Here is a 111,803-nt window from a genome sequence, read left to right as displayed (position 1 = left end):
CCTGGCATGATCATCCAGTTTTCGACAGGAGGGCGGTCGGGGGCGGGCAAAACGCGCGGCGGCATGTTGCCCTTGCGGCCGGATATGGCCTCGTTGTCGGTAGGATCGAACAACTTCCCCACGCGCGTTTACGAAAATCCACCCGATCTCGTCGATTGGCTGGCGGCTGAGATGATGACTTATGGCGTCAAACCAGAGATAGAAGCCTTCGACCTAAGCCACATCCTGAAGGCGGCCGAGATGCACAAGAAAGGGCAAATCAAGGACACGCCTTATGTGCAATTTGTCATGGGTGTGAAAAACGCAATGCCTGCGGATCGGGACGTATTCGACTTCTACGTGAAGACAGTTGACCGACTGTTTCCGGGTGCACCGTGGTGCGCTGCAGGCATTGGCGCCCAGCAGGAGGTTCTGAACCACTGGGCAATTTCGTCTGGCGGCCATGCACGAACCGGCCTCGAAGACAACGTACGCCTGGATCGCAATACGCTGGCACCATCAAATGCAGCGCTTGTAACGCGCACTGCAGAGATCTGTGACCAATACAACCGCCCGGTTGCCACAGCCGGCCAGGCACGAAATATTTTGGGCCTCTAGACCGGGTTTTGCGCACTTTGGAAATCCTACAATCCCGGTCTGACAGTCAGGCCAAAGGCTCGGTTATTCTATTGGGCAAGGTTTGCTCAAGTTCTGGCGTGATCGGGATATGCTCGGCGTCGTCACCCGGCGGCAGTTTGAATGGACCATTGGCCCAATCCGCCGCTTTCCAAGACTCTTTGGCCTCTTCAATCCTGTCTCGCGACGATGAAACGAAGTTCCACCAGATATAACGCTCGTCGCTCAGGGTTGCACCGCCCAGCGCCATGAGACGCGCACCCTTTTCACCAGCCCGAACGCTGATTTTGTCACCGGGTCGAAAGACCATCATTTGCCCGGCTTCGAAGACGTCGCCAGCAACCTCAACAGACCCTTCAGTGACATAGATTCCACGATCCTCCTGATCGTCAGGCAATGGAAAATGCGCGCCCGGAGAAAGAATGACGTCGATGTAAAACGTCTCGGACTGCATCGTCACGGGGCTGGTTTTGCCATAGGCAGATCCGAGTATGAGCTTTGCTTGGATGCCTGTATCTTGAAGCTCTGGAAGAGCCGCGTTCTTGTGATGTTCAAAGTCCGGTGCCATCTCCTCGCGGTCTTTTGGCAACGCGATCCAGGTTTGAATACCAAACAACCGGTTGCGCTTCGCCCGCGTTTCCGCGCTGGTGCGTTCGGAATGCGTGACGCCCTTGCCTGCAACCATCCAGTTCACTTCTCCCGGATAGATCATCTGATGGGTGCCGAGGCTGTCGCGGTGTTCAAATTCGCCATCATATAAATAGGTTACGGTTCCAAGACCAATATGCGGATGTGGGCGAACATCTATGCCGCCTTCCGTGATGAACTCTGCTGGACCCATCTGATCGAAAAAGATGAATGGCCCGACCATCTGGCGTTCAGGCGCAGGCAACGCGCGCCTGACTTCAAAGCCACCGAGATCACGGGCGCGCGGAATGATCAGAGTTTCAACACTGTCTGCCGAGGCATTTGGGCACTCAGGGTTATGCGTGGGGTTCCAGCTCATGCAGTGGGTCCTTTGTTTGTAGTCGGGTCTTGGCAAATGCGCCGCCGGTCACAGGAAATGACCGGCAGCATCCTTAGGCCCCTACGTTTCCAGCGTGGCGGTGACGCGATCCGGTGTAAACGGCATGTGGCGCAAGCGCTTGCCTTGTGCGGCGTAGAACGCGTTGGCAATGGCCGCAGGCACCATCGGAGTGCCAACCTCGCCGACACCAACAGGCGGCGCATCGACCTCCGCGACGTAGATCTCTATCTCAGGCATCTGCGACGCGCGTGTGATCTCGTAGTCCCAGAAGTTGCTCTGCACCACCTCGCCGTTTTCGATGTCGATCTTTTCAGAAAGAGCCATCGAGATACCGAACACGATACCACCTTCGATCTGATTGAGCGCGTTGTCCGGCGTGACGATCAGGCCCGCATCGATGGCCGCCCAGAAGTTGGTGATCTGTATCTCTCCGCTGTCCGCGTCGACTTCAACTTCCGCCACACCTGCCGCCATTGATGAACTGTAGCCAGCGAAGGAAAGACCTAAGTTTCGATCACCCCGATTGTACCAATCTGACATTTCGGCCACTTTCTCGAGCAGGTGCCGCCCGCGCGGGTTTTCTGAAACTAGATCCAGCCGGAACTCCAACGGATCCCGCCCGGCTTGTTCTGCCAGTTCGTCCATAAAACACTCTGCCGCAAAGGCCGTGTAGGACGCGCCAATACCGCGATAGGGGGCAAGGCGCGCGTGCCTTTCCATGATCAGGTGATCGGCGCGGAAATCCTTAATCCCATAGAATTTGCTTTCTGCACCGCGCATCGAGATCACATCGTTCGGGTTAACCGCGTCCCAACGCACGGGATTGAAAAACCCGATCACCGTTGGTGTAGCGACCTTGTGATACCACCCGTCGAGTTTTCCGTCCGCAGTCAGACCTGCCTCAAGCTTTTGCGCTGCTGCGGGACGGAAGGTTCCCTGCTTTAAGTCGTCTTCACGCGGCCAGATCACTTTGACAGGGCGTCCAATAGCTTTCGAGCACAGCACTGCATCGCGCACATAGTTCTGCATCAGGGCTGTGCGTCGACCAAATCCTCCGCCCATTGTCATCATGTTCAGTCGAACGGTTTCGACAGGGATGCCCAACACCTCCGACACGGTGCGCGCGGTCCACGACTGCGTTTGCGTGCCTGCCCAAACCTCGGCACCTTGCCCGTCCGCATCGACAGCCGCGACAGCTGCCATCGGCTCAATCTGAGCGTGGTAGGCATAATCCGACAAATAAAGCTGCGAATACTGACGGTCAGCGTTGCCAATGGCTGCGGGGGCGTCGCCTTTCTCGGCCCAGGTTGCACCCGACGCTTCAGGATCACTGACAGCTGCGGCGTATTCGGCCAGCGTCTCTTCGCTGTTTGAGGTTCGGAAGGGTGAAGTGGTGGACCATTCGACCTCAAGCAAGCCCCGTGCCCCCAAGGCAGACCACAGGCTTTCCGCGACTACGGCGACACCGTCTGGCACGGTAACGATGCCTATGACGCCCGGTACTTCGCGTGCGGCAGCGTCGTTGATGGAAAGTGGCACCTCGTCCTCGACCGGTGCGCGCAGAACAGCTGCATAGGCCATATTGGGCACATCCACATCGATCGCATATTCGGCCTGACCTGTGCTTTTGGCCGGAACGTCGCGACGTTGTAGATCTTGCCCGATAATCCGAAACGCGGATGGGTCTTTCAGAGGCACGGTTTCAGCGTCTGGTACCGTCACATCCCTTGAACCGAGCGCCGCCAGTTCACCATACCCTGCCTGCTGGCCATCCGGGCCCAAAACAACACTTGGTTCGGTCCTAAGGCTGGCTTTATCCACAACCCATTCGCGCGCTGCGATTTGCAATAGAACGTCGCGGGCCTGCGCGCCTGCCTTACGCATAGGGTCAAAGTAGAACTGCGTTCCGGTGCTGCCAGCCGTGTACAAAACACCGCCAAAAAGCTGATTTCCAAAGCGCCGATCATCAGCGTTCAACTGTTCGATCTCAACGTCGTCCCATGCTGCATCCAGTTCCTCAGCAAGGATTTGTGGCAGCGTGGAATAGCTGCTTTGCCCCATTTCGGTCGAGGGGAAGACGATCCGGATGCTTCCGTCGGCCCGGATCGTCAACCAATGATTGACATCCAGAGTTCCAATTGCGGCCTCCGCCCGGACGGATGAGATCCCTCCCGCGCCGATGAAAAATGTCAATCCAGCAGCGCCTTGTAGAAACCCTCGGCGGTTCATGGTCATGGTCATCTCAAACTTCCTTGGCTGCGCGTTCGATGGCTTTGAAAATGCGGTTGTACGTTCCGCAGCGACAAAGGTTCGCGCTCATCTCATCAACGATTTCCTGTCGCGTCGGGGATGGATTGTCCGCCAGAAGTGCTGCCGCGCGCATGATCTGACCCGACTGGCAATAGCCGCATTGTGCGACCTGCTCTTCGATCCAGGCCCTCTGAACAGGATGCGAGCCGTCTTCGGACAATCCTTCGATCGTCGTGACCTGCGCATCCTCCACGTCGCTAACCGACATCTGACACGCGAAGCTCGCGACACCATCCACATGCACCGTGCAGGCCCCACACATGGCAGCACCGCATCCGTATTTTGTGCCCTTCAGTTTGAGTGTGTCCCGAAGGACCAGCAGCAACATTTCGTCAGGGGGGTTATCAACCTCTACGGGTCGGCCGTTCAATTCGAATTTGATCATTTGGAACAGTCCTTTTGATGCCTGATGTTGATGGGGTCGCGTGGAGTGGGTTTCGTCATGGCCTGACCATGGAGTGGTTTTGCTCGGCGCCGGTGACTGGGTCGACCATGGGCGTGACACGAACTTTCATTCCCGGTCTCAAAGTTTGGTCGGGGTTTGACAGATCAGCCCAGACACGTATCTTTTCGCTGTTTTCGTCGAACCAGACCGCAGATCCGGTGAGCATAATTGCATCCGCCAAAACTTGACCGGTCTCCGTTTCAATACGGAACCAGCCGGAATTTGATAGCTCCCCTGAGCGCGTGTTGCTCGTGTTCAACCTTGAAACCCATTGGGAGTAGGGAACTTCGAATACAACGCGCAGGCGGTTCAGATTTACGAGTTGAAACATGGGCGGGTCGCCCGAACTGAACTCAACCAGCGAACCCGGTCCGACACGCGGGTCTTCAACATGCCCAGAGATCGGTGCACGTATGAGGGTGTCTTCGTAGTTGGTTTTTGCGATCTCCAACTCGGTTTCCGCCAAGGCCCTTTCGGCCTCAGCCAAAGCCAGAGTGGTTTCAGCGTCCAACAAAGCAACTTCTGTCGCCGCTCCCCGCGTTGAGAGTTGGGCCGCGCGTTCCAGCCTATCTCGGGCTTGAAGCAACAGAGCCTCGGCTTTGGCCAACTCTGCACGCGCGGCATCGACCGCCAGTTTCTCCAGATCGTTTCGAAGCTGCAGCAATGGCGTGCCCGCTTCGACATAGTCGCCTTGCTCAACCAGCACTTCTTCGACAATGCCCTCCGCCCGGCTATAGACGTCCGACCGCTCGACTGCTTCGATACGGCCTTCAAACTCCGAACCACCAGCAGATACCTGATCAGGCGCATGGACCCCGAACAGAACCGCAAAGACTGTGGCGGAAAGAACGGGCCTATGGGTGACCAATGTCGATAGCATCTCAAACACTCTTTTCATGGTGCGATCAGATGGCGGACGACGGGTCCGCTTTCTCTGGTGTCGAAAGCAGCGACGGTCTTTTGAACATCCTGATCCTGCCGCGACACCCGAGCGTGCTGAGCTAGATGTTCTTCCCAGGACGAAACCATGAAGGCCTCGACCCATAGCTCGGGGTCTTCGGCACTTTGGAAGACACGCCAATCATAGGCGCCATCGCGCCAGCGCTCGCCCGACCATTCCTGGATCGCGGACAGGAACGCAGCTTCATCCTCGGGTCGAATGCGATACTCGACTTCGACCATGACAGGACCGCGGGATGCCAAGCCGTCCTCCTCAAGGGCAACCTGTGGTGCAGGCCAATGCATAGAGGGCGCTAGGTCCAGATCGACGCCCTGACCAAGCTGGAACTTGCGTGTTAGAAGCATGCCGACGATCAGGCCTCCTGCTGCGAGTAGCAAGGTAATCGACACAGATGATGCCGTGGCCACCTGGCCCCAGATTGCTGATCCAAACGCCATGGACCCGAAGAAAACCATCAGATTCACAGACAATCCTCGGGCCCTGACCCAATTGGGCAGCGCCGTCTGCGCCGAAACATTGAACGTGGTGAGAACGGCAATCCAGCTAAAGCCACCCAACAATGCGGCGACATAAGCCAACGGAGGTGTTGTCGCCGTTGCAAGAATAGCCATGGCAACGGCAGTGCCGATGGTGCCGCCTGCAGCTGTCGTGCTTGCATCAAGCCTCGCGCGGAACTGCGGGAGGGTTAAAGCGCCCACAACAGCCCCAGCACCGATCAAAGTCAGCAAAAATCCATACAGCGTCGCCCCGCCACCTTCGATTGTCCTTACGACAAGTGGCAGCAGTGCCCAATAGGCAGAGGCAAAGATGAAGAAGGCAAAGGATCGGATCAACGTTGCCTTGAGCGGGCCGTTATGAGCGACGTGCCGCATGCCGGTCATCATCGCGTTGAAAACAGGCTGAGATGTCTTTGAAACGCTGCCTTCATGCTTCCAAAGCAACAGAGCGCCGATGATCACAAGGTAGCTGACCGCGTTGACAGCAAACGGGGCCGCCAGACTGACCGATGCAATCAGAACGCCCGCCAAAGCAGGGCCAATGGCACGGCTGATGTTGATGCCCATTGAATTCAACGCAATGGCTGGCTGCAACGCATCACGCGGCACCAGAGTTGGCACGATCGCTTGCCAGGCAGGAGCCATGAAAGCTGTGCCAGTTCCGATGGCCAACGTGAACAGGATCAGCAGCGTAGGTGTTACCAGTTCAAGCTGAACCAACACGGTTAGCACCGACACCAGTACCAGAAGCACCACGTTCACTGTGATTAGCAATTTGCGTTTATCAAGCCGATCCGCCAGCGTTCCGGCGTACAAGGCAAAGACAAAAACCGGCAGGGTTGTTGCCGCCTGCACCAACGAGACCACAGCAGGGGATGAGTTGAGCGTTGTCATCAACCAACCCGCGCCCACATCATGCATCCACGTGCCGACGTTGGAGATTAGGGTCGCGACCCAAAGAAGGGCAAACGCCCGATGTTTGAACGGGGCCCAAGCCGAGTTTGATGCCGCAGGTGCAGGTTTTGCGATGCTACCACTGGATGACATCTGCCAACTCCTCGCGGTTTTTTTCGGCGTAGGACCGCACAAACGGGCAAAGAGGCACTATGCGGAGACCCTTGTCGCGCGCGTCTGCCACAAGCTGTGCAGCCAAGGCCCTCGCCAGGCCACGGCCACGCAGCTCATCCGGGACAAACGTATGATCGGCGATGACAAGGCTGGGCGTGACCTTAGATAGTGTCAGTTCCGCCTCACTCACGATCCCGGACACCGAAGCGCCGTACCGAGCTTTTGTGTCGCTTTCGCTGTAAGTGATTTTTAGCTTTTGGTCGTCCAACATGGGATATCTCCTGAGGTCTTTCCGCTATTCAGCGGCAAGGCTGCCTTGGTTTTGCGCCGTAGCGCCGGGGGCACCGAAAATAGGAACGGGTGACCAATCGGGAAGCTCCGGCAATGGGGCTGGTTCATGCGCCGCAAAACGGGCCTTGGCGTGCACGATCTTGCCGCCTGTCAGCGTCAGGTCGGCCTCGATCTCGGTGATCTCGTCCTCGGCGATCGAGAAATAATCCCGGTCGAGCACGGCGATATCTGCCCATTGACCTGCTTTGATCTGACCCTTCTTGCCGTTTTCCCGGCTGAACCAAGCCCCTGCAGCTGTCCAATGACGCAACGCGTCGTGCCGATCCAAGCGGTTCGCCGCACTCCAGATGACGTCTCCGCCGCGACCCTTGCCAGAAACGGCCCAGTGAATGGCCAACCACGGATTGTATGAGGATACTCGCGTGGCGTCCGTGCCAGCGGCAAGAGGCACACCAGATGCCATCATCTTCTTGACCGGCATAACCTCGCGCAGGGCGTCTTCACCGTATCGGTCGCGATAGGCTGTCGTCTGAAAAGCGATGCGGTTTTGGTAGCTGATACCGCCGCCAAGCCGGGCGACCCATTCCATGGTGGATTCCGAAATCGTCTCACCGTGATCGAAAATCCAGTTCAGCTCTTCCAGCCCTTTGTCACGACCGACCTCTTCGATAAGGCTCAGCAACCGGTGGGCGCTTTCCTCGTAAGTACAATGGAAGCGGATCGGCCAGCGGTTTTCGAACAAGAATTCAAGAACGGGCCGCAAATCACCTTCCATCCGCTTGGGCAGATCGGGGCGTGGGTAGCTGAAGTCTTCGAAATCATAGGCCGACGCGACCAGCATCTCGCCCGCTCCCACGCATTTCAGGTAGTCGTTGCCTTCATCTGGTTTGACGATGTCATTCCACCGTTTGAAATCGTCCAGTTCGAACATCGGACGTTGTGCAAAAAGCTGATAGCCGATGCGCACCGTTTGCTCGCCGCGCTTATTTAACTCGGTGATCACACCGTAATCATCGGGATAGTTCAGGAACCCACCCGCGCAATCCAAAGCTGAGGTCAATCCAAGCCCATTCAGCGCCTTGAAATAGTGCTTGGTCGAGGTGACCTGCTGCTCGAAATCCAGCTTGGGTGCCATGTCCAACAGCGCATAAAGCGGCTGAGCGTTGGGCCGCGCCATTGCCAACCCGGTCGGGTTGCCCTGATTGTCCCGCTCAAGACGGCCCGAGACAAAGGGTTCGTAAAAATGCTTGTCGATGCCGATTGCACGCAGGGCGGCTTTGTTCAGCCACGCGCGATCATACAGGTGCAACACGTAGACAGGCACGTCCGGCGCAACCGCATTGATCTCATCAATTGTTGGCAGACGCTTTTCGGCGAATTGGTCAACGGACCAGCCGCCTACGACACGGATCCATTGACCCGCAGGTGTACGCTCCGCCTGCGCCTTTAGCATACGCAGACCGTCGGCAAGAGACGGAACGTGGTCCCAGCGCAGCTCCATCGCGAAGTTATTGCCTTGCCGAATGATATGCGTGTGGCTGTCGATCAGCCCGGGGATCACACGTTGGCCGCCCAGATCGATTGTCTCGGTTTTAGGACCCGCAAGCCCGAGTGTCTCCTTGTCTGTACCAACAGCCGTGATCTGATCCCCCGATATGGCCAGAGCTGTAGCTTCGGGCATGTCGGGATCCATTGTCGTGATCTTGCCGTTGAAGAGTATCTTGTCTGGGGCGGCCATGATTTGCATCCTTTGGCAAAGCGGGACTGGTCGGTGCCCGCCGGTCGGGCACAGATGAGAATGGTTTGGGAAATCGCCCGCTCGGTTTCACGGGGAGGGATGAAAGGACCGAGCGAGCGTTGCGCGGCAGATTATTCTGCGGCGACCTTGCCGGCGGGCACCGCGTCCAACGTTGGACCAGTGTGACGGGTGCGCGATGGGGCCTTGTGGACCATCGTATAGGCGTAATCCACGCCCATGCCGTAGGCACCGGAGTGTTCGCGCACCAGGTCCATGACAGCGTCGTACGTGTCGCGCCGTGCCCAGTCTCGTTGCCATTCCAGAAGAACTTGCTGCCAGGTCACAGGGATCACTCCGGCTTGAACCATTCGGTCCATCGCGTATTTGTGGGCATCTACCGACGTACCCCCCGACGCGTCCGCAACCATGTAGATTTCGTAATCCGTATCGGCCATGCAGCTCAGCGCGAAGGTGATATTGCAGACCTCGGTCCAAAGGCCGGAGACCACGATTTTCTTGCGGCCTTCAACTGCCCCGCGTGCCAGCGCATCGCGGACTTTCTGGTCGTCCCAAGAGTTCATGGACGTGCGTTCCAGCAAAGGCGCCTGAGGGTCAACGTCCAGAAGTTCAGGATAGGTTTGCCCCGAAAAGCTGTCTGTTTCGACCGTCGTGATGATTGTGGGCACGCCGAAAATCTTGGCGGCTTTAGCCAGGGCAACGGTGTTGTTCTTCAGCGTCTGACGATCGATCGATTGCACACCAAACGCCATCTGCGGCTGATGATCGATGAAGATGATCTGGCTGTTCTCTGGGGTCAGGACATCAAGTTTGGACATTGTTCGTTCCTTGGTTGAGGTTGGATGGGGTCAAAGGGGTTCGGTTTTGCTGGGTTCTGTGACTTGGTCCGCCTTCTTCACGGCGAAAGATTTCAGATGCAGGGCCTGCGACACGGCGTCGGAATGGCCCCTGATCCATTGCACGGCGGCTTCTCCGGCAAGCATGCCCAAGAGGCCTAACAGCGCGATGATTGGTGGGGCTGGGCTGCGGACTGCGATCAGGCCGTAGATGACCCCGATGCCAAGGCCCGCTGCGAGCGATATAAGGTAAGGTTGCCAAGTCATGTTGGGCCTCGTTGGAATTTGGATGCGATTGCTTTGACGACTGAGTTTTCTGGGCGTGTGGGCCCCATGTTGGTTCGGTGCTGAAACCGACGGCACGAGGCTGTTTGACGGCTGTCCAGCCCTCCGTCCAGCGCACGTCCTTGCCAGGCCTTTTGGTAAATCGTGATCATTTCGCTCAGTTCCAGGTTCTGTTGTGTAACGATGTGGGGTGTAGTTTGAACTCGACAAAGCAGAAGTTCTGCGGGTATGCATTAGCTGGGCTAAATTATAAATTTGAGCTGCCATGCCACTGACCCGATTGCCTTCCTTGCTGAGTTTGCGCGCCTTTGAGGCGGCGGCCCGGCGTGGATCGATCAAGGAAGCGGCCTATGAGCTTTCGGTCACCCCGGGCGCGGTCAGCCAGCAGATAAAGGCGCTGGAAGCCGACCTTGGAGTGCCTTTGTTTGTGCGAAAGACCCGCGCAATCCATCTGACACCCGAAGGACAGCGCTTGCAGCCAACGATCAGCGAAGCGTTCTTGCAGATCCGCCAAGTGGTTGATGAGGTCCGACCCAAGAAGACACCCAAACTGCGCATCAGTTCCAGCAATGCGCTGATCAGTAAGTGGCTTTTGCCGAGGCTTCACAAGTTTACCAAGGACCACCCTGACGTTCAGGTTCACATCGAGTCCGAAAACCCCTCGGACCACAAAACCCACGCCACGGCCGATATCGAGATCCGATATGCAAGCGAGCCGCCTTCGGACCGGTATGCGCAGTTGCTCCACCGTGAACTGATGCTGGTTGTCGCCAGCCCGGCTGTGCTGAACACATTTGGCATAAGGTCTCCTGCCGATATTAACGCCGCGCAGGTTTTGTACGACACAACGCCGATGCTGGCCGGATCGGTTCCCAGCTGGGTTCTTTGGAGCCAACACGCTGGTCTCCCGAATGCGGTAGACCCTTCCAAAGCCATGCGGTTCGAAAGACCACCGGGCGGTCAGATTGTGGACGCCGCGATCGCAGGCGCGGGTGTAGCGCTGTGTGGATCGTTGCTGGTTTACTCGGCACTTTCTGACGGTCGGCTGATCTGCCCATTCGGTCCTGTAGTAGAGACAGGGTTCAACTATTTCATTTGTTGCCACCCGGGGCGCGAGCGTGAAGAGCATATCCATGAGTTCATGTCCTGGGCGCGCAAAGAAGCCGCTGTGTTGTCTACGTTGAATGCGCTGCTTGATCATTCAGCCGAGGCTGACGTCCCCGTTGAAGTGGGTCGCTAGGGCCGTCAGCTCGGAGTTGCGCAATTCGTGCCCGCCTTCGTGAATATCTGATGTGACCACGGCGCCATTCTCGGACAGCCATTTGATCAGGCGTTCTGACATCGTCAGCGGCGTGATCGGATCGCGCCGACCCGCCGTTACCAGAACCTTCCGTCCCTTTAGCTGCGGATTTACTTCGGGTTCCCAAGTCACCATCGGATGCAAGAGCCCGACCGCTTCGAAAAGGTCCGGACGTTTAAGAAAGACGGACGCCAGAATATTTGCCCCGTTCGAATAGCCGAAACCATAGACGGGGTGGCCGGGATATTCTGAGCGATGGGCTTCAATGAACGCGATCATCTTTTCAGTCGCGCGCGCAAGGTCCTCCATGTCATAAATCCCCTCTGCGGCGCGACGGAAAAACCGCGCCGCGCCCATCTCAGAGACATCACCGCGCGGCGAAACCACTCCGCCTCCGGCAACAAGCTCGCCAGCCAGTTCGAAAAGCTGATGCTCGTCCCCTCCGGTGCCGTGAAAGGCAAAAACCAGCGGACGGGCAGATTGCGGCGCCCGCACCAGCGCCTGATAGAGATCTTTGGACATCTCAACCTCCGTCATCATGGTTCAAGTGAGGGCAGAAGACTTTCTATCTTGCTGCGATGTGGCTCGTAACGGGTGGGCAGCTTGAGCGCTTCACCCAGATGGGCCGTATCTTCGTCACGGTCAAAACCGGGCTCGTTCGTGGCGATTTCGAACAGCACACCACCCGGCGTGCGGAAATAGATCGCCCAGAAGTAGTCGCGGTCGATAACCGGCGTGACCTGATAGCCGGTATCCAGCAAAGCCTGCCGAACACGCAGCTGCGCGGCGCGGTCTTCGACGGCAAAAGCGATGTGATGAACGGACCCAGCGCCTTGACCAGCGGTCGGAGCACCTGACGGCAGCTGTTGCAAATCAATCGTGTCTGCAGCGTTGCCCCCTTCGATCACATAGCGGGTCACGTCATCTTCGGTTTCAGCTTTCTGGTACCCCATGAAACTGAGCAATTCGCCCGTCGCGTCGACGTCCTTCAACGCAAAGCGTGCGCCTCGGAAACCCAAGATTCCGGCGTCATTGGGAACGCCGCCCTGGGTCCAGGCTGTCCGACCTCGCACGTCAGTTTCGACCAAGGCAAAGCTGTCGCCATCGGGACCGTCGAAGGACAAACGCTTTTCTCCGAAGACGGTGTTTTCGGTCAGCCCGGTCACACCGCCAGATGCAAGATGCTGTTTCCAGAACGCGATACCACCTGTAGGGATGGCAAACTCCGTTACGCCAACCTCTCCGGCACCACGACGCCCCCGAGGCATCTGACCGAATGGAAAGTAGGTCATGACCGAGCCAGGTGTTCCAACTTCATCTCCGTAATAGAGGTGATAAACCTCAGGTGCGTCGAAATTGACCGTCTTTTTCACCCGGCGCAGACCCAGAGTGTTGGTGAAGAAAGCATTGTTGATGCTGGCGTCTGCAGCCATCGATGTGACGTGGTGCAGCCCTTTGATGTCTTTGATCATGTTCCGCTCCTGGGCGAGTGTTCAACTTGCATCAAAGATGGCGTATCTATTATTGAAGTGAATAGACAACCATGTAGGTTTATTATTGACGAGAACGGAATTATTAAGCTGACATGATCGAGCTTAAGCCCATCCGCGTCCTGCGCGCTGTATCAGACCAGAAAAGCTTTTCCTTGGCCGCGCGTGAACTGGGTATCGCTCCGGCATCAGCAACACGCATCATAGCGCAGCTTGAGAAAGACCTCGGCACACAGCTTCTGGTACGCACCACACGGCAAGTTTCACTAACCAGCGCCGGAGCAACTGTCCTTGCGCAGTACCGACCGTTGTTGGAGGGGTTTGAGGAGGTTACACGAAACCTTCAACGGGCCAACCAACCCGACAAGGGCCACCTTAGGCTGACCGCGCCCGTTTCACTCGGCGTTGCCTTGCTGCCGCAAGTGATCTCGGGGTTTCGGCTGGCCTATCCGAATATTTCAGTTGAGATCAACTTCACCGATACCCTGCTCGATGTGATCGAGGAAAACTGCGACCTCGCTGTACGTGTGTCTGGGCCGCCGACCGATAAATCAACAATTTGGCGCAAATTATGCGAAGTTCCGCGGCATATGATTGCAGCGCCGTCACTGTTTGAACGCATTCCTAGACCTGATCATCCGCGCGATCTTAACCCAGACTTTCTGATGTCTTACAGCGCGCAAGGCCGCTCTGAAACCTGGGAATTCTCTCATGCAGGTAGCAAAGTTTCAATTCAAGCAGGCGGAAAGGTAATCTCCAACAATGGAGACTTCCTCTACGCTCTTGCGGTCGCTGGAGACGGCATATGTGTTCTACCCGATTTCATAACTTACAAGGGATTGGCCAGCGGGCAAGTCGAGCAGGTGATGCCAAACTGGTCTATCACATCGTTGTGGCTTACGCTGTACTACCCGCCATACGAACAACTCCCACCGATCGTCGGAACGTTTGCCGAGTACTTTGAAGCGTTTGTGCAGAGCCATCCGAACCTGGAAACAACAGCTTAGCACGTGGACTTGCCGAGTGCTGTCAACTTTGTACCAAATAAGATCACGGTTTTCGCGGCAAACTCAGACTGGTTCGAATTCGTCTGACCGCAGCGCCATCAAAGCCCACAGCGTTTTTGACTGGCAAAAAGTCCAGCGCGCCTGCAAAGCAAGCACGTCCCATCTTTGCCAGAACCCTGGTTGCCCCTTCGATGCAGATCAGATCACCGTATCTGGTAATAGAATGACAGCTTGCGACTGGCGCCTCCAGGCGGGCGTGGGAAAGGTGCGGCGGTTCGGACCTGTTCCTTTGCGGCACGTTCTATGTCGGGCGAGCCAGAGCTTTCGACGACTTCGACCCAAGCCAAAGAACCATCGGGATCGATCTGAAAAAACACGCGCGCATATCCGCGCGCAGCAACGTAGACGATTGGCGCTCGGTTCAAATGAACCAGAACCTCACCGGCATAATTTGTTGTGTCCGAGTTTCCGGGGCCACGTCCCCCAGACCGATTGCTGCCTCTGCTCTGTCGGAAGACATCCACACCTTCTCGTTTGAAGGCCGTGAGAGGCGATTCAATTGTCTGTTCGGGAAAGCGCAGATTGTCGAAGTTTCTGAAAACCTCCAATGATCTTGGCTGTTCTGTTTGCGCATTGCGATTTGGTGGTCGCGGTCGAAGCGACGATGTAGGGGCCTGATCCGTTTGCTCTGATTCCGCTTCGGGAAGAGGCACATCAGCGTCATCCTCTAAAGGGTTCAACGCTGTATCCGGTGTCACGGGCTCGATGGTTTCAGCTTCTTCGGTGTCGACCGGAGAGAGCTCGGGTGGCAATGCGGCAATCTGTACGTCATTTACCGGTTCTTCGACAGAAGAGGGCTCGACCGGGGAAATGGTTTGATCGGGCGTTGCTTCCGGGTTTTCGGTCGCGGTATCGGACCCTGCGGCTTCAGCGCTTTCACCATTGTCATCAGGGGCTTGTTCCACAGGTTCGGTGACGGCTTCGTCAGGCGCTCTGGGCTGAATGATCGTCGAGTCTCCGGTATCGGGCGCATAGGTTTGCTTTGGGTCGGGCGACGCGACACGGGCATCGCTTGTGGGACTCTCGGCCTCGCGCGGCTCAACTGGCGGTTCTTCTGGCGGGGGCGGCGCTTCGGTCAGCTCCGGCTGAACGGGTTCAAGTCGGGTATCGACAAACTCTTCGAATGTATTGCCTAGCTCGACAGTGTCAGCTCGGTTTTCTCCGGTGGCTTGGTTTGAAAAGTTTGGCACAGTTAGGCTTAGGCCCCCAAGATGCACCAGCACAGAAACCGAGATCGCAAGGAGTGCGACGAATAAAGACCGCCGGATCATTCGAGGGCCTGTTCTGTCATCAGAAAAACCGAAGGCGCACCTAACCGGCGCAGATTGCTGGTAATCTCCATCAACACGGGGGCAGGTGCATTTCTATCCGGCACGATCCGCACAGGTCCGCCGTCGTGGTCTTGCATGAATGCCTCGGCGCTTATCGGTCTGCCACGAAAGCGCAACGTGCCATCCGGATACAGGACAAGCGCATCTGGGGGCTCGCGACCTTCAAGATCTGCGGTGTTTACCAGGTCCAGTTCTGAGTCCAACGGCGGCGCTATCGTGCCCGCGATCAGAAAAAAGATCAGAATGAGGAAGACGACATTGATCAGCGGAATAGTTGAATCTCGGTGTCGGCCGGGTCGGATTTTGCGGATCATCGACTTACTCCAGCACGCTAACCGTCAGACCTTCGCGACCACGCAGCCGAACAAGAAAATCCACAAGACGTTGTGCGGACGTGTCGTTATCAAGGCTGACCAGAACCTGACCGGTCAGGGTTTGCTCGGCCAAGTCGTCAAGCGACATGGGTTGGCCATTCAACACCGCCCGCGTGGCGCCAAGTTGAACAAAAAAGCGCTCGGTTGGTTCCGCGTCGCTTGACCCGCCCGCAGCCGCACTGCTGAGTTCAATCTCGCTGAACCGTGAAAAGGTCGAGGACAGCATGAAAAACAGCAAAAGCAGAAAGATCACATCGATCAGGGGCGTCATCGACATACGCCGCCGGACAAATGGCGCGGTGTTACGCATGTTCCGGTGCAACTGAGACCGCGCCAGCCTCTACTGCGCTTGTTATCGAGGGTCCTGGCACCAGAACCGTGCGCAGAGCCTTGTCCGCAAAAACACGCTCGCGTGCGGTGCGACTTTCCAGCCAGGACAAAACCATCGAAGTCGGCATTGCAACGGCCAGACCTACGGCAGTTGTAATCAAGGCCACCCAAATCCCACCGGCCAGAACCGATGGATCAACTGATGACCCTGCGGCTTGCAGGCTTTGGAAGGCGCTGATCATACCCAGAACCGTGCCAAAAAGACCCAACAAGGGTGCAAGCTGTGCCACTGTGTCCAGCAGGCGGAAGCCACGCTCCAACCCCGCAAGCACAAGGCTCGCCTCGGCATCCAGCCTGTCATCGGCCCCGGGCACGCCCGATGCGTCCATTGCAGCGCCAACGATAGGCGCAAGATAGCTTTTGCTGCCAGCCAGCTTTACGCGTGCTGCATTCTGGTCACCTGCGTCCCACGCGGCGAGTGCTTCGGACAGAACCTTGTGCCGACCGACACCACAGACCGCAAATTGCCAGAGTTTGTAAAGCGTGACGGCCAGTGTCAGAACCGACATCGCGATCAGGATCGCGACGACGGGCCCACCAAGGGCAAAGATTTCACGAAGTGCGGTCAGTGGACTCATCCCAAAAGCTCCATGTCTACCCGGCTGCTCGGCGACAGGGCATCTTCGCAAACTTCACTTTCGGACCCGTCCACCACGCAGGACTGTGCGCCATTGATCAAGGCTTTCCTAACCGAGGCGCAAGTCAGGTTTGGTAATTCGAACTGACGAACGCGTGCTTTGTCGGCCGGCAATTCACCGAACCTGAAAATAGAGAGTTGCAAAAGGCCACCATCGACATCAAACAAGACCGTTTCAAACACCGCGTTGTCTATCGAATGTCCGGTTTCATTCTTGACCAGAAACGTAAACCTGCAGGAACCCTCGATATCTTCGACCGTGTTCAATTCCATAAACAGTTTGCCTGATTGTTCGGCGTCAGATTGCGCAAGCGCGTACGACGACAGCCCCCCGCACAACACGGCCGCTGCAAAAAGGCGACTAAGAAACATAAGTTTACTCCATTTTTGTTGCGCTCAGTTTGCGGGCGATGACCATCAGTTGGCCGTTTGTTTGTTGTCACAGTTGTTCGTCATGTAAAGAGTAACGAAGGGTCGAGGAGTAAAAGGATCGTCAGCGTAAGTTGATGAGTGCGTCTACATCGTAAGAAATACGAAGCACAAAAAGAATTTCAACTGCGCTTGAGAACATCAAGCCCGGCCGTCGCGGCGCCGCGAGCTGTGAGTGAAAGTTTCAATCTAGGGCAGACACATCAGCTTGCCCGCCTAAATGCTGGGTTACGCCAGAACGGTGGAGTGGACATGCTTTGCATATTAAACTTGCTAATCGCGCATCAAATAATGCATATTTGTCTATATTTTTTCGTCATTAGAATAACAAAAAGTATGCTTTTTAAGGGGTGGACATCGAGCACAGTGCAATTTGCACGTATCAGGACCCAATGGGGGAAGGGGCTCGATTTTGTCGTGGTTAAAGATTGTGTTGGTTCTTTGCTTTGTTGTGATCATGCCGTTGCAAGCCGTTGCCAGCATTGGAAAAGTTATCAGTGCCAAGCAAGGTGCCCAGCTTATTCGTGAGGGAAAAGCTCAGCCTGTGTATTCAGGGATGGATGTCGTGTCAGGGGATACGATTTCCACGGACCGGACTGGGTTGATCCAAATTGTCTTTGTGGATGACACCAAGATCGCAATCGGCCCCAACGCGCGCATGGTGTTGGATGTGACTCTTTTACGTGGCAATCGTAAAGCCAAGAACTTTGCTGTTCAGGCGCTTGGCGGCAGCTTTCGGTTTATTTCCGGCAAAAGCCGAAAGAGGGCTTATTCGATAAAAACACCTTCAGCGACGATGGCGGTTCGCGGCACAACTTTCGATATGTGGGTCGTGTCGGAACAGCAAAGCGCGATGCTGGTGCTTGAGGGGACTGTCCGAATGTGCGGTCTCAATGGATCTTGCAGATCTTCGGGGCGTCAGTGCAGCATGTACGCAACAGGCGGAGGCGGAGCCGTCGGGCGCCCTGCCAGCCAAGCACAATATGAACAGGCGTTACAAAGCGGGTTTCCCTTTGTTCAATCCCAGGAAGGTCTTTTGCCACCGTTGCAAGTAAGGGTCGAAGGCTGTGCCGGGGAAGCTGCGCCGATACGACGTGTCAAACCCAATAGGGCAGAGCCACGCGCAGCGCCTTTGGAACGTGGGGAGAGAACGACCACGGTGGAAACGACGCCATCCGCAAGCCCGGCCCCTTCGGGGCAAAGTGAGCCCGAACACGTGGATCCCGATCCGCAGGAGCCCGAGTACGAGGATCCTGATCCACAAGAGCCGGATTATGAGGACCCCGATCCGCAAGAACCTGAACGCGAAGAAACTTACCCTGAAGATCCCGACCCGCAGGAGCCTGAAAGGGAATAGTTCGACGGACGCTTTTGAGTAACGGCGTGTTTTTCCTCTTACCCGGAGGATGATGTGAGCAAAAAGATGCATAAACCCAAGAACGGGCGATGGGCCTTTCGTCTGGTGGGGCTGATCCTGATCCTGCTTGGCTGCACTGTACGAGCAGTGGATCCTTACCCGGTTCGCATGACGCGCCTTGTTTATTTCGACGTTTTGCAAAGGTTGTCCCCGCGAGAGTTCGATCCGAATCTTCCGATACGCGTCGTGGATATCGATGAAGACGCTTTGGCCAATTGGGGGCAGTGGCCCTGGCCACGCACTTTGGTTGCGCAGATGGTGGAAAACCTTGGGGAATACGGTGCTGCAGCCATCGCATTCGATATGCTGTTTGCCGAGCCGGACAGGTATTCGCCGTCACGGCTTTTAAACGATCCGTCATTGGCTGGCATTCTGACGGTAGAACACCACGCCAAGCGGCTGGACAATGATGTGCTGCTGGGTATGGAAATTGCCTATTGGCCAGTTGTTCTGGGTGCCGCCGCGCGGTTGTCTGAGGAAGGCAAGAGTATCGCAGCCAAAGCGGGTATCGTCGAATTTGGAGAAAGTCCAACAGCTGGTCTGATCTCGGTTCCACATTGGACGCCAATCGCACCACCGCTGGATCGTACTGCCGCCGGTATTGGTGGTGTCAACGTCTCACCCATAGGCGGAACAGGTATCGTGCGCCGCGTGCCAGTGCTATGGGATGGGCCGGATGGGCCTATGCCTGGTCTGGCTATAGAGTCTTTGCGTGTCGCGTTGGGAGAAACCAATATCTTCGCCGAAGGCGCTGTGGACGAAGAGGGGATCATGCTGGCGGTTGAGGTTGGCGGATACCAGGTGCCAACGACCGAGAATGGCGAGCTTTGGCTTAAGTATCGGCGAGACACACCCGATCTGTATATTTCGGCCAGCGACGTTATGAAGGGTTCTTCGGACGCGTCTTTGCGGGCCGAAATCGAAGGGCGCATAATACTCGTTGGAACATCTGCTGCTGGTTTATTCGACATACATCAAACCGCGCTTGGGGAAAGCGTTCCTGGTGTTTCCATTCATGCACAGATGATCGAGCAGGTTCTGACCCAAGACATGCTCAGCCGTTCTGACGTGACGGCTGCGCAAGAACTGCTTGCTTTTGTCTTTCTTGGGCTCGTGGTTATTGGCGTCATGTCCAGCTTTGGCGCAGTCGCGTCTTTTGTCGCCGGGGGTATTGCCGCAGCTGCAGTTCTGACGATCAGCTGGATGGTTTTTCAAAATCAATCAGTGTTGTTCGACGCAACATTTCCTTTGATCGGCGGTATGGCAAATTTCGGTCTCTTGGCGGGCTACCTGTTCATATCGACCGAGCGCGAAAAGCGTGAGATCCGCAAGGTTTTCTCGCATTACGTCGCCCCGGAGATCCTTGATGAAATGGAGCACTCGGGCCACCAACTGCAACTTGGCGGGGAAACTCAGGAAATCACGGTGATGTTTTCAGATATACGTGGGTTCACCTCTCTATCCGAGTCAGCATCCGCCACTGAACTTGTTTCAGTACTGAATGCGCTGTTCTCCAAAATCGGGGACCAGGTGTTGTATGAACGGGGAACGATCGACAAATTCATTGGCGACGCGATAATGGCCTTTTGGAATGCGCCAATACCTGTCGCGGACCATCCGTGTCGCGCGGCGTTCGCCGCGCTCAAGATGCGGGATGCTTTGGCGGACTTCAACGCATCCGACATTATGAAAAGCCGTCAACCCATTGCATTGGCAACAGGAATTGCCACGGGGCAGGCATGCGTTGGTAACATCGGGTCCGAAAAACGTTTCAACTATACTGTCATCGGCGACGTCGTGAACGTATCAGCACGGCTCGAACAAAGCTGCCGTACGGTCGACTATGATATTGTTGTGTCAAACGGGGTTGCTCAAGCCGGGCAAGCGGATCTGGCCCTGTTGGAAGCTGGACATGTTGATCTGAAAGGCAAAGCCAACCCGGAACCTGTGTACGTGTTGGTAGGTGACAAACTTGTGCTGGAGACTGCGGCGTTCAAAGACCTCAAAGATCTGCACAGCGAATTGATTTCTGCGATCACTGGTCGACACCCGCAAAGCAGAATTGAAGATTTGTGCCGGTGCTGCGAGGGCTTGGCTGAAAATATCGAACCTGGGCTGCGCCGGTTCTATCGCGCGCTTCTCGGGCGAACGGCCGATTTCAGATCAGACATACCCGCAGGTGAGCTTATGTTCACCAGCTACAATCGACGGCTCGGATCCGGGTAGGCGGGGTCACGTCCAGGAAAAAGATCTGCTTTAACCAGACTTCATTGAAATGGCCTGTGGGTGTGAGTTTGGCAACTCGACGCTGGGTGATCTTCTGTTTTGACGCCTTTGGCGCGCGGGATACTACACAAAAAAGATGTCGCATTCCTTGAATTTGGCGTAAGACGTTAGCGCAAACTGTTTTGCAAGAAGCCAGCAATAGCCTGGTCGTAAATTGCGACGTACAAAAAGGGGGGAGAGCAGGTGTATCTTGGTCTGGATCTGGGGACATCCGGTCTCCGTGGAATTGTTGTGGACGACGGCGGGCGTGTGCTTGCGGATGCCGAAGCGGGTGTTGAAACCTCAACGCCGCGCTCTGGCTGGTCGGAGCAAGCGCCATCGGACTGGATCAAGGCTTGCCAAAAGGTGGTTGTCCAATTGCGCCAGGCGAATTCTGCAGCGTTTTCTGCTGTGCGTGCCATTGGGCTAAGCGGGCATATGCATGGTGCCACGTTACTTGACCACGAAGGCTCGGTGTTGCGGCCATGTATCTTGTGGAATGACACGCGATCCGCGTCCGAAGCTGCCGAGTTGGATGGTTCCACCGGGATGCGCGAGGTTACAGGGAATATCGTTTTTCCAGGATTTACGGCGCCAAAGCTGGAATGGGTGCGCGGACATGAACCCGAGATCTTCGAAAAAGTGTCTAAGGTTCTGCTTCCCAAGGATTACCTGCGTTTTTGGCTCACAGGCGAATATATCAGTGACGTGTCGGACAGTGCCGGGACAGCGTGGCTGGATGTTGGTCGCCGCGAATGGTCTGACACGGCGCTTGAGCTGGGGCATATGCGCCGAGATCAGATGCCTCAACTGGTTGAAGGCAGCGCGGTTGGAGGGCAGCTACGGACCGAGATCTTGCAGAGCTGGGGCCTGACCGGGCCTGTACTGGTTGCAGGAGGAGCAGGAGATAACGCTGCAGCAGCCTGCGGTATCGGCAGTATCGACGAAGGTACGGGTTTTCTGTCACTGGGAACCTCGGGGGTGTTGCTGGTGGCGAAAGAAAGTTATGCGCCCGCGCCGGAAACGGCGGTTCATTGCTTTTGCCACGCGGTGCCCAACCGTTGGATTCAAATGGGTGTCATCCTGTCCGCCACAAACAGTCTGAACTGGCTTTCACGCAACGTGGGACAGCCTGTTGCAGCGTTAGCGTCTGCCTTGCCGGACCGGATCGATGGGCCCTCGGATACGACTTTTTTGCCTTACCTGTCAGGCGAGCGGACACCCCATAACGACAGCGCCATCAGAGGGGCTTTTCTGGGGCTGGATATAGCGGCGGATCCCAAGGCGCTGACACAGTCTGTAATGGAAGGTGTCGCCTTTGCCATGCGCGATTGTCTTGAGGCGCTCAGGGGTACGGGAACAACGCCCCAAAGTCTTCTCGTCGTGGGGGGCGGGGCACGATCGCGGTTTTGGCTGGAGACGCTGGCGACTGCTCTGAACACACCGCTTGCTTTGCCCAAAGGAAGTGAGTTTGGCGCAGCGACCGGTGCGGCACGTCTGGCCGCCTGCGCATCTGAAGGGGCAGATCCAAAGGACATTATGACCCCGCCGGACATTTCAGAGGTCATTATGCCCAGAACAGAACTGTGCGATGGGTATGATGAAGCGTACCAACGCTATCGCCAATACTACACGGCCCTGTCGCCGCTGTCGGTGCAAAGATGACGGATCAGTCTTCTGCGACCATTGAGCGGGTCACCTTGCAAGACGGTGACATGTCTGTTGCCTTGCTGAACTATGGCGCGATCACACAAGGTTGGTGGATGGGACAAACGCCGTTGATACTGGGCTATGACTCTCCGCAGGATTACCTCACAGATCCGTATTATCTGGGCGCAACTGTCGGACGCGTGGCCAACCGCATCAGCGGAGCCCGGTTCGACTTGCTGGGCGAAACCTGTCGCTTGACCGCGAATGAGGGGCAAAACACCTTGCATGGCGGCGGGACCGGGTTGTCCAGAAGACACTGGAATTTCCGTGAAGTTTCTAGAAATCAAGCTGTTCTGTCCGTGGTTTCACCTGACGGCGACGGCGGCTTCCCCGGCTCAGTGCGGTTTGAGTTGGGCGTAGAGCTTAAGTTCCCGCGCCTGACCTACACGATCACCGCGCGTCCGGATCGACCCACGCCGATCAGCATCGCGCAGCATAATTATTACACTCTTGGCTGTTCGCAGGGCATTCTCGATTGTCGTCTCAAATTAAATGCCGATCAGTTTCTGGAACTAAACGAAAGCGCTGTTCCCACAGGCCGCATTCTGAACACCAAGGACGAAAATCTGGATTTCTCGTGCCGTCGAATTATTGGTCAAGAAACAGGCTGTCTTGACCATTACTTCGTGTTTGCGGACGGGAGAGATGTGAAAATGCCTGTGGCAGAAGTCGACGCACCAACGGGTTTAAGTATGAAAGTCTATTCCGATCAACCCGGTGCTCAGGTCTATGCGGCGGCGCATTTGTCGGATCCGTTCAGACCTGGGGCCGCGCTTTGCATTGAACCTGCCGGATACACAGACGCGGTCAACCATCCCGCGTTCCCGTCTGTGATCTGCACGCCGGAAAGGCCTTATCATCAGAAACTTACGTTAGAGATAGACGGGGTGCGCACATGAGAGGTCAGATTTCGGCGGCCGTTGCCGGCCTGTGGCTGTTCGTACCCGCAGTTCAGGCACAAGACCTTGGCCCGGTTCCGACGTTTGTTGAGCCGGATCTGGAACGTGTCGAGTTGGGGCAACTGCTGTTCTACGACCCCATCCTGTCGGGAAACAAAAACATCAGCTGCGCGACCTGCCATCATCCTGAACTTGGCACATCTGACGGCCTCTCGCTTGGAATTGGCGAGGGTGGTGTGGGACTTGGGGCAGAGCGTAACATCACTCAGGACAACACGCCTGAACAGCGGATCCCGCGAAACTCTCCGGGCTTGTGGAATTTGGGCGCGCTGGAGTTCACGACCTTTTTCCATGATGGGCGGTTAGAGGCTGATCCGACACAGCCAAATGGCATCCGAACACCGTTAGGAACGGATATGCGGCCCGGTTTTCAATCGGCTCTGGCCGCGCAAGCGATGTTCCCGGTGCTTTCACCCGACGAAATGGCTGGGCACTATTCCGAAAACGAGGTGAGCAAGGCCGTGCGACTTGGCTTGTTGACCCAGGAGGGCGGGGCCTGGGACCTGATCGCGGCCCGGGTGGCGGCGATACCGGAATATTCGCAGCGGTTTGAGGACATCGCGCCCGGGGAAGAGATCACCTTTACCGCCATCGCCAATGTCATCGCGGATTTCATCGCGTTTGAATGGCGGGCAGAAAACAGCCTTTTTGACCGCGCGATGCGGGGTGAAGAAACTCTGCCCGCGACAGCGCAATTGGGTATGACACTGTTTTACGGTGAGGCCGGGTGCAGCAGCTGTCATTCTGGATGGTTCCAGACGGATCATAGTTTCCATTCCATAGCCATGCCCCAGATCGGCCCCGGAAAAGCGGCCCGTTTCGAAAACCACGTGCGCGATGACGGACGGTTGCGCGTCACGGGCGATACAGGGGACGCGTTTGCCTTTCGCACACCCTCGCTGCGGAACGTGACGTTGACCGCGCCTTACGGGCACAGCGGCGCTTATGCGAAGCTTGAGGATGTGGTGCGCCATCATTTGAATCCGGTGGCAGCCTTACGCAGATATTCGATCGAGAAAGCCGAACTGCCCGGATTTCATGGGGCCAAGGATGCCCAGGCCATGCAGGACCCGGCACACGTCGAAGCGATTGCCGCTTCTAACACATTGGCTCCTGTTAGCCTGAGCGACGATGACATCAGCGCCATCCTGAGTTTCCTCGGCACTCTGGAGGACCCGGCAGTTCGGTTGGGTGTGCCCAAGACGGTTCCAAGCGGTTTGCCCGTTGACCAATAGTCATCGGTCAGCGGCTAAGACGTATCACCTGATTGGGGTTTGCGGTCTGCCAATCACTTGCCTTGCCGTCGGGCCAGATCACCCTGATCTGCAAGCTTTCCGTGTCGCCCAAGCCAAAATGGTGAAATCCAGCAATGCCACTGGCATGGCCGCCGCCAACTGTGACTTCCCGCGTCTGCACTCCGGCGTCCGTTTTGACCTCGATAAAGCTGCCAATAGCCAAGCGATTGGGGTGCGCATGACTCAGATCTACCATCAACCAGTTGCCGTCCTGTGGCGTGTTCTGAAAAACTTCCAGCGGAGAGCTGCGATTGACCACCACCATGTCCAGCCAGCCATCCCCGTTCAGATCGGCCAAGGCTCCGCCACGGGATTTTTGCATAGAAGCGACGCCTGCGTCTGATGCTGTTTCGACAAACTGACCATTGTCGTTTTGCATCAGCAGGTTGTTTGGATCAGTTTGCGCAGCGTCGGGCATCTGCTCGACGTTACCTTTGGTGACAAAAATATCGTCCAGCCCGTCATTATTCACATCACCAAACTGCGCGTGCCAACCGGTTGAAGGGCGACCATCTCCACCTGTATGCGGCCTGTGTGCTGTTGTTCCCCGATCATAGGTCGCATCCCGCCATGTCGGCCCTGCAGTCGACGGATCGAAGGTTTGGAATTTCTGATCGCCCATCGAGGTCAGGTAGACGTCTGGAAACCCGTCGCCAGTCAAATCGCGCGAGGCGATGCCCATGCCCCAGATCGAATAGGGCAGCCATCCGTCTGACTGCCCATAAAGACGCGGGGTGTCTTCCATCGCCCACAATTGTTCTTGCCCGTCGCGGACGTAGTAGTGTCGGTCGTTACTGACACGAAGGTCCGCGCGGCCCGACCGCGCCCAGTCGGAAAAAAGAATGGATAGGGAACAATGCCCGGGTTCCAGGTGGATAGGTGCGCCATAGACTTCGCCGTCCGGCCGGTACAACACGGTTGGTCCGCAAGTCTCAAACGGCCCGTCCGGATCGCTGCGGTCAACATAAGTACCAAACGCCAGCGTAGGCAGCGCTTGCCCGCTTTCCCAGGTGGCCGAGAAACCGGTGGTCCAATGATCATCGGAATGGAAGTTCAGCGTTGTGAAAGGCGCGAACGCGCAATCCGGCCCGCCCCGCAGCAACAGATCGGGACCCACGCGCAGAATTGCGAGATCAAGTTGCCCGTCGCCATCTACATCCAACGGGTACGCGCCGGTCACACCTGTCAGGGATAGTGCGCTGGGCGTATCTGCGCGAAATCGAACATCCGTCTCGGACAGGTTTATGAATAGCTGCGCGGGGTTGGAGCCTCCGGCGGCGTAAAGCTCGGGGCGGTCGTCACCATTACAGTCGAAGACAGCGACCCCGCCGCCGACGAAATGTTCCCAGCCACCGTCATAAACCTGGGGCGGAACGTCAACGCCACGAAACTGCGGGGAAGGTACATCTGCAGAAACGTTTGTTGCTGTGATCAGCAGGAAAGCAAGACTAGTTCGCATGCGCAGCCAGTTCCCTGACTTTCAGGATCGAGACCTGTTCGATTCCATAAGCAGCCGCTCCCTTTGCCCACATTGAATCCCCCCAGTGGTTCACTTTGATTTCGGGTAAGGGTGCGTCAACGCTGACGACGCCGCTTTTGATACGCGCCATGACCTCCTCCGAATGAAGGTACTCAAAACTTCCGCGTGTTCCGGACAGAATAATGCACTCGGGGTCGAACAGGTTGATCAGGTTCGAAAGACCCATTCCAAACATCTGCCCGGCACGTGCTAAAACCGAGATCGACCTTGCATCCCCGGCTTTTGCGGCTTCGAGAATATCGGCAAGTGTTCGCGGGTCCGTGGCTTGGCTTGCGATCGTGGCTTCACGGATCAGGGCGTATTCTCCGACATAAGCCTCAAGGCAGCCGCGTTGTCCACATTGGCACAGCGCGCCGTCCAGTTGAACTTTCAAATGCCCGAACTCCGCCCCGCAACCGCGTTCGCCGCGATAAAGCTTGCCATCAAACACAATGCCCAGACCTATCCCATGTTCAATGGTAACGACCAGAAAGGTCTTTAGCCCTTTGCCCAACCCAAAAAGCTGCTCGGCTTTGGCCACCAGATTGGCATCGTTTTCGATAAAGGCGGGGCAGGGCAGGGCCTTGGACAAGAGCGGGCTCAGGTCCACATTTCGCTCGGTTAAAGACGATGACCAATGAACAAAGTTCTTTTCAGCGTCGATCAGCCCTGCGATGCCGATGCACACTCCGGACAGATCCGTCAGCGAACGATGCGCCGCGTCGCAGGCATGGGACAGGGCCGTGTAGATCATCTGTGTGAAGCCCTCGGGTGCCATGCGTGCCTCATCCAACGGATGGATATAGGACGCGATTTCCGTACCCTCGAAATCCACCAAAATGACCGAGATCTGATGCCGGGCGACTTTCACGCCAGCGATCACGTGGCATCCACCTTGCAGCTTGAGAAGCACACGCGGTCTACCGCGACGCGTGGATTTTGACGACGACTCCCCTTCAATTTCCTGGATAAGACCGGCGGACAGCAGGTCTGCCGTGGCCGAGGTGACCGTAGCGGGGCTGGTCTCAAGCGCGGTGGCAATGTCGATTCGCGAGATGGCTTCCGTTGCGCGAATCTGTTCCAGCACACGCAACCGGGTGATGTTTCTTTGGTCTGTGGCGTTTGAAGAAGCTTTGCTTTTCAGCATCTTGCCCTCGCGAATCTAATCCCTGTTTCAACCTAGGTGGTTTTTTCTGTTACCGATAGCATAAATATTTTACCGACTGAAATAAATATGCTACTCAGAATTATCGGGGCCACGAATCATGAAGCGATGGCTCAATGAAACCGGGAGGAAATCATGAAAAGAATTCTCAGCGCTTCCGCTTTGGCGGTGTTGATGGGTACGGCCGCTTTTGCCGAACCTGTTGTGGGCGTCAGCTGGTCGAATTTCCAGGAAGAGCGTTGGAAGACCGACGAAGCCGCGATCAAAGCCGCGCTTGAGGCGGGTGGAGCCGAATACATTTCGTCGGATGCGCAATCATCCTCGGCCAAGCAGTTGTCGGATATCGAGAGCCTGATTGCCCAGGGCGTTGATGCGCTGATCATTCTGGCGCAAGACTCTCAGGCCATTGGTCCGGCGGTTCAGGCCGCTGCTGACGAAGGCATTCCAGTCATTGCCTATGACCGCCTGATCGAAGATGACCGTGCGTTTTATCTGACCTTCGACAACGTCGAAGTTGGTCGGATGCAAGCGCGCGCGGTATTCGACGCGATGCCCAAGGGTAATTACGTGATGATCAAGGGTTCGCCCACCGACCCCAACGCGGATTTCCTGCGTGGTGGTCAGCAAGAGATTATCCAGGGCGCTGTTGACAGTGGCGACATCGTGATTGTGGGTGAGGCTTATACTGACGGCTGGCTGCCTGCGAACGCGCAACGCAACATGGAACAGATCCTGACTGCCAACGAAAACAACGTTGATGCTGTGGTCGCCTCGAATGACGGTACTGCTGGTGGCGTTGTTGCTGCACTGACCGCACAAGGCATGGACGGTATTCCGGTCTCGGGCCAGGATGGTGACCACGCGGCGCTGAACCGTGTTGCCAAGGGTACGCAGACCGTCTCGGTCTGGAAAGACGCACGTGAGCTGGGCAAAGCTGCCGGTGAAATCGCGGTTGCGTTGAGCAGCGGAACCAGCCCTGCAGATGTCGAAGGCGCGATCAGCTGGACTTCGCCCGGCGGCACCGAGATGAACTCTGTCTTCCTGGCGCCTGTGCCGATCACAAAAGACAACCTGACCGTTGTGGTCGACGCGGGCTGGATCCCGCTGGAAGACCTGTGCCAGGGCGTCGAAAACGGCCCTGCGCCCTGTAACTAAACCAAGTTCCAAATCACAACGTCTCTGGCCCGCAAGGGTGGGCCAGAGATCATAGCTGAACATGAAAGATCGGATATGACCGAAACTTCGTCTCAGCCGGTACCCCAAAAAGCAAAGGCCAACCTGTTCCAGCAGCTGGAACTAGATATGCGGCTATTGGGCATGATCGGCGCCTTCATCATCCTGTGCATCGGCTTCAACATCGTAACGGATGGCCGTTTTCTGACACCCAGAAACCTGTTCAACCTGTCGATCCAGACCGTTTCGGTTGCGATCATGGCGTGTGGTATGGTGTTCATTATCGTCATGCGCCACATTGACCTGTCGGTTGGCGCACTTTTGGCGACCACATCTGCTGTCATGGCGATGACCCAGACCGAGCTGTTGCCCAACGTATTGGGAATGGGTTTGAACCACCCGGCGACCTGGGCGATCACTTTGGTTGTGGGCCTTGTGGTGGGCACATTGATCGGCGCGTTTCACGGTTGGATGGTGGGCTACCTGACCATTCCAGCCTTTATTGTGACGCTTGGCGGTTTTCTGGTCTGGCGCAACGTGGCCTGGTACATGACCGATGGCCAGACAATCGGTCCGCTGGACAGCACTTTCCTGATGTTCGGGGGGACAAACGGCACGTTGGGAACAACCGTCAGCCTTCTGTTCGGCCTTGCCGCCACTGCTATTGCGATCTGGGCGTTGTGGAGCGGCCGCCGGTCCAAAGCCGCCCATGGGTTTCCTGTGAAACCTGTTTGGGCCGAAACGACACTGGCTGGGATCATTGGCATCGCCATCATGGGCTATGTCCTGATTGTCAACAGCTATGCGATCCCGACCCGCCGTCTGGAACGGATGTTCGAAGCGCGGGGTGAGACCATGCCCGAGGGGCTGATTGTTGGCTACGGCATTCCGATCTCGGTCCTGATCCTGATCCTGGTGGCCGTGACATTGACGGTTGTAGCCCGCAAAACCCGCTTTGGCCGCTATATCTTTGCCACTGGCGGCAACCCGGACGCGGCAGAGTTGTCGGGTATCAACACCCGGATGATGACCGTCAAAATCTTTGCTCTGATGGGGTTCTTGTGTGCGTTGTCAGCGGTTGTGGCCTCGGCCCGTCTGGCCAACCACTCGAACGATATTGGCACGCTGGATGAACTGCGCGTGATTGCTGCGGCAGTGATCGGTGGAACCGCTCTGTCGGGTGGTATCGGCACGATCTATGGCGCAATCCTTGGCGCGCTGATCATGCAGGCGCTGCAATCTGGTATGGCCATGGTCGGCGTTGATGCGCCGTTTCAGAACATCGTCGTCGGCTCTGTTCTTGTCTTGGCCGTCTATATCGACATCGTCTATCGCAAACGTCTGGGGGCGAAATGATGCAAGCTCAAGAAACACAGAACCAAGCATCGGGCCGTGGCTCCGGCCAGCCTCCGCTTGTGGAAATGCGCGATATCTCGATTTCTTTCGGGGGCATCAAGGCGGTGGACCACGTCTCGGTCGATCTGTACCCGGGCGAAGTTGTGGGCCTCTTGGGCCACAATGGGGCCGGTAAGTCCACTCTGATCAAGGTGCTTTCGGGCGCCTATCAGATGGACCATGGTGAAATCCTGATTGATGGCAAGAAGGTTGAGATCAACAATCCGCGTGACGCGCGGGCCAACAATATCGAGACGATCTATCAGACGCTGGCGCTGGCGGACAATCTGGATGCAAGCTCGAACCTGTTTTTGGGGCGCGAGATGGTCACGCCCTTTGGTCTGGTCAACGATGCCGCGATGGAGGCTGAATGCCGCAAGATCATGGCGCAGCTGAACCCGAACTTTCAGAAGTTCAACGACCCGGTTTCGGCCCTGTCGGGTGGTCAGCGGCAATCGGTGGCCATTGCACGCGCGGTGTATTTCAACGCACGCATCCTGATCATGGACGAGCCTACGGCAGCGTTGGGTCCTCATGAAACGCAAATGGTGGCGGACCTGATCCAACAGCTAAAGGCGCAAGGCATCGGGATTTTCCTGATCGACCACGATGTGCACGCGGTGATGGAGCTGTGCGACCGGGCCTCGGTCATGAAGAACGGGCAACTGGTTGGTACCGTGGACATCCCTGATGTCACTGATGACGACCTGTTGTCGATGATCATTCTGGGCAAGAAGCCCGGCGAAAAGACGGAATGAGGTAAACGAGATGACGAGCGGTTTCTTTCAAGGGATCGAGCAGGTCCAATTCGAGGGCGAGGGCAGTAAGAACCCGCTCGCATTCCGTCACTACAACCCGGACGAGATCGTCATGGGCAAACGCATGGAGGATCACCTGCGTTTTGCCGTGGCTTGGTGGCATTCGTTCGCGTGGGAGGGCGGGGATCCGTTTGGCGGCCCCACTTTCGAACGCCCCTGGCACCCGCAAGACGATATGGGGCGGGCCAAGATGAAGGCCGATGTGGCCTTTGAGATGTTTCAGATTCTGGGGCAGCCTTACTTCTGCTGGCATGATGCAGACATTCGCCCAGAGCAGGGGAATTTTGCGGACAATCTGCGGACACTGAACGAGATCACCGACTATATCGGTGAAAAGATGCAGCTGTCGGGCACCAAGCTGCTGTGGGGCACGGCTAATATGTTCAGCCATCGCCGCTGGATGGGCGGCGCCAGCACAAACCCTGACCCGGATGTCTATGCTTTTGCTGCGGCCACGGTGAAATCCTGTCTGGACGCCACCCACAAGCTGGACGGCGAGAACTATGTTCTTTGGGGCGGACGCGAAGGGTATGAGACGCTGCTCAACACTGACTTGAAGACCGAGCTGGATCATATGGGCCGGTTCCTGAACATGGTGGTCGAGTACAAGCACAAGATCGGGTTCAAAGGCGCGATCCTTGTTGAGCCCAAGCCGCAGGAACCGTCAAAGCACCAGTATGATTTTGACGCGGCCACCTGCATCGGTTTCTTGCGTAAGTATGGGCTTGAGGATGAGGTCAAACTGAACCTTGAACAGGGGCACGCGATCCTTGCGGGGCATAGCTTTGAGCACGAAATCGCCGTGGCCGCAGCTGAAGGTATGCTGGGCTCAATCGATATGAACCGGAACGACTATCAATCGGGTTGGGACACGGATCAGTTCCCTAACAACACGCCCGAAGTCGCGCTGGCCTATTACCACATCCTGAAATCAGGCGGGTTTACCTCGGGCGGCACCAATTTCGACGCCAAGCTGCGCAGACAATCCATCGACGCCGAAGATCTGATTGCCGCGCATGTGGGCGGGATGGATATCTGTGCCCGAGGTCTGAAAGCAGCGGCTGCAATGCTTGAAGATGGCGGTTTAGAGCAGGCGCTGACGGACCGCTATGCAGGCTGGAAGACGCCCGAGGCGCAAGCGATGCTAGCTTCGGGCCTGGACGAGATTTCCGCGCGGGTTCTGGACGAAGGGATCAATCCGCAGCCGAGATCAGGGCGTCAAGAAATACTGGAAAACTACGTCAACAGATTTGTCTGAGAGCCAGTGTCCGGGAGAGGGCGGTTGGCTCCGCCCTTTGCGGATCAGTCGTCCTGAACGACCTGCTGATGGACTTCGATCACATTGCCTTCGGGGTCGTGAAAGAACACCTGATGCCATTCTTTCGCAAACGTTGTGCCATAGTCTGAATAGGGGATGCCGCGCTCATCCAGCAGCTTCAGGAAGGCGGGTAGATCATCGGTGCGAAAGGCGATGTGGCCACGCTCGACGGGGTTAATCACCCGCCCGTTCTTGAAGGCTACGTCAAAGCTGCGCTCGGCCAGATGCATTTGCATGTTGCCCTCGGTCGCAAAGCGGATGTTGCCGTCATAGCCGCTGTCTTTGTCGGCTTCGGTACGTGGGAAATTGTCTTGCGGAATATCATCCAGACCCAGCACGTTAGTATAAAAATCATGCATACGATCAACATCATCAGCCACGAAGTTGATGTGGTGGAATTCCAGTTTCATGCTCTGCCTCGCCTCGGACAATAGGTGCTTGGGCAGTTCTAACACGTCCTCATGGGGCTGTGGATGGCAAAACGGGATGGCGGGTTGCGTCGGGTGTTTATCCGCGACCACAAAGATCGGAACGAAACCGTTGACGCGTGGCGGTGATCTGTGATGCTGGCGAGATAACACACCGACCACCACAGGTTAGAATGTCCAACCAATCTCAAACCGAAGCCGTATTCCTGAGCGGCAGTCTGATGCGGCATGTCACCCGCATGTCGTTGACGACAAGCATCGGGCTGATGGCAATTTTTGCCGTCGACTTTGTAGACATGGTCTTCATTTCGATGCTGGGCAACGACGCGCTGGCGGCGGCGGTGGGTTACGCTGGAACGCTGTTGTTTTTTACCAATGCGATCAATATCGGCCTTTCGATTTCTGCCGGGGCGCTGGTTGCGCGGGAACTGGGTGCGGGGCGGGCCGAACAGGCAAGGCATTATGCGTCCAGTGTAGCGGTGCTGGGTTTGATCGTCGGGTTGGTCGTACCCGTTCTGGTTTTGTTGAACCTTGGTCACCTGCTGTCATTGCTTGGCGCAGAAGGTGAGGTTCTGAAGCTGGCCACACGCTATGTCTCGATCATCCTGCCAACAATGTGCGTCATGTCGATTGCTATGGCGGCCATGGCCGTATTACGCGCCCATGGCGATGCGCGGCGGTCGATGATGGCCACGATCTATGGCGGCGTGGTGAATGCGGTTCTGGATCCGATCCTGATCTTTGCCGTGGGGCTGGGGCTGGATGGGGCGGCAATAGCCTCGGTTCTGGCGCGGCTGTGCATGTTGGGGGCGGCGCTATGGCCTGCGCTGCGGGTTCATCAAGGGTTTGCGCGCCCGTCTTTGAAACAGGTGGCTCAGGACTTGCGTCCGGTTCGCGCCATCGCAATTCCTGCCGTTCTGACAAACGTGGCCACGCCCATCGGGAATGCGATCATAGTGCGAGAGATCGCCCAATACGGAACCGATGCGGTGGCGGGTATGGCCGTCATTGGTCGACTATTGCCAGTGGCCTTTTCGGTCATCTTTGCCCTGTCAGGCGCAATAGGGCCAATCATCGGGCAAAATTTCGGGGCCGAGAAGATTGACCGGGTACGCGCCGCTTTTCTGGCCGGGATCAAATTCACCGCACTTTATGTTCTTGGCATGGCCGCGATCTTGTTTCTGCTTCGCGCACCCATTGCAGACTTGTTCGCGGCCCAAGGGGAAACACGAGTTCTGATTTATCTGTTCTGCGGGCCTTTGGCGCTGGCCTCGTTTTTCAACGGCGTGATTTTCGTCTCGAATGCCAGTTTCAACAACCTTGGGCACCCGGTTTATTCCACATGGATCAATTGGGGGCGTCACACGATTGGAACGTGGGTTTTCGCAACCATCGGATCAAATCTCGCGGGGGCATCTGGTGTTCTGTTGGGACAAGCATTTGGCGGCGTCATTTTCGCCATAATCAGCTGGGTTATGGTCGAGCGTGTGGTGGCGCGCTTGGGCCGGTCACATGCGCCCGAACCTTTTGTGGATCAGGGTCGTATTCATTCCCTGTTCGGGCGTCGCGGCTGGTGAGGCAGCGGCATCAGTTGCCCTGATTGCGCGCCTGAAGACGTTCCAGATTGACCACCGTCGACAGCATAAGGCGATCATGACTCCAGTCCTGAGTTTGCTGGATCGAAGCCGCACCCAGCGCCAAAAGGATGGCGAAGGTCAGTGACATACCAAGGAACAGCGCCGGTAGGGGGGCTTCTGCGGGCTGTGCATCCGTCAATGCTATGACACGTTGGCGAAGCACGCGTTTGGCTTTTCCACCGGTCACAAAGGCAACGTTTAAGACGCGCGGATTTCTTGTCGAAAGCGTGCGCGCGCAATAGTCCAGCAGACACGTGGTGTATTCACGCGCATCAATCCTTTTGCGTTCAACGACGGATTGGTCACATGCCAGTTCACGTAAGCGGCCGAACTGGTACTTGAGCATCAGATATGCGGGGTTCCAGAACAGCAGAGGGCGCAGAAGTTCAAAGCCGAGTTCCCATTCCACATCGCCCGCACGAATGTGCTGAAACTCGTGGGCCAGCGCAAAGCGTAGTTCGCGCGGTGTGTCCAGAAGATGGCTTGGCAGAACGACGTGACGGCGGCGCAGGCCGCGCACCGCGAACGGTACGGTGATGCGATCCGACAGGCGGATATCCACCTTTGTCGATTTCCGCCAAAGGAAACTGGACTTGACCGTTTGCCGGATCATCACAGCGTCCCGAAAAGCTCGAACGGCATATACAACTGCGACGACAGCGAATAGGGCGGCGAGTGAGATGAAAACGGGCTGCTGTCCTGACAAAGCAAGATCAACCCATCTTTCACGTGTATTCAGCAGGGCCTCAAATTGCACGGCAGGCATGGCGATATCACCGCGTAGATAAGCGGCAACCGCTATGTCACCAAGGGCGACGGCGCCCCCCGGCCATGCGTGAGCGGCCAAAGACGATACGCCCAATGCAAGAAAGGGGCTGATCAGAATACAAACGCACAGCACCTTGAGTGCACGTAGCTGTGCGACATAGCCATGGCGCAGGGTCGTGCGGGTCAGGGCGACGCGTGCCATCAACCAGATGGCCGCCGACAATGCCAGCACAATGTTGAGTTCGATATATGCGTCGAGAACCGGTCTAACCGCTGTCATTTTGCAGTCTCCTCTCTACCAGCGCTCGAATATCCTCCAGGTCGGCTTCGCTCAGCCCCGCATCATCGACGAGCCTTGCCACCAGCGTGGCAGGCGTGTCATCGAACAAGGTGCGGGACAGGTTTTGCAGCGAACGGGCCTGATATCTGTCCTTTTCCAAAAGCGGCGTATAGATCAGGGTTTTTCCTGACTTACGGCTTTCCACAAAACCCTTTTCATCCAGAATACGCAGAATCGTGGCACCGGACGTGTAGGCCAGATTGCGGTCTGAGGGCAGGCGGTCCAGGACATCGCGCACCGAGCCTTCCCCGAGGGCCCAGAGTTCGTTCATGAACTCCAGTTCGACCTCGGTCAGCAGATTTGTCGTCTTTTTCTTTCGCATCGATCTCGGTGCCGTCATGTTTAGTATGCCTGACAGACAAGCATCCTTTCGCTGTTTCGCAAAGCTTAAACTTTCCAGAAGACGAAGATACCCCAGCCGATGGACAGGAAAAGTGGCGTCCAGACCGGTTGCCCGACAAATCCCAACCAAGCGAGGAAGATATAGGCCGAGCCAAGCAAAGTGATGAACAACCGGTCGCCCAATGTGGTTGTCAGCCCCAGCACACCACGCCGTTCGATCCCGTCGCGGTACTTGAAACCTTCGAGCAAGCCGATCAGGGCGATGGCCGAAAAGATACCGACGAACAAGGCCAGAGTTGCTGGCGTCCATGCCATCCAGAAATCGGGCCAGAGGGGATCGGTCCAGGAAAAGCCCTTTTCTTCTTGCTGGCCGACATTGCCCCAACCCGCTTGCTGGGCGACAGCCATGGTGGGCAGGAAGGGGAGGGTGAATAGAAGTTTACGCATATCGAACCTCACACTCGGCCCATCGCGAAACCGCGCGCGATGTAGTTGCGGACAAACCAGATGACGATGGCACCGGGGATGATGGTCAGCGTCCCGGCGGCGGCCAGCAGTCCCAGCTCATACCCCGCGCTTGAGGCGGTGCGGGTCATCACAGCGGCGATGGGTTTGGCTTCGACTGCAGTCAGGGTTTTGGCCAACAGCATTTCCACCCATGAAAACATGAAGCAGAAGAAGGCTGCGACGCCGACGCCCGCTTTGATGTTGGGCAGGAAGATCGTCACGAAAAAGCGCGGGAAGGAATAGCCGTCGACATAGGCTGTTTCGTCCAGTTCTTTCGGGATGCCTCGCATGAAGCCTTCCAAAATCCAGACCGCCAATGGCACGTTGAACAATGTGTGCGCCAGCGCCACTGCCAGATGCGTGTCGAACAACCCGATGGAGGAATAAAGTTGGAAGAACGGCAACGCGAACACCGCAGCTGGTGCCATCCTGTTTGTCAGCAGCCAGAAGAACAATTGCTTGTCCCCCAGGAACCGATAGCGCGAGAACGCATAGGCCGCAGGTAGTGCCACACAGACCGACAGCACCGTGTTAATCGTCACATAGATGATCGAGTTGATATAGCCCCAATACCACGTCGGATCGGTGAAGATGGTGATGTAGTTCTCCAGTGTAAAGGTCTGGGGAAACAGGGAAAAGCCCGACAAGATCTCGTTCGTCGTTTTGAAGGACATGGCCACCAGCCAATAAATCGGCAGCATTAGGAACGCGATATAGAGGATCGGGATAAGGGACCGCTTTTTCATTCCGCGTCATCCTTTGTCATCAGTGTGTAGAAGACCCAAGAAACCAGCAGCGTGATGGCGAAATAGATCAGGCTCATCGCGGCTGCAGGGCCAAGGTCGAACTGTCCCAGCGCGATCTTAACTAGGTCGATCGACAGCAAGGTGGTTGAGTTGCCGGGGCCGCCGCCGGTCAGGACGAAGGGCTCGGTGTAGATGTTGAAACTGTCCATAAAGCGCAGCAGAACGGCGATGGTCAGGACGGTCTTCATCTTGGGCAATTGAATATAGCGAAACACCGACCATGGGCTGGCACCGTCGATCTTGGCTGCCTGATAATAAGCATCCGGGATCGACACGAGGCCCGCGTAGCACAGCAGCACAACCAGTGATGTCCAGTGCCAGACATCCATGACAATCACAGTGATCCAGGCCGAGATCGGCTGTTGCGTCATGTCATAGTTGATGCCCAAAACATCATTCAAGAAGTATCCCAGCAGGCCGATCTTGGGCAGGGTAAAGATGTTCCACATCGAGCCGACCACGTTCCATGGGATCAACATGGGCAGTGCCATCAGGACCAGACAGACCGGCACCCAAAAGCCTTTTCGTGGCATTGACAGGGCCACGATGATGCCCAGAGGGACCTCAATGATCAGGATCAGGAAGGTGAACAGGAATTGCCGACCGAGGGCGGCCTGGAACCGGTCCGAGCGCAGAATTTGTTCGAACCAGCCCAATCCTTCCCAGAAGAATTGGTTGTTGCCGAAGGTTTCCTGCACCGAGTAGTTGACCACTGTCATCATCGGCACCAGCGCGTTGAACGCGACCAGCGCCAGCACTGGCAGGACAAAGAACCAGGCCTTTTGGTTTTCCGTTCTCATTGCGCCCGCTCCTGAGTTGCGATCCAGCCGTCACGGTAGACGCGGGATTGTTCTGGTTTGAATTGCAGGAAGACATGCGAGCCTGGGTTGGGCGCGTTGTGTTCCGCCACCGCCTTTACCGGCGTGTCTCCGACCATGGCGCTAACCACATAGTGACGACCGATGTCCGCAACTTTGGTCACATGCGCGGGGACGCCTGTTTCGCCAAAGCTTATGTATTCCGGGCGAATACCCAGATCGGTGCGGCCACCTTCGCCTAGGGTTGGACCTTCCAGCATGACCTCGTGTCCTTCGAAGACCGCGCGGTCACCCTTGGCCTCGCAGGGCAGAACATTCATGCCCGGTGAGCCGATGAAATGGCCGACGAATGTGTGTTGGGGCCGCTCGAACAGCTCGACCGGGGTGCCAATCTGCACGACCTCGCCCTCTTGCATGACGACCACTTCGTCGGCGAAGGTCAACGCTTCGGTCTGGTCGTGGGTCACGTAAATCATGGTGGCTTTTACGCGCTGGTGCAGCTCTTTCAGCTTGGACCGCAGTTTCCATTTCAGATGCGGGTCAATCACTGTCAGCGGTTCGTCGAACATGACCGCATTCACGTCATCACGGACCAGACCGCGCCCCATCGAGATCTTCTGCTTGTTGTCCGGGCTGAGGCCGCTGGCGCGGGTGTTCAGCATGTCTGTGACATCCAGCATCTCGGCGATCTCATCGACGCGACGCTTGATCGTCGCTGCATCGACGCCCCGGTTCTTGAGTGGGAACGCCAGGTTTTCGCCCACGGTCATCGTGTCGTAGATCACCGGGAACTGGAACACCTGTGCGATGTTGCGCTGATCGGGGGGCAGCGCCGTCACGTCCCGGTCATCAAATAGGATCCGACCTTCCGAGGGGGTAAGAAGGCCGGATATGATGTTCAGCAGCGTTGACTTGCCGCAGCCCGACGGCCCGAGCAGAGCGTATGCCCCACCATCGCGCCAGGTCACATCAATTTCTTTCAGCGCATAGTCCTCGGGGCCTTTCGGCGCGGGCATGTAGCTGTGTCGTAGGTTTGAAAGCTTGATCTGTGCCATGTCAGGCCACCCTTTTGCCGTCTTGGCTGAAATACCGGCAATGTGCCGGGTTCATGTAGAAACTGTGATCCTCGCCGACCTGATACGGGTGCACGCCAGCAGCCAGCGACACCCAGTCATCCGATCCGTGCCGAAAATGCGCGCTGGAGTCAGAGCCGGACAGTTCTGTCACGATCACTCGGCCTGTCAGTTCCACATCTGCATCAGATGTCCGATATGGAGTCACCCTGTGCGGGCGCACGGCGACCATGTAATCCCCATCAGCCATATCTGAGACGGCCCATCCGCCGCCTCCGGCCAACTGCGCCTGAGCACCGGCTACGGTGATCCGTGCGACATTGATTGGCGGATCCGAGAAAACGCGCGCCGCGGCGATGTTTTCGGGGTTGCGGTAAATGTCTGCGGTTGGACCGAATTGAGTCACGCGGCCATCTTCCATCAAGGCAGTGTATCCGCCCAGCAAAAGGGCCTCTTCGGGTTCCGAGGTGGCGTAAACCACCACTGCGCCGCGTCCTGCGAACAGGTCGGGCAGTTGTTCGCGCAGTTCTTCGCGCAGCTTGTAGTCAAGGTTGGCCAGCGGCTCATCCAGGAACACGGCGCGGCTTTCTTTCGCGATGGCCCGAGCCAGCGCGGTGCGTTGTTGTTGCCCACCCGAAAGCTCATGCGGGCGACGGTGTAGCATGGGGCGCAGTTGCAGCAGGTCAGCGGCCTCTTCCACGCGCCCTTCGATCTCGGATTTCGCCATGCCAGCCACGCGCAGGGGCGAGGCGATGTTGTCGAAAACAGTCATATGCGGGTAGTTCACGAAGAATTGGTGCACCAGGCTGATCTGCCGCTTTTGCGTGTTCAGCCGGGTCACGTCTTGCCCATCCATAAAGACCTTGCCCGAGGCGATCGGGTCCAGCCCGGCCATCATCTTGATCAGAGAGGTCTTGCCCGATCCCGTCGCGCCGAGCAGCACGTTGAAGTGGCCGGTCTGCAGCGTCAGGTTCGTAGGTTTGATATGGATGACATTGCCAACCCGTTTGGTGGCGTCTTGAAGTTCGATCATGTCCGTGAGTTCCGGTCCTTCAGTGCATTGCACTGGCATTGGGGTGGGGATGCCTGACGCGGCACCCCCGGTTGCTTTTGGCTTACTGAGACTGCCAGCGCTGAACCAGTTCGTCATAGTTGACGGTCTGGCCTTGCGGCTTTTCGTTCTCAAGCTTGGCCTTGGGCGAACCTGCTTTTTCCAACCAGAAGGACGGATCCTGCGGCTCGTTCAGGCGCGGACCACAGCCGCCATAGACACCGGCGCTTTCATCCGCGGCCTGCATACGGGCCATGGTGATGTCCATTTCCTCGGCCAGACGGTCCATCGCCTCTTGCGGGGTGAACGCACCCGAGTTCACGTCACCGATCTGCTGCCACCAGATCTGGGCCAGCTTCGGATAGTCCGGAACGTTGATGCCGGTCGGCGACCACGCCACACGGTCAGGCGAGCGGTAGAACTCGACCAGACCACCCAGCTTGGGTGCGCGCTCGGTGAACGACTCGTGATTGACCGAGCTGTCGCGGATGAAGGTCAGACCCACATGGGACTTCTTCACGTCAACAGTCTTGGACGTCACGAACTGAGCATAGAGCCACGCGGCCTGAGCTCGATCCTCAGGGGTCGATTTCAGGAAGGTCCACGAACCCACGTCTTGGTAACCAACCTTCTGGCCTTCTTCCCAATAGGGGCCGTGCGGGCTGGGTGCCATCCGCCACAGCGGCGTGCCTTCGTCATCCACGGTGTTGTTGCCTTCGGACTTCGGCTTCACCATGTCGGCCGTAAAGGCGGTGTACCAGAATATCTGCTGAGCCACGTTGCCTTGGCTGAGTGCCGGTAGCGACTGATAGAAGTCATAAGACGCCGCACCCGGAGGCGCATAGGCCCGCAGCCACTCATCCCATTTGCGGATCGCGTAGACCGCAGCCGGACCGTTCGCCGCTCCACCGCGTGACACGGACGCACCAACAGGGTTACAGGTTCCCGCTTCCATGCGGATGCCCCATTCGTCGACGGGAACACCGTTCGGTTCGCCTACGTCGCCGGCACCGGCCATCGACAGCCAGGCGTCGGTCATACGCCAGCCAAGGTCAGGCGCACGTTTGCCATAGTCCATGTGGCCATAGATCGTCACGCCGTCGACTTCTTTCACGTCATTGGTGAAGAATTCAGCAATGTCCTCATAGGCCGACCAGTTGACCGGAACACCCAGGTCATAGCCATACTTTTCCTTGAACGCAGCCTTGTTGGCCTCATCATCGAACCAGTCCTTACGGAACCAGTACAGGTTCGCAAACTGCTGGTCGGGCAGCTGATACAGCTTGCCGTCCGGGCCGGTCGTGAACTGAATGCCCATGAAGTCATCCAGATCCAAAGTCGGCGATGTTGTCGCCGCCCAGTCACCACCCATCATGTCGGTCAGCGGATAGGCGAGTTGCAGGCGTGAGTGGGTACCGATCAGGTCACTGTCGTTGACATAGCCGTCATACAGGTTCCGGCCCGTTTGCATCTGGGTCTGAACAGCCTGAACCACTTCACCTTCACCGAGGATTTGGTGGTTTACCTTGATGCCGGTGATTTCCTCGAACGCCTTGGTCAGAACCTCGGACTCATAGGAATGGGTCGGGATGCCCTCGGACAGGACGTTGATTTCCATGCCAGCATAAGGTTGTGCAGCTTCGATGAACCACTGCATCTCGGCCATCTGTTCGTCTTTCGACAGGGTTGATGGCTGGAATTCGTCGTCGATCCAACGTTGTGCTGCGGCTTCGTCGGCCCAAGCAGAACCGTGCCCCGCAATGACGGCAGCCGCCGCCACTGCGGAAAGTAGATGTCTCCGCATCTGTCTCCTCCCAAAGATTATGGTTTCCGGCGGTAACCGGATGCCAGACAGCATCAGCGATTTGTCGCGCATGTGTCAAACTAAATTTTTAGTAATTGACGCTCGGGCATCCGAGGGCGGGTGAAATCGAACTCATTTGCCAAATTGTGAATTCGTTGTAAGCTAGGGTTGTTATTATAAAAAATGCCGGTGAACGACGCGGCGCGGTTTGCAAAAAACAACTTGAACCAGCGAGGATGTGTAATGTCCCGAAGCCTGTTGAAGTACACGCGAGTTCTGGAAATTGTGGGGGACACGATCAAAGTTCGGGTGCCGGTTGAGGGCGATGGAAACCCTGCGGTTCGGTTCAACGACCTTGCAGTGATCGAGACCGTAGACGGCCGTAAAACATTGGCACAGGCGATCTTCATCGACCGGGATGTTGTGACGCTTCAGGTGTTTTCCGGGACCAAAGGAATCTCGACCGAGGCGACGGCGACCTTTCTGGGCCATCCGATGCAAACGCCGTATTCGGCCAACATTCTGGGGCGGGTTTTTGATGGCGCAGGTGTGCCGATTGACGGTGGACCAGACTTGTCTTCTGAACCCCGAATCGACATTGGCGGACCTACCGTGAACCCGGCGGAACGGGCTGTGCCAAACAAGATGATCCGCACTGATGTACCGATGATCGATGTGTTCAACACGCTGGTCGAAAGCCAGAAAATCCCGATCTTTTCGGTCTCGGGCGAACCCTTCAACGCCTTCCTCAGCCGAATCGGTATCCAGGCGGATGCGGATATTGTCGTCTTCGGAGGTCTGGGTTTGATCTTTGATGATTACCACACCTTCCGCACGTCGTTCGAGGATGCGGGCGTGTTCTCGCGCACTGTGATGTTCGTCAATCAGGCGATGGATCCTCTGGTCGAGCGGTTGTTGGTCCCTGACATGGCCTTGGCGGTGGCCGAGAAATTCGCGGTAGAGGAGGGCAAGCGCGTGCTTGTTCTGCTGACCGACATGACAGCTTATGCCGATGCAATGAAAGAAGTGGGGATAAGTCAGGAACGCGTGCCCTCGCAGCGTGGTTATATGGGTGATCTCTATTCGCAGCTGGCACGCAGGTACGAGAAAGCCTGCGATTATGCCAAGGGTGGATCGGTCACGGTGCTAACCGTGACCACCATGCCCGGCAACGACGTGACCCATCCAGTGCCGGACAACACCGGCTACATTACCGAAGGCCAGTTCTATCTCCACTCTGGGGTGATTGATCCGTTCGGCAGCCTGTCGCGCCTAAAGCAGAATGTAATCGGCAAGACCACGCGCGAAGATCACGGGCAGATCATGAATACGATGATCCGATTCTATTCCGAAAGTCGCGATGCCGCGCAAAAACAGGCGATGGCGTTTGATTTGTCTGACTACGACTATCAGTTGCTGAAGTTTGGCGCCCTGTTCCGGTCGCGGTTCATGGACATTAACGTCTCGATCCCACTTGAAGACGCGTTGGATCTTGGCTGGAAAACGCTGGCCGAGTGCTTTGCGCCGGAACAGTTGCTGATGAAGCAGGCCTTGATCGACAAGTATTTCCCAAAGGATGCCAATGGCGCGGTTGCAGCTGAATAAATCGTCACTGGCGCGCCAGCAGACGCAGCTGAAAAGCTATGAGCGGTTCCTGCCGTCGCTGGACCTGAAGCGTCAGCAGTTGATGGCCGAACGGGTGAAGGCGCGCGAGGACGTCAAACGCCTTGAGCATGAGGTTAAGGCCCTAGCGCAGCAGGTGGGCGAAAAGCTTCCTATGTTGGCCCAGCAGGGTATCGATCTGGACGGGTTGGTTGAGCTTAAGGATTACAAGGTCAAAGAGGTCAACGTGGTTGGCGTCAAGATGCCTGACCTTGACCGGATCGAAGTTGTTGTGCGTCCTTATTCGGTACTGGCCAAACCTCATTGGGTTGATGCCGCCGCGCAGTTGTTGCACGACATGATCGAAGCGCGCCTGCGGGTTAAAATCGCTGAGGAGCGCGTGCGTATTTTCGACAAGGCCGTGGCCACGATTACCCAGCGGGTCAACTTGTTCGAAAAAGTTCTGATCCCCCGTGCCAAGGCCAATATCAAGAAGATCCGCATCTATCTGAGTGACGAACAGATGCAGGCGGTCGTGCGGTCAAAAATCTCCAAACGCAAACACGCGCGAGAGGTTTTGACATGAGCGTCGCGCGATTGAAGAAGATGTCTCTGGTCGGGCCTGCAGCGCACAAGGCGGATACGCTTGAGGCGCTGCAAGACCTAGGCTGTATGCATGTTCTGCCGCTTGTTCCGCCACCAAACGAACCTGAAAAGATCAGCGAGCGTGGTGCAAGAGAAGCATATAAGGCGTTGCGTTTCCTCGCAGAAGTTCCCGAGCCACGGCGCCAGATTCAGCGAGACCCCGATTTTGACATGGACCGTTTTGTGCATGAGGTGACTGACCTCATACAGCGCACACGGGATACGATGGACCGGCGGGACTTTCTGGCGCATCGTATCGCCCAAGTGCGTCCGTGGGGTGATCTGGACTTCCCGCCAACGGATGTGTTGGCAGGCAATCGGCTGTGGTTCTATCAATTGCCACTGAAACACCGTGAAACTCTGTCTGGCGTCAAACTGCCATGGGCGATTTTGGAAGAAGATCACCGGTTTCTTTATGCGGTTCTAATCTCACCCGACGAACCCGAGGATGACATTCTTCCGATCCCGCGTACGCATGTGGGTTCGTTACCCATTCACGAGCTTGAGGCGCAACTGGAGGAGGCCGAAATCGCGCTTGAAGCGCTTGAGGCTGAGCGCGTGGCGCAAACCCGCTACCTGACCTTGATGCGCCGGAACCTGTCCGTTGCAGAAAGCGCCGCCGAACTGGCCCATGCTACGCAAAAGGTGCGCGACGATGAGGCGATGTTTGCTGTGCAGGGGTGGGTCCCCGAAGATCGGGTGGATGCTGTATTGGAATTGGCGAAAGCAAAAGATGCGGCAGTTCTGATCGAAGAACCGGGGCCGGAAGATAACCCGCCCACGTTGTTAGAACAGCCAGAAAAACGCAATGCTGCGGTGGACTTGGCGCTGTTTTATCAAGTGCCTGGCTATAAGGACTGGGACCCCAGCGTGATCGTCGCAGCCTCGTTCGCGTTCTTCTTCGCGATGATCGTGGCAGATGCGGGATACGGCGCCGTAATCCTGCTGGGTCTTTTGCTGTTCTGGAAGCGAATGGGCGGGACTGCGGGTCAACGGTCTTGGCGGCTTTACGGGCTGATCATTTCGGGGGCGACGATCCTGTATGGTATTTTGGTTGGCAGCTATTTTGGCGTGGCTCCGCCCGAGGGGTCGGTCATTGCCAAGCTCAAGGTACTGGATTTGAACAATTTCGGGGCCATGATGATGGTGTCGATTGTGGTTGGCGTCTTGCATCTGGTTCTTGCCAACGCACTTGCGGCCCGCGCGGCATGGGGGCAACGCAAGGCGATTGCCAATCTGGGTTGGATTGCTGCCTTGATCGGCGGGTTTGTATTGTGGCTCAGTTATATGAGCGGCAAATCACCTGTGCCGGGGTCGGCGATCCTGATCCTTGGCGTTGTGGCCATTGTCTTGTTTTCCAGCGAGCGGATCATCCAAAAGCCGACAGACTGGATCTGGCGTCTGATTGAGGGCGTGCAAAGCCTTGCCGGAGCAATGGGCGCTTTTGGCGACGTGCTCAGCTATATGCGCCTGTTCGCGCTGGGACTTGCTTCGGCATCGCTGGCCATCACGTTCAACGATCTGGCCGTTTCCGTCATGCAGGCGCTGAAGGGGCCGGGCATTCTGTTTGGGTTGCTGATCCTGATCATTGGTCACGTTTTGAATTTCGCCCTCGCTATGATGAGCGGCGTCGTCCACGGCTTACGTCTCAATTACATCGAATTCTTTAAATGGGGTCTGCCGGATGAAGGCATCGTCTTTCGTCCGTTTGCCCGCAAGGAGGTTCAGGAATGAATGAGCTTGTTCTTACACTGGGTTGGCTGGGCATCTACGCGCCTATGGCGTTGGGGGCTGCGGCAAGCGCCATTGGCTGTTCGATTGCGGGGATGGCCAGTATCGGAGCCATGACAGAAACCGAAGGCGGCTATGGTCGTTTCGTCGGCGTTTCGGCCTTTCCGTCCACGATGGTGATCTATGGGATTGTCATCATGTTCACCCTGAACCGCGCTGTGACGCCGGAAAACGCAGGGGGGCTGTTCGGCATTGGCATCCTGTCCGGCATTGCACTGATGTATTGCGGTATCTGGCAAGGTCGGGCCTGTGCAGCGGCAATCAACGCCACCAAGGAAAAGCCCGAAATTTTTGGCCTCGCGCTCGCACCGGCTGCGATCATCGAAGGCTTTGGTGTTTTTGCCTTTGTATTCGCCTTGGTCATTAGCGCGGGGATCAGCTGATGGCACAGACCGGAGCAATTTCATATGGCGTTGATGCCCTGATCGACAAGCTGCGCAACGATGGGGTTGCCGCAGGTCAGGCCGAAGCCGAAAAGCTGCGCGAAGACGCCAAGGCCGAGGCCGCGCGCATTCTGTCAGATGCCAAACACGAAGCCGATGAGTACAAAAAGAAAGCCCGCACAGAATCCGACAATTACCGTGCAGCGGGTGAGGAGGCGTTGAACACCGCGATGCGGGATGCCGTGTTGACCATGAAGGCCGGTTTGACAGATCGCTTCAAAGAAGACGTTGAACGCCTTGTGACCAAAGAGATGTCCGATCCTGAGCTTCTTAGGCAAATGATCCTTGAGGTTGTGGGTCGGGCCAGTGAGGGGGTCAATCTTCACGGTAAGGTTCAGGTCATTTTGCCTGCCAAAGTCGCCACGCAGGAAGACATCAAGCAAAACGCGGATGACATTCAGTCTGGTAAGTTGACGAAGTATGTTCTTGGACTGACGGCGAAGATGCTGCGCGAGAATGTTGAACTACACACAACCGATGACAATCAGGAAGGTATCCGCGTGCGGGCGGAAGATCAGGGCGTGGTTCTGGACCTGACCGACAAGGCGGTGGCTTCGTTGTTGATGGAACATCTGCAACCCCGGTTTCGTGCCGTGTTGGAAGGGGTCATCCGCTGAGATGTCAAAACAGGACGCCTATATTGCGTTGATGTGCAGTCTTCCGGGGTCGGAGCGCTTGTTTGTTGCCAAACAGCCTCCGCTTTCGCGTATCAGGCTCGAGCGTCGGTTGACGGCTCTGACAGCGGATGATGCCAAGGTTTTGAATGTTCTTGAGCACACGCTGAGTTGGAGCGCCTATGACATGGATGTCACAGACTTTCAGGCGATCCAGCGCTGTAAACAGGCGTTGAAGGACATACCACAGCCCACCTTGCGCAAACTCTTCATGGAACGCATGGAACTCCGCTCGGTTGTTGCAGCACTGCGCCTGAGAAAACGCGGAGAACCCGCGCCTACAGGTTCATTCGGTGTCGGGCGATGGAGCCGCCACATTCCAACCCATTGGACCGATCCTACATTTGGGTTGGATACGCCCACGCCGTGGCTGAAAGAGGCGCACCAATTGCTCGAAGACGAAGATCCGCTTGGGCTGGAACGTCTGCTTTTATCGATCAGCCAAAAGCAACTCAAACGACACGCAGCCCGCCACATGTTCGATTTTGAGGCGGTCGCAATCTACGTCCTAATCTGGAATATTTTTGACCGCTGGGCGCAAAGCAGCGCCACCGAAGCGGCCAAGCGATTTGAGAAACTGGCGCAGCAGGCCATGGCCGATGTCGCCGATATTGATTTTGAGGGAGCAAGCGCATGACAGCCCCAACCTCAGCTAAGCAAACCTCGACCGCACGGGTCGTCTCGGTTCAGGAAGGGCTTGTGCAAATACAAGCCAACCCTGACGCGACCGGTCAGCCCGGCCAATTGGTCAAAAACGAAGTGGTGTTCATCCTGCCATCGCGCCCCGGTCCCGGTGGGCGTCAGGAACGTCTGAAAGCCGAGGTGTTGCGTGTACGTGGAGATACCGCAGACGTACAGGTCTATGAAAGTACCGACGGTGTGGCCGTTGGCGATCCGGTTGAGCAATCGGGTCAGTTGCTGTCGGTTGAGCTGGGGCCGGGACTATTGGGGCAGGTGTTTGACGGGTTGCAATCGCCTCTGCCCAAATTGGCCGCCGAATTTGGCACCTTCCTGCCGCGCGGTGCAGATGTGGCGCCCTTGGATGAGCTGGCGAAATGGTCCTTCACGCCTTCGGTCAAGGTTGGCGACACAGTAACCGCCGGGGATAGTATCGGGACAGTGCCCGAAGGCCACTTCAGCCACAAGATCATGCTGCCGTTCAATTGGTCCGGCACGTACAAGGTGGTCTGGGTACAAAAGGGCGCGGCCACGATCCATGACATTGTGGCCCGTCTGGAAGACGAGAACGGTGGTGAGCATACTCTGACCCTATCGCAGAAATGGCCGGTTCGACGGCCATTGCCGGAAAACATCCTGAAACGCACTTTGTCCGAGCGCTTGTATCCGACCGAGCCTGTTCTGACTTCGCAACGTCTGATCGACACCTTCTTCCCGATTGCCCGCGGTGGAACCGCTTGCATTCCCGGACCGTTCGGGGCGGGCAAGACCGTATTGCAGAACCTAATCGCGCGAAACGCAAAGGTCGATATCGTGATCGTTGTGGCCTGCGGTGAACGGGCAGGGGAGGTGGTGGAAACCATCGAAGAGTTCCCGAAGATGACCGATCCAACCACGGGCGGCAGCCTGATGGATCGGACAATAATCATCTGTAACACTTCATCCATGCCGGTTGCAGCGCGCGAGGCATCTATCTTCACCGGAATTACCTTGGGCGAATACTACCGCCAGATGGGCTATGACGTATTGCTGATCGCCGACAGCACCAGCCGCTGGGCGCAAGCCATGCGGGAAACATCAGGCAAGCTTGAGGAAATACCCGGCGAGGAGGGGTTCCCCGCCTACCTGGAAAGCTCAATCAAAGGGTTGTACGAACGCGCAGGGGCCCTGAAAACCAATGACGGTGATCTGGGCAGCCTGACGCTGATCGGAACGGTTTCACCTGCGGGCGGCAACTTTGACGAGCCGGTAACCCAATCCACCCTGTCGACGGTCAAGTGCTTCCTCGGTCTGTCGTCCGAGCGTGCCTATAAACGCTTTTATCCGGCGGTTGATCCGATGCTCAGTTGGTCTCGATACACCGACCAGTTGTCGGATTGGTACGACAAGAACGCCGAACCGGGCTGGACGGATAAAGTGCGCGACCTGATCGCTCTGATCGAAAGGGGCGAACAGGTTGACCAGATGATGCAGGTCACGGGGGAAGAGGGTGTCACGATCGAAGACTTTGTCACCCAGCAAAAAGCGCTGTTTGTTGACATGGTCTATCTGCAGCAGGACGCCTTCGACAAGGTTGATGCGACCGTACCGCTGGAGCGGCAGAAAATGACGTTCAAGCTTGTCTATGATGTCACACAATCCACGGCGGCCTTCTCGGACAAAGCCGAAGTACGGCAGGTGTTCACGCAGCTGACCGGGCTGATGAAGAACTTCCATTATGCAGCGGAAAACACACCGGAATACAAATCGATCTGGACTCAGATCGAAGACCTGTGTCGCGAAAAGTTCGTAAGTTAGCGAAGGAAATGGCAGCCCGTAGGGGAATCGAACCCCTCTTTCCAGGTTGAAAACCTGGCGTCCTAACCGATAGACGAACGGGCCATTTGGTAGTGGCACAAGCACAAGTGGCAGCCCGTAGGGGAATCGAACCCCTCTTTCCAGGTTGAAAACCTGGCGTCCTAACCGATAGACGAACGGGCCACGCTGGCTTGTGGAGGGCCTTTTACGGTTTCACCGTGACCCCCGCAAGCGGAAAAATGCAGGGATGTGAAAGTTTTTTGGGCCTCTAGCGCAGAGCATCAATTGGCCTCTGCCGCATCCTCCAGCCGAAGTTGTACGGATTGTCGCCCACCCCATGTGTTCACCTCAAGCCGACCCGCAAAATGAAAGCGTGCACCGCCGTGATTTGACAATTTCTCGCCCATCGGGCCGTCAAAGGCACCAAAGGCAATTGCGTCCAGGCCACCACCCATTCCATCGGCCAGTGAAAGCTTCAGATGGGTTTCCCCCACTCGTTTGGCAAAGCGCACCTGCAGGTCTGGCAAAGCATAGCGTGGGGCAGGGGCGCTGGCCCCAAATGGCCCCGCCTGTTCAACCTGTTCTATCAGATCAACGGTTGCCGCACCGGGCATAAGCGCGCCGTCCAGCTTCAGATCGGCTGGGCCGCCCTGACCGGCACCCTGCTTGGCCAGCAACTCGCTCAAGCGCTCCATTGCGGGTTCAAGCTTGTCGCGCATCACGGTAAGACCCGCCGCCATCTTGTGACCGCCCCCTTTGACCAACAGCCCTTCGGCGGCAAGGCGCTGGATCGAGGCCCCCAGATCAACGCCCGAAACCGACCGGCCCGAGCCTTTGCCTTCGTCCCCATCAAAGCCAATCACGATGGCGGGGCGGTTGGCGGTTTCCTTCAGGCGAGAGGCTACGATCCCGACCACACCGGGGTGCCAGCCTTCGCCAGCCGCCCACACCAATGGCGCGTCTAGGCCGCGGTGTTCGGCCTGTTCCACAGCAGCGGCGCGCACCGCGTTTTCAATGTCCCTACGTTCGGTATTCAAGGCGTCCAGACGTTCGGACAAAGCTTGCGCTTCGTGCAGGGACTCCGTGCTTAGCAACCGCGCGCCCAGATCAGCCTGACCGATCCGCCCGCCTGCGTTCACGCGAGGACCAAGCAGAAACCCAAGATGATAGCTGTTCGGCGCGGTATCCATGCGCGAAACATCGGACAGGGCCACAAGGCCGGGGCGCTGTCGCTGCGCCATCACTTTCAACCCCTGCCGAACCAGAGCGCGATTGGCGTCGATCAGAGGTGCAACGTCAGCCACAGTGGCCAGCGCCACCAGATCCAGCATCGACATCAGATCCGGACCCTTTACGCCTGCTTGACGCAATTGGCGCCCGGCTTCGACCAGCATCAGAAACACAACGCCCGCAGCACACAGGTATCCCAGATCGCCGCTTTCGTCCTGACGGTTGGGGTTCACGACAGCGACGCAATCTGGCAGCGTCTCACCTCCAAGGTGATGATCCAGAACGATCACGTCTGCACCCTTGGCCGCTGCGATCGGATCATGGCTTAGCGTCCCGCAATCGACGCATATGATCAAGTCATGCGCCGCCGCCAGTTCCTGCATGGCGGGCACGTTGGGGCCGTATCCTTCATCGATCCGGTCAGGCACATATAGCGTCGCCTGCAATCCCATCTGGCGCAACCAGACCAGCAGCAACGCAGCGGAACTGCCGCCGTCGACATCATAATCTGCAAACACTGCGATCTTCTGGCGATGCCGAACGGCGTCCAGAAAGCGTGCCGCTGCAATCTCCATGTCTTTCATCGCGCGCGGGTCGGGCAACAATTCCTTGAGCTTGGGTTCCAGAAAGCCGCGTGCCTCCATCGCGGGCACGCCGCGTCGGGCCAGAACCTGGCACACCGCGCGTGGCAGATCTGCCTGTTGCGTCATCATCTCGGCAGCGCGCTCTACCTCGGCGCTGGGGCCAACCCAACGCCGCCCTGTCAATGACTGCTCTACCCCAAGAAAACTCATCTCTCGCCTCTTATGCGCCAAGGCCGGACCCTTGCGGACCCGGCCTTTTCATCTTTTCAAAAATACTCTCGCCGAAGGCAACGGCGCAAGCCGTTACGCCTTGTCGTGCGGCCAGGTGGGCGTGCGGTAAGACATGCGGCGCACGGACCCGGTTTTTGACCGCATAAGCAACGTTGTGGTTTCAACCCAGCCCGGCTCTCGCTTGATGCGTGGCAGCAGCGAACCGCCTGTGACACCGGTTGCTGCAAAAATCACATCTGCGGTCACCATCTCATCACGTGCATAAACGCGATCCAGATCAGTGATACCAGCCTTGGCGGCGCGGCCACGCTCGTCGTCGTTGCGGAACAACAGGCGACCAAAGATCTGACCGCCCATGCATTTCAGCGCGGCGGCAGCCAGAACGCCTTCGGGCGCACCACCCTGGCCCATGTACATGTCAATGCCGGTCACTTCGCTTTCGGCACAATGCATGACGCCAGCCACGTCACCATCGGTGATGAGGCGGATCGAGGCACCGGTTTCGCGTACTTCGGCGATCATGGCTTCATGGCGCGGACGCTCCAGAATGCAGACGGTGATGTCGGCCGGTTTACAGTCCTTGGCCTTTGCCAAAGCTTCGACCCGTTCACGCGGGGACATGTCCAGATTAACCACGCCTTCAGGTAGGCCCGGACCAACGGCCAGCTTGTCCATGTACACATCCGGCGCGTGCAGCATAGACCCACGCGGCCCCATGGCGATCACGGTCAGCGCGTTAGGCATGTCCTTTGCGGTCAGCGTAGTGCCTTCCAGTGGGTCCAGCGCGATGTCCACACCGGGGCCGTTTCCGGTGCCGACTTCTTCACCGATATACAGCATCGGCGCTTCGTCGCGTTCGCCTTCACCGATCACCACGACACCGGCAATGTCCAACAGGTTCAACTGCTCGCGCATGGCGTTTACGGCTGCCTGATCGGCGGCTTTCTCATCGCCGCGCCCCACCAGCGAGGCCGAGGCCAGTGCAGCCTGCTCCGCCACCCTTGCAAGCCCCAGAGACAGCAGGCGGTCGTTGAAATCGGTTTTGGCAGCACTCATTGTTCAGTATCCCTTGGTCAGTAAAGCCGTTTCTTCCGGCATAACGTGCGTTTCATGCAGGCCGCAAGATCAAACCTCTTCAATCCGCAACGCAACAGGCTCACCGGCCACTACGTCCGTGTTGCGGAAACCATCCAGCGCGACGTCCAGAGCGGCGCGGGTGGTTTTGTGGGTGACGATCAGCACGGGTGCGGTGCTTTCGGCATGGGCATACTGGCGCATCCGATCGATCGAAACGCCAGCGTCGCCCAAAATGGCGGCCACCTTGGCCAGAGCACCCGGTTTGTCCATCAGGCCCAGCCGCAAATAATATGGCGCAGGCAGACCTGTCACCGCCGGTTTGGCGGCCTCAAGAGATGTGGCAGGGCGGCCAAAGGTCGAGATCTGAAGACCGCGTGCCAGATCGCACACATCCCCCATAACGGCACTGGCCGTCGGGCCTTCACCCGCTCCGGGACCGCGCAACACGACCTGTTCGACCGAGTCGCCTTCGATCACCACCATATTGGTGCCACCCTCCAACTGACCCAGAGGCGAGTCGCTGGGTACGAGGCAAGGTTGCATACGTTGCTCAAGCCCGCGTGCGGTGCGCTGCGCCACGCCCAGCAGTTTGATGCGAAAGCCCATATCCTCGGCCTGATCGATATCGTCGAGGCTGATCTGCTGAATACCTTCAATCTCGATCCCGTCGAAATTCGGCTTGGTGCCAAAGGCGATCGAGGCCAGCAGCGCCAGTTTATGCGCCGCGTCGATGCCCCCCACGTCCAGATTGGGGTCAGCCTCAAGATAGCCCAGTTCGGCGCACTCATCGAACAGTGCATTATACCCCTGACGCTGCGATTGCATCCGGGTCAGGATGTAGTTGCAGGTGCCGTTCATCACGCCCATCACACGCGTAATCTCGTTTCCTGCCAGACCCTCGGTGAGGGATTTGATCACCGGGATGCCACCGGCAACTGCCGCCTCGAACCGGATGACACGACCTGTGGCCTCGGCCTGTTCCGCCAGTTCCTGACCGTGGATGGCCAGCAGTGCTTTGTTGGCCGTGACAACATCCTTGCCTGACGCCAAAGCCGCTTCAACCGAAGCTTTTGCAGGGCCGTTTTCGCCACCCATCAACTCGACATAAACATCGATATCGTCGCGCTTAGCCAGCGCGACCGGATCGGTTTCCCAAGCGTAATCCGACAGGTTTACACCGCGGTCTTTGTTTGGATCTCGTGCGGATACGGCCACGATCTCAATCGAACGGCCTGTGCGGGCTTTCAGCAGGTCGGCATGGCGTCGCACAATCTTGACAACACCGACGCCGACTGTTCCCAAGCCCGCAATTCCCAGCCGCAGTGCCTGTGTCATGTCGCGTGTCCCTTTCCGCCGGAATCTCACTGTATTCGGATGTTTGTCCGATCAGCGCTGCCTTAGCGGGTTCGGGCCAAGGGTGCAATCCGTCACCGGGTGATTGTGGGGGGATGCCGTGCTTTAGTTGGTTTGCGCATTTTGCAGCGCTTCCGCCTTTTGTGCCAAAGCCTCGCCACGTTGGGTCAGGTCTTCTTCGACCGCCGCAGCTTCGCTTACTGGATCAATAGGGGCACCAAGTGTTTCCTGTAGTGGTACAAGCTGCGGGTAGGGGGCCTTTTTAACTGAAGCAGGTTCGCTTCCTTCCAACTCAGGAAAATCCGCGCACCCGGCACAAAGAAGAACAAGAGGAAGTAAAGGCAGCAGTTTCATAGGGCACGCTTTTGGTTTCTCGAGCCCTCTTGTGATGCACGTTTTGATGTCTTCGATCAAGCAGGGTTCTATCTGAACAATTGTTCAGATACTGTGAAGGCATGGCACGAACTCAAGGCTCTCATTCTGACATTACCGGCCCCCGCATTCGTAAGGCTGCGCTGCACCTGTTTGCACGTCACGGTTATGCTGCCGTTTCGATGCGGCAGATTGCGAAAGAAGTCGGTGTACAGGCGGGGGCCTTGTACAATTACACACCAGACAAGCAGAGCCTGCTGTACCGTTTGATGCGGGAGCACATGCAAGAGTTGCTGTCAGCGTTTCACGATTTGCAAGGTGGCGATGACGCAGAGGAAGCGCTGCGCCAGTTCGTCGGGTTTCACATCCGGTTCCATTTGCAACGCCCTGATGAGGTTTTCATTGCTTACATGGAGTTGCGAAATCTCTCGCCTGAGAACTTCGCAGAAATTGAGGACCTTCGCCGACAGTACGAAAACGCGTTGGAAAACATCCTTCACGCCGGACAGCAGGCGGGTCAGTTTGCTATACCAGACACCAAGATTGCGACGCTTGCCGTGATTGCCATGTTGAACGGTGTGATGACCTGGTATCGATCCGGTGGCCGATTGTCGCTGGATGAGGTCGAACAGACCTATTGGAACATGGTGCACAAGGCTGTGACGGCCTGACAGGATCAGGCCGCCGATGTATCAGTGTGCGGGGCGAATGAATGTCCCGTTTCTGAGTTCCCGAAAGGCTTTTTCCAGCTCGGCGCGTGTGTTCATCACGATAGGACCGTGCCACGCGACCGGCTCATCAATCGGGGCGCCAGAGATCAACAAGAACCGAACACCTTCCTGGCCTGCCTGAACCGTGATTTCATCTCCGGTTCCAAAACGGACAAGAGTTCTGTCGCCTGACATGTCGCGGATGTTGACCTCTTGCCCTGCGACCTCTTTCTCCAACAGCACACCTGTTGGCTGCGAGGCGTCGGCAAAGGCGGCTTGCCCCTGAAAAACATAAGCGAAGGCCCGGCGGTAGGTGTCAATCCGAAATGTTTTTTTCACACCTGCGGGGATCGAGATGTCCAGATATTGCGGGTCTGCCGCGATACCATCCACCGGCCCGGTTTTGCCCCAGAACTCTCCGACAATCACACGAACAGTTGTGCCGTCGTCATCGGTGACTTCGGGAATGTCCTTGCTTTGAACATCCTGATAGCGCGGAGCGGTCATCTTCTGGTCCGAGGGCAGGTTGCCCCACAATTGGAATCCATGCATCTGGCCCGAGGTGTTTCCGTGCGGCATTTCCTGATGCAGGATACCTGAACCCGCAGTCATCCATTGCACATCGCCAGCACCCAGGGTGCCGGTGTTGCCCAGTGAATCGGAATGCTCGACCGATCCAGCCAGAACATAAGTTATTGTCTCGATCCCGCGATGGGGATGCCACGGAAACCCGGCTTGGTAGTCCTGCGGCCGTTCGTTTCGAAAATCGTCGAACAACAGGAAGGGGTCCAGCTCGGACGGGTCCTGAAACCCGAATGCGCGATGCAGTTTAACGCCGGCCCCTTCCATCGTTGGAATGGCCCTGCGCGTTTCCAATGTAGGTCTGAGAGACATGGCAACCTCCGATTTGTTTGAGCAGCATGTAAACTCTGCGCTTGCGCAGTCAATTCGCGCGGAAAAACCGAACCTGTGCGAATTTGCAGATAAACCAAACCCCTGTTGTTTCCTGCGCAAAGCGGCTAAATCCAGAGGATCGAAACAGGAGATTTCCATGCAGGAAGAAGTGCTGGCAACGATTGAGGCATCTTCGCCCAGACGCTGGGCCGGGGTAGGGATGCTGACGACGGTTGGGGCACTGGTAACGTATGTCGCTCTGGCGTCCCCGCCCGAGCCGATGTGGCAAGCGTTCCTGTTCGCCGTGGGTGGAGCGTCGCTGTGGCTGGCATATCGTGTCTGGTACGCGACACAGGACCGTATCGAGTTGACCCGTTCGGAACTGCGCACGGGGTCAGGTCAGATCATTGCGAAAGTCGAAGACATCGAAACTGTTGATCGCGGCGTGTTCGCGTTCAAACCGTCAAACGGTTTTCTGGTTCGGATGCGTCACAAAGCATCAAACAAATGGGCGCCGGGCCTGTGGTGGCGACTAGGGCGCAGGGTGGGCGTGGGCGGCATGACAGCTGCCGCCGAAGCCAAGTTCATGTCAGAGGCCCTAGTCTTCCTTCTTACAGATGACCGGGGGTCTCTCTAGGTCACATGCAACCTTGCCGGCAAAGCGGGGGCTTGTGAAGATGAAGTTTTCAAAGGTAATTCCGGTTGCAAAGTCCCAACCCGGTTTGAACATCGGAATATATTCGTTCGATGTTTCCACCAAAATAATCGTGTCTTGGTCGGGCATCGGCGGCAGACGATCTTTGAGTTCTTCGACATTGGTGTCGTCCCAAACCCAATCGTATCCGCGTGCGGTTGACCAGCGCACATCGTGTCGGTCTTCATCTTCTTCGTACCGCAACAATGAGATCCGAACATCCACATCGGAACGGTTGTTGATCATCCGTCCCATCAACTCTTGTAGCGAGTCGATATATATGTCGGTCACTTCCTGTGATTCACGCGAGATCAGGTCGCTGACTGTATAAGCCGCCTTTTGATTCGACGCGCTCTGCCGAAACCCTTCAAATGCTGTGAAAGAGAATGTGACAGTCCAAAGCAACAGAGGGAAGATCATCAGGGCTTCTACTGTCAGAATGCCGCTTTCATCTTCCTTGAAGGCTTGGACGCGTTTTTTCACGTTTCGCATGACAGACATGGCTTTACCGTGGCTCCTGTACGAATGCCGTCGTCGCAGTCAAAGAGTAATGACCGGATTCGTCGGGGACTTCACGCGCGATGACAGACGTCTTGAATACGGGGTCAACACGGAGGCAGGCGCGAAGGATCATCAACTCGTTTGATTCACCGCTGTCGAACTTAAACTCATGCAGCGGGTTAACCTCTTCCGTGCTATCGGTGCAGTCTGGTTTTTCAGGAAGATTTATTCCTACGAACGCGTTCTGCCTGATCATTTCCAAACGCAGGTTCGCCTCGCAGTTCTGGATGCCAGAAATTTCACAGATCCGGATTTTAATGACGTCATGATCCCATTTTGTACCAGTGTTCAGTCGAATGTCCCGAACCACCCTATCTACGCCTTGTTCCAGAGCGCCGTGTTGCGTGGTGATAACGTTCATTTCCGCCCCAATCCCCAAAAACGCCAGGAAGAAGGGAACGATCATAACAAATTCGATCGTCGCGTTTCCGGTCTCTGATCGCTTGAAGAAGCTAAGTTTTGACTTGGTCTTACGGATCATTGGGTCAGCCTCAGTTTGCGGATAGAGGACGCAATCGATGCAAACGCCTTTTCCAGGTTCAGCCCGCTTACGTTGTAAACATGACTATCTGAGCTGGCGCAGGACTTGATGGTGTTCAGGCCGTTGGTCGGTGCCTCGAACGCAATGCCGTAAATGATGACACCCTCGTCTTTCGCTGCGCCACAAATGCTGGCCGTACGCGTATTTTTTGTGGATGAGCCGACAGATTTCCGAAGGTTCCAATACCAGTTGCTTTCATGGTTGGACTGCCAGTAGTAGTTATTCTTGGCATTCCACCACAGCGAGGCCAGATCGAACAGTTCGGGATAGGTCAGGCGCGTTGCAGTTCCGATCTCTTCGTTCGAGTCGTTCTCATTGGGGGGGTTCCCGAACGGATGCTCCGCAGTGACGTAACTACCGCCGTTTTCTTCGGTATGTTGCATCCAAACCCACCGATCAGGGTTGCGCGCATAACGAACGCTGTATTCGCCTTTCTTGCCATCTGCCCGCTCAAATTCGGGGTTGAACCAGATATCGGTCTGTCCACTGCGGACAGACGAGTCCAGCATGTATTGCGTGGTGTTTTGACCGTCGGTCATGACGATCACGACCTTCAGAACATCCGAGTCGAAGGATTCAGGGCGAACCGAGAATTTCGCAGGCACTTTGCCTTCGGCCGCCAGATCGTTGATCACCGGCTGGAATGTCGGATCCAACATTCCAACACCCCACTTCATACCCACATCAATAGAGGTGTTGCCGCTTGCCGTCAGGGCGTCGATGCGATTGTGCAGATACTCAACGTTGTCCGTAACAGGTGTGATCTCACTGCCATTACGCACTGGACACACATAATAAGCGGGGCTCTGTTCACCATCAGTATACCCACCGTTTACATATGCGCTGCTGTAGCGCCATGGGTCGAAATGAGCGGTGCGTTGGTAAAAGACTGACGGGTCAAGCGTCGCAGAGCTAAATTGACCCGATGTGAAATTCACGCAGTGCGAATAAGCATGTTCCGACGTTACATTGTCGAACTTGCCCAAAATGTCCTGCCCCGCATTGACCTGCGTTGCATAAGGCACAATCGACATTGAAATTTTAGTCTCGCCGGATTCTTCAAGCATCAGCGTGACAAATTCCTTGGCTGCGCTTCGCAGAACTTCGATTTTCGACTTCCCCGCGGTGGCAGACGATCTTGTCATAGACCCAGACATGTCCAGAACCAGAGAAATCTCGACCGAACCGATCGACTCTTCGGCAGTACTTGCCGCTACAATCCCCAGCTCTGTCACAGTACCGAACCGCAGGAAACGCGTTGGCACGACCGCCTCTGCCGTCGCTGACACTGTTCTCGAGCCGAACCCTTCGACAACTGTAATCGTCTTTTCAAGATGGCCCAGACCGGCCTTTTCCATATAGTCTTCGACAACCTGCTGCGGAGGAAGTTTTTGGTCCAGGTCTGCGGCAGCCAGAACGGCACGGTCCAAGGTGGATTGCACGTTGGCGCGATCACGTTCATGAGTCATGATGTCCATGGACATGCCGGTGATCGCAAGCATCAGGATCAGGATGAGTAGAGTGAAGATTGTAAAAGTGCCGTCTTCCCTGTCAACGAACGCGCGCAATTGGGAAGCTTTGCGTTTCGGCATCGAGCCGTCGTTCTGAAGCGAGTGTTTAATCATTTGATGACTCCGCACCGCACGTAGAATTCGTGCGACATAAAAAGAGATTTGGTATAAATTTAGTTTTCAAACATGGCGTGAATTGGGCGAAAAAGGCTTGGTTTTGGCCTTTTTACGCGCAAATCGGCTATAAAACCTGTCGCCCAGACCGATCTGTCAATGAAATGAAAACAATTCGTTAAGGATTCAGTCGGTAGACCGACTCATCCACAGGCGGTGACGTATTTGTTAATGAAATGATGAAAAAAAGTGCAATGTTTGATTGCAGCCTGACGCAACTGGTGCGACAAAAAGTCATGACGTTGCGTCTGGTATCGATACGGAGGATTGTATGACCGGCATCAAAGAACCCAGCTTTCGTGAGAGTGTTGACTTGATGTTCAACAGGGCGGCGTCCCTGATGGATCTGCCACCGGGGCTGGAGCAAAAGATCCGGGTTTGCAACGCGACCTACACCGTTCGATTTGGTGTGCGGCTCAGGGGGGAAATCCATACTTTCACCGGATACCGTTCTGTGCATTCCGAACATATGGAGCCTGTCAAAGGCGGTATCCGCTATGCTCTGGCCGTGAACCAGGACGAAGTTGAAGCGCTGGCAGCGCTGATGACCTATAAATGCGCGCTGGTTGAAACGCCGTTTGGCGGATCCAAAGGCGGTTTGTGCATTGATCCCAGAAAGTACGAAGAACATGAGATGGAGCAGATCACCCGACGCTTTGCCTATGAACTGGCCAAGCGTGACCTGATCAACCCGTCTCAGAACGTCCCGGCCCCCGATATGGGAACGGGTGAAAGAGAAATGGCATGGATGGCCGACCAATACGCGCGGATGAACACCACAGACATAAACGCGCGCGCTTGTGTAACGGGTAAGCCTCTGAACGCGGGCGGCATTGCCGGACGGGTTGAGGCAACGGGACGCGGCATCCAATACGCGCTGCGCGAGTTCTTCCGCCATCCGGAAGACGTGCAGAAAGCTGGCCTGTCTGGCAAGCTGGATGGTAAGCGCGTAGTGGTGCAGGGATTGGGTAATGTGGGGTACCACGCGGCCAAGTTCCTCAGCGAACAGGACGGCTCAATCATCGTTGGCATCATAGAATGGGACGGTGCGCTGTACAATCCTGACGGCATCGACGTTGAAGCGGTCCGCCAGTGGATCGTCAAACATGGCGGGGTCAAGGATTACCCCGATGCGACCCACTCGGCCGAGGGTGGAAGCGTGCTGGAAGCGGAATGTGACATCCTGATTCCGGCTGCACTGGAAGGTGTCATCAATCTGTCCAACGCCGAGCGGATCAAAGCGCCTTTGATCATCGAAGCCGCAAACGGGCCGGTGACTGCAGGTGCGGATGAAATCCTGCGCAAGAAGGGCACAGTGATCATCCCGGATATGTATGCCAACGCTGGTGGTGTGACCGTTTCTTACTTCGAATGGGTCAAGAACCTCAGCCATATCCGCTTTGGCCGGATGCAGCGGCGACAGGAAGAAGCGCGGCATGAGTTGATCGTGAGCGAATTGGAAAGGCTGGACCGCTATCTTGGCGATGCCTGGACGATGTCGCCTGACTTTAAGACGCAGTATCTGAAAGGGGCTGACGAGTTGGAACTGGTGCGATCCGGTCTGGATGACACCATGCGCATTGCTTACCAGTCGATGCGCGAGGTCTGGCACAGCCGAGACGATGTAGAGGACCTGCGCACAGCGGCTTATATCGTGGCAATTGACCGCGTGGCGAAAAGCTACCGCGCCAAAGGGCTCTGACGTCAAAACAGGTGGGGCAGGCTGGCTGCCCCACTCTCAAGCTGTTCAGCGGTGCCAGGTGGCAAAAAGGATTATGGCAGCCCGAGACGCAGACAGGTAAGCTGCGCCGAAAGAAACGAATCCGGGAGAACCCCATGTTGCGTATCGCCATCGTCGCGGCCTTGCTTGCCACCCCTTCACTGGCTCAGGACAGCGCCGAGCAAAGCTGTAAATATCAGGCCGATGTGGTGGCCGCGATCCAGAAGGCACGGTTGGACAAGATAAAAGAGCGCGACGTCGCACAGGCGATTGCGGACAGTTCACCGACCTGGCCCGAGAACTATAATGCGGCGATTCCGCTGATTACCCCCTGGGTTTATGAGCAAAAGATGCGCGATGTGCGCAAGAAGGATCTGGGTGCCGCGTGGTTGGAGCTGTGTCTGCAGCAATAATCCACAGTTACGCCAATTCCTTGTGGATAAGCCCGCGCCGTCCCCTTGGCGCGGGTTTTCATTTCTGGCAGGTTTGACCCATGTCTTTGCCCCCCGGATTTCTGGATGAGTTGCGTACCCGGCTAAGCCTGTCTCAGGTCGTCGGGCGCAAAGTTATGTGGGATCAGCGCAAGTCCAACCAAGGCAAGGGGGATATGTGGGCCCCATGCCCGTTTCACCATGAAAAGACGGCCTCGTTCCACGTCGATGACCAGAAGGGGTTTTATTACTGCTTCGGCTGTCACGCCAAAGGCGACGCAATCAGTTTTGTGAAGGAGACCGAGAATGTCTCATTCATCGAAGCGGTTGAGATTTTGGCGCGTGAGGCTGGGATGCCCATGCCCGCCCGTGATCCCAAAGCGCAGGAAAAGCAGGACCGCCGGTCGCAATTGGCTGATGTGATGGAGCAGGCAGTGCAGTTCTTCCGACTGCAACTCAAAACAGGGGCGGGTGCGCCTGCACGCGATTACTTGACGGGTCGAGGGTTGGACGCGCAAGCGCTGGATCGGTGGGAGATCGGATTTGCCCCGGATGGGTGGCAGGCGCTGTGGGATCATCTGCGCGGCAAGAATGTGGCTGAGGATCTGATCCTTGGGGCAGGGCTGGCCAAGCCGTCCAACAAGGGTAAGAAACCTTATGACACGTTCCGTAACCGGATCATGTTCCCTATCCGCGATCCGCGTGGACGGTGTATCGCGTTTGGTGGGCGGGCGATGGACCCCAATGATAACGCTAAATACCTGAACTCGCCCGAGACCGAGTTGTTCGATAAAGGGCGCAGCCTGTTCAACCATGGCCCTGCGCGGCAGGCGGCGGGCAAAGGGCAGCCTTTGATCGTGGCCGAAGGGTATATGGACGTGATTGCGCTGGCCGAGGCGGGCTTTGGCGCGTCGGTCGCCCCTTTGGGCACGGCAATCACCGAGCATCAGTTGCAATTGCTCTGGCGCGTTTCCAACGAACCGATCATTGCGCTGGATGGTGATACGGCGGGACTGCGTGCTGCGATGCGAGCGGTCGATCTGGCTTTGCCGTTGCTCGAAGCGGGTAAATCACTGCGCTTTGCACTGATGCCCGAAGGCAAGGATCCCGACGATTTGTTGCGGGCAGAAGGGTCTGGGGCTGTGCAATCGGTGCTGGAAAGCGCCATTCCGATGGTCAAACTGCTGTGGCAGCGTGAGACCGAAGGGAAAGTCTTTGACAGCCCCGAGCGCAAGGCGGCGCTGGACAAATCGTTGCGCGACAAGATCAAACTGATCCGCGACCCCTCGATCCGCTCGCATTATGGGCAAGAGATCAAGGATTTGCGCTGGCAGCTATTCCGTCCCCAGCGCCAACCACAGAACCGACAGTGGCAGCCGCGTGGCAAGTGGCAGCCTCCGCAGAGCGCCTCGCCGGGTGCGCGGGCGTCTTTCCTGGCGTCGTCCGAGACCGCTGATATCCAACTGCGCGAGGCGGCCATTCTCGCCATCGCCATCCTAAACCCACAGGTCGTTGTCCAGTTCGAGCACCAGCTTGAAGACATGGAATGCCTCAACCCCGAATACGCTGCCCTGCGAGACGCCATTCTGCGTCACGCGATTGATGATCCGGATCATCTGAAAGACCACATTGTAGATTCTTTGGGGGCTCAGCCCCTTGAAAACCTGCTGGCCCTTCGCCATGTCGCAGTGATCCCCTGTGTGTACAAACCGGGCGACGTTGAAAAGGCCGAGATGACACTGGCTGAGGAACTCGCAAAGATCAAAGCGCTCCGGGGGTTGGATGCTGAGATAGCCGAAGCGGCGGAGGAATTGTCTGATCTGGCCGATGAGGCGCTGACATATCGGCTGGCGCAAGCCGCCGAAGAGCGCAACCGTACAAGCCGCAGCCAGAACGAAGACAGGGCCGTATTCGACATTGCCGACAACGGTGCGCGAATCAACCGCGACGAGAAAGACGCGTTTAAGGCAATCATGTCCGGTATCAAATTCGAGCGGAAACGCCGGTAAAGTGGTGTTTTCATAAGGCACTGGAAAAGAAAAACGGGTAAACGGGTGGCCGAATCACTTCTACGCGCTAATGATTCGGTTCAAACGAATCACCCATCCCTGCAGGAGCATTGAATGGCCGCCAAAGACACGACCGAAGATCGCAAATCCGAAGAGCAGGAACAGGAAATCTCGCTGGACATGAGCCAGGCCCAGGTCAAGAAGATGATCGCCGAGGCCCGCGAGAAAGGTTACATCACCTACGACCAGCTCAATCAGGTTCTGCCACCAGATCAGGTCAGCTCGGAGCAAATCGAAGACGTTATGTCGATGCTGTCCGAGATGGGCATCAACATCATCGAAGATGAAGAGGCAGAAGAGGAAGAGAACAAAGGCTCGACCGAACTGACCACCACCGATAGCAACCGTGAAGTTGCATTGGCTGGGGCCGCCACAGAAAAACTGGACCGCACAGACGACCCTGTCCGCATGTATCTGCGCGAGATGGGTTCGGTTGAACTGCTGAGCCGCGAGGGCGAAATTGCCATCGCCAAGCGGATTGAAGCGGGTCGGAACACCATGATCCAGGGGCTGTGCGAAAGCCCGCTGACCTTCCAGGCGATCACCATCTGGCATGACGAATTGTTGTCCGAAGACATTCTTCTGCGCGACGTCATCGATCTGGAGGCCACATTTGGCAATCAGATGGACGAAGACGGTGATGTGGAAGAGCCTGTGGTCGACACATCCACAGTGCAGGCAGCGAAGCCCGCAAAGGACACCGGCCCCGAGCTGGATGCTGACGGCAATCCGCTGAACAATGACGATGACGACGATGATGACGATCAGGCCAACATGTCGCTGGCCGCGATGGAAGCGGCGCTGAAGGATCAGGTCCTGACCACGCTTGAACGCATCTCGACCGATTTCTCGATGTTGTCGGAAATGCAGGATAGCCGGATTTCGGCCACCCTGAATGAAGATGGCTCGTTCAGTGAAAAAGACGAAGAAACCTATCAGAAGCTGCGCGCCGAAATCGTTGAGCTGGTGAACGGTCTTCATCTGCACAACAACCGGATCGAAGCGCTGATCGACCAGCTTTATGGTATCAACCGCCGTGTCATGTCTCTGGACAGCGCGATGGTGAAGCTTGCCGATCAGGCCCGTATCAACCGTCGTGAGTTCATCGAAGCTTACCGGGGTCGCGAACTGGATCCGAACTGGTTGTCCGAGATGGCAGAAAAGCCGGGCCGCGGGTGGCAGATGTTCATCGAACGCTCGACGGCTAAGGTCGAAGAACTGCGCAACGATATGGCTCAGGTCGGTCAGTATGTCGGTCTGGATATTTCTGAATTCCGCCGCATCGTGCAACAGGTTCAGAAGGGCGAGAAAGAGGCACGTCAGGCCAAGAAGGAAATGGTCGAGGCCAACCTGCGTCTGGTGATCTCGATTGCCAAAAAATACACGAACCGTGGCCTGCAATTCCTTGATCTTATTCAGGAAGGTAACATTGGACTGATGAAGGCGGTGGACAAGTTCGAATACCGCCGCGGCTATAAGTTCTCGACCTATGCGACGTGGTGGATTCGTCAGGCGATCACGCGCTCGATTGCCGATCAGGCGCGGACCATCCGTATTCCGGTTCACATGATCGAAACGATCAACAAGCTGGTTCGGACCGGTCGCCAGATGCTGCACGAAATCGGACGCGAGCCGACGCCGGAAGAACTGGCTGAAAAGCTGCAAATGCCGCTTGAGAAGGTTCGCAAGGTGATGAAAATCGCCAAAGAACCAATCTCGCTGGAAACGCCAATCGGTGACGAAGAAGACAGCCAGCTGGGCGATTTCATCGAGGACAAGAATGCCGTGCTGCCTCTGGACAGCGCCATTCAAGAGAACCTCAAGGAAACGACCACTCGGGTTCTGGCCTCGCTCACCCCGCGTGAGGAACGGGTTCTGCGGATGCGTTTTGGCATTGGCATGAACACTGACCACACTCTGGAAGAGGTTGGCCAGCAGTTCAGCGTGACCCGCGAGCGTATCCGCCAGATCGAAGCGAAGGCCCTGCGCAAGTTGAAGCACCCCAGCCGATCTCGAAAGCTACGGTCTTTCCTGGATCAGTAAATTCAAAGGCGCCTCACACGAGGCGCCTTTTTCGTTGGCCATCACATTGGCCTGTTCTCTCATCACATTGGCGGGAATTCACACGGCACGGGCGCTGTCGATTTCTATATCGGTCTTGTCCACTCATGGGGCAGGGCCGGGGCGAGGCTTTAGGGCCGATGACCCCCGGTCTTACGTTCGAATGGGATGTTCGACACGGGTCTTGAAGGCGCTTGGCGGCTGCCCTGTCCAGCGTTTGAAGGCGGTTGAGAAGGCGGCCTGATCCGCATACCCCAGCGAAAACGAAATCTCTGACAAGGACATCCGGTTGTTCAGAAAGGTCTGTGCCAAATCACACCTTAGGTCGTCCACGATGTCGCGATAGCTTGTACCTTCTTCCTTCAGGCGGCGGCTAAAGGTTCGCAAGCTCATCCCAAGCTCAGACGCAATGACCTCGGCCTGCGGAATCGTGCCGGGCAGGGACTTGGTGATCATGCCTTCGGTCCGCGCGCGGATCGAGCGGTTTGGTTTTTCACATTCGGCCAGCAGGCGTTCACCGTATTCCAGAAGATGTTCGCGCAGTTTGGGGTCGTAGGTGGGAACCGGCAACTCCAGCGCTGAAAGGGGCAGCACGATCTCCATTTTCTCCGAGCCAAAGATCACCGGAAAACCAGCAATCTTTTCAAAGCTTTTGGCTTGATCCCCGACCTTGTGTTGAAACCGAATTTCAATTGGTTGCAGGTTGATCTGGGTCAGATTGCGCATTCTTGCCAGTGCGGCGAAGATCAGAAATTCGGTGCGTCGATGATAGCGCGCAAATCCAGCATCTTTCCAATCCGCTTCCAAAGCAGCAAAGTTTCCTGCGACGCGCAAACTTAGCGCGATAGCCGGGTCTATAATCCCGTGAAAACGTGAAAGGTTCTCCATCACCTGTTTCAGGTCTCTGGAATATTTACTGATATATGCCGTCACGGTTGAGGCCGAGGTGACCTCAAGCCCTGTGCGGGCCGCAAAAGTTATGTCTTTGGTGGCGTCACAGGCATACCGGATGAAGAGGGCTTCTTTCTGAATGCTGCACGTTTCAACCGGAGGGGCGATATCTTGCGGCTTCAGTCCGGTTTGGCCCAGAACAGCCCGGGACATGTTCGCATTGCCACTGTAGCGATCCAACGCCTGAACAAAGAAATGAAGACGGCCAACATCCACGTCCATCGCAATAACAATACCTTACGACTACAAAACCACAGGCAGCATATCATAGAATTCCGTAAGGCGATTGTGATTTTCGCAGACCCGCAATCGTCGATGGCAGAATCCCGCAAGGAATTGACCGGGCCTCACATGAACATCACCGTATAAACGCCCAGATATGGCGTGTTGCCGGGTTAGCACCTTTATGGGGATAAGGTCAGAGCCTTCGGAGAAATCACCACTCTCTGCTCAGCGCTCCCCGGCACGCTTCCTTTCGCAGATGTCGCATTGTTCTGAGGTTAAAGATTTGCGACCTTTCTGGAAAAGCGAGGTCACGGATACCAAAGACGTGCGAGAAAGTGTCTTAAATTCAGAAGGCTACGGCCCGAACCTGATTGTGTTCGACGGCGAATGCGTCCTGTGTTCGTGGTTCTTCAAGTTCATGCTCAGACATGACAAGTTGCGGTGTTTTCAGTTTGCAACTGCGCAATCTCCGCTTGGGCAAAAGCTCTACCAACAGCTGGGTTTGCCGACACGGAACTTTGAAACCAACTTGGTGATCGTCGATGGGGTGGTCTATCAGCATCTGGATGCGTTTGCCGCAGCCATGCGTCAATTGCCGGGAATGTGGAAGCTGTTGTCGATATGCCGCTTCCTGCCCAAAGCGCTGAAAGTTCCCGTATATCGCCTGATAGCACGGAACAGGTACAATCTGTTCGGCAGATCCGGCGCATGTTTGATGCCGGGTGCCGACGTGAAAGCGCGATTTGCAAGCGACGGCTTTTGATGTCAAGTGATCCGTTTTTGCAAGCTTTAGGCCCCAATCACAGCTTGCCCAATGCGGTTCAGTGGCTGCACAGCACAGAAGGTCAGTATTCAGGCCAATGTGACATCGAGCGGGGCACCGGTTTTCTTGCCAAGATCGCGACAAACTTGGCCGGGTTTCCTCCCGGCGGCAAAGGCGTTCCTGTTTGTGTTACAATAGACATGATCGGCGAAAACCTAACCTGGACCCGCGACTTTGGTGGCCATTGCACCACTTCGCATCTGGTCTATGACGCAAATCGGAACTGTGTCCGAGAAAAATTTGGGGCGATTTCTATCTGGTTGCGGCCGAGCCTGCAAAACGGCGTGTTGCACATTGACATTCTCCGACTGAGCGTATTTGGCGTTCCTTTGCCCGCTTTTGCATTGCCGCGTTCGAACACGCGTGAATGGCAGGACGCGCAAGGCCGGTTCAGGTTCGACGTTTCGGCCAATGCGCCCGGGTTGGGATTGCTGATCCGGTACCAAGGTTGGCTCACACCTGATCACACAATGCGCGGGGCTGGCTGAATTGATCGTGAGGGGCACTGTGCAATTTGCGAAGCTGGACTAACCTAACTGGGACACACAATCAGGGAAGATTTAACGATGAAAAAGTTTTCTACACTTGCCGCATTGGCCATAGTTGCCTTCAGTGTTCCCTTGACTGCGGATGCTGCGCGAAACGGGTATCGAACTGAACCGATCAACGCCACGGACTTCGAGGTTATCCCGCGAGGCGATCAGCGTACGGAAGGGTACTGGTGCGCAGCGGCGGATTATGCGCGCCGAACCCTGGGACTGGGCTGGATGGACCGGATCTATGTCTTGCGCGGTTATGGACCCAGTGTCACCACCGGACGCAGAACGGCGATTCAGTTTTCGATCAAGCAACCCCAGTCCGTCGATGTGCAACCCAGCAGCTTTATCTCGTTCGGGTTTCAGCCCGGCAATAGTGAATCTGTACAAGGTGCAAATGCCCAGTGTAATTATCGGCCGTTCTTCAACGACTGATAAACCAACAGGATCGTCACGATGCAGACTGAATTCGTAGTGCACACCCAAGGTCCGGGGCTATACGAATTCACGTCTGACGTCCGTCACTGGGTGGATCAGGGGGCTGCCGACGGCGTTCTGACGCTGTTTGTCCGCCATACCTCGTGCTCACTACTGATCCAGGAAAACGCCGACCCCGAGGTTCAAACCGATCTTCAGGCCTTTTTCGAACGACTTGTGCCTCCGTCTGACCATCCGGCCATGTCCTATCTGCGCCATACTTATGAAGGGCCGGATGACATGCCAGCACATATCAAGGCAGCACTCATGCCTGTGTCATTGTCGATCCCAGTGTCGAAGGGCCGAATGGTTCTTGGAACCTGGCAGGGGATTTACCTGTTTGAACACCGCACTGCGCCTCATCAAAGACATGTCGCTGCACATTTGGCCTGACCCTTTATCTTGCGGTTGAAAATTCCGACTACCCAAACCCTAGCGGCTGCCCTATAGTTGTGGATAAGTAAGCCGCAGCGCTTACAAAAAGAGGCCGAACATGGGACGAGGAGACGGCGGATGCGCTGCCCGTTTTGCGGAAATATCGACACTCAGGTAAAAGACTCACGTCCTGCAGAGGACCATGTGGCAATTCGCCGACGCCGGTTCTGTCCAGCCTGTGGGGGGCGGTTCACGACGTACGAGCGTGTGCAACTGCGCGATCTGGTGGTGATCAAAACCAACGGTAAGCGCGAGGATTTCGACCGCGACAAGCTGGAGCGTTCGATCCGCATCTCGATGCAGAAACGGCCTGTTGATCCGGAACGGATCGATCAGATGATCTCGGGCATCGTGCGCCGGCTGGAAAGTATGGGCGACACGGATATTCCGTCCAACAAGATCGGTGAGATTGTCATGGAAGCTCTGGCGCGGATCGATACCGTCGCCTATGTTCGCTTTGCGAGTGTGTATAAGAATTTCCAGGCGGCCGATGATTTCGAGGAGTTTGTCCACGAACTGCGACCGCCGCAGCCTCCGACGGACGAGTGAACGAAACAGATAAGCGATTTATGGCGCTGGCCCTGTCTTTAGGGCGGCGCGGTCAAGGGACGTGCTGGCCAAACCCGGCTGTCGGGTGTGTCGTCGTGCGCGAAGGCCGAATAATTGGGCGTGGCTGGACACAGCCCGGGGGGCGTCCTCATGCCGAGACCGAGGCTTTAGCCCAAGCCGGACAGGCTGCGCGTGGCGCCACCGCCTACGTGACACTAGAGCCCTGTTCCCATCATGGAAAAACCCCGCCCTGTGCCGAGGCTTTGATCGCAGCAGGTGTATCTCGTGTTGTTGCTGCCGTTGAGGACAGCGATCCACGCGTGGCCGGACAGGGCTTTGCAATGCTGCGTGAGGCCGGAATTGAGGTTCAAACCGGTATTCTGGCAGAACAAGCAGAACGGGATTTGGAAGGTTTTTTCTTAAAGACCGAACAGGGCAGGCCATTTGTCACCCTCAAACTGGCCAGCAGTTTTGATGGACGGATTGCAACCTCAACAGGGCACAGTCAGTGGATCACCGGGCCACAAGCGCGCCGCGTTGTTCACGCAATGCGGGCACGTCACGATGCGGTCATGGTCGGGGCAGGAACAGCGCGCGCAGATGACCCGTCGCTGACGGTGCGGGACCTAGGTATTGCGCATCAGCCTGTGCGCGTAGTGGTATCGCGCCACATGGACATATCCCTGATGGGGCAGTTGGCGCGCACAGCCTCGAAAACGCCAGTCTGGCTCTGTCATGCGCATCACCCCGATGCCGAGCGTGCACGCGCTTGGGAAGGGCTTGGGGCAAAGCTCATCCCGTGCGCCTTGAAAGACCACCATATCGACGCGCTGGATCTGCTTCAGCAATTGGGGCAGGCCGGTCTGACAAGCGTGTTCTGTGAAGGCGGAGCAGCACTTGCGGCTTCGCTTCTGGCCGAGGATTTGGTGGATGAACTGGTTGGCTTTACGGCCGGTCTGACAATCGGGGCCGACGGGCTTTCATCCGTTGGAACCTTGGGGTTTGAAACACTTGAAGCCGCGCCGCGGTTCGAGCTTATCGAAACGCAGGTTGTGGGGGACGATATCCTGCACCGTTGGCGCAAACCCCCTGCGTAAGTCTAGCGCCAAAAATGAGCATGCGTTGCGAACGCTCCCTGGAGTTTTGAAAGCAATCGATTGATCGGACCTGTCGCAGCGGCGTTTCCCTGTGCCAGACGCTCGACTGCTACTTCGACAGGGCAGGCTTGACCGGTAACAGGATCGAAATAGCGGGGATAGTCGATCAGCGTGGCGTGGACCAAACCCAACAGTGACGGTCTTGCGCCCCGACGGGCTGGAACGACCCCAAGGTCTGTGGTCAAGCCCCACCCGGCATAGAAAGGTGCGCCAAGGGTTGTCACCTTTACCCTGCGCAACAAGGCTTCGAACCCCAAAAGCGAGGTCATTGTCCAAACTTCCTGAACTTGGGTCAGCAACGCAGCGGGATTCGTGTGGGGTACGACAACGTCTGCCAAGACCGTTGCGTCAATCTTGCCTTCACGCAATCCGGCCTCGACGTCGGGATGTGGCTTGTAGATCAGGATTGCGTTTGGGTTGGCATCGCGAGCAGCTTGCAGCAAATCCATATTGCTGCGCACGGCGCCTGTGCCCAACAGGATCGAAGCGTCATCCTCGACCTGTCCGGGAACCAGAATGCGGTGCCCTTCAGGCAAGGTAGGGGCGGGTAGGCCCGTGTTATACTTGCTCAATCCCTCAGCCAATAGCCGCTCTATCAGGCGTTCGGCACGCATCTCCTGATCTGGGCGCAGTGTTTCGCGCAGGCTGATCAGGTCCTCCAACCGGCTCGGTTTCGTGGGGTCGTAATAGATGCCGATTTCGTCCGTGACCAATGACAGTGGAGGCACCAGTTCCGCCCCCAATCCGCGCGACCTGAGGAACCCGTCTTCAACCCGCACCGCTCCTTCGGTGTTTCTTGCCTGACTGGCCCAGACCATATGCGGGCGATCTGAGTGTTCTGGCTGCGCAGACGTGAATCTCAGTTTTCCGTGCCGCCCAAAAATCTGCTGCACGTGTTTGCGTTTCCACAGACGCATGCCCGAGGCGGTCCATCCTTTGTGGTCCTGACGCCAGGCGCGGGTTTGTGCTTCAAGCGTGTCCAGCACCATCTCCAGATCGCAGATCTCGTCCCGGTATGGATCGTACCATGTAGGGTACAGCAGCATAGCTGCAGCGAAAAGTTGCGCGCGGGTCAGGTTGCGCTGGCGGCGCGCGATCGGGTTTTCGTCCTGCGTCAGGCCCCAACCTGCATAGAAAGGTTGACCGAACACACGCGGTTTGTGCCCGGCTAGGATGGCTTCGAATCCCAGTTGAGAGGACACTGTATAAACGGCGACAGCACCTTCCAACAGAGGCCAAGGGCTGATCGGGGTGTTGAAAAGCGAGATCCGATCTGAAAAGTCCTGATCGGTGAAATGCCCTTGGCGATGACCCGCCTGCGTTTCCGGATGTGTCTTGATTAGTATCTGTGCGCCAGGGTTTTCTTCTTGCGCGACAAACAGCATTTCAAGGAAACGAGCCCGGTCCGCTCCGCTGGATTTGACCGCAGCGTCTCCCACTGTTTGATCGACGACCAGAACGTAACCGGGATTGGGTGGAGCCTCGTCCAGATCAAATGCGGAAAATTTGCTTAGGTGCAGTTCCTTGATCCGTTCGATTGCTGCGCGCGCGCGATTGAGCAGAGCGGTGTTGTCCAACGGATCGTTGATCAGAATCTTCTCAAGATCGGACGGGCGTGACGCATCGAAATGCAAGCCCGAGCGATCCAGAAGCAGACCCAGCGGCGGTTCGCCTTCGCGTCCGGGATGCAGTGACCTGAGAAGCGCATCTTCGATGCGCAGAACTGGAACTTCGTGCTTTTCGGCGACCCTCAAGCCTCGATGAGCCGTGGGGCTGTTGCCCCAGACGCCCACGCAATCTTCGCTTTGGGGGATGCCCAAACGAATATCAAAGCCAGCCAGAGACAGTATTCTCTTGAGACGCTTTTGCGACAAAAACCCGCCGTTATAGACAAACAACCGGGTGCGACTGGCCCCGGCTGCGTTGTCGGTGTCAGGTATCATGCATCAGTTGCCAGTCAGCGTGGCAACATTCGCAATTGGCGTCAGGCCACCTGCAATAAGCGAGATCGATTTGCTCCACTGTGCGTAGGGCGCTTCAGTCACATAGATCGTGTCATCGTCGCGGATTACGAAGTCGCGCGCGATGAACAGACCGTTGGGTGAGGTCAGGTTCAGCAGGTAAATCATGCGCTGATCACCCTTCAGATCAGCACGGCCTGTGATGCTCCGGGCCACGCTCTCGCGTTCCTTGCGCAGTATGAAGATGCCTGTTGGATCCGACGACAGAGTTAGGAGGCCGCCCACCTGGGCAAGGGCTTCGAGCGCGGACAAGTCCTGGCTTTCAAATGCCACGCGGGATTGGCCGCCAGTGGCGCCGAGGGCGATGTAAGACCTGCTGTCTTCTTCCACGAGGATCCTGTCACCACCGCGCAAGGCTACGTCCAGCTTGGGGTTCCGGTACAAATCTTCGTACCAGACGGTGCCCTTTTGGCCTCCACGGATCAGGGTCACCAGTGCAATGTCAGACGCCACCGAGACGCCACCCGCCTGAGACAACATGCCCAGCAAGGACCGGGTCGGCCGCTCGATTGGATAGATGCCGGGTGCTGCGACTGTGCCGGTCAGCGAGACAGTAGACCCGTCGCCAGCAGCGCGTCGTACTTCGACCTGAGGGTCTGGCGTCTGTTCCTGCAACTTGTTTGTGATCAGAACACGCAGTTGTTCCGGTGTGTTTCCGGCGGCCCGCAAACGACCTGCATAGGGCACAAAGATGAAACCCTCGCTGTCGACCTGCACCTCGTCCAACGCCGTTGCTGCACCCGTTTCGCTGGACAGAAGGCCATCATCAACGTTTTCCCAGATGGTCAAGCTAAGGACGTCGCCGGGTCGCACGGTATCAGCAGTCAACGTCTGGGCGCTGCTAAACGACGAGGAAAAGCCGTATTGCGGGACCGAGGACGTGGCACGGGTTACCCGGTCATCGACCTCGACAACAAATGCATTGCCACCGTTTTGAACGGCTCCGGCCAGAATTTCGGTTTTGTTCGGTCCGGATTTCGGAAGCTGGCACGCCGCCAGAAGGCCGATTGCGGCCACAAGGGAAACCCCCCGCATCCAACGCATAGGAGAGATGTTCACTGCCGAATATCCTCAGTCTTTTTATACTTGGGCGCAGATTAGCGGGTCAGGCGCTCAACTTCCAGTCACAGAGTGGCCGTGTCCTTTAACGATTTTCAACTGTGGCGTCCGGGCCGCGTTCTTGTTGAGGATCGATTGGTAGGGGTCGGTGGCCGTCAACATCATATCTGCGGCACGTCGCAAAGCCTGCCGTCGACCACGTCGCGAATAGAACCCGCCGGGCACTTGACTGGTCTCCAGAAGGAACTGTCGGTAACACCTGTAGGCATCGCTGTCCGGGTGCTTGGGGGCCGCGAAAAAGGCAGCGATAGGTTGCTGCGACACAAATTCATGCTTCTCATAAACCGACCGCCCGAATGTTCGTAGCGGAATGCCGCGCCACAGCACCTGCTGACCTGCTGTTGAGTTTACGGTGACAGCCGAGTTCGCATCGTCCAGAAGCTTGGCAAGCTTACCGCCGGGCACATAGTGAATTCTGTCCCGGATCCCATTTCTTCTGGCGCTTTCCATCGCGTGACGGCGCAATGGTTCACGGTGGTTTTCCAGCGGGTGTTCTTTGATGACCAACCTGTGATGGGCCGGCGCGCCCTGCGCGAAGCCTTCGATCACGTGATCCAGAAATTCGCACATACCAGAATAGCCAGAATGTGCCTGGACTGAGCTGTCATGCCCCAACTGCAGCAAGACAAGGTGATAAGGATAACCGCCCCATCTGACCTGTGCCGTTGCAACACTGCGACGCATCCGGTGAAAAGGCATCAAGATCAGTCGTTTGAAGTAAAGTCTGAACTCTTGTGATACGGGCAATTCCCTATGTCGGCGGAAGTTTTTGTATCGCCCGTTCCGAAACATCACGAACCAATGATAGAGGGCGCCGTAGAAGATATGCTGCCGCATATCCCCCCAATGTGAGGGCGGTGGAGGCGATTTGCTGTCCCCGACTTCCAAAGCCTGCTGCATTTGCTCGGCATCCAGAGACATGAGCCGAGAGTTCCCGTTTGACCCGTTGCGCTCATAAGTGATCCACCATGGGCGCAGATAGCCCTCCTCGAACACATGAACGATAATGCCGCGCGCCTGCGCAATTTGGACTGCCTGAGCGTGGACCGGGCGGGTGTCCCCGTACAGGACGATATCGGTAACGCCCTTATCCTCCACGATCCGGCAAAGGGTATCAGGCCAGTTTTCTTGTCGTTCAAGGAATGGTAAAAAGCTTGCCTTTTCGAACCAGAATGCCTGATCACCGGCATTGAACCCAACGCGCCAGACCTGAGCCCCAGCGGCGCGCAGCATTTTTCCCAGCGCCGAGAAAAACGGCCCATGTGGTCCCTGCAGAAACAGGAATACGCGATCTTTTGGATCTAAGGGCGTATGCTGCATATGGACTGCTCGTTTGGTTTTATTGTCGAAACTATGCCCGTTTGGGCGAGGCACGGCAAGGCAGGGCTTGCTCGCGCGGTCTGATAGGCTTACCTCGGCGGTGATAGACACGTACAGCGTAGGGAGTGAGGGTTAACGGAATGTTTACAGGGATCGTAACCGACATGGGCACCGTCACCGAATTGGAGCAGAAGGGAGACCTGCGCGCCCGGATCAAAACAGCCTATGACACGTCCGGTATTGATATCGGGGCTTCGATTGCCAGTGATGGCGTGTGCCTGACCGTGATCGCACTGGGGGACGATTGGTATGATGTTCAGATCAGCGCCGAAACTGTGTCGAAAACCAACCTGGATACGTGGACTGTTGGCAAACGCGTCAATCTTGAACGTGCGCTGAAGGTCGGCGACGAGTTGGGTGGCCATATCGTGTCCGGTCACGTGGACGGGGTGGCCGAGGTTGTTGCCGTCGAAGATGAAGGCGACAGCACCCGTGTGACTCTGCGTGCGCCCAAAGACTTGGCGCGGTTTATCGCCCCAAAAGGATCGGTTGCGCTGAACGGAACCTCTCTGACGGTCAACGATGTGTATGATTGCGATTTTGGTATCAACTTCATTCCGCACACCAAAGAGGTGACCACCTGGGGCGACGTTCATGTAGGTGATCGTGTCAACCTTGAGATCGATACGCTGGCCCGCTACGTCGCGCGTTTGGCCGAGATGTCCTGATACGTCGCGTCGCGCCCGATCTGCGCCGTTTGCAGGCTGGCCTTTGGGGTCTGAGTGGTCTATGCCGCCGTGCAAACATGCCATCTGAAAGGCTGCCCCATGAGCTTTGAAACCCCAGGACCGGTCGAGGCCGAGCTGCGCGACGCGATCAGCCCGATCGAAGACATCATCGAAGAAGCGCGTGCCGGCCGGATGTATATCCTCGTCGACCACGAAGATCGTGAGAATGAAGGTGATCTGGTCATTGCCGCTGAATTCGCCGATGCCGAGGCAATCAACTTCATGGCGACCCATGGGCGCGGCCTGATCTGTCTGCCGATGACAGCCGAACGCGTGGATGCGCTGGGGCTGCCGATGATGGCCGTCAACAACTCGTCCCGGCACGAGACGGCCTTCACCGTATCGATTGAAGCGCGCGAAGGCGTCAGCACTGGAATTTCCGCTGCTGATCGTGCGCTGACCGTGGCCACCGCGATCAATGAGCAGAACACAATGGCGCATATCGCGACGCCCGGCCATATCTTCCCATTGCGGGCCAAGCGGGGTGGAGTGCTAGTACGCGCGGGCCATACAGAGGCAGCCGTTGATATCTCGCGTCTGGCAGGGTTGAACCCGTCCGGCGTAATCTGCGAGATCATGAAGCCCGACGGCACCATGGCGCGTCTGCCTGACCTGGTTGAGTTTGCGCAAGAGCACAACATGAAGATCGGCACGATCAGCGACCTGATCAGCTATCGTTCGCGCAACGACAATCTGGTGGTGGAAACATCGCGTCAGACTGTTACGTCTGAGTATGGCGGCGAATGGGAAATGCGGATTTTCACGGACCAGACTCATGGCATCGAACATGTCGTGATGATCAAAGGCGACATCGCTACGCCCGAACCGGTTCTGACCCGCACGCACGCGCTGCACGAAGCGCCGGATATCCTGGGCCTCGGGCCGAAATCTTCGCGCGAGTTGCCCCGTGCGATGGAAAAGATCGCCGAAGAAGGGCGCGGTGTCGTCTGCCTGTTCCGGCAACCTCGCAACTCGCTTTATGCCATCGATGATGATGGCCCACGCACTATCAAGCAAACTGGTCTGGGCGCGCAGATCCTGTCCAAGATGGGCATTCAGGAGCTGGTGCTGCTGACCGACTCGCCTGAAACCGTGTATTTGGGGCTCGACGCGTTTGGCCTGTCCATCGTGGGCACCCGTTCGATCCTGAAGGAAGACTGATTATGGCTGAACAAGACAAACACGGCATTCTGCCGACACCCAGTTTCGACAAGCCGGTGAAGCTGTTGATCGTGGCGGCCCCGTTCTATCGCGCGATTGCCGACAACCTGATCGCCGGAGCCAAGGCCGAGATCGAAGCGGCCGGTGGTACCTGCGAGGTGGTTGAGGTTCCGGGCGCGCTGGAGATCCCGACCGCCATCGCGATGGCCGATCGCCAGTGCAATTTCGACGGCTATGTCGCGCTGGGCTGCGTCATTCGTGGCGAGACCACGCATTATGAGACCGTCTGCAACGACTCGAGCCGCGCGATCCAATTGATGGGGCTGCAAGGGCTGTGCATCGGCAATGGCATCCTGACGGTTGAGAATGACGAACAGGCCGAAGTCCGCGCCAATCCAGAAAAGATGAATAAAGGTGGCGGGGCGGCCGCTGCGGCCTTGCATCTGATCGCACTCAGCCGTAAGTGGGGCTCTTCCAAAAAGGGCGTCGGATTCAAGCCGCCGTCCGAGTCCATCCTTGTGGCGGGCGACAACAACGGACCCACGACAGCATGACCCAGACAGACGCGCCAAAGCCGGCCAACCAGAAACGCCTGATGAAATCCGCCGCCCGGCTTTATGCTGTGCAGGCGCTGTTCCAGATGGAGCAGTCGGGCCAGACGACGGAAGCCGTCGTGAATGAATTTCTGGATCACCGTTTTGGCGCCGTCTATGAGGGTGAAGAAATGCTGGATGGCGATATCAGCGTCTTCCGATCGCTGGTCGACAACGCGGTGAACTATCAGGCGCCGATCGATCAGATGACCGACCGCGCTCTGGTTGCCAAATGGCCGATTGCGCGCATTGACCCGACATTGCGTGCCTTGTTCCGCGCAGCTGGGGCAGAGCTGACCCAAAGCGATACGCCGCCCAAGGTGGTCATCACTGAATTCGTCGACGTTGCGCGCGCTTTCTTCCCCGAAGGCAAAGAGCCTAAATTCGTCAACGCCGTTCTGGATCACATGGCACGTGAGGATCAGCCCGAGGCGTTCTGACGCCTTTACCGTCGCCCTCTAAGCGCTAGACTTCTGATATCAGCGCAAGGAGAGATGCGATGCCGAAACTGATCCGTCTGTATATCACGCAAGTCGCTTGGGGTTTTGTCATCTCGGCGGTGTTTGTCGGCGTACTATTGGCGTTGAACGTGGCGAATCTGCGCCACCTGATCACCGGCTCGGAAATCGGCCTGATCGCGCTGGTCATGATCTGGTTCATGAATGGCATCGTCTTTGCCGGGGTGCAATTTGCCTACAAGATCATGAGCATGGCCGAAAAGCCCGGTGGTCCACGGCGTGGATCGCCTGTCGTGCACAGCTTCAAGCCTGCACTTGCCAAGCAGGAAGCCCGCGCAGAGCGCTGAAATTCAGGGAAAATTGCGGCGGGACCACCAGTCAACCGTGCGGTGTGATTCCCGAGGACCTGTATGTACAGGTGGGCGCCAGGTAATCAGGCCAGGACCTGAACAGAGCCAGCCCCCTCGGAATTGCTTAAGGCCACCAGAATGCTACCTGTCACAAGAAGGGCAGAACCCGCCACGCGTTTAACTAGGGTGTCTAGCGGGTTCGCACAAGGGGTCAGGCATCAACAGTTTCGTGCAATGCCACGCGCATCTTGCCAAAGTGTTCGTCCCACCCTTTGTCCAAGGCCAGGATCAGTTCGAAGGCATCGGCACCCTGCGGCAAGCCTTCGTGCAGCAGATCAAGACGCGTACCACCGGCCACAGGCTCCAAGGTCCATTTCACGGTGCTTACAGCATCGCCCATAGGTTTCACTGTGAACGTGTATTCAAGATATTTGGGAGGCTTAGCGACGCGAACTTCGCCCCAGATCAGCAAGTCGCCGCTTGTGGTGCCAAACATCTCAAGCTTTTGACCTTCGACCAACGGCCGTTCCGGTTTGTGAAACCATTCCGCCAAATGGCCAGGGTCTGTAAGATAAGCCCATACGGTTTCCGGTTCGGCCCTGAGGAATATTGATTTCTTCAATACAGAATCGGTCATTTTGATTTCCTTTCAACAGCTTCCTTGAGATAGTTGAGGCGGTCGTCCCAGAACTGGTCAAAATAGCTGAGCCAATCCAGAACAGGAGCCATCCCCAGTGGTTCAAGTCGATTAATGCGTTCCCGACCGCGCACTTCGACCGAGATCAAGCCACCGTCAGAAAGAACAGTCAGGTGTTTCTTGACCGCAGCTCGGGTCATGTCGAACCGATCGGTCAATTGCCCGATTGTCATGTCCTGAACTGCAAGCAGTTGTACGATGTCCCTGCGGGTTGGATCAGCCAGCGCACGAAACGCGTTTTGAGTTTGGTTTTCCATAAGCACCCTCAAATGAGATACCATTTGGTATCATATTAATGCAGTACCAAAAGGTATCATGTCAAGTCTGAAGGGACGCTTTACTTTTGTTCACTAATTGTTCACATTTGAGAAATGGTTTTGGATTTGCAACCTGGACAGAAACTGGCGCGGGGTGTCGCGCGACACCTTGCGACGCATGGTTTTGTATCTGTTGAGGAATTTGTCCCGGCACGCGGCTTGCGCGTCGATGTGATGGGGTTAGGCCCCAAGGGTGAGCTTTGGGTAATCGAATGCAAATCCAGCCGGGCGGATTATCAGTCAGATTCGAAATGGCAGGGCTATTTGGAGTGGTGTGATAGGTTTTTCTGGGCTGTCGACACTGATTTTCCGGTCGATCTTTTGCCCGCGGAAACCGGTTTGATCATCGCCGACGCATATGACGCAGAAATTGTGCGCATGTCTCCTGAGGACAAATTGGCCCCGGCACGGCGGAAGAAGATGATCCAGAAGTTTGCAACAGATGCAGCACGTCGTCTGCACGCGCTGCGCGATCCGCGGCTTTAGCGTCAGCCTTTGACGGCCAGAGCGGCTTGGACAGCTGCGCGGATCTCATCCGCGATTTCTTCGGCTTCTTCCGGGTCGAAATCCATCGGAATTTCCACACCGTCAGCTTCGATGAACAAGCGTACCATACCCTGATCGGTTGGGCCGATTTGCAGATTCGCCTGAATGTCGCGTTCGGTATTGATGCCCATCTGTGCCTCCGAGACTGAGCATTCCTGCTAGCGCGCGCAGGGTTGAGAATCAAGTCACCTTTGCGGTCAGATAAGACATGGATGATGTCATACTCAGAACCTTTCAACCGGATGATGCCGCCTGGCTGGTCGAACAGCACGGTGCGCTCTATGCGCGCGATGAAGGGTTTGACGACAGTTTCGCGCCTTTGGTTGCACGTATCCTTGACGAGTTCATCGCATCCCACGATCCCACCCGCGAAAAGGGGTGGATTGCAGAGCAGGGCGGGCGGCGGCTGGGCAGCATTTTTTGTGTAGGTGTCGATCAACACACCGCAAAACTGCGCTTGTTTCTGCTTGTCCCCGAGGCACGCGGCCATGGGGTGGGCAAACGGCTGCTGGAAGCCTGTACAGGCTTTGCAAGGGACGCTGGTTATCAGGAAATGGTTCTGTGGACCCATGAAAGCCACAAGGCGGCATGTGCGCTTTACAAGGCGTTTGGGTGGGAACTGACAGACAGCAAACCGGTGCATTCCTTTGGGGTCGATCTTGTCGAACAAAGCTGGAAATTTCGGCTTTAATCCTCTTGCATTCCCCCGGCGCGTTCGGTACATCGCCCCTCACGAGTGCCGCCTTAGCTCAGTTGGTTAGAGCGCTGGATTGTGGATCCAGAGGTCCCCTGTTCAAGCCAGGGAGGCGGTACCACTTCTCTCAAAACAGGTTTGTTTTCATGCGACTGCACGCGTTGCGCCATTGGAATGACCTTGAAAGCTGATGCGATGCGCGCGCTGAAGATCAGCGCGCGAGGTTCAGTTTGAAACGCATCTTGGTTTGTCTGGCCACTGGAAGATGCCGGTTCAAGCGCTTGTTGATCATGCCAAAACCCCAGACGATCACCAATGTCAGCAGAATGAAATAGAACGCCAGAATCGGATATGGAACGAACGGGTTGAACGTCTTGTCGGCAAAGTAGCTGGCGTAATACAGCGCGTCTCCGCGTTGTTGCCAGGCTGGGAAAGCCGAGAAGAAAACCAGCGTGGTGGCGTGGAACAGAAAGATGGCCTCGTTTGTATAAGCGGGCCACGCCAGGCGCAGCATAGTTGGCCAGACGATCCGGCGGAAACGAGCCCAACCGGTCATGCCATAGGCATCTGCGGCCTCAATATCGCCTTTGGGAATGGATCTGAGCGCACCATAGAAGATCTCGCCCGAATAAGCAGCGGTGTTCAGGAAGAGCACGATCAGCGCCCCCAGCCAGGCTGAGGTGAAGGCGTCAAACATGGGGTAGGATTTCTTCAGCGACAGGAAGAAGAAGTAGGCAAAGAAGAACTGGATAAACAAGGGCGAGCCACGGAACAGGAAGATGAACCATTCCGAAGGTTTGCGCAGCCACTTGTTCGTCGAGGCTTTGCCGACGGCCAGGGCGGTGGCCAGAAAGAAACCGGTCGCCAGTGCCATGATCCCGAAATACACATTCCAGATCATACCTGACCCGATCAGAGTAAACTGCTCGCACAGGGTGAAATCGTTCTTGGGCAACAGGCGCTCGCCAATGCCAAGAGAACGGAGGCCATAGTCCTGAATGGTCTGCAAGCAGCTCATGCCGTGGTCTCCTTGCGTAGCAATTCACCGCCCGAGGTGGCCTGTCCGTGCGACAGCTTGCGCATCAGTTTTTCCAATCCAATCTCGGATACGCGGGTCATACCCAAATAGAAAATCAGCAGGAACAGGAAGTACCACATGCGCCAGTCGCCGTGGGGATATTGTGTGAATCTGGAGGTCTTGGTGCCACCAAGCTCGCGCGCCCAATAGACGATATCCTCGATCCCCAGCAGGAACAGAAGCGGCGTCGCCTTGATCAGTACCATCCACAGGTTCGACAGGCCGGGCAGGGCATAGACCCACATCTGCGGCACAAGGATGCGCCAGAAAGTCTGACGACGGGTCATGCCATAGGCTTCGGCTGTTTCAAGTTGCGCGTGTGGAACAGCCCGCATGCCGCCGAACAGGACGTTGGCGGCAAAGGCCCCGAAAACGATTGAGAAAGTGATGATGGCCAGAAAGAACCCATAAGTTTCATGCACCCATTCCGGCGCTGTTCCCAATGGCAGCTTGGCCGCCTGACACACGATGAAGTCATTTCCCTGACGGATCGGGTCGGTCCATTCGGGGCACAGGATTTTATGCCGCGTCCATTCGAACGCCTGATCCAGGGCAATGACAAAAAACAGGAAGAATGCGATGTCGGGGACGCCGCGCACAATGGCGATGTACCCTTTTCCCAGCCAGCTTAGTGGTGGGAAATGCGACCGGGCTGCCATTGCACCCATAAAGCCAAACGCCAACGCAACAGGCGCGGTCACGGCCAGCAATCCCAATACTTTGAGGAAAGATAAGTAGAAGGACCAGTGGACACCGTTGGTCAGGTAACAAGAAAACCAACGGAATGTTCCGAGCGTGTCTGGATCAGCGCAAAAGGAAAACATGTAGCGTCTTTCGAACGTCGTGCCCGCGTTTCTGACGGGCCAGGTTCGGCGCGACAAACGCGCCGAACCGCTTGATACGGATTAGTTTGTAACGACCGAACCGTCAGCGTTGTAGGTCGGCACGCCTTCGCCGAACCACTTGACGATCAGTTCGTTCAGCGAACCGTCTGCTTTCATCGACGTGATTGCTTCGTCGAACTTACCACGCAGTTCGCCATCCGATTCACGGATGCCCAGGCCAATACCGCCGCCCAGAGGCACGTCATCGCCTACGAAAACCAGCTCACCGGCCGACTCCTCAACGATCGGCACCAGGAAGTCCTTGTCAGCAAAGACCGCGTCGGCTTCACCGTTACGTACGGCTGCGATGGTTTCTTCCGGGGTTGCGAATTCAACCAAAGTCGCGCCGGATTCGGCTACGTGACCGGCCTGAATGGTTGCGGTTTGCGCGGCGACGATACCACCGGCAACATCAACGCCTTCCGCTGCACCGACGTAGGCCGAAGCCGCAGGCGGGAAGTAGTTCTGGGTGAAATCGATAACCTCGTCACGCTCGTCGGTGATCGACATGCCAGCGATGATGGTGTCGTAGTTGCCCGACACCAGGTTCGGAATGATCGAATCCCAGTCGTTCTTAACCCACTCACACTCTAGGTTTGCGCGTTTGCACAGCTCGTCGCCGACCTCACGCTCGAAACCGTCGATCTCACCGGCGTCGTTGATGAAGTTATACGGAGGGTAGGCGCCCTCGGTGCCCATGCGGACGGTGTCGGCCATGGCGATACCGGCAGTCAGCGCCAGTGCTGCGGTGGACAGAATCAGGTTTTTCATTGGTTACTCCCCAGTTTGGTTCTGTATTTGAAGTTAAGCCGCCTGAGTGGCGGAGAGAAAGCCCCGAAGCCGTTCGGATTCGGGTGACGTAAAGATATCTTCGGGCGTGCCTTCTTCCTCGATAAGGCCCTGGTGCAGAAACACCACGTGGCTTGAGATGTCGGCAGCCATTTTCATGTCGTGGGTCACGATGATCATGGTGCGCCCTTCGGCGGCCAGATCCTTAATCACCTTGATCACCTCTTGTTCAAGCTCGGGATCTAGTGCCGAGGTTGGTTCGTCGAACAGCAGCGCCTCGGGTTCCATGCAAAGGCCACGCGCAATGGCTGCACGCTGTTGCTGACCACCGGACAATTGGGCCGGGTAGACATCGCATTTGTCACCAATGCCCACTTTGTCCAGGTACTTTCGTGCGCTGTCTTCCACTTCGGCCCGGTCACGGCCCAAAACGGTCACTGGGGCCTCCATCACATTTTGTAGGATGGTCATATGCGCCCAAAGATTGAATTGCTGAAACACCATCGACAGATTGGTGCGAATGCGCATGACTTGCTTGGGGTCCGCCGGACGGCGCGCATGGCCTTCACCAGACCATGTGACAGGTTCACCCTTGAAAAGAATTTCACCCTGCTGACTGTCTTCCAAAAGGTTGCAGCAGCGCAGTAGCGTCGATTTTCCGGATCCTGATGATCCGATCAGCGAGACCACGTCGCCCCGATGAGCCGTGATATCCACCCCTTTCAACACCTCGAGATTGCCGAAGCTTTTGTGAAGGTTTTTGATTTCGATGACGGGAGCGGTTTCTGTCACGGGCAGTCCAGTGGTTGGTGGTGTTGGTGCGGTACTAGGACCGAAAAAATAGGTCAATGCAATGCGCAAATGACAGAATCAAGACCTCAAACGCCCAAAATGGCCAAATGCATTCGACAAATTGGTCAGCTGTTCGAAAGTAAGGCGTTTGGGGTCGGTGGGTTGGGAACAGACAGGTAATCGGACGCCGGAATGTCCACTAGGCCCCGCAGGTACAGCTGTTGTCGATCCGTGTCCTCTAGGCTTTCAATGGCTGCGCGAACGGCATGTGCGATTTGCGCAGCGTTTTGCCCTTGTGCTGTTATGTAGGGCAGCGTTGGGGTCGGCGCGGTCCTCGTCACCTCTTGCACGCGGTCATTCAGGTCAGTGTGATCCTGCAGCAGATGCCATGTTAACGCATCCAACGCGGCAAAGTCGGCTTGTCCCTCGGCCACGGCTTGCGCCGATAGCGCGTGCCCGCCGGTTTCCAAAACTGCAGCGGGGCACAGATTCAACTTTGTCAAATGCGTGATTGGGGCCGCCCAACCGGACTGAGATAGGGCCTCGTTATAGGCAAAGGTGCCGTTCGCCAGATCTGGTAGATCGCGGGCGTCAACCCGACGTTTGACAAAAACCGAGCAGTAATGGCCAGCCGGACAATCGGGCAGGCCATAATCTGGTGTTCCAACCAATTGCACATGACCATGTATTCGGGTTCGATACGGCATCCCACAGGTCTGAGCCAATATCAGACTCGGGTCCTGCCAGACCTCCCACATGTCCTGATCTCGGGTCAGGTGATCTGGGCCGTAACCCAGATGATTGCGTATCAGATCCCAGAACCGGTCATTTGCAGCTTGAAGCGCAGGCATGTCGTACATGCCAAGCATTGCAATCACGATTTTGCAGCCCTTTGGCGTGCCAAGGCCGAATCCACGTCGCTTACACCCAACAGGCTGACCACGAGACGCAGCAGAGAGTCTTCTTCGCCAGTGCGATGACCGTCAGCAAGCGCTACGGACCACAGGGCTTGTACCACGGCCAGCCGGTCCTCATAGGCGACAGCTTCTTTGATGGCACGGGTAAATCGGACCGTGTCGGGGGCTTCGGCCTCCAAATCCTCGGCCTGCGCGCGCAATGCAGCGCTTTCGAACGGGGACAGGCCAAAGCGTTCCGCCGAAATGCGGTCGATCCGCGCCATCTCGGTATCGGAATAATCATTGTCAGAACGGGCCAGACGCACCAGCAGGGCCGTCAGAGCAAGGCGGGCGTCGTCTTCGACAAGCGGGTCGGGCTGAGGCTGCGTGAGCCTGGAAAGAAAGTCACTGAACATGGGATAGATATAGCGAGCGCCTACCTCACATCCAAGCGGCTTTGAACGCGTTCACGTGCGGCCTTACTGTCGTTGAAGCTCAACCCCATGGCGACGCGGGCTTCTTCGACGATTTTCATTTCGCCTTCGTCCGTACTGCCATCGGCCAGGACAACTTCCCAAAGCGCATCCAGCGCGGCCAGACGTTCCTTCAAGTCGGTCGTTTCGCGGATCAGCTTGCCAAAGGTATCCGTTTCCGGCGCAGCTGCGTGAAGCTTTTCGCAAGTCGCACGCACTTTAGCGGCTTCAATCGCGTTATGCTGGTAAAGGCGGGCCAGAATTTTGTCGATCAAACTGATCTCTTCCAGTTTGTAGTCCCGGTCCGCCTGCGCCACACGCACCATGAGCGCGCCCAGGGCAAGCTCGGCATCCGGATCGGGCAGGTGTTTGTGTTGAGGCGGTCTGAGCGCCTGAAAGAACTTTTTCAACATAAGGTCAGGTTATTCCATATTTTGTGGTCCGCCAAGCGAAGACTACCTGCCATAGCCCTGAATGATCACAAGGTTGCCGATCGACAGCAGGCCGCTACGAACTTGCATTCATCGTTTGATGCGTTCAACCAAGAGATGAGGGAAATACTGACCGAAGGCAATGCCATCCCACCAGCGGCGCTTAGCCTTTATAGTTCAAAGCCGCCTGCGCCTGCTCGGTCAGCCATTTGATCATCTGACGATATGGCACAGGCCCGTAACTGACACGAGCCACGCCCAGTTCAGCCAGCTTGGACGTAGCAGGCGTGCCGGGCAGGGCGATGATGTTGACCGGCAAGTTAGTTGCTTCGCACAAACGACCAATCAAAGCTTCGTCTTTCAGGCCTGGTGCAAAAAAGCCGGTGGCACCGGCCGCTTCATAGGACGCGGCCCGCGTGATGGCTTCGTCCAGCATTGCTTCGCTGTGGGTCTCTGCAGGAGCTTTGAGAAAGATATCGGTGCGCGCATTGACATAAGCGGGGATGCCCATGCTGTCGCACGCCTCTCGCATGGCTTCGACGCGCTTGGCCTGAACCGCCACATCATAAAGCTCCGCGCCGCCAATAATCTGATCTTCGAAGTTGAAACCAACCACACCGCAATCCAGAGCGCGTTTCACGTTTTCTGAAATACCCTGCGCGTCTTCGGCATAAGCGCCTTCAAAGTCCAGAGTCACCGGCAGATCGACTGCTGACACAATGCGGCGAGCGTTGTCCAAGGCAGCCTCAAGCGGGACGTTTTGCCCGTCGCTGAACCCCTGAGCCATGGCAACCGGGGCGCTGCCAGTTGCAATTGCCTGCGCACCGGCATCCCGAACCGCACCAGCGCTGCCTGCGTCCCAGATGTTGAAAAGGATGACCGGATCGCCCTTTTTGTGAAGGCTGGTGAAGGTTTTCGCGTTCTGGATCTGGTCGGCCATCGGAACTCTCCTGTTGTAGCGTGACCAACAGTTAACGTTACGATGTCCGACCGAGTAGGTTTTTTTTCCTTTGATACGTCACTTTGAGGTGACGGGCCCTGCATCCCTCAATTCCTATCGGACTGAGCTATGCGGGTGATTTGCGGCAAGCCGAATGTAAGCGGCCTATGCCTCGTCCGCTGCCCCAGATACGAATTTCGCACTGAAATTGGCTTCACCCAGACGCTTCAGCAAGCTCAGTTGAGTGTCCAGCCAGTCCTTATGACCTTCCTCTTCCAACAAAATGCGTTCGAACAGCGTACGTGAACCGACATCGCCGACTTCAGCTGCTTGCAGCGCGGCTTGGGTATAGAAATCAACAGCTTCGGTTTCGTCTTTCAGATCGGCAGAGAACATCTCTTCCAAAGAACCTGCCGCCGCCGGGCTTTTCTGAAACGAAAGCTCGGGCACGCCACCCAGAAACAGGATGCGCTCGATAAACGCGTCAGAGTGGCCCAACTCTTCCTGCATTTCGCCCCGCATCTTTTCGGCCAGAATATCAAGGCCCCAGTCTTCTAGCACATGGGCGTGCAGCTGATACTGATGCGCCGCCGTCAGCTCCATATGCAGTGCTTGTTGGAGGTTGGTGATCGTTGTTGCGTTGCTCATCGGAAATCTCCTGAATCTCTGAACTGTATCCAAGGCGCGAAGCAGAAACTTCGCATCCTCATACAGTTAAGAGGTCAGCCCCCACAAAACAACGTGGGGGTGACAGACCGACACAGCGGGGGATTACACCAGACGCGAGGTGTCTTTTGCAGCGCGCACAAAATCGCGGAACAGCGGGTGCGGGTCAAAAGGCTTGGACTTCAGTTCCGGATGGTATTGAACGCCGATGAACCACGGATGATCTGACCATTCCACGATTTCGGGCAAACGACCGTCCGGCGACATGCCTGAAAAGTTTAGTCCCGCCTTCTCAAGCTGTTCGCGATACTTGATATCAACCTCATAGCGGTGACGGTGGCGTTCCTCGATCTGTGTGCCGCCATAGACGCCGGCAACTTTGGACCCTTCGGCCAGAACTGCGTTGTACGCGCCCAACCGCATGGTGCCGCCTTTGTCGTCGCCGACTTTGCGTTCAACCTTGTGGTTGCCCTGTACCCACTCTTTCAGGTGATAAACAACTGGCTCGAAACGTTTTTTTCCGGCCTCGTGGTCGAATTCCTCTGAACCCGCCTCGGTGATGCCAGCAGCATTCCGCGCTGCTTCGATCACCGCCATCTGCATGCCCAAACAAATGCCCAGATAGGGGACCTTGTGTTCGCGCGCATACTGAGCAGCCTTGATCTTGCCTTCGGTGCCACGTTCGCCAAATCCGCCGGGGACAAGGATCGCGTGGAAGCCTTCCAGATGCGGGGCCGCGTCTTCTGTGTCGAACACCTCGGCATCGACCCACTCGATTTTCACCTTGACCCGGTTGGCCATGCCACCATGGGTCAGGGCCTCGGCAATCGACTTATAGGCATCCTCGAGCTGAGTGTATTTGCCGACGATGGCAACTTTGACCTCGCCTTCGGCATTGTGGATGCGGTCACTAACGTCTTCCCATTTAGCCAGATCGGGTTTCGGGGCAGGGCTGATCTGGAACGCGTCCAGCACCGCCTGATCCAGACCTTCCCGGTGATAAGCCAACGGGGCGTCATAAATGGTGCTCAGGTCCTGAGCTGCAATCACGCTATCGGGGCGCACGTTACAGAACAGCGCCAGTTTCTCGCGTTCCTTGGTCGGGATCGGGCCTTCGGAGCGGCAGACCAGAATATCCGGTGCCAGACCGATCGAGCGCAGCTCTTTTACCGAGTGCTGAGTCGGCTTGGTTTTCAACTCACCCGACGCTTTGATGTAGGGCAGCAATGTGAGGTGCATAAAGATACACTGACCGCGCGGCTTGTCCTGGCTGAACTGACGGATGGCTTCAAAAAAGGGCAGGCCCTCGATGTCGCCGACAGTGCCGCCGATCTCACACAGCATGAAATCAACCTCATCTTCGCCGATGGCGATGAAATCCTTGATCTCATTGGTGACGTGCGGGATGACCTGAATGGTTTTGCCCAGGTAATCGCCACGGCGCTCTTTCTCGAGCACATTCGAATAAATCCGCCCCGAACTGACCGAGTCGGTTTTCCGCGCTGCTACGCCGGTGAAGCGTTCATAGTGGCCAAGGTCCAGATCTGTTTCGGCCCCATCGTCGGTGACAAAAACCTCGCCGTGTTCAAAAGGCGACATCGTGCCGGGGTCGACGTTCAGATAGGGGTCCAGCTTGCGCAGGCGAACGGAGTACCCCCGCGCTTGCAGCAGCGATCCCAAAGCCGCCGAAGCCAGTCCTTTGCCCAAGGACGAAACCACACCACCAGTGATGAAAATAAAACGCGCCATAGTTTTTCGGCTGCTCCCGTGAGACGTCAAAATCAGCTGCCCGACGGTTCCGAAAAACCGCTGCATCACGGGACTTCACGTATAAAGGATTCGCGCCAAAAGCGCAAGAGAACCGCAAGATGCTGTTGCAGTCCTCTTTCAGGTTTCTAGGTTTTGTGGATCAGTCCGCTTGCGGGATCAGTGGCGCGTTGTCGCCCTGTGCCGGTGGCAGAAGATCATCTGCCGACGGAATCGCCGGAGTGCTTTCTTCGGTGGAAGCCGGAGCCGGAACGCCCAGACGGTCGATCACCGAACTGCCCGACGACTTCTGAGCCGCGAGGATGGTCAGTGTGATCGAGGTCACGATAAAGCAGGCCGCCAGAATCCAGGTCAGCTTGCCCAAGGCGGTTGCCGCTGCGCGACCCGTCATTGCGCCGCCACCGCCGCCGCCCATGCCAAGGCCACCGCCTTCGGACCGCTGCATCAGAACAACGGCAATCAGGCCCAAGGCCAACAGAAGGTGGATGATGAGAACGACGTTTTCCATGGTGGTCCTGTACAGCGTGGCGTGTATCGCGTGGTACTTATGCAAGTTTGTCCGCGGGGGCAAGTCAGGAGTTCACATCACCACACGTGATACATCATATCACGGCAACGGGACTGGACAGAACACCAATGCGTGACGCAGGCTGCGCCTTATGCCACATGACGACCACGACCACCCGCACGCATTGTTACCACCGGAACCCGCTTTGCGCGTCAAGGCGCTGGAAACGATTCTGACCCGTAAAGGGCTGATCGATCCGGCTGCGTTGGATGAAATCATCGACACGTATCAAAACAAGATTGGACCGCAAAATGGCGCGCGGGTTGTTGCCAAAGCATGGAACGATCCTGTGTTTAAGGCGGCTTTATTGGAAGATGCCACACCCGTTGTGGCGGATCTTGGTTATTACGGTCGGCAAGGCGAGCACATGGTGGTTGTTGAGAACACACCCGACCAGCACAACATGGTCGTCTGCACTTTGTGCAGTTGCTACCCGTGGCCATTGCTGGGTATCCCGCCCGGCTGGTATAAGTCTGACGCCTACCGTGCCCGCGCCGTGCGCGAACCGCGTAAAGTGCTAGCCGAATTTGACGTCACTCTGCCCGAGGGTACATCTGTGCGGGTTTGGGATTCGACTGCCGAGATTCGCTACCTCGTTCTGCCCATGCGACCTGAAGGCACAGAAGGGATGAGCGAAGACGAACTTGCCGCGCTGGTGACACGCGACAGCATGATCGGTACCGGCCTTCCCATGGTGTCCTCATGACCCGCGTTCATGACATGGGCGGCCGTTTTGGAGATGGCCCGATTGATCCAGAAGCAGAGGGCGCGCCGGTTTTTGCCGAAGAGTGGCACGCTCGGGCATTGGCGGTGACACTTGCCGCAGGGTTTCTGGGGCAGTGGAACATCGATGTGTCGCGACATGCGCGCGAACGGCTGTCTCCAAAAGACTACGCGCGATTTTCATATTACGAAAAATGGATCTCCGGCCTAGCCGACCTGCTGGTTGAAAAAGGTGTTCTCAGTTTGGATGACCTGCGGGGTGGCGGTGAGGAGAGAGCACACCCGCTGACCGAGAAAGTGCTTAAAGCCGAAGCCGTTTCTGCTGCTTTGGCTAAAGGTGGACCAGCGGACAGACCGTCGAACGTCGCGGTGCTGTACTCTGTTGGGCAAGACGTCATCACGAGTCGACCTGCTGCAAACCGGCTTGTGGATGGGGGCCATACCCGTTTGCCGATCTACGCATCAGGCGCCAAAGGGCGAATCCTGCGTTTGCATGGGACGCACGTTTTACCCGACGCAAACGCCCACGGTTTGGGCGAAGCACCTGAACCGCTGTATGCAGTGGCCTTCCCGGCGTCTGAACTGTGGATCAACCCAGAACATCCCAAAGACGAAGTGGTGCTGGATTTGTGGCAAAGCTATCTGGTTCCAGCATGAGCGAATGCGTCATCCATACGGCCCCGGAACCTGTCTTTGCCGAACCCTGGCACGCGCAGGTCTTTGCTGTCACCATTGCCCTGAACGAGGCTGGTCGGTTCGGTTGGTCCGACTGGGCAAATCGATTCTCGAATACACTCAAGCGTCATGGCTTTGCGCGGGAACTGGATGGTGGCGACGACTATTTTCACGCTTGGTTGGAAACACTTGAGGACATGCTCGCCGAGCAGGGTGCCGCTCTGCCACAGGATGTGACTGACCTGCACCGGGCGTGGGAAGAGGCTTATCTGACGACACCCCACGGGCATCCGGTGCATCTGCGTTGACCATTGTTCGGGGGCTCTGCCCCCGCCGCCCGTTCCGGGCGACTCCCCCGAAGTATTTCTAGCCAGATGAAGCTGGGGATCCGTCTTCATCTGGCCCCAAATACCTCTGCCGGAGGCATCGCGCATTCGCGCGATTTCAATCTGCGGCGAAAAATCGGTTTCCCTGCCGTTTGTGCCCGGCTATACGAGCCGAGTTTGATTACTCAGCACGAAAAGGACCGGATATGGCCAACGTGGTTGTTGTCGGCGCTCAATGGGGCGACGAAGGAAAAGGCAAGATTGTCGACTGGCTCAGCGAACGGGCGGACGTGATCGCGCGTTTTCAGGGCGGGCATAATGCCGGTCATACGCTGGTGATTGATGGTGAGGTCTACAAGTTGAATGCCCTTCCGTCGGGGGTTGTGCGCGGCGGTAAACTGAGTGTTATTGGCAACGGTGTCGTATTGGACCCCTGGCATCTGGTAAACGAGATTGCCTCGATCCGTCAGCAGGGCGTTGAGATCACGCCCGAGACATTGATGATCGCCGAGAATACGCCATTGATCCTGCCAATCCATGGTGAATTGGACCGTGCGCGGGAAGAAGCTGCCAGCAAAGGCACCAAGATCGGAACCACCGGTCGCGGAATTGGCCCTGCATATGAAGACAAGGTTGGGCGCCGTTCGGTCCGTGTGGCTGACCTGGCGGATGAGGCAACGCTTGAGGCCCGGGTGGATCGTGCGTTGCAGCACCATGATCCGTTGCGCAAAGGTCTAGGCATTGAGCCTGTCGACAGGGACGCCCTGATTGCACAACTAAAGGAGATCGCGCAGGAAATCCTTCCCTTTGCCGCTCCGGTCTGGAAAGTGCTGAACGAAAAGCGCAAGGCGGGCAAACGCATTTTGTTCGAAGGGGCGCAAGGTGCTCTGTTGGACATCGATTTCGGAACCTATCCATTTGTCACTTCGTCCAACGTGATCGCCGGGCAGGCCGCCACCGGCGTGGGAATCGGGCCTGGCTCGGTTGATTTTGTTCTGGGGATCGTCAAGGCCTACACCACCCGCGTCGGCGAAGGTCCGTTCCCAACAGAGCTGGACGACGACGACGGCCATCGCCTTGGAACCCGGGGGCACGAATTTGGAACGGTGACAGGCCGCAAACGTCGCTGCGGCTGGTTCGACGCTTGTCTGGTGCGCCAGACCTGCGCGACCAGCGGCGTGAACGGTATCTCATTGACAAAGCTGGATGTTCTGGACGGGTTTGAAACGCTGAAAATCTGCACCGGATATGAGCTGGATGGCGAACGGCTGGACTATCTGCCCACCGCGGCCGATCAACAGGCACGGTGCACACCCATTTATGAAGAAATGCCGGGGTGGAGCGAATCGACGGAAGGCGCGCGCAGCTGGGCCGATCTGCCAGCTAACGCGATCAAATACGTACGTCGTGTGGAAGAACTGATTGAATGCCCAGTGGCGCTTTTGTCCACCAGCCCGGAGCGGGACGACACCATTTTGGTGACAGACCCGTTTGCCGACTGATGGCCGAGGAAAAGAAACCGGGACTGAGCTACAAGGCGCGTCGGCGGTGGTCTCTGGTGATCCTTGTTATTGGCCTGCCGCTTTACATTGTGGCTGTGGTGACAGTTGTGAACTGGCTGGATCGCCCCCCGATCTGGGTCGAACTTCTGGTCTATGTCGTACTTGGCGTTCTTTGGGCTTTGCCGTTCAAGTTCGTTTTTCGCGGCGTCGGGAAAGAAGATCCGGATCAGTTCTGACCCTCTTGAGAAGCCTGTGTCTGGTTAGGCCAGCTGAGAACCGCGCGTGCAAATGCGCGGTATTCGCTTGTGATTTCTTTGGCCATGCTGAAAGGGGTGGGCCATGGTGTGGTCAGGGTCGCCTCGACTTGACCCGGTACAAGGGTTAACTCTGCGTTGTGCTTTGCGGCCAGGCGTCTCATTTTCTGATTGGTCGCAAGGCATAGCATATGAACCTCTCTGATCCCTCGGTTTTGAGCGATCGTAATGAGGCGGGATAGCAAAGCATCTCCAATCCCCTTGTCTTGCCAAGCTTTTTCAACAGTAAATGCCGCTTCGGCGACATGGTATTTGTGGTCAGGTATCAGACGCAATTCTCCCACGCCGCGCAGACAAGAATCCGGGAAAGCTCCGAAAACAAATGCTGCGTCGGCAAACATATTGGACAGGTAGTCTTGCACCCCCTGCGGCTGAACAGGTGTGCCAAAGCGCGAAAGCAATACGTCCTCATCCAAGCTATTGAAATGGCTTGAAATTAAGGCATGGTCATGTCTCCGGAGTCGGCGAATTATGATGTCTTGCATAGCACTGCCTCAGTCTAATACGGATATCGTGACGAGAGTTTTACCGTGAGACTGTACCACAATTCTGCGTTGCAGCATAAACCGTTTTGACGCGCTGCCTGAAGAGCCGTGCACCTTGCACAGTTGAGCAAGCAACAAAAAAGGGCCGGGATTTACCCGGCCCTGCTTATTTGTTGTCGCGTCAGTCAGCCCACTGCGCGTTCATCATCCGGGCGGAAGCCGATCAGATTGGAGGCCGCAAAACGGCCACCGCCGGCTTTCTCGATTTTGCCGTCGCGCAGCAATTGACCAAATGAACGCAGGCTTTCTTCGCGATTGAACTCATCCTGCTTCAATGAGCGGACTTTGTTCATCAGTTGCGGGCGCGAGAACTGTTCCTGACCTTCAATAAAGGACAGATAAGCTGCGGCCGCTTCCAGAAGGTCAGGCAGTGACTGAGCGCCCTGGTCCTGTGCGAACTGAGCAAAGCCGCCTTCTTCCGAGCTGCTGTCTTCCACATCAGCGGTGACGCGGCGGGGCATCACGGGGCCCGTTGGTTCGCTTTGATCGTCAACGCGCTGCTCAGCTACCAGTTTCAGTGGGGCCGGAGCATCTGCTTCCGGGCGCGCGCTGGTCACCTTCACTTCAGGGCGGCGGGGGCTGACCACAGATTCCAAGTCGCCACGGTATTCGTCAGCTTTTGAGGATGCGGTGTCTGCGTCATCCAACTCTGCCTCGGTCGCAGCGACCGCTGTACGAAGGTGCGAATAGGTTTCCCGTGCATCGCTGCTGGACGGATCATCCATGTGCTCGCCGGTTTTGGCCATCAAACGCAGGACATCCCGATCCGGATCTGCATCATCAGCCAACTTTTGGCCTGGACGCTCAGAGAACTCTGACTCGATCTCGGAAATCTCGCTCAGCAAGTTCTCTTCATCTTCAGCCGTCAACAAACCATGGGTCTGATCGTCCTGTGAGTCCTGGGATGCTTCATCCGAAGTTTCAATCGCCACGTCCTCTACATTCAGGATGTTCGGAACGTCCTCTTCTTCGACCTCGTCTGCTACGTCATCTTCCAGATCCGCGAACAGCGGTTCGGCAGGAAGTTGCTGCATTTCGGGGGCGTCTTCGATGCTGTCGACCTGCACGTGCTCGGGGGTCATGGGCGCGTGCAGGTTGTCAGCGTCACTCGTTGGGGTTTCTGTTTCGACGGATTCAATGTCGCCTGTTTCTTCAGCCTCTTGTGCCTCTGTCGTTACATCGACGGTCAAGTCGTCTGTTTCTTCGGCCTCGAACTCTTTCACAGCAGGTGTCTGCTGCTCTTCGGCCACTGGAGCAGCGGGTTCTTCAAAGTCTTCGGCGCTCAGCGCACCGGCCTCAAAAGCTGCGGCAACTGCGTCCACCTGGGGGGTGGAACCTGCCAGCAAAGACGTGTCTTCATCTTCGGAGTATGCCGTAGGAGGGACGTCCGAATGAGAGACGACTGCGCGAATGCGCTGCAGTTTAGACGCAATGCTGTCAGCTGCCGGAGGAGGAGTATCTTTGACGGGTTCCGCCTCGGCGAACGCAGTTGGTGTCGGCTGTTCGTGAGTAGGGGTGTGTGCAACAGGCGGAGCGGCGGTGTGCGAAACCGGTTCCTGGTACGTGGCTTCCGGTGTCTGCGTGGCGCGCAGCAGCAGCCCGGATTCGTTCTGGCTGGCTTCCACCCGCTGCGACGCATCGCGTCGGGCAATGCGGGTCAGCATTTCGGCATCAGGTTGAGGGGGCTCTGAGCCGAAATAGCGGTCATCCGCAGCGAGGTCACGAAAATACTCGGCGATGGCTTTCATCGTCTCAAAGGAATCGTCAAATCCTTCCAAAGTGCAGGAGAAGGTTCCATAAGAAACGGTCAATACCTTGTTATTCTGTACCATCAGACGCACGTCCTTTACAAACTACGAGAGCCAGCTTACCCGGATTCGGGAGCACACACTGGCTCGGAACTCTTCGCATGAACCTATCATTTTGTGGTCTTAATGTGTCCAAATCCGGGAAAAATGGCCAATCTTGTGAAAAATGAGCCAATTGTACGCTCAACGGATCCAATTGGACTGTTTGGGGGGGGATTTGTCGGCGCACAAGACCTGAATCTGGTGCTGAATCGCGTCAAATCCCTTGTTGCTGCTGATGGTGGTGCGGCTGTTCTAACAGAATCAGGTCAGATCCCGGATGCGGTCATAGGTGATTTCGATTCGCTAGACGCGGTGGAAAAAGCGAAAATACCACCCGAGCGTCTATTTCCGGTCCGCGAACAAGACAGCACAGACTTCGACAAAGCTCTGCGTAGTGTGCGGACCCCATTGGTTCTAGGGGTGGGGTTTCTGGGTGGGCGGCTGGATCATCAACTGGCTGTTTTGAATACTTTGGTCAGGCGGCAGGATCAGGCGTGCATTCTATTGGGTGAGCATGAGGTGGTCTTTCACGCGCCGCCGTGTATTCACCTGCCCGTTGATCCCGGAGATGTCGTTTCACTGTTTCCAATGTGCCCGGTTACAGGACGCAGCACCGGGCTGGAATGGCCAATCGAAGGGTTGGAGTTTGAGCCAAACGGTCAGGTAGGCACTTCCAACCGGGCGCTGGCCGAGGTTGAGTTGCAAATGGACGGGCCGGGGCTTTTGGTCATGATCCCGCGCTCCGCGCTGGATCGGCTTATGCGGGTGTTTCTGTCGGGGCAGACCGGGCGCTGGCCCGCTCGCGCAGAATGACATAGAGGCCTGCAGCTATGGTTATCAAAATGCCAATCGCTGCAAGCCCGTCCGGCAAGTCGCTGAAGATGACCCAGCCGATCAGGGTTGCAACGGGAATTTCCAGATATTGCATCGGGGCCAACGTGGCCGAAGGCGCATAACGCAACGACCAGGTCATCAGCAGATGGGCCACCGTGCCCAACACGCCGATTGCCAGCAAAAGCCAGTACATGTCAGCGGCAGGCAGCGTGGCTGAGATCTCCCATACGTCAAGGTGCGTTCCAATCACCAGAACCGGCGTTAAAACCAATGTGGCAAGAACGCCCGACACGGCCTGCAATGACACAGGGTCAGTCTCTTTCGCGATTTGCCGCGTGACCAGCATGAACAAGGCAAAGACAACAGCGACGATCAGGGGCAATAGCGCAGGAGCGCCGACCTCGGCAAAGCTGGGTTGTATGACCAAAAGTGTGCCGATAAATCCAACGATGCACGCGACCAGACGGCGGAGGCCGACCTCTTCACACAGCACGTATTTTCCTAACAACAGCATGATGAACGGCATGACAAAAGCGATTGCGATAGCATCCGCCAGTGGCAGGAACTGAAGCGCGCTGAACATCGCCGTGATGCCGACGATATGCAGAAATGTGCGGATCACAGTCAGGCGCAGAATACGCCCGCGCATACGCCATGGCCGTCCGGTCAAAGCAACCAGCGGGATCAGGATCAAGGCTTGCACGGCAAAGCGGACTGTAACCAGCAATCCCAACGGAGTCGTCTCGCCCAACAGCTTGGCCATTGAATCACCCAATGGCGCAAGCACGCAGAAACCAAGCATCAAAATAATGCCAAAGACAGGACGATCCTGAGTCATGCCTGCGACGCTAGCCGTTTCGCGAAAGAGTGGAAAGGTCCGACGTCAGGCTTTCGGCAGGGGCTGAACCTTGGTGTAATCTGGCCCAACGCAGGTTGGTAAGTCGTCATCAAAGCGCAGCCAGCTCAGCTTTTCCTCATGAGAGACATGAAGTGTTGGTTGCAGCGCTTCTGGTGTCTCTAATGTCGCCACGTACAGATGCAGTACATCAGACATCTTGGCCGAACGGAACGAGATCGGTGTGCCGCAATGCGGGCAAAAGCTGCGCTCAACTCCGGGTGAGGAGTTGAAGCGCTTAGGTTCTTCCCCGGTCCAACGCCATTGCCCGTCGCGAACCGCGAAATAAGTTGTCATCGGAGCTGCGCATTGACGGCGGCAACTGTCGCAATGGCACGTCACACAAGACAGAGCAGGAGAGTCGACCTCGTATTTGATTTTGCCGCACAAGCAATGTCCACGCATCCGGCCGACTCCTTTCCGACCTCAACAGTTCGGGATGTTTACAGCCAACCCGCCCAGCGAAGTTTCTTTGTACCTCTCGTGCATATCAAGCCCGGTTTGTCGCATGGTTTCAATCGCCGAATCCAAAGGCACAAAATGCTGACCATCACCTCGCAGCGCGAGCGACGCTGCAGAGACTGCCTTGATGGCACCCAACCCGTTACGCTCGATACAGGGTACCTGAACCAGACCCGCGACGGGATCGCAGGTCATGCCCAGATGATGCTCCAGCGCGATCTCGGCTGCGTTTTCCACCTGCTCGGGTGTGCCGCCCATTACAGCACACAGCCCGGCTGCAGCCATCGCCGAGGCGCTGCCCACTTCGGCCTGACATCCGGCTTCAGCGCCTGAAATCGAAGCATTGAACTTGACCAGCCCGCCAATTGCAGCGGCAGTCAGCAGGAAATCTTCGATGTGACTTTCCGAAGCACCGGGCACGTGGTCGAGGTAATACCGCAGCACTGCAGGCAGCACACCCGCCGCGCCGTTGGTTGGCGCCGTGACAACTTGCCCGCCGGCCGCATTTTCTTCGTTGACCGCCATCGCGTAAACGCTCATCCAGTCGTTGATTGTGTGAGGCGCGGTCAGGTTCATCCCGCGCTCGGCCATCAGAGCGTCATAGATGCCTTTGGCACGGCGACGCACGCTCAGGCCACCTGGAAGAATACCATCGGTCTGCAGGCCGCGCTCGATACAGTCGTTCATTACCTGCCAAAGGCGGGCTGAGCCCTTGGCAAAACTATCCGCGCAGCCGCGCGCGATTTCGTTGGCGCGCTTCATTTCTGCGATGGATTTGCCGCTGGACTTTGCCATTTCCAGCATCTCGGCTGCCGATTTGAACGGGTAGGGGACCGGGTCGCCTTCTTCGGTGGCTTTGCCTTCGGCCAGTTCCTCTTCGGTCAGAACAAAGCCGCCACCGATGGAATAGAATACCTGCCTCAGGATCACGTCGCCCTGCGCATCCGTTGCCATCAGGATCATCCCGTTGGCATGGCCGGGCAGGTTGTTGTCGTAGTCAAAGACCAGATCGGTTTTCGGGTCGAACGTCAGCGTCGGCAGACCTTCGGGCGACACGGTATGCGTATCGGCAATGGCAGCAAGCGCAGCCTCGGCTTTGTCATTGTCATACGTGTCGGGCACAAACCCGGCCAGGCCAAGGATAGTTGCCCGGTCGGTCGCGTGGCCGACGCCGGTAAACGCCAGCGAGCCGTGCAATGACCCCTTGAGGCCGGAAAACTCAAACGGCGACGCGCGCATCATGTCCAGAAAGCGCGCGGCAGCGACCATGGGGCCCATGGTATGAGATGAGGACGGGCCGATGCCCACTTTGAACATATCGAAGACAGAGAGGAACATATCAGATAGCTGAGCCTTCTGGAGGGTTGGCGTAAACAGGGGATGTGAACGGGGTGGCCCCAAGACCTTCTGCGGCTATGGCCGAACGGGTCGCGGGGCGTGTTTCAAGGTGCGCCAGCAGTGTTTGCAGACAAGGTGTATCGGCCAGCTGGTACCAACTGCGGTCTGCCTGAGCGGGGTACAGCGCCATCCAGCGCATCATGCACGCAATGTAATAAGTCAGCACCGATGGTTGGTCAGCGCAGAACCAGTCCGGCGCGCGTTTTGCTAAAGTATCCAGCAGTTGCAGGTGGCGCCTGAGACGCGGGCGAATGCCAGTCCGCAATGTGTCGGCCTGTGATGGGTCGATGTATTTCTCAGCGTAAAAGAGGATACGCAGGTCCGCGTGCAACGTGTTGGACGCAAAAAACAACCACTTCAGAAAGTCCGCACGCGCAGGGTCACCCGGCGCAGGTGCAAGCTGACCGTGATGCTCGGACAGCCACAGCAGGATCGCCGCAGTTTCAAAGATCGGCCCTTGGGGTGTTTCCAGAACTGGGATCAACCCGTTGGGGTTCAGGGCACGGTATGCGGCACTGTCCTGTTCGTTGCGGCGGCGATCCACCAGAACGGTTTCATAGGGAACAATCATCTCCTCCAGCGCCAGGCGGATCACCAGCGAGGCGTTATCAGGGGCATAGTGCAGGCGGTAGGGCGTCAACATGGCGGCAACTTATAGCTCTAAGATGAACTTGTAAGACATGATTGCGACGTTTCCGATAGGAAACGCGTAGTCCAGGGCCATCTTTGGGTTCGCCGCACCGCGAATTGGGGTCGCAGTTACGCTGCGCATTCCCTATAACTCGGGCAAGCCAATTTAGGACAGCTGCCATGACCGGAGATCTTTCGCCTATCGACACTGCGAAATTCGTGGCTGCGCGCCGCGCGGCCGAGATGGTCGAGGACGGAATGCGCGTCGGCCTGGGCACGGGTTCCACAGCTGCATGGCTGGTGAGACGCCTGGGCGAGAGGGTTCAGCAGGACGGCTTGCGGATCAAGGGTGTGCCAACGTCAACACGAACCGCGCAACTTGCCCGAGAAGTCGGGATTGAGGTGATTTCGTTGGACCAGGCCGGATGGCTGGACCTGACAATCGATGGAGCAGACGAGTTTGACAGCGACTTGAACCTGATCAAGGGCGGCGGTGGCGCGCATTTGCAGGAAAAGATCGTAGCGACTGCCAGCGACCAGATGATCGTCATCGCTGATTCCGGCAAAGAGGTCGAAACGTTGGGGGCTTTCCCTTTGCCGGTCGAAGTCGTTCCGTTCGGATGGCAAACCACACGCACCCTGATCGAAGAGGCACTGGATGCCATGGATGTTCTCGGGACGACATCAGTGCTGCGTATGAACGGCGAGGCCCCGTTTGTAACGGATGAGGGAAATCATATTCTGGACCTTCATCTGCAGCGCATCGGCAATCCGCGCCAGATGGCGCTGATCCTCAATCAGGTGCCGGGTGTCGTCGAAAACGGCTTGTTCATCGATATCTGTGACAAAGTCGTGATTGGCCACGGCGACGGTCGTGTCGAATTGAGGGATATAAATGCAGGGACCATCCAACTGGATCAGTTGCTTGGGGGCTCTCGTGACAACCTGTTTTCCGATGTTTCGGACTGACTTTAATGCACTTATCCCCGACAAGCGCCAGTGAATGTTCGAAATTTCAGTGCCCGGGGGTTGGCACCGGGGTTTTCGCGCCCAGATATCCAGAGAATTTTTGCAAGTTGAACGAAGGAAACCGGCATGAGCTTTGACTATGATCTTTTTGTCATCGGCGGAGGCTCGGGCGGGGTCCGCGCAGCGCGCGTGGCAGCGGGTGAGACCGGAGCCAAAGTCGCACTTGCCGAAGAAGACCGCTATGGCGGGACCTGTGTGATCCGGGGCTGTGTGCCCAAGAAACTGATGGTCTTTGCCAGCGAATATTCGGGTATGGTCGGCGATGCGCAGGCTTATGGTTGGGACATTCAGCCTGGTGCGTTCAACTGGAACACCTTTCACGACAAGTTGGTGACGGAGCTGGATCGGCTGGAAGGGATCTATCGTAACATCCTGAAAAACAATGGGGTTGAAAGCTTTGATCAGCGCGCGCGTTTGGTGGATGCGCACACGGTCGAGTTGACCGACGGTACCCGTAAAACCGCCAAGCACATCCTGATCGCCACGGGTGGCCGTCCGGTCGTGCCTGATTTCCCGGGATCAGACCTGGCGATCACTTCGAACGAGATTTTCCATCTGGATAAGCTGCCCCAGAGTATTCTGATCGTCGGAGGTGGCTATATCGCCAGCGAATTCGCCGGGATCATGAACGGGCTGGGCGTCAAGACCACGCAATTCTATCGCGGCGCGCAAATCCTGCGCGGCTTTGATGAAGAGGCGCGGGGGCTGATCTGTGAAGAGATGCGCCAAAACGGCATCGACGTCCGTCTGGGCACAAATGTGCTGGAAATGACCCAAGACGGGGACCAGATCCGTGTCAAGGCAACCGATGGTACCGAAGATCGTTTTGACGTGGTGATGTATGCAACGGGCCGTTTGCCAAATGCGGACAATCTGGGGCTGGAAGACTTGGGCGTCGAACGCGGGCGCAAGGGTGAAATCGTTGTAAATGAATTCAGCCAGACCGCCGTGCCTTCGATCTATGCCATTGGCGACGTTACGGACCGGGTGAACCTGACACCGGTTGCGATCCGCGAGGGAATGGCTTTTGTCGAAACCGTGTTCAAAGGTAATCCGACACCTGTGGATCATGAACTGATCCCAACCGCGATCTTTACGCAGCCGGAATTTGGCACGGTTGGCCTCAGCGAAGAAGAAGCGGCGGCGCAAGAACCGATCGAAGTCTATGCCACGTCGTTCAAGCCGATGCAAAAGTCATTCGCTGGCGGAACGCAGCGGGTTTTGATGAAGCTGTTGGTCAGCCAGGCCACACGAAAGGTACTGGGGTGCCACATTGTTGCCCCCGGTGCGGGTGAGATGATCCAGCTTGCAGGTATTGCCGTAAAGATGGGCGCGACCAAAGAAGATTTTGACCGTACTGTCGCCGTGCATCCGGTGATGGCCGAAGAACTGGTGACAATGCGGCAACCTGTGCGCACGGCTTGATTTGCAACCGCGCGCACACAAGTTACAAAGGACGCCGTGATCACACGGTCAAACACAAGGGAACATATACATATGGCGGGCAACAGCGGTGGCCCCTGGGGGGGCGGAGGCTCTTCCGGTGGTGGAGGAAATCGGGGAAATAACGGGGACGGGCGTAAGCCACCCGAAGGCGACGGCCCGCAGATCCCCGAGATCGACGAGCTGATGAAAAAAGGCCAGGAGCAGCTGCGCGTCCTGATGGGCGGTCGCGGCGGCGGTGGCCGTGGCAGTAATGGTCAGGGTTCAGGCGGTGGCGGCCCGATCTTTACCAAGGGCACCGTTATTATTGGTGGCTTGGTGGCTGTTGGTCTTTGGGCTGCGGCAAGTTTCTACACGGTTAAGCCGGAAGAACAGTCCGTTGAGCTGTTTCTGGGCGAGTTTTCCGCTGTTGGAAATCCTGGTCTGAACTTCGCGCCGTGGCCTCTGGTAACAGCTGAGGTCATTCCGGTTACACGCGAACAGAACGAAGACATGGGCGGTGCCCGTGGCAGCGACGATGGTCTGATGCTGACCGGCGACGAAAACGTGGTCGACATCGACTATCAGGTCGTTTGGAACATCAACGACCCGGCCAAGTTCCTGTTCAATCTGCGCGACCCGCGCCAAACGATCCGCGCGGTTTCGGAATCGGCGATGCGCGAGATCATCGCGCAAAGCGAATTGGCTCCAATCCTGAACCGGGATCGTGGTGTTATCGCCGACCGGTTACAGGAACTTATTCAGGCAACAATGGACAGCTATGATTCCGGCGTGAACATCGTCCGTGTGAACTTTGACAAGGCCGACCCGCCACAGGATGTGATTGCCGCATTCCGTGACGTTCAGGCCGCTGCGCAAGAACGTGACCGTCTGCAAAACGTGGCCGACGCCTATGCAAACCGCGTGTTGGCGGAAGCCCGTGGTGAAGCCGCGCAGGTACTGGAAGAGGCCGAAGCGTATCGCGCCCAGCAGATCAACAGTGCACAGGGTGAGGCGAGCCGTTTCAGCGCGGTTCTGGAAGAATACTCTAAAGCGCCGGATGTGACCCGCAAGCGTCTGTACCTAGAGCGGATGGAGCAGGTTCTGGGTGATGTCGACAAGATCATCCTGGACGAGAACTCGACCGGTCAGGGGCAGGGCGTCGTACCCTACCTGCCGCTGAACGAACTGCGTCGCAACCAACCTGCGGAGAGCAACTGATGCGTAAGTCGCCTATTATCCTTATCGTCATTGCCATTCTGGGCGTAGTTGGTCTGTCCTCGATCTTTATCGTGGACGAGCGCGAACGCGCGTTGGTGCTGCAATTCGGCCGCGTTGTGGCTGTGAAGGAAGAGCCTGGTCTGGCTTTCAAGATTCCTCTGATCCAGGAAGTGGTTCGCTACGACGACCGTATCCTTTCCATCGACGTTCAACCACTTGAGGTAACACCTCTGGATGACCGTCGTCTGGTGGTCGATGCGTTCGCACGTTACCGGATTTCTGATCTGGAGCAGTTCCGTCAGGCTGTTGGTGTTGGTGGCGTTCCTGTCGCCGAAGACCGTCTGGACCGTATCCTGCGCGCGGAAACGCGGGAAGTTCTGGGTTCGGTGTCCTCGCGTGACATCCTCAGTTCAGACCGTGCGGCTTTGATGCTGCGCATCCGTAACAGCGCGATAGCCGAAGCGCGCGCGCTGGGCGTCAACGTGATCGACGTGCGTCTCAAGGCAACCGATCTGCCGCAGGCGAACCTTGAGGCCACTTTCGACCGGATGAAGGCTGAACGTGAACGTGAAGCAACCGACGAACGCGCACGTGGTAACGAGGCCGCGCAGCGTGTGCGCGCGCAAGCCGACCGGACAGTGGTTGAACTGGTGTCGGACGCCAACCGCGAAGCCGAGATCATTCGCGGTGAGGCTGACGCCGAGCGCAACGCAATCTTCGCCGAAGCCTTTGGCAAGGACCCGGAGTTCTTCGAGTTCTATCGCTCTCTTTCTGCCTATGAACGCGCGCTGGGCGGCAGCAACAGCTCAATGGTGCTGAGCCCGGATTCCGAGTTCTTCAACTACCTGAAATCGCCTACAGGGCAGGCGACCCAGTAATGGGCATGATCCTTCTGGCCTTTGGGCTGGTGCTTATTGTCGAGGGGCTGGCCTATGCGCTGGCCCCTTCGCTTATTGAACGTATGCTCGAAGCGCTTCGTTCAGTGCCAGAACAGGCGCGCCGGTTGATGGGGCTGCTTTGCGTCATAAGCGGGTTGATCCTGCTTTGGGGGGCGTATCAGCTGGGTTTTTGAAGGTATGCCTTCACTTGGCAGTGAATTCCCCGCGATCCTGAGTTGCTCGTCCGATCAAACTGACTACATTGGTCGATAAGCAAGACTGTTTCTTAGCGGTCTGGGGAAGACTGTCGACAAGGAGAGCTCAAGTGCAGGCGAAAGCGCGCAGTGTGTCCGTCCGGTGGGACGAAAGGATTGAGTGGATGCGGGTGATGTGGCTGGCTTTTGCCGGAATGCTGCTTTTGCTGGCGCAAACAGTTGCCGTGCAGGCCCGGGGTGAAAGTCTTGCGCCGCTGGCGGAAAAGATCAGCCCGGCCGTGGTAAACATCACAACAAGCACCCTGATCGAAAGTCAGGCTGGTCCGCAGGGGATTGTCCCCGAAGGGTCCCCGTTCGAGGATTTCTTTCGTGAATTTCAGGACCGAAACGGAGATGATGACGACGCGCCAAGGCGCAGCAACGCTTTGGGTTCGGGCTTTGTGATTTCGGAAGACGGATTTATCGTCACCAACAATCACGTTATTGCCGAAGCCGATGAAATCCTTGTGGAATTCTTCCCGGGCGACGGTCAGCCCAAACAAGAACTGGTCGCCAAAGTCATCGGTACGGATGAGAAGACCGATATCGCATTGCTCAAGGTCGAAGCGTCGGGACCGCTGAAATACGTGACATTCGGCGATAGTGACGTTGCGCGTGTTGGCGATTGGGTGATTGCCATGGGCAACCCGCTGGGGCAGGGCTTTTCGGTTTCCGCCGGGATCGTTTCGGCCCGTAATCGAGAGCTGAGTGGATCCTATGACGATTACATTCAGACCGATGCGGCGATCAACCGAGGCAACTCGGGTGGTCCGTTGTTCAACATGGATGGCGAAGTGATCGGCGTGAACACGGCGATCCTGTCTCCCAACGGGGGGTCAATCGGGATTGGATTTTCGATGGCGTCCAACGTTGTCGTCAAAGTTGTCGACCAATTACGTGAGTTTGGGGAAACGCGCCGTGGATGGCTTGGCGTTCGTATTCAGGACGTGACGCCGGACATGGCAGAAGCAATGGGGCTTGAAAAGCCTGGCGGTGCTCTGATCAGTGATGTCCCGGAAGGTCCGGCAAAAGAAGCAGGTTTGAAGGCGGGTGATGTGATCACCAGTTTTGACGGCGTTGAAGTTGAAGACACACGCGGTCTTGTGCGTCAGGTCGGTGAAACAGAAGTCGGAAAATCTGTGCGTGTCATCGTGCATAGGGACGGCGGAACCCAGACCGTATTGGTCACACTGGGGCGTCGCGAAGATGCTGAGCGTGCTGATAGTGGCGAACAGGAACGTGAAGAGGCGCCGGTCGACGAGGACGCGGATATTCTTGGCCTGACGATATCTCCCCTGACCGACACGCTGCGCGAGGATCTGGGTCTGGACGCAGATGCCGAAGGTCTGGTGATTTCCGACGTGGATCAGGCGTCTGAAGCTTATGCCAAAGGATTGCGGGCCGGTGATCTGATCACCGAAGCAGGACAGCAAAAAGTTGAGACCATCGGTGATCTGGAAGAGAGAATGGAAGAATCGCGCGAAGCCGGCAGGAAATCCTTGCTGCTCTTGGTACGCAGGGGCGGAGATCCGCGGTTTGTGGCGCTGAGCCTCGAAGAGTAAACGAAAGAGGCCGGGGCAAAATCCCGGCCTTTTTCTTTGCCTAGCCGATTAAGGGGCAGGGTATTTGCAAAAAAAATGAGCCATACGCAGAAATTGCGTATGGCTCAGATACAGGGAGAGGTCAGTGGACAGATATCGGGGATGATTCTCTGACCTCCTACGGTAACAACTTCAACTTAGGTTATGTTTGGAAACAGGTCTGTGAACCAGATCACATCCGCTCAGATCAGGTCAGATTCGGCCAACTCACGTAGTGCCACAAAGTCCTGAATCAGCAGTCCGCCGCGGGATGCTTCCACAACATTGTCGCGTTTCCAGCCTGAGATTGTCTTGGACACCGCTTCGCGCGTCGCCCCGACAAACTCGGCCAGTTCACTTTGCGACAGTGTAATGCGTTCGGACGGGTTGTCCTGCAAACCTGACAGGTGTAGCAGCCTTCGCGCAAGACGAATGGGCATGGGCAAAAAGACTTGCTCGTTCAACTGAGACCCCATGTACCGCATCCGCAATCCGGCCAGCCGGATTAAATCCTCTGCAAGATCAGGATAGTGCCGGATCTGTTTCAGGACGTCATTGCGGCGCACTCGCAAAACGCGCGAGGCTTCGGCCGCCGCAATGGTCGCTGTGCGGGGACCGTTGTCGAACAGGGCGATTTCGCCAAAGACTTCGCCTGGGCGCATCAGGGTCAGGGTCAGCTTGCGCCCGCTCATGGCGAGAAAAGACACTTCGAGGGTGCCTTCCAAAATGGCGTACAGCGCGTCGCCCTCGTCGCCTTGTTCAAAAAGTGTTTCGCCTTGGGTCAGGGAAATTTCGGTCGCTTGAGCCGAAAGCATTTCTCTGAGTCCGTCGGAGGCTTCGGACAAGAAGCCGCTGTTGGGAAAGGCCGTCATGTATGCACCGATCTTGGGCAAGGTGAGTGTGCGGGTGGTGATACAACTTCACATAGCTCGGCGCATTATCCAAGAATTTTGTTTGTTTTGGCAGACCTGGCTGACGCAACGGGACTTATTTCTGTTCCGGATCCTCCATGTAGCGCTGCAACATGCTGAATTGCAGCATCAAAAAGGCCATCAGCGCTATGGGAAAGCCAAAGGTCTCAATCTTGACCCACATGTCCGTCGACATTGTGCGCCAGACAAATTCGTTGGCGGCGGCCAAAATGGCAAAACAGGCGCACAAGCGGCGGGTCAGGATCATCCAGCCTTCCTGTTTCATCGGAAGCAACTCTTCCAGAACATAGGCCAGGTAAGATTTCTTTTGCATCAGGCCAATGCCCAGGATCAAAGCAAACAGACCATAGACCAGCGTGGTTTTCATCTTGAAGAACCGCTCGTCATTGAACCAGGCGGTGAGGCCACCGAAGAAAAGGACCATGAAGGCGGTGAATATCTGCATTCGGCTGAGTTTGCCGGTCAGGTACCACAGGATACCCATCGCGCCGAGCATCAGGGGCACAAAGATGATCGTTGCAACGATAAAGCCGGAATACTCGATACCACCGATCAGAAAACTGTCGTCACGCAAACGCAGGTAGATGAAGAAGAAGGCCAAGGGGGGGCCAAGTTCCAGCACCTGTTTCAAAAACGGGTTGATGTCTTTTTTGGCGGTCATCTGTACGTCCTGCTGTTTACCCGCCCATTTCAACTATTACGGCGCCGAGTGCAATCAATGCCATAAGGGCAATGCGTCGGGGCCCTACAGTTTCCTTTAGCACAAGCCAACCGATCAGGGCCGCAAAGACCGTTGAGGTTTCGCGAAGAACGGCGGCCTCACCCACTTTGTCCAGCCGGGTGGCGAGCATGATCGCACCAAATGACAGAGGGGCAATAATTCCCCCCGCCAGACCGCGCAGCATGAGAGGGCCAATAGCAGGGCGGTCGATCATGGCACGCCACCTGAGGAAAGCGTAGATCGGCATGGCCGCGCCATCGATCATGAAGAACCAGGCCAGAAAGGTGAAAGGGTCGGCAGTGGCGCGGATACCGTAGGCGTCATAGGTGGTGTACAGGGCCACAAAAAGGCCCGTGATGATCGCCAGAGTGAGCGCGATGCCCAGAGTGTCCCGATTGGTTTCCAGAAACCGGAAATTATACGCAGCCAACCCGAAGATACCAGCCAGCAGGGTCGCAACGCCCAGCCATTGAACGGCAGAAAAGGTCTCGCCGAATAGAAGATAAGCCCCGATGACTGTAAAGAGTGGCCCAGTACCGCGCACAACCGGATAGACCACTGTGTAGGAGCCTTTGGTATAGGCCATGGCCTGAAGCGTCTTGTACGCGATGTGAATCAGCCAGACGAGCGCGAAGATTGGCCACATATGCGGTTCGGGCCAGGGCACAACAAAAAAGGCAAAAGGTGCGGCCATGAGGCAGTAACTTGCATCAATGGCGCCACGAGACAGCCACGGATCATGGCGCCCCTTTTGCAGAGCACCAAACACGGCATGAAGAAAGGCCGCCATCAGGGCCAACCCGAGTGCAAGTTGGTGGCCCGCTTCGGTTCCTTCCAATGAGATCAGCCAGTTGCTCAAAGATGCCAACCTTTTGCTGGGCGGTGAGGCTGGGGGTTTTCCACCCCCAGACCCCCGAAGGTATTTTTAGCCAGATGAAGGGGCGGATCAGCCTTTGTCGAGACCGGTCAGGGCGGCGGCAAATTCTTCGGGATCGAAGGGGGCGAGGTCGTCGATCTGTTCGCCCACACCAATGGCGTGGATGGGCAGGCCGAATTTGTCCGCCAAAGCGACCAGAACGCCGCCTTTGGCGGTGCCGTCCAGTTTGGTCATGACAAGGCCCGAGACGTCAGCCAGCTTGCGGAAAGTCTCCACCTGGCTAAGCGCGTTCTGGCCTGTTGTTGCGTCGAGGACCAACAGGGTGTTGTGCGGGGCGGTATCGTCGACTTTGCGGATGACGCGGACAATCTTGGCCAGCTCTTCCATCAGGTCGGCACGGTTTTGCAAACGGCCTGCGGTGTCGATCATTAGTAGATCTGCACCTTCGGCTTGTGCGCGGGTCAGGGCGTCGAATGCCAGGCTCGCTGGGTCCGAGCCTTCTGGCGCGGTCAGCACCGGAACCCCGGCCCGATCGCCCCAGACTTGCAGTTGTTCAACGGCCGCGGCGCGGAAGGTGTCACCGGCGGCGATGACAACTTTCTTGCCCGCTTCTTTGAACTGGCTGGCTAGCTTACCGATTGTGGTGGTCTTGCCCGAGCCGTTGACCCCGACGACAAGCACCACTTGCGGGCGTTTGGGATAGATCGGCAGGGGCTTGGCCACCGGCTCCATCACGCGGGCCACCTCTTGTGCCAGCAATTGCTTGATTTCACGTGTTGAAAGTTTGCGGCCAAAGCGCCCCTCGGCCATGTTCGAGGTGACGCGCAAGGCCGTGTCGACACCCATGTCGGAGGCGATCAGCAGCTCTTCGAGTTGCTCCAGCATGTCATCGTCCAAGGTGCGGCGCATTTCCGTCGTGCCGCCGCCGCGATTGAACAGGCGGTTCAGAATGCCCTTCGATTCATGGATTTCGGGTGGAGGAGCGACCGGAGTTGGATCAGCGGGGATCGGGGCGGGCGGTTCAGTAGGTAGTGGTGCCGGGGCGGGATCCGGAACTTCAGGGATCGGTTCCGGTTCGGGCTGTGGTTCTGGGATCACCGGGTCACGCGCGGCCGTTTCCTCGCCGCCATCTTCGACGATGGCTTCCAGCCCCTCTTCCAGACGAGAGGAGGATTTGAACAGCTTGTCCTTTAGCTTTGAGAAAAACGCCATGTAGTGTCTCCGCAGGTGTTCCCTTCACCTAATGCGGATTTGCGGCAGTTGCAAAGGGTCACGCGAAAGCAAGGACAAAGCCAAGCTGCGCCCCCCAGTAAAGCGGCCAGACGAGATAGGGCGTTGCCTTGAGGGCCGGATGGTTTGGTGGCAGCAGAAACTTCTCGGTCGCAAGGATCAGATCGGACGCGATGAAGGCGATGGCGGCGGGAAAGGCCCAGCGCAATGCACCTGCGTCCGGCAGTGCCATAACAGCTATACCCATTCCCAGGATGATGGGTATGTAGGCCAGAACAGGGCCTTTCAGATCAGCCGCGCGTGGCGCCAGCAAGGTGGCCATGACGATGCCCAGAATAACCAGAGACCACACCGTCGCGGGCGCGTTCCAAATCAGATCAGCGTTACTGGTCGGATAGGTCAGGAATAGCGCGATATAGGCCAGATGTCCGCCAGCGAAGGAAGCAATCCCCACCATAAACGTGGCATCCGTTTCGCGAGACAACAATGCATCGCCTGTCGCACAAAGAATGAGCGCAACAACAAGTAACCATGGTCCGCCTTGTGCAAAGGCAACAAAAGCCAGGGCGGCAACCGATAAGGTCTTGAATATCGTGCGCAAGGTCGAGGCCGGGCGCGCTGTCAGGGGCAGATAGACAAGGGCGCAGCCGAGAGCGATCCAAAAGAGTACGTTGGTCATGGGTCCCCCGACAGTTTCCAAACGAGTTCATCCGAGGTGGACTTTTAAATCAAGCGCTTACGTTGAGTTAAGGGTCCTGTGATGAACCCATAGGCAAAGGGTGAATGGCACAGCTTAAGCGCTTCTGGCAGAATGTACTTATGCTTAGATACTGGATGATTCTCGCAAGCTTTGCCGCGCAGACCGTTGCGGCCCAGACGCCTTTATCCGGCACGGAGTTCGACAGATACACGCAAGGTAAAACCTTGTTCTACGGGTTCGACGGGCAGGTTTACGGGGTCGAGCGGTATCTGCCGAACCGGCGTGTGATCTGGTCTTTTCTGGATGGCAACTGCAAGGAAGGTGTCTGGTATCAACGGGACGAGCAGATCTGCTTTGTCTACGAAGACAATCTCGACCCTCAATGCTGGGTTTTTACGCAATCTGGCGGCGGTCTGGTTGCGCAGTTTGAAGGTAATCCGGAGGCGACGGAACTGTATGAGGCCGAAGAACTTGGCGAGGAAATGGTGTGCTATGGGCCTGAGGTTGGTGTGTGATCAGAGCACGCGCAGGTCTTCATAACTGATCATCACGTGGTTCTGATAAGCAGACCTTTCCGCCAGTTCCTCATAATACCGGCGCAGGTTCGGGAGCGCTGCGCGGGATATGTCGATATCGTAATAGCGATACAGGACGTGACCCAGCTGAATGTCCGCCAAGGTCAGGTCGGTGCCGCACAGGAACGCGTGTTGGGACAGTTGGTCGTCTGCAAGTGTCAGTTTGTTT

General features: G+C 56.8%; 117 protein-coding genes and 3 tRNA genes (2 of these 120 running past the window's edge). 53 read left to right on the top strand and 67 right to left on the bottom strand.

The features are described 5' to 3' along the window. On the top strand, positions 1-597 hold the 3' portion of the coding sequence (locus GS636_RS12470; protein WP_171669677.1) for a 3-keto-5-aminohexanoate cleavage protein. 225 nt of this gene lie to the left of the window's left edge; the window shows 597 of its 822 coding nt (coding positions 226-822); its start codon lies off the left edge, out of view; it ends in the stop codon at positions 595-597. Between the two features lie 46 nt (positions 598-643). Here GS636_RS12470 and GS636_RS12465 read toward each other — a convergent pair whose 3' ends face one another. The 9 genes from GS636_RS12465 to GS636_RS12425 all read right to left on the bottom strand — a co-directional run bounded on the left by GS636_RS12465 (position 644) and on the right by GS636_RS12425 (position 10,073). Next, a complete protein-coding gene (locus tag GS636_RS12465; RefSeq protein WP_171669676.1) occupies positions 644-1,621 on the bottom strand; it encodes a pirin family protein in 978 nt (325 codons plus the stop codon). Positions 1,622-1,702: 81 nt separating this feature from the next. Beyond that, the gene (locus GS636_RS12460) at positions 1,703-3,883 is read right to left on the bottom strand and encodes a xanthine dehydrogenase family protein molybdopterin-binding subunit (RefSeq protein WP_171669675.1); all 2,181 of its coding nucleotides are present in this window, start codon (positions 3,881-3,883) and stop codon (positions 1,703-1,705) included. Position 3,884: 1 nt separating this feature from the next. Then, positions 3,885-4,337 (bottom strand): (2Fe-2S)-binding protein, encoded by a 453-nt coding sequence (locus GS636_RS12455; protein WP_039531882.1) that lies wholly within the window; start codon positions 4,335-4,337, stop codon positions 3,885-3,887. 55 nt (positions 4,338-4,392) lie between these two features. Next, a complete protein-coding gene (locus tag GS636_RS12450) occupies positions 4,393-5,277 on the bottom strand; it encodes an efflux RND transporter periplasmic adaptor subunit (RefSeq protein ID WP_171669674.1) in 885 nt (294 codons plus the stop codon). 14 nt (positions 5,278-5,291) lie between these two features. Beyond that, positions 5,292-6,902, bottom strand: coding sequence for an MFS transporter (locus GS636_RS12445; protein ID WP_171669673.1), 1,611 nt, complete (start codon positions 6,900-6,902; stop codon positions 5,292-5,294). Continuing rightward, positions 6,886-7,194, bottom strand: coding sequence for a GNAT family N-acetyltransferase (locus GS636_RS12440; protein ID WP_171091841.1), 309 nt, complete (start codon positions 7,192-7,194; stop codon positions 6,886-6,888). The genes GS636_RS12445 and GS636_RS12440 overlap by 17 nt, the downstream gene beginning before the upstream one ends. A 24-nt stretch (positions 7,195-7,218) precedes the next feature. Continuing rightward, positions 7,219-8,952 (bottom strand): amidohydrolase, encoded by a 1,734-nt coding sequence (locus tag GS636_RS12435; RefSeq protein ID WP_171669672.1) that lies wholly within the window; start codon positions 8,950-8,952, stop codon positions 7,219-7,221. Positions 8,953-9,083: 131 nt separating this feature from the next. After that, entirely contained in the window at positions 9,084-9,788 is a 705-nt protein-coding gene (locus GS636_RS12430) for a hydrolase (RefSeq protein WP_171091846.1), read from the bottom strand. Positions 9,789-9,818: 30 nt separating this feature from the next. Beyond that, positions 9,819-10,073: a DUF1427 family protein gene (locus GS636_RS12425; RefSeq protein ID WP_171669671.1), complete on the bottom strand. Its 255-nt coding sequence runs from the start codon at positions 10,071-10,073 to the stop codon at positions 9,819-9,821. Positions 10,074-10,356: 283 nt separating this feature from the next. Here GS636_RS12425 and GS636_RS12420 point away from each other — a divergent pair, with 283 nt between their 5' ends. Further along, a complete protein-coding gene (locus GS636_RS12420; RefSeq protein ID WP_171091850.1) occupies positions 10,357-11,331 on the top strand; it encodes a LysR family transcriptional regulator in 975 nt (324 codons plus the stop codon). Here the strand turns inward: GS636_RS12420 and GS636_RS12415 are convergent. Together GS636_RS12415 and GS636_RS12410 are read right to left on the bottom strand one after the other, a co-directional pair. After that, positions 11,293-11,913, bottom strand: a complete 621-nt coding sequence (locus tag GS636_RS12415; RefSeq protein ID WP_171091852.1) for an alpha/beta hydrolase — start codon at positions 11,911-11,913, stop codon at positions 11,293-11,295. The two genes, GS636_RS12420 and GS636_RS12415, sit on opposite strands and share 39 nt — an antisense overlap. A 14-nt stretch (positions 11,914-11,927) precedes the next feature. Next, on the bottom strand, positions 11,928-12,863 hold the full coding sequence (locus tag GS636_RS12410) for a VOC family protein (RefSeq protein WP_171669670.1): 936 nt from the start codon (positions 12,861-12,863) through the stop codon (positions 11,928-11,930). Between the two features lie 113 nt (positions 12,864-12,976). Between GS636_RS12410 and GS636_RS12405 the strand changes: the two genes are divergently transcribed. Further along, on the top strand, positions 12,977-13,888 hold the full coding sequence (locus tag GS636_RS12405; RefSeq protein ID WP_171669669.1) for a LysR family transcriptional regulator: 912 nt from the start codon (positions 12,977-12,979) through the stop codon (positions 13,886-13,888). Positions 13,889-14,091: 203 nt separating this feature from the next. Here GS636_RS12405 and GS636_RS12400 read toward each other — a convergent pair whose 3' ends face one another. From GS636_RS12400 to GS636_RS12380, 5 genes are read right to left on the bottom strand one after another with little or no spacing between them, the layout of a single operon-like run. Next, positions 14,092-15,219: a TonB family protein gene (locus GS636_RS12400; protein ID WP_171669668.1), complete on the bottom strand. Its 1,128-nt coding sequence runs from the start codon at positions 15,217-15,219 to the stop codon at positions 14,092-14,094. Beyond that, a complete protein-coding gene (locus tag GS636_RS12395) occupies positions 15,216-15,593 on the bottom strand; it encodes a biopolymer transporter ExbD (protein ID WP_171669667.1) in 378 nt (125 codons plus the stop codon). Before GS636_RS12395 ends, GS636_RS12400 begins: the two co-directional genes overlap by 4 nt. A 4-nt stretch (positions 15,594-15,597) precedes the next feature. Beyond that, a complete protein-coding gene (locus tag GS636_RS12390; protein WP_171669666.1) occupies positions 15,598-15,924 on the bottom strand; it encodes a biopolymer transporter ExbD in 327 nt (108 codons plus the stop codon). Positions 15,925-15,955: 31 nt separating this feature from the next. Next, positions 15,956-16,621 carry a MotA/TolQ/ExbB proton channel family protein gene (locus GS636_RS12385; protein ID WP_171669665.1) on the bottom strand — a complete coding sequence of 222 codons (666 nt, stop codon included), beginning with the start codon at positions 16,619-16,621 and terminating at the stop codon, positions 15,956-15,958. Next, positions 16,618-17,052, bottom strand: coding sequence for a hypothetical protein (locus GS636_RS12380; protein ID WP_171669664.1), 435 nt, complete (start codon positions 17,050-17,052; stop codon positions 16,618-16,620). The genes GS636_RS12385 and GS636_RS12380 overlap by 4 nt, the downstream gene beginning before the upstream one ends. A 469-nt stretch (positions 17,053-17,521) precedes the next feature. Between GS636_RS12380 and GS636_RS12375 the strand changes: the two genes are divergently transcribed. The 5 genes from GS636_RS12375 to GS636_RS12355 all read left to right on the top strand — a co-directional run bounded on the left by GS636_RS12375 (position 17,522) and on the right by GS636_RS12355 (position 24,695). Continuing rightward, a complete protein-coding gene (locus tag GS636_RS12375; protein ID WP_253762759.1) occupies positions 17,522-18,466 on the top strand; it encodes a FecR domain-containing protein in 945 nt (314 codons plus the stop codon). 54 nt (positions 18,467-18,520) lie between these two features. Next, positions 18,521-20,752, top strand: a complete 2,232-nt coding sequence (locus GS636_RS12370) for a CHASE2 domain-containing protein (RefSeq protein ID WP_371808726.1) — start codon at positions 18,521-18,523, stop codon at positions 20,750-20,752. Positions 20,753-20,995: 243 nt separating this feature from the next. Further along, positions 20,996-22,456 (top strand): xylulokinase, encoded by a 1,461-nt coding sequence (xylB, locus tag GS636_RS12365; protein ID WP_171669663.1) that lies wholly within the window; start codon positions 20,996-20,998, stop codon positions 22,454-22,456. Continuing rightward, the gene (locus tag GS636_RS12360; protein WP_171669662.1) at positions 22,453-23,400 is read left to right on the top strand and encodes an aldose epimerase family protein; all 948 of its coding nucleotides are present in this window, start codon (positions 22,453-22,455) and stop codon (positions 23,398-23,400) included. Before xylB ends, GS636_RS12360 begins: the two co-directional genes overlap by 4 nt. Then, positions 23,397-24,695 carry a cytochrome-c peroxidase gene (locus GS636_RS12355; RefSeq protein WP_171669661.1) on the top strand — a complete coding sequence of 433 codons (1,299 nt, stop codon included), beginning with the start codon at positions 23,397-23,399 and terminating at the stop codon, positions 24,693-24,695. Before GS636_RS12360 ends, GS636_RS12355 begins: the two co-directional genes overlap by 4 nt. A 7-nt stretch (positions 24,696-24,702) precedes the next feature. Here GS636_RS12355 and GS636_RS12350 read toward each other — a convergent pair whose 3' ends face one another. Next, a complete protein-coding gene (locus GS636_RS12350) occupies positions 24,703-26,214 on the bottom strand; it encodes a CRTAC1 family protein (RefSeq protein WP_171669660.1) in 1,512 nt (503 codons plus the stop codon). Further along, the gene (locus GS636_RS12345) at positions 26,204-27,421 is read right to left on the bottom strand and encodes an ROK family transcriptional regulator (protein ID WP_171669659.1); all 1,218 of its coding nucleotides are present in this window, start codon (positions 27,419-27,421) and stop codon (positions 26,204-26,206) included. Before GS636_RS12345 ends, GS636_RS12350 begins: the two co-directional genes overlap by 11 nt. A 192-nt stretch (positions 27,422-27,613) precedes the next feature. On the opposite strand from GS636_RS12345, the gene xylF reads away from it, so the two are divergent. From xylF to xylA, 4 genes are all read left to right on the top strand, one after another. Beyond that, positions 27,614-28,594, top strand: a complete 981-nt coding sequence (gene xylF, locus GS636_RS12340; protein WP_371732105.1) for a D-xylose ABC transporter substrate-binding protein — start codon at positions 27,614-27,616, stop codon at positions 28,592-28,594. Between the two features lie 75 nt (positions 28,595-28,669). Next, a complete protein-coding gene (locus GS636_RS12335) occupies positions 28,670-29,968 on the top strand; it encodes a sugar ABC transporter permease (RefSeq protein WP_171182571.1) in 1,299 nt (432 codons plus the stop codon). Continuing rightward, positions 29,968-30,765 carry an ATP-binding cassette domain-containing protein gene (locus GS636_RS12330; protein ID WP_171174927.1) on the top strand — a complete coding sequence of 266 codons (798 nt, stop codon included), beginning with the start codon at positions 29,968-29,970 and terminating at the stop codon, positions 30,763-30,765. The genes GS636_RS12335 and GS636_RS12330 overlap by 1 nt, the downstream gene beginning before the upstream one ends. A 10-nt stretch (positions 30,766-30,775) precedes the next feature. Next, on the top strand, positions 30,776-32,083 hold the full coding sequence (gene xylA, locus GS636_RS12325; protein ID WP_171669658.1) for a xylose isomerase: 1,308 nt from the start codon (positions 30,776-30,778) through the stop codon (positions 32,081-32,083). 44 nt (positions 32,084-32,127) lie between these two features. Here xylA and GS636_RS12320 read toward each other — a convergent pair whose 3' ends face one another. Next, entirely contained in the window at positions 32,128-32,553 is a 426-nt protein-coding gene (locus tag GS636_RS12320) for a VOC family protein (RefSeq protein WP_171182575.1), read from the bottom strand. 191 nt (positions 32,554-32,744) lie between these two features. Between GS636_RS12320 and GS636_RS12315 the strand changes: the two genes are divergently transcribed. Then, the gene (locus tag GS636_RS12315) at positions 32,745-34,148 is read left to right on the top strand and encodes an MATE family efflux transporter (RefSeq protein ID WP_253762757.1); all 1,404 of its coding nucleotides are present in this window, start codon (positions 32,745-32,747) and stop codon (positions 34,146-34,148) included. Between the two features lie 10 nt (positions 34,149-34,158). On the opposite strand, the gene GS636_RS12310 is transcribed toward GS636_RS12315, so the two are convergent. The 8 genes from GS636_RS12310 to GS636_RS12275 all read right to left on the bottom strand — a co-directional run bounded on the left by GS636_RS12310 (position 34,159) and on the right by GS636_RS12275 (position 41,717). Further along, a complete protein-coding gene (locus GS636_RS12310) occupies positions 34,159-35,256 on the bottom strand; it encodes a M56 family metallopeptidase (RefSeq protein WP_171669657.1) in 1,098 nt (365 codons plus the stop codon). Then, positions 35,243-35,638 carry a BlaI/MecI/CopY family transcriptional regulator gene (locus GS636_RS12305; protein WP_171089177.1) on the bottom strand — a complete coding sequence of 132 codons (396 nt, stop codon included), beginning with the start codon at positions 35,636-35,638 and terminating at the stop codon, positions 35,243-35,245. Before GS636_RS12305 ends, GS636_RS12310 begins: the two co-directional genes overlap by 14 nt. A gap of 65 nt (positions 35,639-35,703) precedes the next feature. Continuing rightward, a complete protein-coding gene (locus tag GS636_RS12300; RefSeq protein ID WP_171089179.1) occupies positions 35,704-36,105 on the bottom strand; it encodes a DUF2160 domain-containing protein in 402 nt (133 codons plus the stop codon). Between the two features lie 8 nt (positions 36,106-36,113). Continuing rightward, positions 36,114-36,911, bottom strand: a complete 798-nt coding sequence (locus GS636_RS12295; protein ID WP_008759087.1) for a carbohydrate ABC transporter permease — start codon at positions 36,909-36,911, stop codon at positions 36,114-36,116. Beyond that, a complete protein-coding gene (locus tag GS636_RS12290; protein WP_171089183.1) occupies positions 36,908-37,771 on the bottom strand; it encodes a carbohydrate ABC transporter permease in 864 nt (287 codons plus the stop codon). Before GS636_RS12290 ends, GS636_RS12295 begins: the two co-directional genes overlap by 4 nt. Next, positions 37,768-38,844, bottom strand: a complete 1,077-nt coding sequence (locus tag GS636_RS12285) for an ABC transporter ATP-binding protein (protein WP_171089185.1) — start codon at positions 38,842-38,844, stop codon at positions 37,768-37,770. The genes GS636_RS12290 and GS636_RS12285 overlap by 4 nt, the downstream gene beginning before the upstream one ends. Before the next feature lies 1 nt (position 38,845). Then, positions 38,846-39,895, bottom strand: coding sequence for an ABC transporter ATP-binding protein (locus GS636_RS12280; RefSeq protein WP_171089187.1), 1,050 nt, complete (start codon positions 39,893-39,895; stop codon positions 38,846-38,848). Positions 39,896-39,977: 82 nt separating this feature from the next. Next, complete coding sequence (locus GS636_RS12275; protein ID WP_171089189.1) at positions 39,978-41,717, bottom strand: ABC transporter substrate-binding protein; 1,740 nt, start codon at positions 41,715-41,717, stop codon at positions 39,978-39,980. A gap of 243 nt (positions 41,718-41,960) precedes the next feature. Here GS636_RS12275 and GS636_RS12270 point away from each other — a divergent pair, with 243 nt between their 5' ends. From GS636_RS12270 to GS636_RS12240, 7 genes are read left to right on the top strand one after another with little or no spacing between them, the layout of a single operon-like run. Then, on the top strand, positions 41,961-43,322 hold the full coding sequence (locus GS636_RS12270) for a V-type ATP synthase subunit B (RefSeq protein WP_171669656.1): 1,362 nt from the start codon (positions 41,961-41,963) through the stop codon (positions 43,320-43,322). Further along, positions 43,300-43,905: a V-type ATP synthase subunit D gene (locus tag GS636_RS12265; RefSeq protein WP_171182583.1), complete on the top strand. Its 606-nt coding sequence runs from the start codon at positions 43,300-43,302 to the stop codon at positions 43,903-43,905. Before GS636_RS12270 ends, GS636_RS12265 begins: the two co-directional genes overlap by 23 nt. Beyond that, positions 43,902-45,698 (top strand): V-type ATP synthase subunit I, encoded by a 1,797-nt coding sequence (locus GS636_RS12260; RefSeq protein WP_171669655.1) that lies wholly within the window; start codon positions 43,902-43,904, stop codon positions 45,696-45,698. The genes GS636_RS12265 and GS636_RS12260 overlap by 4 nt, the downstream gene beginning before the upstream one ends. Next, on the top strand, positions 45,695-46,138 hold the full coding sequence (locus tag GS636_RS12255) for an ATP synthase subunit C (protein ID WP_171089197.1): 444 nt from the start codon (positions 45,695-45,697) through the stop codon (positions 46,136-46,138). The genes GS636_RS12260 and GS636_RS12255 overlap by 4 nt, the downstream gene beginning before the upstream one ends. Then, the gene (locus GS636_RS12250; protein ID WP_171669654.1) at positions 46,138-46,815 is read left to right on the top strand and encodes a hypothetical protein; all 678 of its coding nucleotides are present in this window, start codon (positions 46,138-46,140) and stop codon (positions 46,813-46,815) included. The genes GS636_RS12255 and GS636_RS12250 overlap by 1 nt, the downstream gene beginning before the upstream one ends. A gap of 1 nt (position 46,816) precedes the next feature. Beyond that, the gene (locus tag GS636_RS12245; protein ID WP_171669653.1) at positions 46,817-47,509 is read left to right on the top strand and encodes a hypothetical protein; all 693 of its coding nucleotides are present in this window, start codon (positions 46,817-46,819) and stop codon (positions 47,507-47,509) included. Further along, positions 47,506-49,347, top strand: a complete 1,842-nt coding sequence (locus GS636_RS12240) for a V-type ATP synthase subunit A (protein ID WP_171669652.1) — start codon at positions 47,506-47,508, stop codon at positions 49,345-49,347. The genes GS636_RS12245 and GS636_RS12240 overlap by 4 nt, the downstream gene beginning before the upstream one ends. 9 nt (positions 49,348-49,356) lie before the next feature. On the opposite strand, the gene GS636_RS12235 is transcribed toward GS636_RS12240, so the two are convergent. The 6 genes from GS636_RS12235 to GS636_RS12210 form a co-directional block, all read right to left on the bottom strand. Continuing rightward, positions 49,357-49,431: transfer RNA gene (locus tag GS636_RS12235), tRNA-Glu, on the bottom strand. A gap of 24 nt (positions 49,432-49,455) precedes the next feature. Further along, a tRNA-Glu gene (locus GS636_RS12230) sits at positions 49,456-49,530 on the bottom strand. A gap of 98 nt (positions 49,531-49,628) precedes the next feature. After that, a complete protein-coding gene (gene recJ, locus GS636_RS12225; RefSeq protein WP_171669651.1) occupies positions 49,629-51,371 on the bottom strand; it encodes a single-stranded-DNA-specific exonuclease RecJ in 1,743 nt (580 codons plus the stop codon). A 93-nt stretch (positions 51,372-51,464) separates the two neighbouring features. Further along, the gene (glpX, locus tag GS636_RS12220; RefSeq protein WP_171089207.1) at positions 51,465-52,448 is read right to left on the bottom strand and encodes a class II fructose-bisphosphatase; all 984 of its coding nucleotides are present in this window, start codon (positions 52,446-52,448) and stop codon (positions 51,465-51,467) included. A 69-nt stretch (positions 52,449-52,517) separates the two neighbouring features. Further along, positions 52,518-53,804 (bottom strand): homoserine dehydrogenase, encoded by a 1,287-nt coding sequence (locus GS636_RS12215; RefSeq protein ID WP_171182594.1) that lies wholly within the window; start codon positions 53,802-53,804, stop codon positions 52,518-52,520. 123 nt (positions 53,805-53,927) lie between these two features. Beyond that, complete coding sequence (locus GS636_RS12210; RefSeq protein ID WP_171669650.1) at positions 53,928-54,176, bottom strand: hypothetical protein; 249 nt, start codon at positions 54,174-54,176, stop codon at positions 53,928-53,930. 101 nt (positions 54,177-54,277) lie between these two features. On the opposite strand from GS636_RS12210, the gene GS636_RS12205 reads away from it, so the two are divergent. Then, entirely contained in the window at positions 54,278-54,865 is a 588-nt protein-coding gene (locus GS636_RS12205; RefSeq protein ID WP_171089212.1) for a TetR/AcrR family transcriptional regulator, read from the top strand. Between the two features lie 21 nt (positions 54,866-54,886). Here GS636_RS12205 and GS636_RS12200 read toward each other — a convergent pair whose 3' ends face one another. Continuing rightward, the gene (locus GS636_RS12200) at positions 54,887-55,798 is read right to left on the bottom strand and encodes a pirin family protein (RefSeq protein WP_171669649.1); all 912 of its coding nucleotides are present in this window, start codon (positions 55,796-55,798) and stop codon (positions 54,887-54,889) included. 157 nt (positions 55,799-55,955) lie between these two features. Between GS636_RS12200 and GS636_RS12195 the strand changes: the two genes are divergently transcribed. Next, positions 55,956-56,435, top strand: coding sequence for a hypothetical protein (locus GS636_RS12195; RefSeq protein ID WP_171669648.1), 480 nt, complete (start codon positions 55,956-55,958; stop codon positions 56,433-56,435). Here the strand turns inward: GS636_RS12195 and GS636_RS12190 are convergent. The 3 genes from GS636_RS12190 to GS636_RS12180 are packed head-to-tail and all read right to left on the bottom strand — an operon-like array spanning position 56,397 to position 59,219. Further along, positions 56,397-56,993, bottom strand: coding sequence for a TadE/TadG family type IV pilus assembly protein (locus GS636_RS12190; protein ID WP_171182603.1), 597 nt, complete (start codon positions 56,991-56,993; stop codon positions 56,397-56,399). The two genes, GS636_RS12195 and GS636_RS12190, sit on opposite strands and share 39 nt — an antisense overlap. Positions 56,994-56,997: 4 nt before the next feature. Further along, positions 56,998-57,534: a TadE/TadG family type IV pilus assembly protein gene (locus tag GS636_RS12185; RefSeq protein WP_171182605.1), complete on the bottom strand. Its 537-nt coding sequence runs from the start codon at positions 57,532-57,534 to the stop codon at positions 56,998-57,000. Then, positions 57,531-59,219, bottom strand: a complete 1,689-nt coding sequence (locus GS636_RS12180; protein ID WP_171182607.1) for a pilus assembly protein TadG-related protein — start codon at positions 59,217-59,219, stop codon at positions 57,531-57,533. Before GS636_RS12180 ends, GS636_RS12185 begins: the two co-directional genes overlap by 4 nt. Positions 59,220-59,550: 331 nt before the next feature. Between GS636_RS12180 and GS636_RS12175 the strand changes: the two genes are divergently transcribed. The 4 genes from GS636_RS12175 to rpoD all read left to right on the top strand — a co-directional run bounded on the left by GS636_RS12175 (position 59,551) and on the right by rpoD (position 65,542). Next, positions 59,551-60,981, top strand: a complete 1,431-nt coding sequence (locus tag GS636_RS12175) for a Glu/Leu/Phe/Val dehydrogenase (protein WP_171089223.1) — start codon at positions 59,551-59,553, stop codon at positions 60,979-60,981. 134 nt (positions 60,982-61,115) lie between these two features. After that, entirely contained in the window at positions 61,116-61,412 is a 297-nt protein-coding gene (locus GS636_RS12170) for a hypothetical protein (RefSeq protein ID WP_171669647.1), read from the top strand. An 80-nt stretch (positions 61,413-61,492) separates the two neighbouring features. Next, entirely contained in the window at positions 61,493-63,439 is a 1,947-nt protein-coding gene (dnaG, locus tag GS636_RS12165) for a DNA primase (RefSeq protein WP_171669646.1), read from the top strand. Between the two features lie 114 nt (positions 63,440-63,553). Further along, the gene (gene rpoD, locus GS636_RS12160; protein WP_171089229.1) at positions 63,554-65,542 is read left to right on the top strand and encodes an RNA polymerase sigma factor RpoD; all 1,989 of its coding nucleotides are present in this window, start codon (positions 63,554-63,556) and stop codon (positions 65,540-65,542) included. A gap of 171 nt (positions 65,543-65,713) precedes the next feature. Here the strand turns inward: rpoD and GS636_RS12155 are convergent, their stop codons facing one another. Next, the gene (locus tag GS636_RS12155; protein WP_171669645.1) at positions 65,714-66,733 is read right to left on the bottom strand and encodes an AraC family transcriptional regulator; all 1,020 of its coding nucleotides are present in this window, start codon (positions 66,731-66,733) and stop codon (positions 65,714-65,716) included. Between the two features lie 286 nt (positions 66,734-67,019). On the opposite strand from GS636_RS12155, the gene GS636_RS12150 reads away from it, so the two are divergent. The 6 genes from GS636_RS12150 to ribD all read left to right on the top strand — a co-directional run bounded on the left by GS636_RS12150 (position 67,020) and on the right by ribD (position 70,653). After that, complete coding sequence (locus GS636_RS12150) at positions 67,020-67,499, top strand: thiol-disulfide oxidoreductase DCC family protein (RefSeq protein ID WP_371808725.1); 480 nt, start codon at positions 67,020-67,022, stop codon at positions 67,497-67,499. Next, complete coding sequence (locus tag GS636_RS12145) at positions 67,499-68,047, top strand: DUF4166 domain-containing protein (protein ID WP_171669643.1); 549 nt, start codon at positions 67,499-67,501, stop codon at positions 68,045-68,047. The genes GS636_RS12150 and GS636_RS12145 overlap by 1 nt, the downstream gene beginning before the upstream one ends. Positions 68,048-68,125: 78 nt before the next feature. Further along, positions 68,126-68,530: a hypothetical protein gene (locus tag GS636_RS12140; RefSeq protein WP_171669642.1), complete on the top strand. Its 405-nt coding sequence runs from the start codon at positions 68,126-68,128 to the stop codon at positions 68,528-68,530. Positions 68,531-68,551: 21 nt separating this feature from the next. Next, positions 68,552-68,965 carry a secondary thiamine-phosphate synthase enzyme YjbQ gene (locus tag GS636_RS12135; RefSeq protein ID WP_171089239.1) on the top strand — a complete coding sequence of 138 codons (414 nt, stop codon included), beginning with the start codon at positions 68,552-68,554 and terminating at the stop codon, positions 68,963-68,965. Positions 68,966-69,085: 120 nt separating this feature from the next. Beyond that, positions 69,086-69,556, top strand: coding sequence for a transcriptional regulator NrdR (nrdR, locus tag GS636_RS12130; protein ID WP_050602693.1), 471 nt, complete (start codon positions 69,086-69,088; stop codon positions 69,554-69,556). Then, complete coding sequence (gene ribD / locus GS636_RS12125; protein ID WP_171182620.1) at positions 69,553-70,653, top strand: bifunctional diaminohydroxyphosphoribosylaminopyrimidine deaminase/5-amino-6-(5-phosphoribosylamino)uracil reductase RibD; 1,101 nt, start codon at positions 69,553-69,555, stop codon at positions 70,651-70,653. The genes nrdR and ribD overlap by 4 nt, the downstream gene beginning before the upstream one ends. 2 nt (positions 70,654-70,655) lie before the next feature. On the opposite strand, the gene GS636_RS12120 is transcribed toward ribD, so the two are convergent. From GS636_RS12120 to GS636_RS12110, 3 genes are all read right to left on the bottom strand, one after another. Further along, a complete protein-coding gene (locus tag GS636_RS12120) occupies positions 70,656-72,656 on the bottom strand; it encodes a capsular polysaccharide biosynthesis protein (protein ID WP_171669641.1) in 2,001 nt (666 codons plus the stop codon). A gap of 3 nt (positions 72,657-72,659) precedes the next feature. Continuing rightward, positions 72,660-73,778 (bottom strand): polysaccharide biosynthesis/export family protein, encoded by a 1,119-nt coding sequence (locus tag GS636_RS12115; protein ID WP_171669738.1) that lies wholly within the window; start codon positions 73,776-73,778, stop codon positions 72,660-72,662. A 69-nt stretch (positions 73,779-73,847) separates the two neighbouring features. Further along, positions 73,848-75,173: a capsule biosynthesis protein gene (locus GS636_RS12110; RefSeq protein WP_171669640.1), complete on the bottom strand. Its 1,326-nt coding sequence runs from the start codon at positions 75,171-75,173 to the stop codon at positions 73,848-73,850. A 140-nt stretch (positions 75,174-75,313) separates the two neighbouring features. Between GS636_RS12110 and GS636_RS12105 the strand changes: the two genes are divergently transcribed. The 5 genes from GS636_RS12105 (at position 75,314) to GS636_RS12085 (ending at position 78,520) form a co-directional block, all read left to right on the top strand. Beyond that, on the top strand, positions 75,314-75,901 hold the full coding sequence (locus tag GS636_RS12105; protein WP_171669639.1) for a riboflavin synthase: 588 nt from the start codon (positions 75,314-75,316) through the stop codon (positions 75,899-75,901). 99 nt (positions 75,902-76,000) lie between these two features. Beyond that, complete coding sequence (gene ribB / locus GS636_RS12100) at positions 76,001-77,122, top strand: 3,4-dihydroxy-2-butanone-4-phosphate synthase (protein WP_171669638.1); 1,122 nt, start codon at positions 76,001-76,003, stop codon at positions 77,120-77,122. A gap of 2 nt (positions 77,123-77,124) precedes the next feature. Next, positions 77,125-77,676: a 6,7-dimethyl-8-ribityllumazine synthase gene (locus GS636_RS12095; protein ID WP_171669637.1), complete on the top strand. Its 552-nt coding sequence runs from the start codon at positions 77,125-77,127 to the stop codon at positions 77,674-77,676. Beyond that, positions 77,673-78,155 carry a transcription antitermination factor NusB gene (gene nusB / locus GS636_RS12090; protein ID WP_171669636.1) on the top strand — a complete coding sequence of 161 codons (483 nt, stop codon included), beginning with the start codon at positions 77,673-77,675 and terminating at the stop codon, positions 78,153-78,155. Before GS636_RS12095 ends, nusB begins: the two co-directional genes overlap by 4 nt. A gap of 59 nt (positions 78,156-78,214) precedes the next feature. Next, on the top strand, positions 78,215-78,520 hold the full coding sequence (locus GS636_RS12085; protein ID WP_171089256.1) for a hypothetical protein: 306 nt from the start codon (positions 78,215-78,217) through the stop codon (positions 78,518-78,520). Between the two features lie 214 nt (positions 78,521-78,734). On the opposite strand, the gene GS636_RS12080 is transcribed toward GS636_RS12085, so the two are convergent. Continuing rightward, entirely contained in the window at positions 78,735-79,160 is a 426-nt protein-coding gene (locus GS636_RS12080) for an SRPBCC domain-containing protein (RefSeq protein ID WP_171182631.1), read from the bottom strand. Further along, positions 79,157-79,477 carry a helix-turn-helix transcriptional regulator gene (locus GS636_RS12075; protein WP_171669635.1) on the bottom strand — a complete coding sequence of 107 codons (321 nt, stop codon included), beginning with the start codon at positions 79,475-79,477 and terminating at the stop codon, positions 79,157-79,159. Before GS636_RS12075 ends, GS636_RS12080 begins: the two co-directional genes overlap by 4 nt. A gap of 114 nt (positions 79,478-79,591) precedes the next feature. Here GS636_RS12075 and GS636_RS12070 point away from each other — a divergent pair, with 114 nt between their 5' ends. Further along, positions 79,592-80,023 carry an MmcB family DNA repair protein gene (locus tag GS636_RS12070; RefSeq protein WP_171174837.1) on the top strand — a complete coding sequence of 144 codons (432 nt, stop codon included), beginning with the start codon at positions 79,592-79,594 and terminating at the stop codon, positions 80,021-80,023. A gap of 2 nt (positions 80,024-80,025) precedes the next feature. On the opposite strand, the gene GS636_RS12065 is transcribed toward GS636_RS12070, so the two are convergent. Then, entirely contained in the window at positions 80,026-80,214 is a 189-nt protein-coding gene (locus tag GS636_RS12065; protein ID WP_171089264.1) for a DUF6324 family protein, read from the bottom strand. A gap of 77 nt (positions 80,215-80,291) precedes the next feature. Between GS636_RS12065 and GS636_RS12060 the strand changes: the two genes are divergently transcribed. Next, positions 80,292-80,774, top strand: a complete 483-nt coding sequence (locus GS636_RS12060; protein ID WP_171669634.1) for a GNAT family N-acetyltransferase — start codon at positions 80,292-80,294, stop codon at positions 80,772-80,774. 47 nt (positions 80,775-80,821) lie between these two features. After that, positions 80,822-80,898: transfer RNA gene (locus tag GS636_RS12055), tRNA-His, on the top strand. Positions 80,899-80,988: 90 nt separating this feature from the next. Here GS636_RS12055 and GS636_RS12050 read toward each other — a convergent pair. The 11 genes from GS636_RS12050 to secG form a co-directional block, all read right to left on the bottom strand. Further along, positions 80,989-81,795, bottom strand: coding sequence for an ABC transporter permease (locus GS636_RS12050; RefSeq protein ID WP_171182637.1), 807 nt, complete (start codon positions 81,793-81,795; stop codon positions 80,989-80,991). Continuing rightward, on the bottom strand, positions 81,792-82,679 hold the full coding sequence (locus tag GS636_RS12045; protein WP_171089270.1) for an ABC transporter permease: 888 nt from the start codon (positions 82,677-82,679) through the stop codon (positions 81,792-81,794). Before GS636_RS12045 ends, GS636_RS12050 begins: the two co-directional genes overlap by 4 nt. Before the next feature lie 81 nt (positions 82,680-82,760). Next, the gene (locus GS636_RS12040; RefSeq protein WP_171669633.1) at positions 82,761-83,510 is read right to left on the bottom strand and encodes a transporter substrate-binding domain-containing protein; all 750 of its coding nucleotides are present in this window, start codon (positions 83,508-83,510) and stop codon (positions 82,761-82,763) included. Positions 83,511-83,543: 33 nt separating this feature from the next. Beyond that, complete coding sequence (locus GS636_RS12035; RefSeq protein ID WP_171669632.1) at positions 83,544-84,320, bottom strand: ATP-binding cassette domain-containing protein; 777 nt, start codon at positions 84,318-84,320, stop codon at positions 83,544-83,546. A gap of 125 nt (positions 84,321-84,445) precedes the next feature. Next, positions 84,446-85,198 carry a PhnD/SsuA/transferrin family substrate-binding protein gene (locus GS636_RS12030; protein ID WP_171669631.1) on the bottom strand — a complete coding sequence of 251 codons (753 nt, stop codon included), beginning with the start codon at positions 85,196-85,198 and terminating at the stop codon, positions 84,446-84,448. Continuing rightward, a complete protein-coding gene (locus tag GS636_RS12025; RefSeq protein ID WP_171089278.1) occupies positions 85,195-85,632 on the bottom strand; it encodes a TerB family tellurite resistance protein in 438 nt (145 codons plus the stop codon). The genes GS636_RS12030 and GS636_RS12025 overlap by 4 nt, the downstream gene beginning before the upstream one ends. A 20-nt stretch (positions 85,633-85,652) precedes the next feature. Continuing rightward, positions 85,653-86,102 (bottom strand): TerB family tellurite resistance protein, encoded by a 450-nt coding sequence (locus GS636_RS12020; RefSeq protein ID WP_171182643.1) that lies wholly within the window; start codon positions 86,100-86,102, stop codon positions 85,653-85,655. Between the two features lie 181 nt (positions 86,103-86,283). Next, a complete protein-coding gene (locus GS636_RS12015) occupies positions 86,284-87,060 on the bottom strand; it encodes an isocitrate lyase/phosphoenolpyruvate mutase family protein (RefSeq protein ID WP_171669630.1) in 777 nt (258 codons plus the stop codon). A gap of 165 nt (positions 87,061-87,225) precedes the next feature. Continuing rightward, complete coding sequence (locus GS636_RS12010) at positions 87,226-87,708, bottom strand: bacterioferritin (RefSeq protein WP_171089284.1); 483 nt, start codon at positions 87,706-87,708, stop codon at positions 87,226-87,228. 123 nt (positions 87,709-87,831) lie between these two features. Then, positions 87,832-89,475 carry a CTP synthase gene (locus tag GS636_RS12005; protein WP_171669629.1) on the bottom strand — a complete coding sequence of 548 codons (1,644 nt, stop codon included), beginning with the start codon at positions 89,473-89,475 and terminating at the stop codon, positions 87,832-87,834. 160 nt (positions 89,476-89,635) lie between these two features. Beyond that, the gene (gene secG / locus GS636_RS12000) at positions 89,636-90,001 is read right to left on the bottom strand and encodes a preprotein translocase subunit SecG (protein ID WP_171174800.1); all 366 of its coding nucleotides are present in this window, start codon (positions 89,999-90,001) and stop codon (positions 89,636-89,638) included. Positions 90,002-90,152: 151 nt separating this feature from the next. Here secG and nthA point away from each other — a divergent pair, with 151 nt between their 5' ends. From nthA to GS636_RS11975, 5 genes are all read left to right on the top strand, one after another. Then, the gene (nthA, locus tag GS636_RS11995) at positions 90,153-90,767 is read left to right on the top strand and encodes a nitrile hydratase subunit alpha (protein WP_171646769.1); all 615 of its coding nucleotides are present in this window, start codon (positions 90,153-90,155) and stop codon (positions 90,765-90,767) included. Further along, positions 90,764-91,441, top strand: a complete 678-nt coding sequence (gene nthB, locus GS636_RS11990) for a nitrile hydratase subunit beta (RefSeq protein ID WP_171646772.1) — start codon at positions 90,764-90,766, stop codon at positions 91,439-91,441. The genes nthA and nthB overlap by 4 nt, the downstream gene beginning before the upstream one ends. Beyond that, the gene (locus GS636_RS11985) at positions 91,438-91,767 is read left to right on the top strand and encodes a nitrile hydratase accessory protein (RefSeq protein ID WP_171669628.1); all 330 of its coding nucleotides are present in this window, start codon (positions 91,438-91,440) and stop codon (positions 91,765-91,767) included. The genes nthB and GS636_RS11985 overlap by 4 nt, the downstream gene beginning before the upstream one ends. Positions 91,768-91,991: 224 nt before the next feature. Further along, a complete protein-coding gene (locus tag GS636_RS11980) occupies positions 91,992-93,287 on the top strand; it encodes an adenylosuccinate synthase (protein ID WP_171669627.1) in 1,296 nt (431 codons plus the stop codon). Beyond that, positions 93,287-93,523, top strand: a complete 237-nt coding sequence (locus tag GS636_RS11975) for a DUF2842 domain-containing protein (RefSeq protein ID WP_171669626.1) — start codon at positions 93,287-93,289, stop codon at positions 93,521-93,523. Before GS636_RS11980 ends, GS636_RS11975 begins: the two co-directional genes overlap by 1 nt. Here the strand turns inward: GS636_RS11975 and GS636_RS11970 are convergent. Together GS636_RS11970 and GS636_RS11965 are read right to left on the bottom strand one after the other, a co-directional pair. After that, positions 93,514-94,086: a GNAT family N-acetyltransferase gene (locus tag GS636_RS11970; RefSeq protein ID WP_171669625.1), complete on the bottom strand. Its 573-nt coding sequence runs from the start codon at positions 94,084-94,086 to the stop codon at positions 93,514-93,516. The genes GS636_RS11975 and GS636_RS11970 overlap by 10 nt on opposite strands. Positions 94,087-94,271: 185 nt before the next feature. Next, positions 94,272-95,978 (bottom strand): hypothetical protein, encoded by a 1,707-nt coding sequence (locus GS636_RS11965; RefSeq protein WP_171669624.1) that lies wholly within the window; start codon positions 95,976-95,978, stop codon positions 94,272-94,274. 123 nt (positions 95,979-96,101) lie between these two features. Here GS636_RS11965 and GS636_RS11960 point away from each other — a divergent pair, with 123 nt between their 5' ends. After that, a complete protein-coding gene (locus GS636_RS11960) occupies positions 96,102-96,809 on the top strand; it encodes a thiamine diphosphokinase (RefSeq protein WP_171669623.1) in 708 nt (235 codons plus the stop codon). Here GS636_RS11960 and GS636_RS11955 read toward each other — a convergent pair. The 4 genes from GS636_RS11955 to GS636_RS11940 are packed head-to-tail and all read right to left on the bottom strand — an operon-like array spanning position 96,754 to position 100,228. Beyond that, on the bottom strand, positions 96,754-97,668 hold the full coding sequence (locus GS636_RS11955; protein WP_171669622.1) for a DMT family transporter: 915 nt from the start codon (positions 97,666-97,668) through the stop codon (positions 96,754-96,756). The genes GS636_RS11960 and GS636_RS11955 overlap by 56 nt on opposite strands. 45 nt (positions 97,669-97,713) lie before the next feature. Continuing rightward, the gene (locus tag GS636_RS11950) at positions 97,714-98,130 is read right to left on the bottom strand and encodes a GFA family protein (RefSeq protein WP_171669621.1); all 417 of its coding nucleotides are present in this window, start codon (positions 98,128-98,130) and stop codon (positions 97,714-97,716) included. Positions 98,131-98,151: 21 nt separating this feature from the next. Then, positions 98,152-99,525 carry an L-serine ammonia-lyase gene (locus GS636_RS11945; protein ID WP_171669620.1) on the bottom strand — a complete coding sequence of 458 codons (1,374 nt, stop codon included), beginning with the start codon at positions 99,523-99,525 and terminating at the stop codon, positions 98,152-98,154. Position 99,526: 1 nt separating this feature from the next. Continuing rightward, entirely contained in the window at positions 99,527-100,228 is a 702-nt protein-coding gene (locus GS636_RS11940) for a glutathione S-transferase family protein (protein WP_171669619.1), read from the bottom strand. Between the two features lie 167 nt (positions 100,229-100,395). Here GS636_RS11940 and rpiA point away from each other — a divergent pair, with 167 nt between their 5' ends. The 6 genes from rpiA to GS636_RS11910 all read left to right on the top strand — a co-directional run bounded on the left by rpiA (position 100,396) and on the right by GS636_RS11910 (position 106,581). Beyond that, on the top strand, positions 100,396-101,184 hold the full coding sequence (gene rpiA / locus GS636_RS11935) for a ribose-5-phosphate isomerase RpiA (protein ID WP_171089315.1): 789 nt from the start codon (positions 100,396-100,398) through the stop codon (positions 101,182-101,184). 126 nt (positions 101,185-101,310) lie between these two features. Beyond that, positions 101,311-102,669, top strand: coding sequence for a glutathione-disulfide reductase (gor, locus tag GS636_RS11930; RefSeq protein ID WP_171089317.1), 1,359 nt, complete (start codon positions 101,311-101,313; stop codon positions 102,667-102,669). 72 nt (positions 102,670-102,741) lie between these two features. Next, a complete protein-coding gene (gene hflK, locus GS636_RS11925; RefSeq protein WP_171089319.1) occupies positions 102,742-103,887 on the top strand; it encodes an FtsH protease activity modulator HflK in 1,146 nt (381 codons plus the stop codon). After that, on the top strand, positions 103,887-104,765 hold the full coding sequence (gene hflC, locus GS636_RS11920) for a protease modulator HflC (protein ID WP_171105184.1): 879 nt from the start codon (positions 103,887-103,889) through the stop codon (positions 104,763-104,765). Before hflK ends, hflC begins: the two co-directional genes overlap by 1 nt. Then, positions 104,765-104,959 carry a DUF2065 domain-containing protein gene (locus tag GS636_RS11915; RefSeq protein ID WP_171182673.1) on the top strand — a complete coding sequence of 65 codons (195 nt, stop codon included), beginning with the start codon at positions 104,765-104,767 and terminating at the stop codon, positions 104,957-104,959. Before hflC ends, GS636_RS11915 begins: the two co-directional genes overlap by 1 nt. Positions 104,960-105,090: 131 nt before the next feature. Beyond that, the gene (locus tag GS636_RS11910) at positions 105,091-106,581 is read left to right on the top strand and encodes a Do family serine endopeptidase (RefSeq protein WP_171669618.1); all 1,491 of its coding nucleotides are present in this window, start codon (positions 105,091-105,093) and stop codon (positions 106,579-106,581) included. A gap of 221 nt (positions 106,582-106,802) precedes the next feature. On the opposite strand, the gene GS636_RS11905 is transcribed toward GS636_RS11910, so the two are convergent. The 5 genes from GS636_RS11905 to GS636_RS11885 all read right to left on the bottom strand — a co-directional run bounded on the left by GS636_RS11905 (position 106,803) and on the right by GS636_RS11885 (position 111,038). Next, positions 106,803-107,471, bottom strand: coding sequence for a Crp/Fnr family transcriptional regulator (locus tag GS636_RS11905; RefSeq protein ID WP_171089328.1), 669 nt, complete (start codon positions 107,469-107,471; stop codon positions 106,803-106,805). A gap of 115 nt (positions 107,472-107,586) precedes the next feature. Next, positions 107,587-108,192 carry an inner membrane-spanning protein YciB gene (locus GS636_RS11900; RefSeq protein WP_171089330.1) on the bottom strand — a complete coding sequence of 202 codons (606 nt, stop codon included), beginning with the start codon at positions 108,190-108,192 and terminating at the stop codon, positions 107,587-107,589. A 16-nt stretch (positions 108,193-108,208) separates the two neighbouring features. Next, positions 108,209-109,111: an EamA family transporter gene (locus tag GS636_RS11895; protein ID WP_171669617.1), complete on the bottom strand. Its 903-nt coding sequence runs from the start codon at positions 109,109-109,111 to the stop codon at positions 108,209-108,211. A gap of 87 nt (positions 109,112-109,198) precedes the next feature. Next, complete coding sequence (gene ftsY / locus GS636_RS11890) at positions 109,199-110,341, bottom strand: signal recognition particle-docking protein FtsY (RefSeq protein WP_171669616.1); 1,143 nt, start codon at positions 110,339-110,341, stop codon at positions 109,199-109,201. Positions 110,342-110,399: 58 nt separating this feature from the next. Then, on the bottom strand, positions 110,400-111,038 hold the full coding sequence (locus GS636_RS11885; protein ID WP_171669615.1) for a lysoplasmalogenase: 639 nt from the start codon (positions 111,036-111,038) through the stop codon (positions 110,400-110,402). A 140-nt stretch (positions 111,039-111,178) separates the two neighbouring features. Between GS636_RS11885 and GS636_RS11880 the strand changes: the two genes are divergently transcribed. After that, complete coding sequence (locus GS636_RS11880) at positions 111,179-111,574, top strand: hypothetical protein (protein WP_171669737.1); 396 nt, start codon at positions 111,179-111,181, stop codon at positions 111,572-111,574. Here the strand turns inward: GS636_RS11880 and GS636_RS11875 are convergent, their stop codons facing one another. Further along, positions 111,575-111,803: the 3' portion of a glutathione S-transferase family protein gene (locus GS636_RS11875; RefSeq protein WP_171669614.1), read on the bottom strand. 413 nt of this gene lie beyond the right edge of the window; the window shows 229 of its 642 coding nt (coding positions 414-642); its start codon lies beyond the right edge, outside the window; it ends in the stop codon at positions 111,575-111,577.

Origin of the sequence: Ruegeria sp. HKCCD4884 (assembly GCF_013110855.1) — a bacterium.
Lineage (GTDB): Bacteria > Pseudomonadota > Alphaproteobacteria > Rhodobacterales > Rhodobacteraceae > Ruegeria.
The sequence above is the reverse complement of the archived record's forward strand: the minus strand, read 5'-3'. Positions and strand labels throughout refer to the sequence as shown.

Excerpts from the sequence above, each read along its gene's own strand:
- GS636_RS12395 (WP_171669667.1), bottom strand. The coding sequence starts at position 15,593 with ATGATCCGCAAAATCCGACCCGGCCGACACCGAGATTCAACTATTCCG.
- GS636_RS12315 (WP_253762757.1), top strand. The coding sequence starts at position 32,745 with ATGTCCAACCAATCTCAAACCGAAGCCGTATTCCTGAGCGGCAGTCTG.
- hflC (WP_171105184.1), top strand. The coding sequence starts at position 103,887 with ATGCGTAAGTCGCCTATTATCCTTATCGTCATTGCCATTCTGGGCGTA.
- GS636_RS11965 (WP_171669624.1), bottom strand. The coding sequence starts at position 95,978 with ATGGTACAGAATAACAAGGTATTGACCGTTTCTTATGGAACCTTCTCC.
- GS636_RS11880 (WP_171669737.1), top strand. The coding sequence starts at position 111,179 with ATGCTTAGATACTGGATGATTCTCGCAAGCTTTGCCGCGCAGACCGTT.
- gor (WP_171089317.1), top strand. The coding sequence starts at position 101,311 with ATGAGCTTTGACTATGATCTTTTTGTCATCGGCGGAGGCTCGGGCGGG.
- GS636_RS12305 (WP_171089177.1), bottom strand. The coding sequence starts at position 35,638 with ATGCGAAAGAAAAAGACGACAAATCTGCTGACCGAGGTCGAACTGGAG.
- GS636_RS11905 (WP_171089328.1), bottom strand. The coding sequence starts at position 107,471 with ATGACGGCCTTTCCCAACAGCGGCTTCTTGTCCGAAGCCTCCGACGGA.
- GS636_RS12210 (WP_171669650.1), bottom strand. The coding sequence starts at position 54,176 with ATGAAACTGCTGCCTTTACTTCCTCTTGTTCTTCTTTGTGCCGGGTGC.
- GS636_RS11915 (WP_171182673.1), top strand. The coding sequence starts at position 104,765 with ATGGGCATGATCCTTCTGGCCTTTGGGCTGGTGCTTATTGTCGAGGGG.
- GS636_RS12450 (WP_171669674.1), bottom strand. The coding sequence starts at position 5,277 with ATGCTATCGACATTGGTCACCCATAGGCCCGTTCTTTCCGCCACAGTC.
- GS636_RS12425 (WP_171669671.1), bottom strand. The coding sequence starts at position 10,073 with ATGACTTGGCAACCTTACCTTATATCGCTCGCAGCGGGCCTTGGCATC.
- GS636_RS12050 (WP_171182637.1), bottom strand. The coding sequence starts at position 81,795 with ATGAGCTGCTTGCAGACCATTCAGGACTATGGCCTCCGTTCTCTTGGC.
- GS636_RS11955 (WP_171669622.1), bottom strand. The coding sequence starts at position 97,668 with ATGACTCAGGATCGTCCTGTCTTTGGCATTATTTTGATGCTTGGTTTC.
- xylA (WP_171669658.1), top strand. The coding sequence starts at position 30,776 with ATGACGAGCGGTTTCTTTCAAGGGATCGAGCAGGTCCAATTCGAGGGC.
- GS636_RS12115 (WP_171669738.1), bottom strand. The coding sequence starts at position 73,778 with ATGCGTTGGATGCGGGGGGTTTCCCTTGTGGCCGCAATCGGCCTTCTG.
- GS636_RS12020 (WP_171182643.1), bottom strand. The coding sequence starts at position 86,102 with ATGTTGAAAAAGTTCTTTCAGGCGCTCAGACCGCCTCAACACAAACAC.
- GS636_RS12400 (WP_171669668.1), bottom strand. The coding sequence starts at position 15,219 with ATGATCCGGCGGTCTTTATTCGTCGCACTCCTTGCGATCTCGGTTTCT.
- GS636_RS12435 (WP_171669672.1), bottom strand. The coding sequence starts at position 8,952 with ATGGCCGCCCCAGACAAGATACTCTTCAACGGCAAGATCACGACAATG.
- GS636_RS12440 (WP_171091841.1), bottom strand. The coding sequence starts at position 7,194 with ATGTTGGACGACCAAAAGCTAAAAATCACTTACAGCGAAAGCGACACA.
- GS636_RS11950 (WP_171669621.1), bottom strand. The coding sequence starts at position 98,130 with ATGCGTGGACATTGCTTGTGCGGCAAAATCAAATACGAGGTCGACTCT.
- GS636_RS12005 (WP_171669629.1), bottom strand. The coding sequence starts at position 89,475 with ATGGCGCGTTTTATTTTCATCACTGGTGGTGTGGTTTCGTCCTTGGGC.
- rpiA (WP_171089315.1), top strand. The coding sequence starts at position 100,396 with ATGACCGGAGATCTTTCGCCTATCGACACTGCGAAATTCGTGGCTGCG.
- GS636_RS12310 (WP_171669657.1), bottom strand. The coding sequence starts at position 35,256 with ATGACAGCGGTTAGACCGGTTCTCGACGCATATATCGAACTCAACATT.
- GS636_RS12155 (WP_171669645.1), bottom strand. The coding sequence starts at position 66,733 with ATGGACGTGGATGTTGGCCGTCTTCATTTCTTTGTTCAGGCGTTGGAT.
- GS636_RS12205 (WP_171089212.1), top strand. The coding sequence starts at position 54,278 with ATGGCACGAACTCAAGGCTCTCATTCTGACATTACCGGCCCCCGCATT.
- GS636_RS12200 (WP_171669649.1), bottom strand. The coding sequence starts at position 55,798 with ATGTCTCTCAGACCTACATTGGAAACGCGCAGGGCCATTCCAACGATG.
- GS636_RS12215 (WP_171182594.1), bottom strand. The coding sequence starts at position 53,804 with ATGACACAGGCACTGCGGCTGGGAATTGCGGGCTTGGGAACAGTCGGC.
- ribB (WP_171669638.1), top strand. The coding sequence starts at position 76,001 with ATGAGCTTTGAAACCCCAGGACCGGTCGAGGCCGAGCTGCGCGACGCG.
- GS636_RS12290 (WP_171089183.1), bottom strand. The coding sequence starts at position 37,771 with ATGAGAACGGAAAACCAAAAGGCCTGGTTCTTTGTCCTGCCAGTGCTG.
- GS636_RS12060 (WP_171669634.1), top strand. The coding sequence starts at position 80,292 with ATGGATGATGTCATACTCAGAACCTTTCAACCGGATGATGCCGCCTGG.
- glpX (WP_171089207.1), bottom strand. The coding sequence starts at position 52,448 with ATGAGTGCTGCCAAAACCGATTTCAACGACCGCCTGCTGTCTCTGGGG.
- GS636_RS12355 (WP_171669661.1), top strand. The coding sequence starts at position 23,397 with ATGAGAGGTCAGATTTCGGCGGCCGTTGCCGGCCTGTGGCTGTTCGTA.
- GS636_RS12140 (WP_171669642.1), top strand. The coding sequence starts at position 68,126 with ATGAAAAAGTTTTCTACACTTGCCGCATTGGCCATAGTTGCCTTCAGT.
- GS636_RS11975 (WP_171669626.1), top strand. The coding sequence starts at position 93,287 with ATGGCCGAGGAAAAGAAACCGGGACTGAGCTACAAGGCGCGTCGGCGG.
- GS636_RS12240 (WP_171669652.1), top strand. The coding sequence starts at position 47,506 with ATGACAGCCCCAACCTCAGCTAAGCAAACCTCGACCGCACGGGTCGTC.
- GS636_RS11945 (WP_171669620.1), bottom strand. The coding sequence starts at position 99,525 with ATGTTCCTCTCTGTCTTCGATATGTTCAAAGTGGGCATCGGCCCGTCC.
- GS636_RS11940 (WP_171669619.1), bottom strand. The coding sequence starts at position 100,228 with ATGTTGACGCCCTACCGCCTGCACTATGCCCCTGATAACGCCTCGCTG.
- GS636_RS12010 (WP_171089284.1), bottom strand. The coding sequence starts at position 87,708 with ATGAGCAACGCAACAACGATCACCAACCTCCAACAAGCACTGCATATG.
- GS636_RS12070 (WP_171174837.1), top strand. The coding sequence starts at position 79,592 with ATGGTTTTGGATTTGCAACCTGGACAGAAACTGGCGCGGGGTGTCGCG.
- ftsY (WP_171669616.1), bottom strand. The coding sequence starts at position 110,341 with ATGGCGTTTTTCTCAAAGCTAAAGGACAAGCTGTTCAAATCCTCCTCT.
- xylF (WP_371732105.1), top strand. The coding sequence starts at position 27,614 with ATGGGTACGGCCGCTTTTGCCGAACCTGTTGTGGGCGTCAGCTGGTCG.
- GS636_RS12190 (WP_171182603.1), bottom strand. The coding sequence starts at position 56,993 with ATGTCTGTCATGCGAAACGTGAAAAAACGCGTCCAAGCCTTCAAGGAA.
- GS636_RS12455 (WP_039531882.1), bottom strand. The coding sequence starts at position 4,337 with ATGATCAAATTCGAATTGAACGGCCGACCCGTAGAGGTTGATAACCCC.
- recJ (WP_171669651.1), bottom strand. The coding sequence starts at position 51,371 with ATGAGTTTTCTTGGGGTAGAGCAGTCATTGACAGGGCGGCGTTGGGTT.
- GS636_RS12175 (WP_171089223.1), top strand. The coding sequence starts at position 59,551 with ATGACCGGCATCAAAGAACCCAGCTTTCGTGAGAGTGTTGACTTGATG.
- GS636_RS12465 (WP_171669676.1), bottom strand. The coding sequence starts at position 1,621 with ATGAGCTGGAACCCCACGCATAACCCTGAGTGCCCAAATGCCTCGGCA.
- GS636_RS11970 (WP_171669625.1), bottom strand. The coding sequence starts at position 94,086 with ATGCAAGACATCATAATTCGCCGACTCCGGAGACATGACCATGCCTTA.
- GS636_RS12295 (WP_008759087.1), bottom strand. The coding sequence starts at position 36,911 with ATGAAAAAGCGGTCCCTTATCCCGATCCTCTATATCGCGTTCCTAATG.
- GS636_RS12040 (WP_171669633.1), bottom strand. The coding sequence starts at position 83,510 with ATGAAAAACCTGATTCTGTCCACCGCAGCACTGGCGCTGACTGCCGGT.
- GS636_RS12195 (WP_171669648.1), top strand. The coding sequence starts at position 55,956 with ATGCAGGAAGAAGTGCTGGCAACGATTGAGGCATCTTCGCCCAGACGC.
- GS636_RS12390 (WP_171669666.1), bottom strand. The coding sequence starts at position 15,924 with ATGACGCCCCTGATCGATGTGATCTTTCTGCTTTTGCTGTTTTTCATG.
- GS636_RS11985 (WP_171669628.1), top strand. The coding sequence starts at position 91,438 with ATGAGCGAATGCGTCATCCATACGGCCCCGGAACCTGTCTTTGCCGAA.
- GS636_RS12255 (WP_171089197.1), top strand. The coding sequence starts at position 45,695 with ATGAATGAGCTTGTTCTTACACTGGGTTGGCTGGGCATCTACGCGCCT.
- GS636_RS11900 (WP_171089330.1), bottom strand. The coding sequence starts at position 108,192 with ATGACCGCCAAAAAAGACATCAACCCGTTTTTGAAACAGGTGCTGGAA.
- GS636_RS12065 (WP_171089264.1), bottom strand. The coding sequence starts at position 80,214 with ATGGGCATCAATACCGAACGCGACATTCAGGCGAATCTGCAAATCGGC.
- nusB (WP_171669636.1), top strand. The coding sequence starts at position 77,673 with ATGACCCAGACAGACGCGCCAAAGCCGGCCAACCAGAAACGCCTGATG.
- GS636_RS12080 (WP_171182631.1), bottom strand. The coding sequence starts at position 79,160 with ATGACCGATTCTGTATTGAAGAAATCAATATTCCTCAGGGCCGAACCG.
- GS636_RS11960 (WP_171669623.1), top strand. The coding sequence starts at position 96,102 with ATGGCCAATCTTGTGAAAAATGAGCCAATTGTACGCTCAACGGATCCA.
- GS636_RS12250 (WP_171669654.1), top strand. The coding sequence starts at position 46,138 with ATGGCACAGACCGGAGCAATTTCATATGGCGTTGATGCCCTGATCGAC.
- GS636_RS12460 (WP_171669675.1), bottom strand. The coding sequence starts at position 3,883 with ATGACCATGACCATGAACCGCCGAGGGTTTCTACAAGGCGCTGCTGGA.
- GS636_RS12135 (WP_171089239.1), top strand. The coding sequence starts at position 68,552 with ATGCAGACTGAATTCGTAGTGCACACCCAAGGTCCGGGGCTATACGAA.
- GS636_RS12330 (WP_171174927.1), top strand. The coding sequence starts at position 29,968 with ATGCAAGCTCAAGAAACACAGAACCAAGCATCGGGCCGTGGCTCCGGC.
- rpoD (WP_171089229.1), top strand. The coding sequence starts at position 63,554 with ATGGCCGCCAAAGACACGACCGAAGATCGCAAATCCGAAGAGCAGGAA.
- GS636_RS12025 (WP_171089278.1), bottom strand. The coding sequence starts at position 85,632 with ATGTTCAGTGACTTTCTTTCCAGGCTCACGCAGCCTCAGCCCGACCCG.
- GS636_RS12360 (WP_171669662.1), top strand. The coding sequence starts at position 22,453 with ATGACGGATCAGTCTTCTGCGACCATTGAGCGGGTCACCTTGCAAGAC.
- GS636_RS12405 (WP_171669669.1), top strand. The coding sequence starts at position 12,977 with ATGATCGAGCTTAAGCCCATCCGCGTCCTGCGCGCTGTATCAGACCAG.
- GS636_RS12185 (WP_171182605.1), bottom strand. The coding sequence starts at position 57,534 with ATGATCCGTAAGACCAAGTCAAAACTTAGCTTCTTCAAGCGATCAGAG.
- GS636_RS12300 (WP_171089179.1), bottom strand. The coding sequence starts at position 36,105 with ATGCGTAAACTTCTATTCACCCTCCCCTTCCTGCCCACCATGGCTGTC.
- dnaG (WP_171669646.1), top strand. The coding sequence starts at position 61,493 with ATGTCTTTGCCCCCCGGATTTCTGGATGAGTTGCGTACCCGGCTAAGC.
- secG (WP_171174800.1), bottom strand. The coding sequence starts at position 90,001 with ATGGAAAACGTCGTTCTCATCATCCACCTTCTGTTGGCCTTGGGCCTG.
- GS636_RS12385 (WP_171669665.1), bottom strand. The coding sequence starts at position 16,621 with ATGAGTCCACTGACCGCACTTCGTGAAATCTTTGCCCTTGGTGGGCCC.
- GS636_RS12420 (WP_171091850.1), top strand. The coding sequence starts at position 10,357 with ATGCCACTGACCCGATTGCCTTCCTTGCTGAGTTTGCGCGCCTTTGAG.
- GS636_RS12350 (WP_171669660.1), bottom strand. The coding sequence starts at position 26,214 with ATGCGAACTAGTCTTGCTTTCCTGCTGATCACAGCAACAAACGTTTCT.
- GS636_RS12260 (WP_171669655.1), top strand. The coding sequence starts at position 43,902 with ATGAGCGTCGCGCGATTGAAGAAGATGTCTCTGGTCGGGCCTGCAGCG.
- GS636_RS12270 (WP_171669656.1), top strand. The coding sequence starts at position 41,961 with ATGTCCCGAAGCCTGTTGAAGTACACGCGAGTTCTGGAAATTGTGGGG.
- GS636_RS12120 (WP_171669641.1), bottom strand. The coding sequence starts at position 72,656 with ATGATACCTGACACCGACAACGCAGCCGGGGCCAGTCGCACCCGGTTG.
- GS636_RS12075 (WP_171669635.1), bottom strand. The coding sequence starts at position 79,477 with ATGGAAAACCAAACTCAAAACGCGTTTCGTGCGCTGGCTGATCCAACC.
- nrdR (WP_050602693.1), top strand. The coding sequence starts at position 69,086 with ATGCGCTGCCCGTTTTGCGGAAATATCGACACTCAGGTAAAAGACTCA.
- nthB (WP_171646772.1), top strand. The coding sequence starts at position 90,764 with ATGACCCGCGTTCATGACATGGGCGGCCGTTTTGGAGATGGCCCGATT.
- GS636_RS12145 (WP_171669643.1), top strand. The coding sequence starts at position 67,499 with ATGTCAAGTGATCCGTTTTTGCAAGCTTTAGGCCCCAATCACAGCTTG.
- GS636_RS12045 (WP_171089270.1), bottom strand. The coding sequence starts at position 82,679 with ATGTTTTCCTTTTGCGCTGATCCAGACACGCTCGGAACATTCCGTTGG.
- GS636_RS12105 (WP_171669639.1), top strand. The coding sequence starts at position 75,314 with ATGTTTACAGGGATCGTAACCGACATGGGCACCGTCACCGAATTGGAG.
- GS636_RS12335 (WP_171182571.1), top strand. The coding sequence starts at position 28,670 with ATGACCGAAACTTCGTCTCAGCCGGTACCCCAAAAAGCAAAGGCCAAC.
- GS636_RS12430 (WP_171091846.1), bottom strand. The coding sequence starts at position 9,788 with ATGTCCAAACTTGATGTCCTGACCCCAGAGAACAGCCAGATCATCTTC.
- GS636_RS12285 (WP_171089185.1), bottom strand. The coding sequence starts at position 38,844 with ATGGCACAGATCAAGCTTTCAAACCTACGACACAGCTACATGCCCGCG.
- GS636_RS12415 (WP_171091852.1), bottom strand. The coding sequence starts at position 11,913 with ATGTCCAAAGATCTCTATCAGGCGCTGGTGCGGGCGCCGCAATCTGCC.
- GS636_RS12265 (WP_171182583.1), top strand. The coding sequence starts at position 43,300 with ATGGCGCGGTTGCAGCTGAATAAATCGTCACTGGCGCGCCAGCAGACG.
- GS636_RS12445 (WP_171669673.1), bottom strand. The coding sequence starts at position 6,902 with ATGTCATCCAGTGGTAGCATCGCAAAACCTGCACCTGCGGCATCAAAC.
- GS636_RS12015 (WP_171669630.1), bottom strand. The coding sequence starts at position 87,060 with ATGGCCGACCAGATCCAGAACGCGAAAACCTTCACCAGCCTTCACAAA.
- GS636_RS12110 (WP_171669640.1), bottom strand. The coding sequence starts at position 75,173 with ATGCAGCATACGCCCTTAGATCCAAAAGATCGCGTATTCCTGTTTCTG.
- GS636_RS12085 (WP_171089256.1), top strand. The coding sequence starts at position 78,215 with ATGCCGAAACTGATCCGTCTGTATATCACGCAAGTCGCTTGGGGTTTT.
- GS636_RS12280 (WP_171089187.1), bottom strand. The coding sequence starts at position 39,895 with ATGATCGAACTTCAAGACGCCACCAAACGGGTTGGCAATGTCATCCAT.
- GS636_RS12275 (WP_171089189.1), bottom strand. The coding sequence starts at position 41,717 with ATGCGGAGACATCTACTTTCCGCAGTGGCGGCGGCTGCCGTCATTGCG.
- GS636_RS12345 (WP_171669659.1), bottom strand. The coding sequence starts at position 27,421 with ATGCTGAAAAGCAAAGCTTCTTCAAACGCCACAGACCAAAGAAACATC.
- GS636_RS11980 (WP_171669627.1), top strand. The coding sequence starts at position 91,992 with ATGGCCAACGTGGTTGTTGTCGGCGCTCAATGGGGCGACGAAGGAAAA.
- hflK (WP_171089319.1), top strand. The coding sequence starts at position 102,742 with ATGGCGGGCAACAGCGGTGGCCCCTGGGGGGGCGGAGGCTCTTCCGGT.
- GS636_RS12320 (WP_171182575.1), bottom strand. The coding sequence starts at position 32,553 with ATGAAACTGGAATTCCACCACATCAACTTCGTGGCTGATGATGTTGAT.
- GS636_RS12380 (WP_171669664.1), bottom strand. The coding sequence starts at position 17,052 with ATGTTTCTTAGTCGCCTTTTTGCAGCGGCCGTGTTGTGCGGGGGGCTG.
- GS636_RS12180 (WP_171182607.1), bottom strand. The coding sequence starts at position 59,219 with ATGATTAAACACTCGCTTCAGAACGACGGCTCGATGCCGAAACGCAAA.
- GS636_RS12410 (WP_171669670.1), bottom strand. The coding sequence starts at position 12,863 with ATGATCAAAGACATCAAAGGGCTGCACCACGTCACATCGATGGCTGCA.
- GS636_RS12095 (WP_171669637.1), top strand. The coding sequence starts at position 77,125 with ATGGCTGAACAAGACAAACACGGCATTCTGCCGACACCCAGTTTCGAC.
- nthA (WP_171646769.1), top strand. The coding sequence starts at position 90,153 with ATGCCACATGACGACCACGACCACCCGCACGCATTGTTACCACCGGAA.
- GS636_RS12170 (WP_171669647.1), top strand. The coding sequence starts at position 61,116 with ATGTTGCGTATCGCCATCGTCGCGGCCTTGCTTGCCACCCCTTCACTG.
- GS636_RS11885 (WP_171669615.1), bottom strand. The coding sequence starts at position 111,038 with ATGACCAACGTACTCTTTTGGATCGCTCTCGGCTGCGCCCTTGTCTAT.
- GS636_RS12245 (WP_171669653.1), top strand. The coding sequence starts at position 46,817 with ATGTCAAAACAGGACGCCTATATTGCGTTGATGTGCAGTCTTCCGGGG.